This window comes from Ekhidna sp. (assembly GCF_965212185.1).
In the GTDB taxonomy this organism is placed as follows: Bacteria; Bacteroidota; Bacteroidia; order Cytophagales; family Cyclobacteriaceae; genus Ekhidna.
This window is the reverse complement of sequence record NZ_OZ243102.1, coordinates 1,118,873-1,234,215: the sequence shown is the minus strand read 5'-3', so window position 1 is coordinate 1,234,215 and position 115,343 is coordinate 1,118,873. Positions and strand designations below refer to the sequence as shown.

Below are 115,343 nucleotides of genomic sequence, written 5' to 3'. Positions count from 1 at the left end.
TGAATTAACTGTCTTCATTAAAACAATGTTTCATTCAATTATACCCTAGCTCTATCTTTTCTTTTTTCTATTGCAATAGACTAATTTGGAGGGATGAGAAAAAAGCTGAAAAAGATCAAACCGATAGATTTGGTTAGACCTGACAAACTTTTACTTACAGGCCTTAAAACTCTAACAGAACTAACACTCACACCGGTAAATATGTATGCTGATCTTAAAGCTAAGTCTAAAGGGAAAGCAGAGATCACTTTCATTGGCGAAAAAAAATTAGAAGAGGTCAAGGTTCAGTTATTTCAATTCAATGAAAAAGAAATTCAAGAGTCAGACAAGAAAGATTTCTCGCCAATGAGTGGAATGGATACTAATAAAATATATTGGTTGAATATCCATGGACTGCATGAAGTAGATCTTGTCCAAAATCTAGCAGAAGTTATGAATATGGACAGACTTTCTGTCAGACATGTGTTAGATACTACCCAGCGACCAAAGGTGGAAGAATTTGATGACTACCTTTTCTTCAACGTCCGTTCCATTTTGCTAGATGAAGAAGATCAACTGGATGTGGAACAATTATCTTTTGTGCTTGGCAAAAACTATGTGATTTCATTCCAGGAAAAAGAGAGTGATCATTTTGATGATTTACGATATAAAATCAGAGAAGGTGTGGGGTACGTAAGAAAAAGGACTTCAGATTACCTATTGATTCAATTGCTAGATGCCATACTTGACAATTTCTTCGAGACAATTGAAGATATCAATGAGGACATAGCTGAATTAGAACAAGAGGTTTATAAGGACCCAAAGCAGGAAACACTTTTTGCCTTGGAAAAAAGTAAAAAAAGAGCGGACATCATTAAGAAGTCGCTCACCCCTCTTTTCGAATCGATCAATTACATCCTCAACAACCGAACCTCACTATTTCAAAAACCCAATATCAAGTACATCAATGATCTTCGAATGAGTTGTGCGAATGCACTTGAAGAAGCTGATTCAACAGCAAGATCTCTCGAAAGTCTTACGAACATTTACTATGCATCCCTTAGTCAGAAGATGAATGAGACGATGAAAGTACTTACGACCGTTGCTACAATCTTTATTCCGTTAACATTTATAGCTGGTATCTATGGGATGAACTTCGAGTATATGCCTGAATTACAGTATAGAAACGGCTATTTCATCATCTGGGGAGTAATGATTTTCATCTTTCTGGCAATGATCATCTACTTCAAACGTAAGAAATGGCTATAAGCTAATCTTTAAAAATCGGGTGGTTATCTACACTCTTTCTTGCTTCAACGAACAAAATTGCAAGTGGTTTTTTTTATGTTTTACTTCATATTCATAACCAAAAGATTACTACCATGGCTGTTTTCACTTTAACCAAAAAACAAAAAGGCTTACTTAACAAAAGCTTTGTGATATGCTCAATGGGATTAGCCCTTTCATTATTAGTAGTAAACATCCTCTTAGGCTAATCTCCTGTAAAAGTTTACACTGTCAAACAATAAATTTCTGCTTTCAAAAAGGCTGCTCAATAAGAGTAGCTTTTTTTATGGCCTATAGTTAAATGTGCATAAGTCAGCACTAAATTTACCACATGGATCAAATCACCAATTTTATTGATAATCTCGAAACAAATTATGTCGTTCAACTTGGTATCACTCTGGCTGTTCTTATCCTTTTCATTGCAGCCAGGTGGCTGATTAAAAAGAGCTTACGTAAGCTTGCCAATAAATTCTCCTACGACCCAAATCGTACCGCAGCAACTAAGCGAATAATCATGGGGTCCCTTTACACTTTTGTGATTTTGCTTCTTGTGATCATTTGGGGTGGGGATCTGAACAACCTGTGGGTTTCCATTGGGAGCATTCTTGGTGTGATTGCCATTGGTTTCTTCGCAATATGGAGTATTCTCAGCAACATAGTTGCGGGAATCATCATCTATACTATTAATCCTTTCAAAATAACTGATACGTTGGTTTTAGTGGAAAAAGATGTGACTGGAAAGGTAATTGATATAGGGTTGATCTACACCAAACTTCAGGATAAAGACGGCATTTTCACCGTTCCAAATAACATCTTCTTTCAACAGATCGTAAAGGTGAAAAAACCTAAATAATGGTATTGCTATCCTTTCTTGTTTGATCACAAAAACTTCGATGAAAGGCTGGATAAAATCTCACACTTCCGACAAATACCTAATTCCAATTCGGGAGCAAATGATCAATATGCTAGATTCGGAGGATCGTGTCATCGATCTGGGTTGTGGTTCCGGAGACTTCCTAATAAGAGCTCATTCTAAAATAGAATCTGGTTTTGGTGTGGATGGCTCAAAACCGCTCATCAAGTATGCACAAAATCGAACGAAGGATTTAAACATCGCTAACCTCACATTCGAACACCAGATGATCGATCAGCGTTTCAAACCAAAAGCGGATTTCACACATGCCACGGCATGCCTCTTCTTCCATGTTCTTCCACAGGATCTTGCTATTCAAATCCTGAAGTCAACAACTACTTATTCCGACCGATTGATCATATGTGCATTTGCTCCTCCTGAGAATAAGAAACAGCGTTTTTTAATGTGGTTGGATCAGCGATTTACCTCCCATTACCCCCACTATCGGGAGTATTGCCAATATGGATACATGGAAGGACTGATAAAAAAATGTCAGCTACATATTCATGATATAGCTGACACTTTTGATCCAACTATTAAGATCTATTCAATAAATTTATAATTATTCTGACCTTAACGATTCCACGGGATTTATCCTAGTGGCTCGAGCCGTTTGATAAACAATCACTATTCCGGCTATTAAGATTGAAGCGATGGCGCTAACAATAAAAAGCCCCACACCAATGTCTGTACGGTAGGCAAAATTATCCAACCATTTATTCATCAACAGAACAGTTACCGGGATCGAGAGTATAATTGCGACACCTATCTGAATCGAGAATCCTTTTGCCAGTAAATGAAAAATGGAGACAGGTGATGCACCCATCACTTTTCTGATTCCAATTTCCTTAACTTTACTATTAACCACTAAAAGTGATAAGCCCAGAAGTCCAAGTGAAGCAATCAAAATCGAAAGAACTGTTGCAACGGTAATGAGTTTATTCATCCGTGCCTCACTCTCATACTGTGACTTGATCTTCTCATCCACAAATTCATAATTCCATCGCTCATTCGGAAAAGTGGCTTCCCATTCTGTTTGTAGAATATCAGTAGCCTTGAGCAGGTTACTTCCTTTATACCTAAATACCAGTTTTGGAATGAATGAATCATTGATATCCAAATCTGAAATACCCATCAATATGGGCATTGGGTTTTGAACAATGACCAATGGCTCTATGGAACTGTGTAAAGATGAAAAGTGGAATTCCTCAGTAACTCCCAAAATCTGATGGTCACCAAAATCATCATTTGGTAATTGGGATCCAATAGGATTTTCGAGTTCCAGAAGTTCTACAGCAGCCGGGTTTAGTAAAACCCCTTGACGTTCATCCATCGTATTGCCCGGCTCAAATAATCTGCCCTCCTTTGCTCGAATGTCAAACAATGAAAGGTATTCCGGATCGGCAACCAAGAGTCTGAATCTCTTGAAATTACCATCTCGATCATTGAATCCGTAATGTGCCCAGCCATTGCTACCAAATACGTGACTACCCATTCCTATTTGAGTTATTTCGGGGTATTTCTCAAGTCTTGCCTTTAGCAATTCCCCATTCTGCATTGCAGAGCTTGTTATTTCAGGAATACGCTGCGCATCAGGACTTGGATTTAGGTTGGCAGATATTACCGCATCGTACTTTATGCCGATATCTTTGTTTTGAAGATAGTTTACCTGCTTTCTAATTAACAATGATGTACTGATCAAAAAGACCGTGATGATAAACTGAAAAACGATCATGCCTTTTCGTGCCTTTACTTTTTCAGCAGACTGACCACCTCCATGAAGAACAGAAACCGCTTTGAACCTGGAGTAGATCATAGCCGGATATATACTGGAGGCAAAACCAATCAGTACAGCCATACCCAGGTACATAAATACATGCCACCATTCAAATTCAAGAACCAGATCCGTACCAGTAAGAAGGTTGAAGGTTGGGACCAATAGATACGCAATTAAAACACCAATGATCATGGCAATCAAAGTGAGAAGAATTCCTTCCATTAGATATTGGGTGGTTAGTGCGCTTCCAAAAGCACCTAGTACTTTCCTTACACCCACTTCTTTTGCTCGTTTCAGGGATTGTCCGATAGAAAGTGTTGCGTAATTGATACATGCTATGATGATTACAAGCAAACCAATTGCACCAAGGATAGCTACATATTGAGGATTCCCGACAGGGGCATAGCCCAGCGGCACGTCAGGATTCAAATGAATGTCAGTCAGTGGTTGAAACTCAATGTTATATTGACCTCTTTGAATGGGCTCTCCACCCATATCCATGTCAGCCATAAAACTCATGATAAGATCCTGGATTTTATCATCAAGACTAGCAGGATCTACCCCCTGGTCTAGTAAAATATAGGTTTCAGGAACAATATTGAACCATGCAGTAAATGCCCGATCGCTATAAAGTTCTCTTTGCATGTCGCTCGACAGTGCAATATCAAACTGAATGCTGGACTCTTTTGGGATATCTTGAAACACACCCTCCACCACAAAGTCTCGAATTTCATCATTGATCTGAATGGCTAGATTTTTTCCCAAAGGATCAATTTCTCCAAAATACTTTTCTGCATATTCTCTGGATAGCAGCACGCCACTCTTGGATGAAAAAAGTTGATCTTCGTTCCCAAATAGCAGATCAAAATCAAACATTTTGAAAAAGTCAGGGCTGACCACAGCAACTGGCTCATTGATTCGCTTCTCGCCTCTTCCTATTAAATGTGTCCTTCTGATATACTGTACCCCTCGTTCTATTTCAGGAAAGTTCTCCTCCAGCATGCTTTCAAACCGAAGGGGTGTTGTGGAATTATAAAATGTGCGTCCATCACCATAATCTTCGTTGAGTAGCAAGCGATAAATCCGATCTTTTTTGGAATGGAACTGGTCATAACTAAGCTCTTGCTTTACGTACATTCCGAGCAGCAAGAAACAGGTGATCCCGATAGTAAGTCCAAGTAAATTGATAGAGGTATTGAACTTATCTCTCAATAATACCCGCCATGCGATTTTGAAATTGTTTTTAGTAATCATAAGTCCTGATTTTTTGAGTTTGTGATTTCGTTTAAATGCAGATGGTCTGAACGATCGAATAACCATCCACCAATAGAGTATGTCTGCCTTAAGCTTTCCTCTTGCTGATCTCTGAATGTATATCTCATACAAGTCGCCCTGCAAATCCTCCAATAAGTAAGGATCACAAAACCACTCCAGAAATCGATCGGCATACTTTGGTGGTTGAATCATGACAACCCTGCAAAAGTCAATTTTGGAAGTCTTTGGTAAAGCGAGTAGCGCAAGTCCATGGTTTCATCTAGTACTTTCCTCCCCACCTTCGTCAGTGTGAACATGCGTTTTCTCCTTCCTCCTCTTTCTTTGGACGCACCTCCCATTTCAGAAATCACATACCCTTTTTTCTCAAGTCGCCTCAATACAGAATGAATTGCGGTGACATCCATACTCCGATTGGTGTTCGATTTGATCTCTTCCAAGATAGCAACCGCGTATGCCTTTTCTGTTAGTGAACCTACAGTCAAAAGCACCAGCTCTTCTAATTCGCCTAAGTGTTCTCCTCTCATAAGTTTTCAGTTTGATTTTGGATAGATGGGTTGGAGTGATTCGAATGATCCTTCTTTTGAATCAATAGTAAATCCTGCGATTCTATATGGTCTTTCACCTTCGAAATAGAATCCCATTTCCATCCATTCATTTGATTTAGTACCCTTGACAATCATCTTGTATTCGGTCATATTCTTTCGATCTGCCTGATACATGATCAATGTTCCGTCATTCATTTTTATATCTTCAAATGCAGCCAATAGCTTATCAGCTCCCATTTTCTCAATAAGTTTTGGAGAAAAGTATTTCTTAATGGACTCTTCCGACACCTCTCCTGCTTTTACAGCATCAAGGAACCAGACAATTTTTGAACCGGCAGGGCTATCATTCAGCATAGCAAGCGTTTGCTTTCCCTGTTGTTGAGATGCTACAGAAATAGTAATGCCAAGTAACAATGTGAAGACTAATGGTTTCATATTACAGATGATTTGTTGTACAAACGCACAAGTTAAAAAATAAGTTGTGCTTTTGTACAAGTAATGTGTTAATTGATGTTAACGAACAATAAAAGCGTATTTTTTATATTACTACTTAAAAGACCTCTAGTTAAATTATTATGAGGTTAAAAAGTTTAATCAAGCCTGTCATTGAACGAAGGTTTTAAAAAACATTTGTAGTATTATTGGTTAAAGTATATTTGACACATGGCGCAACCATTCATTCCGCTTGAGCCAGAAAAAGTATATCATATCTGGACGCATGCTAACGGGTCCGAAAACTTATTTCGAATAGAAGACAATTACCGCCATTTTCTAGATAAATATTCGCATCATATTTATCCAATAGCCAAGACTTACTCCTATTGTTTGATGCCTAATCATTTGCATTTGATGGTAGAGATTCGAGAAGAAAAAGAACTATTAAACCTCCGGGGTTTTGAAAACCCCGAAGGTTTAATTCAGAAAATCAGTCAACAATTCGGGAACCTTTTTAATGCCTATACCAAGGCCTACAACAAAATGTACGATAGAAGAGGATCACTCTTTATTCCAAAATTCAGAAGAAAGCATATTGATAATGACGCCTATTTCACGAGGCTTATCGCATACATTCACAATAACCCAATCCACCATCAGTTTATAACAGACCTTGATGATTGGCCACACAGCAGTTATCATTCTTACTTACTGGATAAACCTACAAGATTGCAACGAAATGAAGGGATAGAATGGTTTGGAGGGAAAGATGAGTTCCTTAAAGTACATAAAGAGCTACAGGCAAAAGATGTCATTCTGGACTTTGAACAATAGAAACCGTGGAGGTTTTGAAAACCTCCACGGTTTAATTACGTATCTTTGCAACAAGTGAAAATCGCTAAAAACATACTTAACAGCTTGCTGGCAATTACCCTGCTAATTGCCACGACTGGTGTTACCCTTAATAAACATTATTGCATGGGTAGGCTAAAGTCAGTTGCTGTTCATGCACACGCTCAGCACTGCTTTTCAGGCGAAGAAGAACAAATGCCTTGCTGTAAAGATGTAAGTGAAGTACTTAAAGTCGAGGAGATAACTACCGTGGCTTTCGATTTTGATGCTAATCCTGACTTATTTGAGCTAACGATTATCAATCATATCCTTCTGAAGGATATTTCACTCACGCTGGAGCAAGAAAAACCTGAGCTTCAGTACTATGATTCCCCATTGCCAGATAAAGACATTCCAATCTTAATTCAGTCATTTCTGATATAATTCCTGATTGTGTTCTTGGGTGATGTAATCACTCAATCAATTATTCATTGACTAAAAATACAATCATGGTAAAACATATATTTATATTAATAATAACAATTTCATTAGCCTCAGCGACGGAGGCTCAAACAGTCCGTGGCATGGTTGGTAATGGTGTCGAACATGAACCTCTTATTGGAGCGACAGTTCAGGAATTAGGAACTCAAAATGGAGTCATCACAGATGTGAATGGCCAATTCACTTTAAAACTGAATAATAGAGATTCAAAATTGGTGGTATCCTATTCGGGATTTATTGCTGATACTGTTAATGCTGATTTTTCTGGAATGATGCACATTATGCTTGAAGAAAACGCTTCTGAGTTAGATGAAGTAGTTGTACAGGCCAGCAGCACGTTCCTGGATGATCGTGAATCAAAACATATCGAAGTAATCACTGAAGCAGAATTGACAAAGGCTGCTTGCTGTAACCTATCAGAAAGCTTTGAAACCAATGCATCAGTAGATGTTTCATTTACCGATGCAGTGAGTGGTGCGAAAACCATCCGCATGTTGGGCCTAGATGGGCGATATGTACAGATAAACAGAGAGAACATTCCAAATGTGCGCGGATTGGCCGGACGGTATGGGTTGACGTATATACCAGGTACCTGGGTGCAATCCATTGACGTGGGTAAAGGCGCTGGTACAGTAGTTAATGGGTTTGAGTCTATGACTGGTCAAATCAACGTGGAATTAAAGAAACCGGAAAACAGTGAGAAGCTTTATTTAAATGGCTATGCGAATTCTATGGGGCGTTTAGAAATAAATGCCAATCATGCGCGAGATATCAACGACCAATGGAGTACTGCACTACTTCTACATTCAAATTACTTCAATAATGAGGTAGATCAGAATGATGATGGATTCATGGATATACCAAAGGGTCGTCAAATCAATGTGATGAATCGATATAAATATCAAGGAGAAAAATTGGTATCTCAGGTTGGTTTTACTGTCATGCGTGACGAAAAAGTTGGTGGCCAGCTCGGTTTTGGTTTTGGGGACGACTTCCGTACTTCTTCAGAATATGGGTTCCAAAACAACACTACCAGAGCAGAAATATTCGGAAAGACCGGGCTCTTGTTTCCTCACAAACCTTACAAAGGATGGGGTTTTATCTATACGGCTTCTTACCTTGACATTGACGGTGGTTTCGGTAGAGATAATTACCTGGGAACAGAAAAAACACTTTATGGTAATGTAATCTTCCAAAACATTATTGGAAATTCATTCCATCAGTATAAAACTGGTGTAAGCATGCTTTATGATGAATTTGATGAGATATATGCAGATTCTGCATTTAGCAGACAAGAAATTGTACCTGGTTTATACTATGAATACACCTATACTCCAGGTGACAAATTCACATTGCTTTTAGGAGCTCGAACAGATTTTCATAATCTCTATGGTACTTACTTTACTCCTCGCCTTCATTCGAGGTATCAGATTTCGGAAAACACAACCATTAGAGCAGCGATTGGTCGGGGATATAGAACTCCTAACACCATCGTCGAAAACAGTAACATTCTTGTTTCTTCACGTCAATTAATCATAGAGGAAAATCCAGAACCGGAAGTGTTGTGGAACATGGGCGGTAGTTTAGTTACTGCAGTAAATATTCGTGATAAAAAGTTGAATCTCATTGCTGACTATTTCTATACAAACTTTGAAAACCAACTCATCTATGACATGGATGGAAATTCAAGTCAACTGAGGGTTTACAATCTTAGAGGAAAGTCCCGTGCTCATAGTTTTCAACTGGAGGGAAACTATCAGTTTTCAACCCGCTTGAGTGCTAAGGCAGCATATAAGTATTACGATGTGAGAGCCACCATCAATGATGAATTCAGGGAAGTGCCATTCAACGCGCGAAACAGATTCTTTTTGAATACCTCCTATGCTACACGATTTGATAAATGGGAAGCGGATGCAACATTACAGTGGTTTGGATCTAAGAGACTTCCCAATACTTCGGATAAGCCAGCTGAGTTTCAACGTGATGCCTCCTCACCTGACTTCTTTTTACTTAACGCACAAGTGAGTAGAGGATTTAGATGGGGAAATATTTATCTAGGTTCGGAAAACCTACTTGGTTTTACACAGGATGATCCAATCATTGACTCAGAGAATCCATTCAGTGATAATTTTGATGCATCGCTGGTTTGGGCACCAATTGTGGGTCGCATGGTTTATGTAGGCTTTAGATATAAGATTAAGAGATAAGAATTAGATTTTAGACGATTGACACTAGAAATTAGACATGAAAAATTTATTGACAGTATTCGGATTTATAATAGTGATTACTGCAACAGCACAGAAAGATCCAGTAGAAGTTGACAATGGCTTTAAAGTTGAGATCAAGACTTCAGGAATATGTGAAATGTGTCAGTATACGCTGGAAAAGGACTTGGCTTTTGAAAAAGGCGTTAAGGAAGCAACATTCAACATTGATGATAAAGTGATGACTGTTGTTTACAATCCTAAGAAAACGGATGCTCAAACCATTCGACAAAGGATTACGATGGTGGGATATCATGCAGATACTTTGGCCAGAGATTCAATCGCTTATGAAAAATTACCCATGTGTTGCAAAGACGGATCTCATGGGACACCCATTCCGCAAGTACCTCTGAAGCCTCAGGGTGAAAACTATTGAATACTGAAGTGAATATTTACAAAGAAAATCTGACGCGTCTTAATACTGAATCAGGACAGCTTACAAGGAAAGATAGAAGGATTAGCACAGCACGCCTGCTACTTATTATTACCTCTATCTTTCTGATTTATAATGGGTTATACAATAAAGATTGGATTTTCTTTCTATTGGCCGGATTGGTCTTTGTTGCATTTCTCTTCCTGATTAAAATCCATACAAAAGTTAGGTGGCAAATACGGCTTGTTGAGGAATTATCAAAGATCAATTTAGAAGAAATTGCATTCCTTGAAACTGGAACTAAATCATTTGATGGAGGTGCTGCATTCATAGATACCAACCATCCCTACTCTTATGATCTTGATCTCTTTGGGGAGCATTCATTGTTTCAATACCTCAACCGCACAGGGACTGTATTAGGGAAAACAAGTCTTGGTAACGGCTTACTACAGCAATTAGCCAAAGAAGAAATCGAAAATTACCATTCAGCCATCAAAGAATTGTCGCCCGAAGTAGAATGGAGACAGAACATATTGGCACAGGCACGCATTCATCCAGATAGTGATGAAAGCTTAAACGATCTTATGACATGGGCAAAAAAGAAACCTATTGGAATTAACAAGATCACGGGTGTTCTTTTATATATCATTCCATTAATCACCATACTCAGTTTTGGTCTCTACTTTTTCACTCCATTTGAAATATTCTGGAGATTCGGATTGTTAGGATTTTTGATCAACCTGGGAATTTTAGCGTCTTATGGATTGACGATCAAAAACGAGTTGATTCCAACAACTAAGATTGAAAGAATTCTTAGCCAATATGCCCACTTTCTAAAAATTATCGAGGAGAGTTCCTTCACAAGTAAGAAGCTGAAAACACTTCAACGCCAGTTGATAAACAATGGTAATAAATCAAGTAAATCCATTCAACAGCTTTCTCTCCTATTTGGGCGCATGGAGCACATCACCAATGCATTCGCCAGCCCGATACTAAATGGATTGATTTTATATCACATTCATGTGATGAGGGGCTTATCTCAATGGCGCATAAAGCACAACTCTGAAATAGATCAATGGTTAAAAGTGATCGGGGAATTTGAAAAACTCAATAGCATAGCCAACTTCAGCTACAATAACCCCTCATTTACTTTTCCTGATATCAATGAGGATCGAAAAATCTTATTTGAAGAACTTGGTCATCCATTAATAGAAAGAGGTAAGAACATTACTAATTCAATTGATTTCTGTGAACATCCTTTCTTTATTCTTACTGGCTCCAACATGTCTGGAAAAAGTACCTTTTTAAGGACCTTAGGGGTAAATATGGTACTGGCAAGTATAGGAGCACCTGTTTTTGCGAAGAAGGCTCTTATTCATCCATTGCCCGTTTTAGTTTCTATGCGCTTAACAGATTCACTAAACGATAGTGAATCATACTTCTACGCTGAGGTAAAGCGTTTGAAATCAATCGTGGATCAATTAGATCAGGATACATGTTTCATTTTGTTAGATGAGATTCTAAGAGGAACCAATTCTGATGATAAACGAAACGGAACAATCGAGGTAATTCGAAAAATGGCTCAAAAAAAGGCATTGGGAGGAATTGCGACCCATGACCTTGAGGTTTGTAAAATTGCTGATGAGTATCCGAATGAACTCTCAAATAAACGTTTCGAAGTAGAAATTGTAAATGACGAATTGGTATTTGACTATAAACTTCAAGATTGGGGTATGTAAAAACAAAAGCGCCAGCTTCATCATGAAAAAGATGGGAGTGATTTAACAACGGAATCCAGTATTCTCACTAAATTGGTATATGCGATTTAGATTCACCACACTCCTTCTATCGCTTGTTACACTATTACAAGCCCAGGAAAATCCGACAACAACAGAACTTGTGATGTCTATGTCACAACGATCGCTGGTCATGCCGGGATATTTACCAGAACTGAAAGCATTGATTGCCAGACAGGCATATGAATTCTGGAAAGAAGGAAATGTTGAACCTTATGTTTCACACCTAAATGTCTATCAGGCACTCTATGAGGCCAATAAATTCCTGGGCTATGATTCGGTTAGAGATATGGCTTATAATCAGGTTGGAATGCATTCCAATACGGTAACCTCTGTTGTATTTGGAGATGATCCCAATTTCTATTATTCATCATCCACTGATGGGAAAGTACTGAAATGGGATCTCACAAGTCCTCGGGGCATTCCGGAAACAGTTTATGAATCAGAAAAAATCATCCAATCGATTGAAATGTCAAACGATGGAAAAGTACTCATGGCTATTTTTTATCAGGAAGGACTAGCTCTTGTTCCAATTGAAAGAAATCAGCAAGAAGACATCCAGGTTTTAGAGGATCCAACTCCTATACAGACTGCTACATTCATCCCGGGAGAGCGTAAATACCTTAGCGTTACTAAATCGGGTGAATTACTAATGAAGGGATTCGATGCAAAATCTGAGCAAGTGGGGAAAACTGCCTTAAAAATCAATCAGTTAAAAGTGGACGAGCAAGATGGAACCATTTATGCCGGTACGGAACAAGGAGTACTAGAAGCATGGGAGAAGCCATACGAAGTAAAAGAAAGTCCGATCGAAGATATTATGGAAAACTGGAGACAGCAGTCCTATTTCGGGTATAAGCTTGGATCCTTTTCAATCAATTGCCTGGACATAAGTCCCAATGGCAATACGCTTGCGATTGGGAGAGACAGGGGAGACATTGTTTTATGGGACATCCCCGCAAAACGACTTATCAGAATTATCTCTGGACATCAAAGTACTGTCACAGATATTCAATTCAACCCTAAAGGCAATCTATTATTGACTACTAGCAGAGATGGCACAGCCAGAATCTGGGATTTAACCGATTCGAGAAAATTACCAATTATTCTTGACGACCATGATGACTGGGTATTCACCGGGAGTTTTAATCCAAATGGAACTCAAGTAATAACTGGTGGTGGAGACGAGTATATTAGAACCTGGCCCGTTGATCCAGCATATCTTGCCTTCAGAATTTGTGCCATGATCAATCGAAGACTTACTCAAGAGGAGTGGAATGAATTTATTGGCAAAGACATCACCTATCAAGCAAGTTGCAATGAATAGAATCTTTGCTATTCAACGGTACATCCGAAAAAATATACACCTTATCGAAGTTCATTTTCATCTTTCAAAAGAAGGTACTTAATTGCTTAAATATGTCATAACCAACAGACTAACAGAAGAACCATGCTCAAACAATTTTCACACTCCTCATTAACATCCGAAGAATTAGTCGTCATTGCTGAACGATTCATACAAGCAGTGAATGCTTCTAAACTTAAGGGTAATCTTGAAAACCGAATAAAAAAATCTACAGAAGCTTCGAAAGTGCTTTCTGAGGCACTCAATGAAGGGCTTTCTAATGTCCATGCATCCAGAGTGCAGCAAGCTGATCTTTTAAGGGATGATGCCTTTCAAGCATTTAAATATGGTGTTTTATCAGCTTCCTATCGATCTGAGCCGTCAATTAAGAAGGCCGGTGAAAAATTGGTAGAAGTGGTTCGTAAACGAGGTTTTAGCTTGTACAACCTCGGATATATTGCTCAAAGTGAGGCTATGAGAAGTCTCGTAGATGATCTTGAGAGATATTCAAATGAAATTTCACATGCCGGAGTTGCTGACTTATTGGAAGAAATGCTCAATTCCCATGAATATTTTGATAAAATTTATCATGAAAAAACCACAGAGGCTATAAAAAACGAAACTCCACAAGTTGTTGTTTGGAAAACTGAGTTATCAAAACAAATTACGCTTTTCCTTAATCACGTAGAACTATTAGAAGAAGATAAAGAAGAAGGAGTCAATGCCTTGGTCGAAACACTGAATGGTATCATTACTGACATGATGAGTCAAGCTAAAGAAAGACAAGAGGCAGCCTAGTTGACTGAATGACGTTAACATGACAAACCTTTAAAGGGCTTCCTTACGTTTGGAACAACTATGAAAAAAGTAATTGTGCTATTATCAATAATAGCAGCTTGCAGCACCCTTACTCCTACTGCTCAGCAGGTGGTAGATGAGGCCATTAAATATTCTGGAACGGAAGTCCTTCGTAATGCGACTGCTTCATTTTCATTTCGTGATATTAATTATCAATATCAGGTGAATGGTGGTTCATTTACCTATACTCGAATCCAACAAGACTCGGTGGGTAATGAAGTGAAGGATATTCTCAATAACAGTGGATTAGTAAGAACCATAAATGGTGATATTGTGGAAATAACCGATGAAAAGAGTGCTGCTTACACAAGTTCAGTTAACTCAGTCATTTATTTCGCTTTTCTTCCATATAAACTCAATGATGCTGCAGTGAATAAATCCTATGAAGGACAGGTATCCATCAATAATGAGACCTATCATAAAATCAAAGTAACATTTGATCAGGAAGGTGGTGGAGAGGATTTTGAAGATGTATTTTACTATTGGTTTGATTCAAAAGATTATAGCCTCGACTATTTAGCTTATATCTATGAAGAGGAAGAAGGCACTGGCACTCGTTTTCGTGTCGCATACAATACTCGAATTGTGAATGGAGTGGTCATTCAAGATTATAAGAATTTAAAACCTCGGGTAAAAGGAAGTGTTGAATTGAAGAACATCGATCAGGCGTATCAAAGCGGAGATTTAGTAGAATTATCACTCATCGAATTAGAAGATGTGGTAATTTCGATTCAATGAAATCGATATACTTCTTACCCTTCATAATTTTTACTTTTTGTTCATCACCAAAAAGTAAGGAAGCAACTCAATCCTTATCAAATATTGAGGCAATTGCTTCTCCAACAAGTGCAAATGCCAGCCTCCCTCACTTAATCAAAGGAGCGGATAATAAGCTTTACATGAGTTGGGTGGAAAAAAGAGATTCCAATTGGGTGGACTTCAAATATGCTCAACTAAATGAGGGTGAATGGAGTGAGACTGAACTCATCACATCAGGCAATGATTGGTTTGTCAACTGGGCAGACTATCCAATGTTAGCTGTTGATAAAGATGAAAACAAAATCGCACACTTTCTGGCCAAAAGTTCAGTAGGCACCTATTCTTACGATGTAAATATTGTTCTTAAACACAGAGATTCAGCGACTTGGTCTTCACCTATTATACCGCACTCAGATGGCACACCCACAGAACATGGATTTGTCACTATGCTACCTCAAAATGAGGGGTCCTTTCTCCTATCATGGCTTGATGGAAGAAATACCGGAGGTGGTGGACATGGGGAGCATGGAGGTGGAGCAATGACTATTCGGTCTGCTGTTATCGATATGAATGGTAACCTTACAGAAGAAATAGAACTGGACGGACGGGTGTGCGACTGTTGTCAAACAGGTGGTGCAATGACTCCAAAAGGGGCAATAATCGTATATCGAGATCGGTCTGTAGATGAGGTTCGGGACATGGCATTTGTCACGCAAACGGATAGCGGGTGGAGCCAACCTAAACTCATTGCACAGGACAACTGGAAAATTGAAGGGTGTCCCGTAAACGGTCCACGAATTGCGAATTATAAAAACACCTCAGCTGCAGCCTGGTTTACATCAGCTCTTGGTAGACCCATGGTAAAAGTGGCTTTCAAAATAGATCAGCATTTTAATGAGCCGATTATTATAGATGAATCGTCTCCTGTGGGTAGAGTGGATATTGTTATGCTCAATGAGCAGGAAGCAATGGTAAGCTGGCTGGATGGTGGAGAAGCATCGGCTATTAAATATCGAAAGGTCAATATAAATGGCTCCATGTCAACTATCGGAACCATTGCTGAAATGTCAGAAGCCCGAAGCAGCGGATTTCCCCAGATGGAAGTATTTAATGGAGGCGTTTATTTTGCCTGGACACAATTATCTAATGATTATCAGATAATAAAAACAGCGAAAGTTGCACTTTAGCTGTTAATACCTACCTAGAATTAACTAGTTTTTTTTCCTATTTCATTTTAAGACAAAACGCCTATACATTAAGCACTTGTATATCAGCATCTTACAAGAAAATTAACTGCCATGAAATTTGCTCGTGCCTTTCTTTTTCTAGTGCTAATTGCTTTGTTCACAATTTCTCATGCCCAAAAGATTCATGAGAGCGATCTTGAAATATCGTCACTTATGCTCCACTACCAGCATTTTCCGAATGTTGAAAAAACGACCTGGTACCAGTTAGACAATGAAAAGCTTCAAGCGAGATTTACCTATCAGGGATCAGAAAAAATAGTTACCTACACTTCTAAAATGAAAATTCTTCAGGAATGGACAAAAATTGAAAACATACCCGGTGAGGTGGATTTTCACCTACAATCCAATTATGACAATTGTAAAATAACAGCCGTTTTCAAGGTAGTAGATCACATTAATGACCTTTCGTTTTACTCAGTTAAAGCAAAAATGAAAAAAGAAGGATGGCTCAATCTTACCTATGACGAGTTGTATAATCAGGTCGAGAATAACAACAATATCGCTCTATTAGATTTTTAATTGACAGCTTCATTCACAGCCTTGAATAATGCTCCCCATGACCTAACGCCATCATTGTCTTTTCCCATCCTTACAATGATCACCTGAGTGTCTGGGAAAATGTAGAGGTACTGCCCCAGGTGTCCCCATCCTGATATGATATCGACATGTTCAGCATCAGTACTGTAGAGCCACCAATAATTCTTGTAAAAAATCTCACCGCCATAGTCAGGCACTATGTGGCTTTTATCAAAACTAAGGGTCTTCTCAATCCATTCCTCAGAAACAATGAATTTGCCTTCCCATCGACCCTTATTAAGCATGAGTCTGCCAAACTTGGCAAAATCAATTGCTCTAAGATTCAGTCCACTTTCCATTTTCGTCATCTGCGATTCTTCGCTATCCAGGCTCCATGAGCCTGCATACTCCATGCCCATTTGATCCCAGATATGCTTTTCAAAATAAGCAGCAGGCATCATTCCCGCTACTTGTTCAATGATCATTCCGACTACTATTGGATTGTATGAGTTGTATTTGAATTCAAGGCCGGGCTCATCAGTTACGGGGAGTTCCATGATTCGTTCTCGTAATCGGGGATGGTAATAGGCCTTTGGCTTGTCACCCCAGATCAAATCATGATCCTTGAATTGGATCCCACTTTTCATATCCAGTAAGTGGGAGAGCCGAACCTCCTTATACTTCGAATCTACATCAAGTAGTTCAGGAAGATATCTGACAATTTCCACCTCTCTGGACTGAATGAATCCCTGATCAATGGCCACCCCTACCAATAAAGAAGTGATTGACTTGGCAACAGAAAAAGATGTGTTGATTGAATCGCGAGTGTAACCATTCAGGTATTTTTCATAGAGAATGGTGTCATTCTTTATTACCAGAAAAGCAGTTGTCTCAGACGCTGTAATCGCACCTAAAAGCGCTTCTTTCTTGTTTTTGCCTATTGGTATCATCAATTGGTCTAAATTCTCATCATATGCTTGCACAAAATGGTAAGGTTCTGATGAAGCTCTGAAAGGATAGTTAGGAAATTTCTGATAATCATCTATCCCAGAAGCGTTCCAGCGTACCCAACGTCCACTATAAGTGGACGTGGAACAAGAGAAAATGAACATAACGCCAATGGCAATAAGTAAACCTCGAAAATTCTTCATAATAACAAGATTTACTCGTACCTAAGTGCCTCAACAGGATTAGAAAAAGTAATCTTAGCGACTGCTGAAATGACGCTAATAACTGCTACAAACATTAAGATAATAGTAGCCCATATGAACGGCATTATTCCGAAAGGTGCTTGATAAGAGAATTCATTTAACCACCGTTGCATAAGTATATAAGCCAATGGCAATCCAACAATTAATGCCACAAAAACCAGACGGACAAATTGGCCGAGAACCATTAGCATCACTTGACTGGAACTGGCACCCAATATCTTTCGAATCCCTACTTCTTTTATTCTTTGATTTAAAATCGCAATAGCCATCCCAAGTAATCCAAGTGACGCGAGGATCAGTGCAATTCCTGCAAAGACGGAAAAGATATTTAACGTCTTGACCTCCTGATCATACAATGTTCCTAATCTTTCATCTAAGAATTGATATTCAAAAGGCAGGTCTTTGTTTACTGGTGTATATATCTCCTGAATTTGATGAATGATACTGCTAAACTGATTACCGTCTACTTTAACCAATAAATGCTCCACATCATAAGGATCTGCTGTAATTAACAAAGGCTGTATATCCTGATGGAGTGATTTATAATGAAAGTCTTTTACTACACCTATTATCCTACCATCGTAAGTGGTATCATCACCCATCCACACGAGTGTAGTTCCAACCGGATTCTCCAAATTAAGTTGTTGCACCGCAATCTCATTTATCATAAAACTCAATTCAGCGGTATCCGTGGCATAGGATGGGTCAAAAGCTCGACCCTCTACGATTTCTAATCCTAAAACTTCCTCCACTCCAAAATCAACGATCACTTCTGAGAAATTGAGACTGTTTTCCTGGTCTCCTTTGACAAAAGCTGAATGCTGATTGAACTGGCCTCCCGGCAGGTTTGAAATCATAGAAGTATTGATCACTCCAGGTATCTTCTCAATTTCCCTTCGTGCCTGATAAACTTTTTGAAGGTCGATCCCTCCTAGTTCAATGCTTTCAGGTATGTCTATTGAAATGACTGCATTTTGATCAAACCCAAGCTCTTTGTTTTTCATAAATTCAATCTGACGGAAGATCATCAGACTGCCGGCTATTAAAATCGCCGAAATCGTAAATTGTAGAATAACCAATGCCCCTCTAAGCCTTACACCTCTGGAGTTTGATGAGAGCTTACCTTTTAGAACTTCCGTTGGCCTAAACGATGATAATACCATTGCCGGGTAAAACCCAGCAGTCAATCCAATGGCGATGCATCCAATAATAACTGAAATCAAGAATTTAGTATTCAATATTGCTTCTGCTGAAAACCCTTTTCCTGTCAGACCATTAAAACTTTCCAGAAAAAGAATTGATAGCCCCACAGAGAAGGCCATTGCAATCAAACAAAAAATGACTGACTCCAAATAAAACTGAACGGAAAGGTGTCTTGAAACTGCTCCCAAGGTTTTTTTAATACCTATTTCCTTCGCTCTTTCGATTGATTTAGCAGTGGTCAGGTTCACATAATTGATACTTGCTATGAGAATGAGAAAAAATAGTGTGGCAGTCAATATGTAGACATAAAGGATGTTTCCATTGTTCTCTAGTTCCCATCGTAAATTGGACGTCAAATGAATATCCGTGATTGGCTGTAATTCAAAGCCTACTTCTCCGGATTTTAATCGATCCTGCCATGGCTCACTCCAATCAAGGTAGCTTAAAACCCAACCGGGAATCTTTGTCTCTACTATTTCAGAATCAACGCCTTCTTTTAGCTTTATGTAATTGAAATGACCAAAATCTGACCATTCCATCCAGGTATCATCAGGATTAATCTGTTTGAGCGTTACATATGGAATGATCGCATTGAAGTGAAAGTGGGCATTTTTTGGCATGGGTTTAACCACTGCAGAAACCGCCAATGGCATATCATTTAATTCCAACTCTCGGCCTATGGCGCTTGAGTCCCCAAAATACTTCCTTGCCATTGGTTCTGTTATTACTAAGACAAATGGTTTTTCCAAGGCATTTTCATCCCCCTCAACAAATTCCAGATCAAATACTTGCCAAAAGGTAGAGTCCGCGAAAAAGAAATCGGGCTCCTCATAGAAAATGTTTCTTTTTATGTTTTTAACTCTAATGGACTCTTTGCTTAACCCACTTCCATACCAAGGGGAAATACTAACAGCCGCCTCCACTTCCGGAATATCTTTCACCATCGCTTGTGCCATTGGATGTGGGGTTCTGGTTTGTGGATTATCACTTATCCAAGCGATTCGAAATAAACGATCATGATTGGGAATTTCCTGATCAAAGGATTGCTCATCTACAATGAAAAGGTATATGAGCATACTACAAGTAAACCCAACAGTAAGTCCAAGCAAATTTAGAAATGAAAAAAGACCATTTCTCTTAACGTTTCTTCCAAAGGTTTTAAAAAAATTCTGAACCATGCCATTCGTTAGTTTGAGATTAAAAACATGATTCAAACTAAAGTAGGAAACTTCGTTTTGTGGTGCTTTCCGTTCGGATAGACGTTCTTCCCCATAAGATCGAACATTCTTCGCTTCCCGAAATTCGGTTGGAGTCAGTCCCGTTCGTTTCTTAAACGCCGTATTAAAGGAAGATTTGGAATTGTATCCCACCATAGCAGCCACACTCTCAATCTTTACCTGCTCATATTGCTCATCCCTTAAAATGTGACATGCATGACGTATTCGGTATCTGGCAATCAAATCCTGAAAGCTGATTTTCAATGATTCATTTAATACCTGAGAAAGATGGTGGGTAGTGACTCCTAATTCTTTGGCGAGGTTTGTCAAGGAGGCATCAGATCTCAGGTAAAATTCAGCCTCCATCACCTCTTCAATCCTATCCAACACTGCCGCTTTAATCTGGGGAGTTAAAGTGGATTTCTGATACTTATTTCCAATGGGAATTGGAGTTAAAAACTCAGATTCTTTAAGCGATTGGTACACCACAAAAACCAGAAGCAACAAGACATAGCCAGATAGTAAGTAAAGGCTCATCTGCCCTAAGATCAGAATGAGAAATCCAATAACATTTATGAAAATGAAATTTCTAAACCAGACAAGTCTACTTCCGGGATTAACAAACCAATGAAAGCCTCTTTGAGTAGCTTCATTATGAAGCAATCGAAATAGCAGAAAAACATAAACAATAATCAAGGATGTAGCTACCATTCGATCTACTAAAAAAGGAGTGAATTGTAATGCGATTGATATTGCAATAGGTATCAAATGAGCATAACTCCATCGTTTTTTTTGCGAAAAGAAAGTACTAGAGTAAAGGAAAAGAAAAACAGCTATCAGGATAAGAACCTGCCATTCATTGATGAGAAATGAAGACGAATAACGAAGTATAATCAGAAAGGAATAGCCAAGTAATAATTTTCCTAAATGCCTGGCTGCAGAAAATTTCATGAGGAGTAGCACAAAACCAAATATGCCTCCCAGAAAAGATACCATAAACGGTAAAGCCGATTCCCAGGGTAATTGCTGAAATTCCTCCACCAACCAAAAATCGGGAAATACTTGGATTTGAACACCTTCCAATTCCTTTTTCTTATATATTTATTCTCTTCAGAACTTACACTCATAGGCTAAATTTTATGAACCGATTTGCTTTTTTACTTCTCATAGCCACACTACTCTCTTGCGAGACTGATCAAAGGAATGAAGTCCTTGTGCTTGGTCTAATTCATGGTAAACATCTGACTGAACCTGAATTTTCTACTGAAGTTTTAAAGGAAATGATCCAAAAAATTGATCCTGATATCATCCTTGCTGAGATTCCTCCGGATCGCTTTCAACAAGCAATGGAGAGCTATCAAGCAACAGGGGTAGTTAATGAATACCGAGTCGCACAATTTCCTGAATATGTAGATGTCATCATTCCATTAACTAAGGAAATGGACTTTACGATTATTCCAACATCAGCCTGGACTGAAGCAATGGCGAATGATCGATTAGCCAAAATGCGTACCATTCGAGATGATCCGAATCGTGAATATGACTGGAAAAAATATGGATTAGCCAGATACATTGCTGATTCAATCAAGGTTACTTCAGGCCGTCAATACGACCCTTATTGGATAAACTCCCAAGCATATGATGACGCAAGTGAAATTGCTCTAAGCGTATACAATGAACTCTTCAATGAAGAACTTGGACTGGGTGGATGGGATAACATTAATAAGGCCCATTACAATAACATTGAAAAAGCTTTGAATGAATACGCCAATCAGGATAAGCGAATTGTAATCACTTTTGGTGCGGGACATAAGGGTTGGTTTTTACGCGAGCTTCGAAAACGTGATGATATCAAACTCCTTAGTTTAGAAGAAGCAATGGGATTAGAATCGGGAGATTAATTACATCACCATTTATGTCGCTAACCAACAAATAGCTTCCGGCCATTGTTATTGATGGATGGGATATAATAAATTAGCCCTCATTCTTGGAAATTGCCTCTTTCCAGACCATAATCGATTAAATCCTGACAGTCATACACTTTTCTTTATGGCTGAGGATACCGGATTATGTACCCACTTCAAGTATCACAAGCATAAATTGATTCTATTCCTTTCCGCCATGCGCTCGCATGCAGAAGAAATTGAAAAAGACTATTCACTTGACTATCACAAACTGTCCAAAGAAAATCAGGACAAGAGTTATGAAAATAAACTAAAAGAAACCATCGATTCTTATGCTGATATACAGGAAATTGTCACCTATGACATAGAGGATCATTTCTTTGAAAAACGGATTAAGGATTTCTGTCAGGTAGAGAAGATTAAACTTACCATAGTGGATTCACCTGGATTCATCAACACAAAAAAGAAGTTTAAGAAATTCAATACGGATTATAAACCCTTTATGCAGACGTTCTACAAGCAACAAAGGCGAGACCTTCAAATTTTGGTTGACGATGATGGGCAGCCGTCCCACGGTAGCTGGTCCTTTGATGAGGAGAATCGAAAGAAGTTACCAAAAGACGTAAGCATTCCGGATCAGCCTACCCCCAATCCTACCATTCACACAGTAGAAATTCAAAAGCTAGTGGAAGACCTCTTTCCAGATCATCCCGGAAGTACAGACAGTTTTAACTGGGCAACCACAAGAAGACAGGTATTGTATCTGCTCAATGATTTTCTCAAAGAGCGTTTTGAGAATTTCGGTCCTTATGAAGATGCCATTCACAGCAAGGAGGTATTTGTATTTCATTCCGTGCTATCTCCTTACATTAATATGGGGTTAGTGACGCCTGACGAAGTAATTGATAAGGCAATAGATTATTATCATCAAAATGACATTCATTTTCCAAGTGTTGAGGGTTTTGTTCGTCAGATCATTGGTTGGCGCGAATTTATGCGTGGCATCTACCATGAATACGATGAAAAGCTAAACGTCAATTATTTTAATCATAAGCGAAAAATGAAGACTTGTTGGTATGATGGCACCACAGGCATTCCTCCATTAGATGATGCAATCAAGAAAGCACAGAAATATGGCTACACACATCACATCGAGCGACTCATGGTGCTTGGCAATATCATGTTACTCTGTGAATTAGTCCCTGATGAGGTTTACAAATGGTTCATGGAGATGTATGTCGACTCGGCAGATTGGGTGATGGCACCTAATGTCTATGGAATGAGTCAATTTGCTGACGGAGGCATCTTTGCCACCAAACCTTATATCGGTGGGGCCAACTACATCAAAAAAATGAGCGATTATGGAAAGGGAGATTGGGAGGATACGGTGAATGGTCTATTCTGGCGATTCATTGATAAAAACCTGGAGACATTTGCCAACAACCAGCGCATGTCTATGATGGTGGCTACCCTTAAAAAAATGAATCCTGAGAAGAAGGAAAGGATATTTAAAGCAGCGAATCGGTTTATTGAGAAAGTAACTACATGATACTAATCCCGAGCTTCTGCCTGTCGAATCTTCGTCCTAGAATTAAAATGATAATAACATATTATTGAAGATGCCGGAATAAATCCGGCAACTAGCTATTCCCGGCCTTGTGCCGGGATCTTCATATTAGTGTGTGGCCAACTCTTAAACTGGCCAGGTCAAGATTTAAAGCAAGTTTGCTAACTTGAGGTAAAACCAACTGACCATGAAAAACCTATTCTATTTCGCTTTAGCAATCATATTTACCTATTGCCAGCCAACCAGCCAGACAGAATCAACATCTGACACTTACCTCGATTATTCTAATCGTGATGATGAGTTATCAGGTGGGGTGAAAATGATTCCAATCCAAACAGCGTCGGGTGAATTTAATGTGTACACGAAAAGGGTTGGAAATAATCCTAAAATGAAGCTACTCCTGCTTCATGGTGGTCCGGGTGCAACGCATGAATATTTCGAATGCTTTGACTCATTCCTACCGAAAGCTGGGATAGAATATTACTATTATGATCAACTTGAATCAGCTTATAGCGACCAGCCTAACGATTCTTCACTTTGGACAGTAGAACGATATGTTGACGAGGTAGAGCAAGTCAGAAAGGCACTTGGTTTAAACAAAGATAATTTTTACTTACTTGGAAGTTCATGGGGTGGCATACTGGCCATGGAATATGCTTTAAAGTATCAGGAAAACCTCAAAGGAGTGATCATTTCCAATATGATGGCATCAGTTCCAGAATACAACACATATGCTGTAGAAGTGCTAGGTCCACAATTGGATTCAGCTGTTTTAGCTGAAGTCATGGCTCTGGAGGCAGCTGAAGATTTTGGCAATCCAAGATATGCTGAGCTTTTGTACAATAATTATTATACCGAGCATGTACTTAGAATGCCATTAGCAGATTGGCCAAATCCAGTGAATCGGGCGTTTGCGAACATTAATTATGACCTCTATTTAACCATGCAAGGTCCAAGTGAATTTGGAATCAAAGGCGGGGCAAAACTTGAAAACTGGGATATTACGGATCAGCTCCCGAACATCACGGTTCCTAGCCTATCCATTGGAGGAGCGTATGATACTATGGATCCAGAACACATGGAAATGATTGCGAATACTGTCCAGAATGGACAATACCTCCATTGCCCAAATGGTAGCCATTTAGCAATGTATGATGACCAGCAAACCTATTTTGAAGGTTTAATCAAGTTCATGAAAGATGTAAATTCAAGTCAATAGAAAATCCTGCTCTGAATTCTTTGCCTTTAAAAGGCAGTATAGCATTTAAAATTCGACTATTTCTTTACATCCAAATTAAAAATCACGCTATCATCACCGTCCGACTCACTTGTCAGAATTATCTCAATTACCAGTTCATCACCTGCTTTCAGGTTTTCATTAAAATACTTCATACCAATCTTCGCAGATGTCTTAATCGATCCAATTCTTACACCGTCACGAATTTGAGTGGTTTCTACTGATTCAATTTTTAATCCCGAAGAATATGCAATTTGTAAATATCTAGAACTATTGATAAGGTAGATTCCTTTTCCATCATTTTCAACAGAGGAAGCTATACGATCTCCTGTCTCTGTAAATAATTCGAAATTAGCTTCCTGAAAAAAGCATGAAATGAGTATGGCAAATACGTACATATGAGTTAATGATTAGTGATACTAGATAAACCTCTAAATAATAGAATTATTATAATTAGTTCATAATACATGTTTTTTAAGGATTGCAATTACCTCTTAAAAAAAGTAATTTCAACAGATAACCTTTACATTTATGAAAAAGCTACAAAGCTTCGTATGCCTACAAAAATATGAATCCTAAATATCTACTTGGTGGTTTAGTATCATTGCCACTTTTGCCGATTATGTTTTACCAGGGAATGCGCATCAAAGCCAAAATCCCTCCCCTTCCTGAGGCGAAAGGCTTGAATGGAATTGCAAATGTTTCAGCTAAAAGAACCATTCGCTTGATAACGATTGGTGAAAGCTCAATGGCTGGTGTTGGTGTAAATACGCATGAAGAAGGATTTACTGGAACACTTGCAGAACGATTGGCTGGTATCATCAAAGTAAACGTTTCATGGAAGGTGTATGCTAAAAGTGGATTTACAGTAAAGCGTGCTACCCAGAAAATTATTCCATCAATAAAGGAAGATAAAGTTGATCTGATTGTGGTTGGATTGGGTGGAAATGATGCTTTTGAGTTGAATACTCCATCTGGATGGATCAAAGATGTCCATGAATTAATTCTATCACTCAGAACCAAATTTGGTAATGTACCTATTGTATTCAGTAATATGCCTCCCATCAAAGACTTTCCGGCGTTTACACCCCTCATGAAATTTGCTATTGGCAACCTTGTGGAAATCTTTGCGGAGGAACTTGAAAAGGTATGTCAAAGGACCGATCACGTGTATTTTTCATCAGAAATAATCAAAGTTTCAGATTGGATAGATCGATTGGGGAACAGGCATTCGCATGAAGATTTTTTTAGTGATGGTGTTCACCCCTCCAAGCTAACGTATCAGACATGGGCTAATGTGATTGCCAAATTCATAGAAAAAGAGGTCACCTTATGAACACCAAAGTCAATTGGTTTTTTGAAAAAGCCACCCAATGGAAAGAGGAATATTCCCAACTCCGAAGAATTGCGCTGGATTGTGGATTAATTGAAGAATTAAAATGGGGCCACCCTTGCTATACATACAAGGGAGATAACATTGTCTTGATCCATGGTTTTAAAAATTATTGCGCCCTGTTCTTTCATAAAGGCGCTTTACTCAAAGACTCAGAGAAAATCTTAGTTCAGCAGACTGAGAATGTTCAATCTGCACGCCAGATGCGATTTACCAATGCCACAGAGATTGGAAATCAGCAAGCAACAATAAAAGCATATATCTACGAGGCGATTGAGGTAGAAAAAGCTGGCCTGAAAGTAGAGATGAAAGGAACAAAAGATTTTCCAATGCCAGAAGAGCTCGCGCAAAAATTCGAACGAAACGCAGGATTCAAAACTGCCTTTGAAGCGTTAACACCTGGACGTCAACGCGGATATCTCCTGCATTTCTCAAAAGCAAAGCAATCATCGACAAGAGTTTCACGTATTGAAAAAAGTATGTCCAGAATCTTCGAAGGTAAAGGCTGGAACGAGCGATAAGAAACCATTTTAAAACAAATCAACGTTGTTGATTTTATGAACCTCGAACAGAACAAACAAAACGCCATTGCTTTCTACCGTACAGCCTATGAGGGCAATCCTGCGGAAGCAGTAAAGCAATATGTCGGCGATGATTACATTCAACACAATCCTGATGTTGCCAACGGGACACAAGGCTTTATTGACTATTTTGAGCGTATGCAAAAGGAGTATCCCGATAAGTCGATTGAATTTGTACGTTGCATTGCGGAGGGGGATTTAGTCGCCCTTCACACCCATCAAACCTGGCCCGGAAATGATCAATATGTAACGATGGACTTCTTTCGTTTTGATAAGTTTGGAAAGATTTGCGAACACTGGGATTCGATCCAACAAATCCCGGAAAAGTCCGCTAACCCAAATACAATGTATTGAAGCTAATTTTAGCTTTCTATCAATTTATCAATGAAGGCAGTAATCTACGAGCAATTCCAGGGACTACTTAGCATAGAGAACGTTCCTGATCCAACACCAAAACCCCATGGGGTTGTAGTGAGAGTTAGCGCGACAGGCCTGTGTCGAAGTGACTGGCATGGATGGATGGGCCATGATTCTGATATCCAACTGCCTCATGTCCCGGGGCATGAGTTGGCTGGAATTATAGAAGCGGTAGGAATTGAAGTTAAAAAATTCAAGAAAGGTCATCGAGTAACTGTTCCTTTTGTTTGCGGTTGTGGTTCTTGTTCACAATGCACATCAGGTAATCATCAGGTTTGCGATCATCAATCACAACCCGGCTTCACACACTGGGGTTCGTTTGCTGAATATGTAGCCTTAGATTATGCAGATACCAACTTGGTGAAACTTCCTGAACAAATAGATGACATAACTGCCTCTATTCTTGGCTGTCGGTTCATCACATCATTCCGAGCAGTTGTAGATCAGGGGAAGGTTGAAGAAGGTCAGTTTGTAGTAGTGCATGGTTGCGGAGGTGTAGGACTTTCAGCCATCATGATTGCACATGCACTGAGTGCTCAAGTAATAGCCATAGATATCAATGAGGATACGTTAAACCTTGCAAAAAAGCTTGGAGCTTCTACTACGATAAATGCAAAAACCAATGATGTAGTACAAGCAATTAAATCTGTCACAAATGGAGGCACTCATGTATCAATTGACGCATTAGGGAGTCAAAAAACTTGCTTCAATTCTATCGCAAGTCTCAGAAAAAGAGGAAGACATGTACAGGTTGGTTTGATGACTGGAGATCACCATCACCCTAAGATACCAATGGATCAAGTGCTTGCGAATGAATTGGAGATTATTGGCAGTCATGGTATGCAGGCCTTCAAATATCCTAAAATGCTAAAAATGATAACTGATGGCAGCTTAAGGCCTCAGCAATTAATTGAGAGAACCATATCTCTGGAAGAAGCAGTTTCCGCTCTGCCAAACATGAATAAATTTGAACACACTGGAGCACTTGTTATCCATTCATTTTAGTAATAATGAGAGTAATCATTTTAATGTCAATACTAGTCTTTTCTGCCTGTGAATCAAGTAGAGAAGAAAATGAGAAGGTAGAATCGAAAGAGTCACTTTCTTTCAATTCTAAACAATGGAAAGAAAAGAAGCTGGACGAATATCCATTCCGACCACTGATGTATGAAGAAGTCTTATATAGCGATTCTGTTCGTACGCTTTCAAAGTCAGAGGTATTGAAAATGTTAGGAAACCCTGATAAAGAGGAAAATAATCATCTTTACTACACTATCGAACGCAATGCTATTGGTTCTTGGACCCTCAAACAAAAATCACTTATTGTTAAATTCAGAAGTGATAACTCTGTTGAATGGATTAAGCTGTATGAATAAGCCAAAATCAATAAACCCTGAAAACATTTTTCTAATAGATGGAATTGGAGCACTTATTTCAACATTTCTTCTTGGTTTTGTTTTGATTAAACTTCAAGAGTGGATCGGAATGCCACAACACTTGCTTGAGCTATTGGCAGCACTCGCTTTTATTTTCGCCATTTATTCATTCTCAATGCACATTTTCAAACCTAAAAATTGGCAATTGTTTCTTCGCATCATTGCTTACACGAATCTCACATATTGTATAATCACTTTGTACCTCATCGTCGCTCAATTCAACAGCCTTACGTCTCTTGGTATCACCTATTTTTTAGTTGAAATTGTAGTTATCCTCGCTTTAGTCAAAATTGAATTCCAAACCATTCGAACGGACAATTATTAGAGACTGAAATTTTAAAATTATTTTCAAATCCCTTCTTATTCTTAGGCGCCTATTTCGTTTTTCAAATCACATTTAGTTTTAATATTTAATTTTTTGAATAAGCCAAATTTTTATCCTTTGAAAGGGTATTATGCAATATTTTAATTAAATTATCATAAACCTAAAACCTATGAAAATGAAATATCCAGCCTCACTATTTTTCGTTGCATTTATGGTAGTTAATTGTCAGACAAAAACACCAGCAGCACAAATGACCGGAGGAGAAGAACAAGTACGTGATAAACTAACCGGAGCGTGGAGAATGACTGATTATATGACGGTAACAAACGAAGGTGATACCTCTACCGATGAACGTGTTCAATACAAAATGTATGTGGATGGAAGTGTGATGTGGGGATTTGAATCTCCCGCTGAATACACGGAGTGGTTTGGTTACGGTACATATAACATTGAAGGAGACACCTTATATGAAACCATGCTTTCCGGATCCTGGGCATTTAGGCAAGCAATTGCCAATGATGGTAACTTTTTCAGAATTGCGATTGATATGAAGGACTCTACCTACACCCAGATTATCAAAGGTGAAGAAGAAACGACATACGAGTCTTATGTGAGAATAATTAACTAAGTGGATACACCTATAACTCCCAACCTCCTTGGTGTCATTTAACTTATTAATTTGAAGTTTAGTGTCAAAGCATAACACTTGCGTAACATGTGGGTTGTCATATTTGTGTTCGATTAGAATAACAAATGGAGAAACCCTCATTTAAAGAAGCCTTTTGGTTCTGGTTAAAGCTCGGATTCATAAGCTTTGGTGGACCCGCGGGTCAAATCGCCATCATGCACGAATTTTTGGTTGACAAAAAAAAGTGGATTTCGGATAGTCGTTTTCTGCATGCACTCAATTACACCATGATTCTTCCCGGACCTGAGGCACAGCAATTGGCTACTTATACTGGTTGGTTACTTCATGGCACAAAAGGCGGGCTAATCGCTGGGAGCTTCTTTATTCTGCCATCCATGTTCATTCTCCTTGGATTAACAGCTCTATATGCTACATTCGGTAATATCCCCTGGGTTTATGCGCTTTTCGATGGACTAAAACCTGCGGTGATTGCAATTGTCATCCTCGCGCTAATCAAAATTGGTAAAAAGTCGCTTCACACCATTTTCCATTTCATTATAGCCATTGCGGCTTTTATTAGCATCTTCTTTTTCAATATCAGTTTTCCAGTTATTATTTTGGTCTCACTTTTAATAGCTTTTATCACTCAGAAATTTCTTCCTTCACTTTTTCATCAGACTGCCAATGCAAAAGCACAGCTTGCGAAGGATGAAGAAACGTACTACATCAATGAAAATCATTACATGGAAGATGCTGGATTCAAAGGCTCCAGATTGGTCAAACAAGTAATAATTACTGCTATTATCTGGATAACACCTTTCGCCTTATTTTATACTCTTTCCCCTGATTTTGCTTTCTGGAAAGAGTTAACGCTCTTTTTTACAAAGGCTGCATTTGTCACTTTCGGAGGTGCTTATGCGGTATTGCCCTATGTCGCTCAAGTAAGTGTAGAAGAACTTCATTGGCTATCTGAACTTCAAATGATCGATGGACTTGCACTTGGAGAAACAACTCCCGGCCCATTAGTAATGGTATTGGTATTTGTTGGTTTTATGGCCGGATACAATTCTTTCAATGGGTCACTAATGATGGGCTCATTGGCACTTATTACAACCACCATTTACACGTTCATCCCTTGCTTTCTGTTCATTTTTGCTGGCGCTCCTATAATTGAAAAAACACGAGATAATGAAACCATAAAACAAGCCTTGAGTATTGTTACAGCCGCAGTTGTTGGAGTTATCCTTAATCTGACCATCTATCTAGGAAAAGTGGTTGTTTTCCCTTCTGAGTTAAGTTTAAATGGTCTGGATTATATTGTTCTCATTTGGATCGTCATTTCGTTTTTCGCGCTTTATCGGTTCAGGGTTAACATGATCACATGGATAGGTGTGAGTGCCTTGTTTGGACTAATTCGATATCTCATTGAAGTAGGAATTTAATATTTAGTAATTCAAACTTTCGTATGCCTGCTTAGTTATGATTGCATGGCAAAGAATTATATAGTCGTCGGAGGAAGCTCCGGTATTGGATACGAAATCACTAGGCAATTAACACAGAAAGGTCATAACGTCACTGTTCTTTCAAGAAGTAATGGGGAACTGGGTTCACTATCAAATGTTTCACACATTGAGTATGATGTGACGTCAAATGAAGGCCCTAAACTTGACTTAGAAACAGTAGATGGATTTGCATATTGTCCAGGTACAATAAACTTAAAGCCTTTTCACGGATTAAAGTCTGATGATTTCCAGGATGATTTTGAAGTCAATGTTAAAGGTGCAGTTAAAACCCTTCAGTCGGTTGTTAAGACAATGAAAAAAACAGAAGGCTCATCAATTGTTTTTTTTAGTACGGTGGCTGTCTCTCAAGGTATGCCTTTTCATGCCTCTGTTGCAGCGAGTAAGGGGGCTCTTGAGGGAATTACTCGTTCATTAGCTGCAGAATTGGCACCAAAAGTACGTGTCAACTGTATTGCGCTCTCAGTTACAGACACGCCTTTAGCAAGCAGAATTCTTTCTTCAGATGAAAAAAAGAAAAGTTCAGGAGAGCGACATGCTTTAAATCGAGTAGGATCAGCTGAAGAGGTGGCAAGATTAGCTACCTTTCTACTATCAGACGATTCCAGCTGGATGACCGGACAGATTATCGGTCTGGATGGAGGCATGTCTGCAGTAAGACCACTTTAAATGAAAATTATCTTAACAGGTTCTACCGGCTATATAGGTCGACGTTTACTTCCCGATCTAGTGGATGCGGGTCACCATGTGGTTTGCCCAGTTCGGGATAAGCGAAGGTTTGATTTCGAAGATTTTGATGATGAATTCTTGAAATCTGTTGAGGTTATCGAATGTGACTTTCTAGATTCGGATAGTTTAAAAAAGCTTCCAAAGGACATTGATGCGGCATATTACCTCATTCACTCGCTCACTTCCAATAGTAAAGAATTCAGTAAGCTTGAAGCAACTACCGCTGAAAATTTTGTCGATTATTTAAGCACAACCAAAACAAGCCAGATTATCTATTTGGGTGGTATAGCTAATGATGAAGAATTATCCGATCACCTATCGTCTCGTCAAAATGTCGAAGAGATATTAAAAAAATCAAAGGTCAAGCTAACTGTCTTAAGATCAGCAATCATCATTGGATCTGGAGGAGCTTCATTTGAGATCATAAGAGATTTAGTCGAAAAACTCCCTGTTATGATTGCTCCAAAATGGCTGAATAGCAAATGTCAGCCAATTGGCATCTATAATGTCATGCAATATCTGTCCGGAGTGCTGGGAAATAAAGAAGCTTATGATAAAACATATGATATCGGTGGGAAAGATATACTAACCTATAAGCAAATGCTTTTACAATTTGCTGAGGTAAGAGGGTTAAAAAGGTACATTTTAACTGTTCCAGTATTAACAATAAAACTTTCTTCTCTTTGGCTTTATCTGGTAACATCTACTTCATACAGGCTAGCAAGAAACCTGGTCGACAGTATGAAAAACGAAGTAATCGTTCGCGATGATAGTATTGCCAACATTGTTCCAATAAAAAAATTGAGCTACAAAGAGTCTTTAGAGAGAACGTTTTTAAGAATAAACCAAAAGCAAGTAGTCTCTAGCTGGAAAGACTCATTCTCTGATCCTAATTTTAGTTCAAGTTTTCTTCGTCAATACGAAGCTCCAAAACATGGCTGTTTCAAAGATTTCAAAAACTTTACATTCGATCGAGATCCTAAAGAAGTGATAGATAATGTATGGGCAATTGGTGGGGAAAGAGGATGGTATTACGGCAACTTCCTATGGAAAATAAGAGGATTCCTGGATAAGCTGGTCGGTGGTGTAGGACTAAGAAGAGGTAGGAGAAGTCCCAATGATCTTAAGGGCGGTGATTCATTGGATTTTTGGAGAGTGCTGTATGCAAACAAAGAGGAATGTCGTCTTTTGCTTTTTGCTGAGATGAAGCTTCCAGGAGATGCGTGGCTAGAATTCAAAATCAAACCGAAAGACGATAAATATTGCTTGATTCAAACAGCAACTTTCAGACCTTTAGGATTATGGGGTAGGCTCTATTGGTATTTGGTCTTTCCCTTTCATGGTTTCATTTTTAAAAATATGGCAAGGAATATTATTTCGTATCAAGCAAAATAATGAGTAAACCACAAGTCACTATATTCTGGTTTCGGAGGGACCTCCGTTTGGAAGACAACAGGAGTTTGTATCACGCGCATCAGGAAGAATATCCGGTTCAACCGATATTCATTTTTGATACCCACATTCTTGATGAACTACCGTCAAAAGATGCACGGGTAGAATTCATTCATCAGGAGATTTTGAGACTTCAGGGAGAGGTCCGCAATCATGGCGGAACCTTAGATATTCGAGTGGGCACACCTGAACAAGAATGGAAAAAACTACTCGAAGATTACGACGTCAAATCTGTTTGGGCGAACAAAGATTATGAACCGTATGCCAGAGAGCGAGATGAAAAAATTCACCATTTACTTAAAGAACATGGTATTGAATTCAGAGCAAAAAAAGATCATGTAATTTTTGAAAAGGATGAGATCGTAAAAGACAATGGAGATCCATATGTGGTTTACACACCTTATAGCAAGCTGTGGAAAAAAACATTAGAAGGGGGACACCTTAGCTCTTATAAATCAGAGGAAGAATCCAATTGGTATCAAACGGATGTTAAAGAAATTCCTGCTTTAAAAGAGATTGGTTTTGAGCCATCAGGGATTGAATTTCCAGATCGAAAATTGAATAAATCTGTTGTTGAAAAATATGATGAAACCAGGGACATTCCGGCCATCCGAGGAACCAGCAGAATGAGTTTACATCTCCGCTTTGGGACGGTTAGCATTAGGAAACTTGTGAGGGAAGCAAAAGCGCTGAATGAGAAGTACCTCAATGAACTGATTTGGCGTGATTTTTATCAAGCGATTTTATGGCATTTTCCAAAAGTTATTGATCAAAATTTTAACAGTAAATACGACGAAATAACGTGGCGAAATAACGAGGAGGAATTTGAAAAATGGAAGGCCGGAAAGACAGGCTATCCCATCGTCGATGCGGGCATAAGAGAGCTCAACAAAACAGGATTTATGCATAACCGTGTACGGATGATAGTTGCCAGCTTTTTAACTAAACATCTACTCATAGATTGGCGGTGGGGAGAGGCTTACTTCGCTGAAAAATTACTGGATTATGAACTGGCCAGTAACAACGGGGGTTGGCAGTGGGCAGCAGGTACAGGAGTAGATGCCCAACCATATTTCAGGATCTTTAATCCGTATTCACAGACAGACAAATTTGATAAGAATAGAAAGTACATCAACAAATGGGTTCCGGAAATTGACACCCAATATTACCCTGATCCGATAGTCGATCATAAAGAAGCAAGGGAACGCTGTTTAGACGCATATAAGCGTGCGTTGAACTAAATTACTAATTTTATTAGTATTATTCATAAATTAAACTTAATTACTTAATTATCAGGAGTTTTACGCTCAGTTTACTAATCAATTACTTCAACTAATAGATAACATAATTGAGCTTCACCCGTAATAAAGGTTTACTTTAATGAGGGTTAAAAATCAGCAAGCTCACTTGTGAATCCATTCACGATCAAAGATATAATACTCCCTACCCTTATATTTTCCATCTACATTATTTTGGCTGGATTCTTTATCAAACAAACTTTATGTTGCCGGCAAAAGCCTAGGTCGAATTGTGACTGGATAGGAGGACTTGTTGAAAAAAATCAAGACAGTGTTACCCACTCCCTACAACTAACTGTGTCTGGAAATGAGTTAGGGCAACTTCAAACCACACTGGAAAAACAAACCAAAATCCTTCAAGAATTTTTTTCAGATCTAGGATTAACGGAAGTGGAACTTACGGTAGGTTCACTAACTATTCAGGACAATCTAGCATCACTCTAGGGTTGACAAAATACTTATAACCAGAATCGCTATACAGCTAGGGTTGATTTTAATTTGCAAATAACTTAATTAGGTTGAATGAGTGAGGCGATGTATAACGTTCAAAGTATCAAAGGTCAGGGGTCTTATCATCGGCTCAAAAAACACTGGCACCCTGTCCAATAATATCTATACAAAGGTCAATGAAATCAAACCTGAAATGATTGAAGCAGCAACCACGAATGTCGGGCAGGCAGCATGGTAATTTGCTCATGATTCAGGGTCCAAAGTAGGTAGTTAAAGTCAGCCAATAAGGGCCTATTCTCCATCATGGATTTAGATCCATATTCTGGTATCAGGAGGAAGGTAAGGATTGTTTCTGAGTTAGAATTTTACCTGGAAGATTGGCGATCTTAGGCTGATTCATCTCAGCTTCTTCTCTGCCATACATCATATCCTGGCCAATGGATTTGACCAAATTTTAAGCATCAAATCAAATCGACATGGGAAATCAAGTTGTGAGCTCTGCTAATGATCAATCCACTCGGACATCCTTTATCCAGCACTTGCTGAATGATGTAAAATGTCTTGAGATGATGTTGGATAAAAAAGTAATTGAATCAGGAATAAGTCGCATTGGTGCCGAACAAGAACTTTGTCTTATCTCAAAAAATTATCGCCCTCAGAACAACGCGGATTTAATATTAAAAGATATCAACGATCCTCATTTTACAAATGAACTGGCACTCTACAATTTGGAGATCAATCTCGAACCGCTCGAACTTAAAGGAGATTGCTTTGATCAAATGGAAAATCATCTTCGGGCCTTTCTTAAAAAGGCCTCCACAGCTGCTGCTAAGAGAGAAGCATATGTTCTCCTTTCCGGCATCCTTCCTACGATTAGCAAAACTGAGTTATCCTTTGAGTTTATGACACCTAAGCCACGCTACACTGCCTTAAATGAAATGATGCTTGGTGCTCGTGGCACTGACTTTAATCTTCACATTAAAGGAGTAGATGAGCTCTCCCTTACTCATGATTCGGTCTTGATGGAAGCATGCAATACAAGCTTTCAAATGCATCTGCAAGTAGATCCAGATGACTTCATTTCCAGTTACAATTGGGCGCAAGCGATTTCAGGACCTGTTCTTGGGATATGCACCAACTCTCCCCTCCTATTGGGACGGGAACTCTGGAATGAGACACGCATCGCGCTCTTTCAGCAAAGCATTGACACAAGGCAGTTAACCTATGCATTGAAAGATCAAATATCGCGAGTCAGTTTCGGTGAGTTCTGGGAGTCAGGAAGCATCACAGATATCTACAAAAATGAAATTGCACAACATAAAATCCTCCTGAGTCGTGAAATCAAATCCGATTCTTTAAAAGAGCTCCAAGAGGGAATAATTCCCAAACTTAAAGCCCTCAATGTTTACAATGGCACCATCTATAGATGGAATCGTCCATGCTATGGTGCAACATCAGATAGTGCTCATTTACGCATTGAAAACAGATACATTCCTGCTGGCCCAACGATAATTGACCAAATGGCCAACTTCGCATTTTGGGTAGGCCTGATGAAAGGACGCACAATTGCTCATAAGGAGATACACAATCACATGGATTTTGAAGATGTAAAATCCAATTTCATCAAAGCTGCCAGAAATGGGAAAGGATCAATCATGAATTGGAGAGGAAGACAAGTTTCTGTCCGGGACCTTGTCACACGAGAGTTATTACCGATGGCTTATGATGGACTTTCATACATGAACGTAGATCGTTCATCTGCTGAACGCTTGTTGAGCATTATCGATGCAAGAACCATAGGCCAAACAGGAGCACAGTGGTCGATTAGGAATTACCGAAAACTAAAAAGAACCACTCGAAAAGACGATGCGCTTCTGGCACTCACTAAGTACATGTACAAATATCAAAACGAAGAGAAGCCTATTCATGAGTGGCCTGAGATTCCAGATCGTCCACGTACTCATGAAAACGCGACTCAGGTTGGTCATATCATGTCTACTCGTGTTTTTACAGTCCAGCAAGATGACTTAGCTGAGTTGGCAACTCAGATTATCCAGTGGAAAAACATCCATCATGTCCCTGTAGAGTGCCAAAATGGTGAAATATGTGGCTTGCTTACCTGGACCCATATGCAAAGATTTTTCAAGAATCAATCAAAAGATAGTGTTGAAACGGTAAAAGACATCATGATAACGGACATCATCACCGCCAGCCCTGAGATGCCAATAAGTGAAGCTATTCCACTAATGAAAAAACATGAGATTGGATGCTTGCCAATACTGCATGATAAGCATCTGGTTGGAATAGTCACGATAAAAGATATTAAGCAATATGACCAGGATTAAGGTTTACAGTAAAGCATTGGATACAAGCATACATATTGAACGAGTCATTGGACATATCAAAAGTGGCAACCCGGGACCTACCTTGATATTCATGGGTGGTATCCATGGAAATGAGCCCGCTGGAGTCTTTGCAATGGATAGAATTAGCCAGACTTTTAATGATACCAATCTCGTGAAAGGTCAAATTATTTTTATTGCAGGAAATCTCCAGGCATTAGAAAAAGGAACCAGATACGAATCTGAAGATTTAAATAGAGTTTGGACGAGAGCCAGAATGGGGCTTCTTCCGGAAGAGCTTCAAGAGGCATCTAATCCTGAGGTGGAAGAACAAATAATGATCTACAAACTAATTAGGGACATACTAAAGGATAATCCAGGGCCCTTTTACTTTTTTGATATACATACCACTTCCAGTGAAACCCTGCCTTTTCTTACGGTTAATGATAGCCTACTTAATAGAGCATTTACCAGCCAATATCCAATCCCTATCATTCTTGGTATTGAAGAATACCTTGATGGGCCGATCTTGAGCTACATCAATGAGCTTGGATACGTTGCATTTGGGTTTGAAGCTGGTCAACATGATGACCTATCGTCCATAGAAAATGCCGAAGCTTTCTGCTATTTATCCATGATCTTCACTGGTATTCTAGATAAAAGTTCGATAGACTTTCAACACTATTATAATTTGTTGGCCAAAACAGCTGGAGATGTAAAACACATTTATGAAATATTTTTTAGGCATCTGATCAAAGAACATGAAGCCTTTGAAATGCAACCTGGCTTTTTCAATTTTCAAAAAGTGCACAAAAATCAACTGGTAGCAATCAGTGATGGCAAAGAAATCAGGGCTAAAGAGAACGGCAGGATTTTCATGCCCTTATATCAGCCTCAGGGTTCAGATGGCTTCTTTACAATTAGAAGAATTAGGCGTGTGTTTTTAAACCTCTCTACCAAAATGAGAAAATATCGTTTAGACAGGATTTTAGCTTGGCTTCCTGGAGTTAATTGGCTGGATAGTAGACAAACGGCACTTGTTATCAATAGATATATCGCTATTATTCTTGCCAAAGAATTGCTGCATTTATTGGGATACAGGAGCATTGAGCAAAATGGCAAATATTTAGTGGCCTTCAATAGAGAATCAGAAGCCAGAAATAACGACTATCAAGAAGAGAGGTGGTTTACCAAACTCTATGATCCTATTTAATATTAGACGGAGCATTTGAATCAACCTTCTTGCTCTTGGTAATAGCTTCTCCGATTCCCTGAAAATCCTGATCATCAACCGTTAATTTGCGACCCCTCATTACAGTCCATGCCCAATAAATTAATAATGGATGAATCACAACTAGTCTCCCCCATCCAACCCATTCTGGGACGCATAAACTATCCGCTATACAACTACCCTGCTGAATGAAAAAAACATGAGATGGTATGAATGCAACAAGCATAAGAATAATTCCATAGGCAGATGCTTTACGGAGTAAAGGGATCAATAGACCAACTCCCAAAAGAATCTCAAATACTCCTGCTATGAAATTTATCCTGACAGGAAAAACGAAATAATCAGGAATCAGTGGGTAATAAAATTCAGGATTGATGAAGTGATTGAGCCCTGCCAGGGTATAAAACACCGACTGGACATAAATATTTATTTTTTTTAGATCCATTTGATCTGCTTAGCCTTATGAGCTTCTTTTAAAATTATGAAAAATGGTATCCACCAAATAAAATCATTGGTGATAAGTGTATAGAAAAATCCAAAAGGGACTTTACCTGTAGAAAAGTTATTACGAAACCTAATGGACCAAATGTTTTACCCAGAAAACCAACTGCTACGATCGGCCAATGAACCAATGGGTCCTGTGAAGCCCACCAATATCCCACTCCATACACTCCGATTACCATCCCCATTCCCTGCCAGATCATGGTATGTGTCGGAGGCTCCATGCCTACCAACTCGAAGAAATGATTAGGAAAGAGTACTACCCAAGCTCCCCAAAGCAAATTATAGATTGCGGCTATTTTAAGTATCCTTGACATCCAACCAGCTTTCATACTATTAAAACAGTGATGTCATGATATTGTTAATGAATACTTTCTAAGCTATTTTCTTTAAGAGCTTATTTATTTTCCTAACCAAATATTCATTTCACTTCAAATCAAACCTGGCTTCTACTTCTACCTCAATCATGGCTCCTGGTGAAAAAAGTCGTTCGATCTGAACCCACGACGCTGCAGGTGTATTGCCATTGTAATAAAGTGAGTGTTGCATGTGTTTTGTTGATTTACATTCTAAGATGTTTACTCAATGTCTTGCATAAAGTTGCGATCAATCTTTAATGTAATGGTAAAAGCATTTAAAACAGTTACTTCTCCAGCCGGTTAACATGACTCTTGAATCTCCTTAACTACGATATACATCTGCGCAATGAATCCAGCGAATGGGTTGTATTCATTCATGGTGCCGGAGGCAGTATCACCACCTGGAAACATCAAATGGATGATTTCAAGAATAGGTTTAATGTATTGGCTATTGACTTAAGGGATCATGGAGGATCTAAGAATATCCAGCCCGGCTATGAAAGTTACAATTTCAATATTGTAGTGAAAGACATCAAAAATGTACTCGATCATATCGGAATTGTTCGAGCTCATTTTGTCACGCTTTCATTTGGTAGTGTGCTCATGCAGGCGATTTACGAACGACACTCTTCTGTTGTTCAGTCCATGGTATTGATTGGAGGTATCTTCAATGCCAATTGGATGATTAAAGGGTTTGTGCACCTCGCTCGACTTCTCAACGTATTCCTTCCCTATTCTTCCATGTATCGAATCTTCTCCTACCTTCTGATGCCTAAAAAGAATCATCAGTTAGCTAGAAGAGTATATCAGTGGCAGGCGCGCAAATTGACTCAGCATGAGTATTTGAAATGGCTGGGGCTATATCGTGAGTTCTTTATCTTATTAAGATCTTTTCATCAACAGGAGATCAATGTTCCAACGCTAATCTTAATGGGTGATGAAGATTACCTTTTTCTTCCAAGTGCATTGAGTTTTGCAAAAGGCAAGTCGAAAGTAGAAATTAAAAAAGTTGAAGAGGCTGGCCACATTTGCAACATTGAAAAGCCAAAAGAAGTAAACCGGATTATCCTTGATTTTTTAAGTAGTCAAAAAGACTCAACAGAAAAACAATCGTCCAAAGAGCTGAGCGAAACCAATTGATCTTAACCAAACCCTTAGCAGACTCAACGATATCCTGACCAGCGCTTATCTGATTATGTAAAGGCACAGCAAAGGAAAATGTATTGATCCATGAAAGCCCAATTAATATTCCAGCGATAAGCTTAATCGCATCAAAATCTGTGTAGAGAAAATATCCATGGACGACCACTTGGCCTAGCATGAGAGGCATTACAATAATAGAAATAGCTTTAGTGTATTTCTGATGCCAGGTGAAAAGTTCGTCTTTACCAAAATAAGTAAAGCTTGGATACACAACTAACTGTGTCATCCAAATTAGAATCACCAATCCAAAATCAATGAGGAGTTTTGCAAGCATGGAAAAAGAACCATTAATCTACTGAAGTGTTTGATCTATTACCAATTGGCAACTATCAATAATCCTATGAATTAATCCAATTTCAAATTATTAGTTGCACTTTAGCTTCTTAAATAATAATGACATGGGTAAAGGCCAAGACGCTAAAAAAGCGGTAAAAAAAGAACCGCTAAAAACAGCCAAGGAGAAAAAAGCTGAAAAAAAAGAGAAAAAGAAAAAGTATTAATTTGGAGGTAGGGCTAACTAACTAGCTCTATCCTCAACCCTACTCCCAACATCTTTTCGCCATTCACCCATTTAGCGGTGACATGGATTTCTGTTTGATTGTCAAGCACAGGTTTGATGGTTTCGGCCATCTCTTTATTCAGATAGCCAATTTGATGGCCAAACTTTGACAGCACTTTCACGGCATTTGGATCATACAGATTGTCTGGCTCGGCCTCCACTTTTAGTTTATCATCTTCTTCGACCTCTCGTCTGATGATCTCCTGCCGGGATGATCCATCTGCATTATCTTTAGAGACACCAACAACTTTGGTTTCATAAACAAATACGGAAGGAATCTTAATGATTTTAGCCACAACTCAAATTTAAAACTCATGCGTATCTTTTCAGCACTATTCACCTTGCTCGTTTTCACTTTATCAGCTCAAGACATCAACAAACTTGCTGATCAGCACATTCAAGAAAATGGCGTTCAGATCCTTCAGGACTTTAAAACGCTTCTTTCTATGCCAAATGTGGCTTTCGATTTACCTAATATCAACAAAAACGCGGCATACATCATAAAGGAGCTCAATAAGAGAAACGTTGAAACGAAACTGCTTCGTATGGTAGGTACCCCTCCTATCGTTTATGGATACTATCCCGTAAAAGGCGCCAAACGAACACTTGCTTTCTACGTCCACTACGATGGACAGCCGGTAGATAAGTCCAAATGGACCAATGACCCATGGGAACCTGTGTACTATTCTGAAGCCATGTTTAACGATGGGAAACCAATGGACTTCCCATCAAAATATGATGATATTAATGAAAACCATCGAATCTATGCACGATCAGCAGGAGACGATAAAGCACCCATCATTACCATACTGACAGCATTGGATATGATTCAGCAAAACAAATTGAAGGTCACTTCCAACCTGGTGTTCTTTTTCGAAGGTCAAGAAGAGGCCGGATCAGATCAATTGCATCAGTATTTAAATGACAACCGAGAATTAGTGGATGAAATAGACTTGTGGTTGTTTTGTGATGGACCCGTTCATCAGTCACGAAAGCCGCAATTGGTTTTTGGTGTACGTGGAGTGACAGGAATGGAGATTACCACCTATGGGCCCAATCGACCGCTTCATAGTGGACACTATGGTAACTGGGCGCCTGTACCAGGTCAGCTACTTTCGAGCCTGTTAGCAAGCATGAAGGATGATGATGGAAATGTGATAATCGAAGGATTTTATGATGACATAGAGCCTTTAAGTGAGATAGAAAAGGAAGCTCTTGCGAACATTCCTCCAATCGATGAGGAGCTAAAAAAAGAACTTGGAATAAACGATCCGGAAGGCACAGAATCATACAATGAACGATTGCTAAGACCCTCTTTAACCATCAAAGGACTCAGCAGTGGCAATACCGGAAAACTTGCCCGTAATGTGGTGCCTGCTACGGCTACTGCTTCTATTGGTATGCGCCTGGTTAAAGGGTGTGACCCTGAAAAACAACAGGATATGGTAGAGGCTCACATTCAAAAGCAAGGATTTCACATCGTACGAGAAGATCCGGATCAGGAAACACGGATGAAACATTCAAAAATTGCAAAGGTGACACGTTCCAGTGGGTACCCTGCTGCCAGAACTTCCATGGATCTTCCCATCATTCAGGAGGTCATCACTCGCTCCAAGGATGTTGCAGGAGACGATTTGATACTTATGCCTACTTTGGGAGGTTCACTTCCACTCTACCTGTTTACGGATGTCTTAAATAAGCCAGCGATCATTCTCCCAATTGCCAATCATGATAACAATCAACATGCTGCAGATGAAAATCTTCGTATTGGAAACCTGTGGTATGGAATTAAGCTGATGGGTGCATTGATGACGATGGAGTAGTAGGTTAAAACCCACCCCTAACCCCTCCAAGGAGGGGAATTGATCTAGTTGGGTAGAAAATGCTGAAGACTATTTGTATAGTAGCGCAAGGAATTATGCAGGATTGAATAATCTATTGGAGATAGAAATGATATAAAAGCGTAGGTACAACCTACGCTTAGAGAGTTGCTTTCATAGCAACATCACAATTAGCATGTCAGACAGCTACCCATTGATTTTGTCTGAAAAAATAGCTATCTTCTTGTATTAAACTCACTGAATACCAACCTATTATGAAAAATTTAACGATTTTATCAATCCTTGTAACATTCTTTGTTATGATTCAAGGATGCCAAAGCACATCAGAAAAACTAGATGATGAATCCGTAGATAGGCCAGTTGTTTACAACCCAAATTCTGCTGCATATATAGCAGCAGTTCAGTCACTGGTAGATGCAATGCTCGCTGGTGATAGTACGGCCCTCACGGAGTTAACCACTGAAGACTTCATTAGTATCTATGTAACTAATCCAATGGATACGGTGAATAAAGAAAACTTCATCAAAGATTGGGTCTCATTTCAGACACTGAGAAGTGACCAACAAAATGAAAGGCTTGCTGTTTCCTGTTTGAAAGTAAATGAAGGAAATTACATTGGGGACTGGGTGCAATACTGGGGTAACTACAGTGCCAACCTGGTAGATATGGATACTTCTTTATTTATTCCATATTTTATAAATCTTAAATTATCCGATGGTAAGATTAGCAAAATGTATTCTTACTATGATAGAGTACCAATCTGGCAGGCGGTAGGATATCAAATTACTCCTCCAGGTCAATAAGGCAATATTGCTCTTCACGTAAAAATCAAATCCATCCTTTTTAATAGGGATGGATTTGATTTTTTTGACTTTATTAAGCTCGCTAAAAGTACTCAGCATTATTAGCGATAAAAAAGGTCTAAACAAGGCAAGCTACTATTTGTTGAGGGTAGAGACCTGTATAGTATATTTGACCAAAAATTCAACCCATGTACAATTTCCTTCTTCAAGCTCACTCCGGATTAAGATACCTCGTATTACTTGCAGCTGTTGTTGTAGTGATCAAATCACTCATTGGCTGGTTTGGTGGTGGTGAATACAGCAAGTTCGATAAAATACTAGCTCCAGCATATGTTGGGCTGATGCATTTGCAATTATTGATTGGACTAGTGCTCTACTTTATTTACAGTCCGTTCGTAACGTATAATATGGGTAACCCTGTAGAGCGTTACTGGTCCGTAGAGCATATTGCTTTGATGATTTTTGCAGTGGCAGCAGCTCAGATTGGAAGATCCATCAGCAAGAAATCGAACGATGCTCAGGTGAAGTTCCGTTTCCAAACGATCTTCTTTGGGCTTTCAATTCTGCTTGTTTTGGTAGGCTTGGCTACCATGCCTGGAAGAGGAATATTGTAAGCGCTAATCATCAATTAAATTTCATTTCGACTCAGGAGAAATCTTCTCAATAATAAGTTAAGATTTCTCGCAAAGCTCGAAATCCCTCTGAAGGAGGGTGTCTCGAAAGTGCTTCGTCATTGCGAACGAAGTGAAGCAATCTCATTTAAAGTTCCGTAAATGATGACAAGATCGCTTCGTATCCTAGCGATGACGACTTTTTGTGCTTTTGAGACACCTTCAAATTCCTTGAATAAAAATTACTTCTTCTCAACTAAATACTTATAAATCTCTTTCCAACCATTCGGTTTCAACTCCGCCTCAGTGTCATTATCTGAATAAGCAGACGTCAAGTAGATCGCCTTGCAACCCAGATTATGAGCTAACTGTACATCCGTAGCACGATCACCGATGACATAGGAGTTTTCCATATCATAATCTCCGTTCATGTATTCAGTAAGCATACCTGTACCCGGCTTACGGTTTGGGTGATTGTCTTTTTCAAAGTGCTCATCAATGTGCACCGCATCAAAGTGGATACCCTCCGTTTCTAGTAACCGCACGATGAAGTTGTGCACCGGCCAGAACTCATGATCAGGGAATGCATCAGTACCCAGTCCATCCTGGTTGGTGACCATCACAAACTTGTAGTTTGTTTCGTTTTTGATCTTCTTCAGGTAGTAAAGAGCTTCTGGAAGGAAATCCAGTTTTTCAATGGTTTCAATTTTCTCATCATCCGTCTCCTGAATGATAGTGCCATCACGGTCGATAAATAAGATAGGTCGCATGTGTGCGAAGATAAGATGCACGTTGGTTATTTAAACAAAACAGTTTTTTGGATATATGATCTTCAACACTTGGGTTCTTTGATTTTGGAAAACCTAAGGACTACCTTAGATAAAGAGATAAATCATCGACTTATGAAAAGTGACATTTTGCAAACTGTTTTTTTAACATTTATTGCTATCCTTATTTTTTCCTGCTCCAAAAAAAATACTTTATCTGTTTTGGAAATCCCTGATCCTGATGAACTCGATGACGTTTTGAATTATTTTGTTGATGAAGACTTCTATCCATTTATTTATGCAAGGATCGAAGATGCTGATGGGAATTTAATTTATGAACACAGTGCAGTGAATGATCGGCTTTTACCGAACACAACAATTGACGGAGATACCTGGATTCGGATTTGGTCTATGAGTAAAATAGTAACCATATCAGTGGCTCTGGATTTAGTAGAGGATGGTGTTATAAAATTGGATGATCCCGTTTCAAAATACATTCCCGAATTCCAAAACCTAAATGTTGCTGTTTCAAATGAAGGTAATAGTTTGGCAGAGTATGATTGGGGGAATAGAGATCAGGCATGTCCCATTCAGCTTGTACCAAATGATTCTATTATGACGGTACTTCACTTAATTAATCATGAAGCAGGATTTTACTATGCCACCACTGGTTATCCATGTTTAGATTCTTTAATAGCTGCTCAAAACTTACCGACAGCAAAGAACTCAGACGAACTAATCGATAGAATGTCCAAACTACCTCTGATTCAACATTCGGGTACCGATTATTTTTATGGGACTAATACCACTGTTTTAGGCCTTGTTGCTGAAAGGGCGACTGGAAAGGACTTGAGTCAATTGGTTGAAGATCGAGTGACCAATCCACTGAAAATTGCTGGGTTACAATACCGAATTCCTACCAATGCCAAACTCCTCCCTAAGTTTACTGGAAGGGATTCAATATTAAGAGAAGCAAACAACGGAGAATTGGACATATTCGGGCCTGATGTTCCCGATTATGAATTGGATCATCCTCTCTATTTAGGCGGAGAAGGAATGGTAGCAACAGCCGATGGATATGCAGATTTCGTAAGAATGCTTTTAAAAAGAGGTGAATTGAATGGATATCGATTTCTGGAAAAAGAGACTGTAGAAGACATTTATGCTCCTCACACCCAACTTGACAACCCTTATGGGTACAATGGATATAATCTTTGGATCAGTGGAGATACCATGAGGGTGATGAATCAAGGTGAGGCTGGTCTGTGGATCGGAGGGGGATATGAGTGCACATATTTTTGGGCCGATCCTAAACGTAATTTTGTTGGAATTGTAATGTCTCAGAATAATGAAGTACGACCACCAGGATACGAACTGAATGATAAGTTCAGAGGCACGCTATACAAGCAGCTTTGGGAGAGTGAGAAGAAATGACCTTTTATAAACAAAAGCTTAAAGGTCTTAAGAAGACCGTCTACAAGAACCAGGATCAGATCGATGCGATCATAGCTGTTAGAAACTACATAGATGCTAACTATGGAACGGCTCTGAACATGGATCTGCTATCAAAAATTCAGCTTATTTCTAAGTTTCATCTCATACGCTTATTCAAAAAGTATTATGGCCTCACTCCTAGGCAATATTTGATTGATAAACGCATTGAGAAAGCGAAAAAACACCTGATAATGGGGATGACGGTAACGAAAACGTGTTATGCCGTTGGATTTACAAGCTTAGGGTCATTCAGCGTACTCTTCAAAACTAAAACCGGTAAGACTCCCGCACAATTTCGAAAAGAGCAACTTTCGAGAAGTAAATTAAGCGTTGATCCATCATCTTTGGGATAGATAAAATTATACCAAGATGAAGGTTACACTTATAAGCATCCCGGTTAGGGACCAGGAACAAGCATTCAGATTCTATACGGAAAAGCTGGGATTTATTAAAAAGCTTGACACCCCTTTAGAAGGAGGCAATCGATGGTTGACTTTGGTTTCACCGGAATGGCAAGACGGGCCGGAGCTATTATTAGAACCCGCACCTAACCATTTTGAGCCATCGAAAGTCTATCAGGATGCGTTGATGGAAGCGGGAATTCCATACACCCAATTCGATGTAGACGATGTGCAAAAAGAATACGACCGATTAATTGGTCTGGGAGTCGAATTTAGCATGAAGCCCACTGAAATGGGAACAGTGAAAGTTGCAGTTTTCAATGATACCTGCGGGAATAACATCCAGCTTGTAGAGACTTTATAGATACTTTTTTCAAGTAAGTTATTAACCTAATAATTAACACCTAATTGAGATACCTCATACCCATTTTATTCTATCTTCTACTAACAGGATGTAATTCGCAATCATCAAGTATATCTGACCAACCACCAGGTGATATACCCATCGTTTTTGAACCTGACCTGGTTCCGGAAGGAAAAATTATCCATAGAGGAGTTTTTTCAAATGACCTTAAGGCCTACTACTTTACGATCTCTGATCCAGCATTCACCAACTTTGACATTCTGGTTAGTGAAAGAAATAAAAATATCTGGAACATCTCAAAAGAGGCATTTTTTAATAGCAAATACGATGATCATGGAATGAGTTTTTCACCCGATGGAAATACACTGGTTTTTTGTTCTACCAGACCTGTAGATGATCTACCTCAGACATGGCACATTTGGAAAAGTGAAAAGATAAATAGCGGTTGGAGCACTCCATTATACATTGAAATTCCAAACCTTAAAAACAAACTCCTTTCCCACCCTACTTTAATGCCAGATGGCACGCTGTATTTTCACGCAAGTGAATTAGACTATTCAAATATGAAGCTCTATTACTCAAGTTTAATTAATGGAAAATACCAGAATGCTGAGGAAATAACTTTCGAAACGCTGAGTGATAAAGCTCTATGTACTCCTTACCTATCTGCGTCCGGTACCTACTTAATTTTTGCAACCATTGGACAGTCACTAGAGCTACATGCGTCACAAAATTTAGGAGGGAACTCCTGGTCGGACCCCCTCAAACTGCCAGACGAAATCAATTCGAAGGGTCAAGGGAACCCCTACCTGACCCCAGATTCTAAGTACCTTTTCTACGCAAGTGAAAAGAAAGGGAAATGGAAAATCAACTGGGTGAATATGGAATCATTTTTTAAAGTCAAGTGAGTTCTTTGACTTGAAGTCAAACCGTTAGTAACATTTTCCTCTAATAATTTAATGCATTGATCGATAGGGGCATCACATCATTTATATATTCCATATAATAGTATGAAATTGTCATACAATTCATCAATTACCCCTAAAGAAAATAAATGTTCAATTCAATCAGCATGACATGGAACAAAGTTTCCAACATCGGAACGAATGGTGAATTGAACGCTGGCAGAAACCGAAGCATCATTCTCACAAATCAAATTGTGTTAGTGATTTTTGTTGTACTTCTAGCTCTTTTCGTAGCTAATGTCAACATCAATGGTTGGAATACTTTCAATCAAATGTTGCTCTTTGGAAATATTTTTGCTTTCGTATTTATTTTAACGCTTAATCATTTCGGGTTATCTACCGTTAGTCGAGTATTCCTAAGTTGGATGTGCTCAGTTTATCCATTTATCGCCTCTTTAAATGATAAATTAGAAGGAGTAATCGAAGTAGAGGAGTCCATGTATTACATGCCAAGGCTCTTTATTATTACTACGGCTATTATTCCCATTCTGATTTTCAGCTTCAAAGAAAAGCTTTTTGTAGGGATCTCTTTGCTTGGCAGTATGGTTCCACTTGTCTTTTTTGATGTGATTCATAATTCCTTTGGGGTTGGTTATTATGAACTAGGATTTGAAGGAACAGCATACCCAAGATTACATGCTCTTACTCTTGCCTCTTATTCCATCATCTTGGCAGCCTCATTCTTTTTTAAAAGTATCAATGAGAAATTTGCGTCCAAAAATCTGAAATTAATTGAATCGCTGGAGCTCAAAAACCAAGAGCTTCTCAATAAAAATGGTCAGATCGAAAATCAGTCTAAGGAGCTAGAACTAGCAAATTATGAGATACGTATCATCAACTCCAATCTTGAAAAAGTTGTAAATAAGCGAACCAAAAAAATCTTAGATCAAGCCACACAGTTTCAAATATTTTCATTCAAAAACTCCCATGAATTAAGGGCTCCATTAACCAATGTAATGGGTGTATTGGAGCTTTTAAAGGAGGCCAAATCACAGCAGGAAATGAGGCAACTTTTAGATCTTCTGAATCAATCATGCAAAGACCTTGATCGTGTGGTTCATGATATCAACGGGATTCTTAATGAGTCTGTGGTCAACTTTGAGAAAGAACTTAAGAAGTAAGAATCAGTTCATCCTATTCACCTACCGATGCGAAAAATCTCGTTGCTTGAGGCACCAAAGGTCATTGAAATTCTTACCCAATCCTTTCAAACCAATCCCAGTGCACTTTGGGTGATCAAACAAGATGAGAAGGTGCTTTCCAGGCTGAAAGCTCTGATAGAATATGCAGTGAAAACAGGATTGGAAAATGATGGTGTCTTTCTTTCAAATGATGAAAGTGCAGCAGCGATCTGTTTTGAAGAACCTTCAAAAACCACCCTCTCCTCCTATCGCCATCAGCTGGATCTTATTCGAAAAGCGATAGGGGTTACCAGAGTTACACATGTACTCAAACGTGAAGGATATTTGAAAAAACAGCGTCCTAATGAACCTCATCTCAACTTCTGGTTTTTGGGTGTTGATCCCTCGGTAAAAGGAGGTCAGGGAGTCTATGATCTTAGAGATGGACTCTTCCAATTATCTAAACAAAAAAATCTTCCTATTCTGATTGAAACATCCGTAGAGAGGAACAAAAATGTCTATGAGCGTTTTGGTTTTCAGGTGTATCATAGGTGGCAACCGCACGAAGACTATTCGTTATGGTTTATGAGAAGAGATTAGAAAGTTTTCATTATTTTGAAACATGAACATCCTGCTTATAAGAGAGGATATCACCAAGCTCAATGTTGATGCAATTGTCAATGCAGCCAACAAATCACTCCTAGGAGGTGGTGGTGTGGATGGAGCCATTCATCGCGCCGGAGGTCCTGAAATTTTAGCTGAATGTAAGAAAATTGGAGGCTGTGAAACAGGGCAGGCAGTAATTACAACAGCAGGTAATCTACCTTCCAAATATGTTATTCATACAGTAGGCCCAATATGGAATGGAGGCACTGCTAATGAGGAAGCGTTGCTCAAGTCATGTTACATTCAGTCACTCAAATTAGCTGAGGAAAACCTTCTTTCATCCATCGCTATTCCAAATATCAGCACCGGCATCTATCGGTTCCCAAAAGAGCTGGCAGCAAAAATTGCAATTAAGTCAGCCCAATCATTCAAAAGTCAATCTATTACAGAATTGAGATTTGTATGCTTTGAAGAAGAAAATTTCAACCTGTACGCTGAGTTGCTCAACCAGTAATTGACATCATATTCCAGTCATTTTTGGACAAACTGTGGAGAATGTATTATCTCTATTTTTCATAAAATGACTAAATTAAAGGGTTAATCACCCACAATTACCAACCAAACCTACCACTATGAAAAGAGCCATAAAAATCTTTGGGTTAGGACTAGCAGTCCTAATTTCCATTGGCATTTTAGCACTGATAATAATCAACACCCAAGACCTCCCTTCCTATGAAGTAGAACCAATATCATTCGAAAGAAGTGATAGTGAACAGGCCATAGAACGAGGAAAAAAACTCACACAAATGCTTTGTGCCAATTGTCACATGAATCAATCGACACGAAAGCTAACTGGCCAACGGATGAAGGACGCGCCTGCTGAGTTTGGCGAGATTTATTCACCTAACATCACCCAGGACAAAACATATGGAATTGGAAACTGGACCGACGGTGAGATTGTGTATTTGCTCCGAACAGGCATTAAGCGAGACGGGCAATATGCTCCTCCATATATGGCTAAATTGCCGCTAATGGCAGATGAGGATATCGATGCGATCATCTCATTTCTAAGATCAGATAATCCAATGGTTACAGCTGATCCCACTCCTGATACTCCGACTAAACCCTCGTTATTGACTAAAGTTCTGTCAAGGTTGGCTTTCAAACCATTTCCTATGCCAGATCAAAAGATTCCAATGCCTGACACTGCAAATGTGCTGGAGTTGGGTGAATACCTGGCACATAATCTGGAATGCTTTTCTTGTCATTCAGCAGACTTCAAAACCAATAACTACCTGGATCCTCCTCAAAGTGTTGGATACTTTGCCGGTGGAAATCAACCTTTGAACAGAGATGGAAAAGTCATGCCAACCGCTAACCTTACACCGCATGAAACTGGAATTGGAAATGTGACTAAAGGAGATTTTATCAAAGCGGTAAGGTTTGGAATAAAAGATGGGGATGCGCTTGCATATCCCATGATGCCATATACTCAGCTTACCGATTATGAAGTGGGAACCATTTATGATTACCTGCAAACCATTCCGGCCATTGAAAATGAAGTACAAAGAGCTATTTATGATTAGCACCCAACTTTAATGCTATCCTTTGAGTTAATACTTTCATAATGAAAAATGCGATTAATATAAGGACACGTTTTCTAAATTAAATCCATATTAAGCGTTACCTTTAATATATCAGCTATTGAAAAAACTCAATGAAAATAGGATTTGATCTTACCGATTATAAGATACAATCTGAAAGTATTTATCGCTTTACCTTGATGGTATTCGGTATTTTGCTAACAGCAATCCTGCTAACGGAAATCATTCTCGATCTCAAGGCCACTTCGATTGAAGTTTTGCTTCCTTTTATGGGTGGATTGTTTGTCACTATTGCTTTCTCCATTAAAAATCCCACTTCCAAAGAATCAAGAATAGTCTTCATTTCGCTACTATATCTGATGATTGAAATACACTTTCTCTATCAGCCAACCATATTTCATACCATCATCTTTTGGTTTCCTTTTGTACCTCTTCTGGCATTAATTATTTCAGGAACTCGATCATCCGTTATTTGGCTTGGGATTCTTCTTGTGACTTTGTTTCTGAATGGATTTTACCTTTTTGAAACAATTGGGGATAGTTACGCAATTGAAGTGTTTAGTCTTCCTGTCCTTGTGTCCGGAATCATATTTACTTTGGCTATATCCACCAATTCTTTCATCTTATATCACCTACTTGGAAAGGCTTATACCAGTGCAGATCTCAAAAAGAATGAACTGGAAAAAATCAAGGCAAGAATTGAACATAAAAGAAGCATTTTAGAACATTACTTAAGAGAATTCATACGATTCTCACGAGATGATTCAAACTTCAACCAGGGGCAGCCTCATCTGTTCAAAGAGATATGTTATACCATTTCTACTATTCTAAAGGTATCCAGGGTCAGTATTTGGATCTTCAACGAAGAACAAACGGCTATTACACGGCAATACCTTTGTGAAGATGGTGAAGAAAAGGACGACATTATCAAGCTAGATGGTTCATTATATCCAAACTATTTCAAAGCACTAAAATCGGAACCCTACATTATTGCTCAGAAAGCGAGAACCCATGAGTTTACCAAAGAATTTACTGAAAGCTACTTAGAACCACTCGATATCTACTCGATGCTTGATTGTCCAATTATGGTAGACAGAACACCTATCGGAGTAATCTGTTGTGAACATCAAAATAAGATTAAAAATTGGAATGTAGAGGATGCCTTATTTCTCCAATCAGTTTCTGATTTCATTTCAATGAGTTTTAAAAACCAACGCATTGAGCGACTCATGGATGAATTGAAACAGACCAATAGCGAATTAAAAGCGAAGAATAGAGAAATTGAAGTAATGAATGCAGCTCTGGATAGTACAGTCCAAAAGCGAACGAAAGCACTTAAATCTCAGACTGCACAAATAACCGAATATTCATTCATTAATTCCCATTTAGTCAGAGCGCCATTGACTAGAATTATGGGGTTATCCAAACATCTGGCTGAAGATGCGCCTGACATTAAAAAGCACTATTTATTCAATGCCCTGATTGAATCCTCTGAAGAATTGGATACCATTCTTAAGAAAATCAATCATTTACTCTATAGTGGAAATGGATTAACAAGGAAGGACCTGATTTCCATTGAAAATGATATGAAAACGAAAAAGAGTTAAGACAAAAAAAGCGGCTTTCGCCGCTTTTATACTTTTTATTTTAGCCGGTTTATTCTCCCTTCTCACAAATCGCTTTAATAGATTCATCAGTACCGTCCTTTCCCCAGCTTGGAGCAAATGGATTCACTTCATTCTCACCATTGGCAAATAAATCCTTCGCCTTAAATAGACTGGCACAGGCATCTTCATTTCCACCTCCCATAAATTGAGCAGTTCCATGTTGCATTCGTCCCATCAAAAAATGAGCGCGTGGATTGTCTGGATTCAATTTGATTGCTTTTTGGAAGGAGGTGAATGCTAGTCCACTATAGGTCATTCCTCTAGTTGCAGGATCTACCGTTAGCTTGATCATGTGAATGTAGCCTCGCATCGCTTCTAATTCAGAATCATTTGGTTTGATCGCATCTCCTTTTTCAACTTCCGTCATAGCTAGATCCAGGTATTTGTCTTTGTCTTCTGCCTTTTCATACATACCACTCATTCGTATGTATCCAAAGGCTGCATAATAGTATGGCTCCCATCGGTCCCCCTCTGCATCACCAATTCGATCCAATTTGTTGATTGCATTTTGCAATTCCTCAGGGTTTTGCGCCGAAAACATTGCAGGGATACTCTCGCCCATTGCTTTTTCAAACTGACCATTTGCCATTGCTGCAGCGGCACATAGTAGGCCAAATATTAGTAACATGTTCTTTCTCATAATTGATAATTGTTTAATTGTTAAAATTCATTGAAGGTTTCCGCTAAAACTTGTCATATCGCATGCATATGAGATATTTTTTGAATTCGATCATTTGTTTCTTCAAAAGTTTTATTGATTCGCTTTCCTTCCATTTTAGTCGTTTAAAGATTTGGTAATTGATTAATTCCTTTGTTTTTAGAAAGTGTAATAAACACTCCAAGGAAAATGAATCTTCGCGCTGGCGGGGTGATTGCCCGGCTCGCATAAACTCCATCGTTATCCGGAGAATCTGCAAATTCATAACCATAGATATTTTTAATTCCGAGTACATTATTGACCATAGCATGTACAATCACCTGATTGCTGTACAGATAGCTGACATTGAAGCTTAGATCATGATAAGAGGGTGTTTTAGCAGATAAAAACTGCTCACTATTGCTATCGTTATACATTCGTGGACTTGCAAAAGAATAAGTCAATCCTATTTGGCTTTTGATGTCCTCAATAAATTTCTTGACTACTATTGATAGATTGTGTGAAGATGCAAATGCAGGTGTATAAGAGCCAGGGAAATCTCTGTAGTTACGTTCTGTTTGCAAGTATGAATAACTCACCCAATAATCTGTATTTTTAAATGTCTTAGAATCTCTCCAGAAAAAATCAAGTCCCCTTGCCGAACCATCTCCATTAAATGCATAGGAGGTAGGATCAAATATGGAGCTGTATTTAGCTAGTTGCTCATACTTTTTCTCATAGGCTTCTACCCGGAAGCTCTGCCCCTCTTTCAACCATTGATAATTAGCTATATAATGAGTCGCCTTTTCAGACTGAGCAGCATTGTCAGAAAGAATGATTTGATTTTGTGAGGTTTGATAAAACTCACCATAAGCAATGGAAACCTGGCTGTTGACTCCCGTTTTATACGCTCCTGAAAGACGAGGAGATACCAGGGTCTCGTTGCTTAAATTATTATGCTCCACTCTGGTTCCTATTTTAAACGCGAGTGCAGAGGATGCAAATAGTTCTGATTCAAGAAATCCTGCTTTCAGTACTTCGTCAAAACTTTGTCTAAAAGTTCCATTTTCATCTGATAGTTTCTGATCCAATTTTCTGGTAATTACTTCCGCACCAAATAGCACCGCGACCTTGTCCGTATGCTGATAATCAGCCACCAGCTTTGTGTGTGTGCCCTTCAGGTCCTGGTCCTGAGTTTTTACGTCAATCGATGCTAAATCTTTACTCTGGGTGAAGGACAGTCCTCCACGAATTCCCCATTTTTCATTAAGCACTTCTTTATAAGAAGCATTTACATGAGCATAGTCATTCGAAACTTTAACCGGAAGCAGAATTTCAGGATTTGCTATATCTGACTCATACAAATCCATTTCCGAAGTACTCAGGTTACTATAAAATTTTAGCATACCTGTCTTACTTGTTTTTAATCTATAAGCGAAATTTCCATCCACACCTCGTGGAGCTTTATTCCAATCAAGGTTTTGAGGCGCAATCTGAAAATATGGCGTTAGGTTGGTATACTGAATCTTACCTGCAACTGAGCTATTCTCCGAGGAACGAGTTGTTGAAATATCTGCTCCTACTGACATGAGTGAAATGTCTGTTCTATTGTTATCCGCTAGGTCCTTTGATTGAAGAATGAGAGCAGAGGATAAAGCCTGTCCATATTCAGCAGAGTAGCCCCCCGTTGAAAAACTCATCCCTTTAAACATAAATGGAGAAAACCGGCTCCTACTAGGAGTATTGGGAGCTGCCGGACCATATTCATTATGGACAAGCATTCCATCTATAAATGTTTTCGTCTCCCTTCCGTCTCCTCCACGCACAAAGAGTCTTCCAGTCTCACCAACCGTTTGCGTTCCTGGAAGGGTATTCAATGCACCCGGAATATCGGCAGTTGCGCCGGCGGTAGTAACAATGTCGAGTGGTTTCAATACCTCACGTTTCCCCTCTTCAGAAGCGTGAAATGCTCCAGCTGTAATTACTACAGCATTCAATTGACTGATCTTTTCTTGCAATACAATTTGAAAGGTGCCTTGCTGAGTGACTGGAATGTTTGCTTCTTTAAATCCGATAAAAGAGGCCACCAAAATCAAGCTATCGCTCTCATAAGTTTTAAAAGAGAATCTACCATCTATTCCTGTGGTGGCTCCATCATACGTTCCTTTCAAATAAACATTTACTCCCAATAAAGGCTCACCAGACTTATCAGTAACTTCCCCTGATAAAGTTCGTTGTGCGTGAGAAGAAAATAAAGCGGTAGTAAGTAAAAGGTAAAAGAAAGATTTCATTCGGTTTTGACTTTTGGATTCGATTCAAAAGTCCCACCTATCACATTCTCTAACCAATCTACTCTACCGAACTGTAGAATTAGAAGGATGAGTTGTAACTTATGGTCTAAAATCTAACTGACGATGAAGAAAACACTATTAGTCCTATCCTTATTAACATTTAGCGTTTCATTACTGGGTCAAAATTTTGACAATCAAATTGAAAAGCTCGTAGCTCAAACAGAGAAAGATGTCATTGAGTGGCGTCACTGGTTTCATCAAAATGCAGAACTGAGTAATCGTGAGTTTAAGACAGCAGAGCGGATTGTTCAGATTCTAACTGATATTGGTTATAAACCGCAAACCGGCATAGCAAAGACTGGCGTAGTAGCTATTCTTGAAGGTGGTAAACCCGGTCCTGTAGTTGGTTTAAGAGCTGACATTGACGGTCTTCCAGTAAAAGAAAGAGTAGATATTCCATGGGCTTCCAAACAAATGGGAGAATACAATGGAGAGCAAGTACCGGTCATGCATGCTTGCGGACATGATACACACATCAGTATTCTACTTGGCGTTGCTAAAATGCTATATGAAATAAAAGACCAGGTACCTGGCACAGTTAAATTCATCTTTCAGCCAGCTGAAGAAGGTGCGCCCAAAGGCGAAGAGGGAGGTGCAGAGCTAATGGTAAAAGAAGGAGTGCTTAAGAATCCAGATGTTGATGCCATTTTTGGTTTACACATAAATGCACAGACTCCAGTTGGTACGCTTAAGGTTAGACCTGAAGGTATACTCGCTGCTGTAAATTCGATGAGAATTGATATCAAAGGAAAGCAAGCCCATGGTTCAGCTCCATGGGATGGTATTGACCCTGTAGTGACTGCCGCTCAAATCATAAATAATTTACAGTCCATTGTGAGTAGAAATATGAAATTGACTGAAGCGCCAGCCGTGATTACTATTGGAGCCATTCATGGAGGAGTGAGGTACAATATCATACCGGAGGACCTTTACATGCTTGGTACCATTCGCACACTTGATCCGGACATGCGTACCCAAATATTACAACGTATCAGGGAAGTGGCAACAAAAACCGCAGAGTCTAACAATGCTGAAGTTGAAGTTTGGATTGATAGTGGCTATCCAGTAACCTATAACCAACCAGAGCTTTATGAACAAATGCTTCCTTCCCTTCAACGTGCCGCTGGAGAAGAAAATGTTGAGTTTATTAAACCAATCACAGGTGCTGAAGATTTTTCATTCTTCCAGCAAGAGATTCCGGGTTTGTTCTTTTTTGTAGGTGGATGTCCACCGGATCGTGACCCCAAAAAAGTATCAGGTCATCACACGCCTGATTTCTATGTGGATGATTCAGGTATGAAATTAGGAATGAAAGCCATGATGGGTCTTACTCTTGATTATATGAGTAAATAAGTAGCGTGTTTCTTTAAATAATTCAATTTGATATTGAAATTATTAAATTAATTAGGTAATATACCTATCACCATATATGGTACAATACTAATATTTAATTGTAGTATTTGAACTGATCTTTGAATCATATTTGACAGATTAAACAGACAGCTATGATTAACTTATTCAATTTTTTTGCCAAGAAAGATGCTATCAAACTATCGAAATCAGATTCCGGTGAGTGGATCGTGAAGAAGAACTTAAAGATTCTATATATAGGATCTAAAGATAAGTGTCAGACTTATATGAACCAGCTAAGGACAGCTTAGACAACAAGCTATGTAAGTTTCAAATAGTGTAGGTGTATGGAATCCCGGCAATAGCCGGGATTTTTTAATCCTTGTCTCCCCAGAATCCAAACAGCCAATTACCAGGAGAATTTTCATCGTTGGATCTAAAGAATTCATCAACTGCCCGTATCAATTCTTTTTTAGTGATGCTGTCATCACCATCTCTATCCAGTTTGACAAATGCTCTTGCTGAGTGCTTGATTGGAATGTGATAGCACATAAACATATCAGAATATTCATCCACTGACATTACACCATCTTCATTCACATCAAAAGAGTCAAAAATTGAGCTAATCATATATTTAACCCATCTTTTGTAAACCTCTTCATTGCCTGGTTTTAGCAGCACATCAAAAAAGCGGAGAAATTGTTCTTCATTTGCCTCTCCTTTTTGTTTCTGGAAATACTTTTTAAACATATTCCAGCTTTGGATATTTTTATCAATAACTTCTTCATACTCTTTGGTACCAGGCTTAAACATCCAGAGTACACACAATGATTCTCCTATCTCTCTAAAGTCATTCTCTTCAAGGACTCCATTTCTGTCTTGGTCCAGAACAACATGGAAATAGTGTGAAATCTTCTCTTTCTGAAAGTCAGTTAGCATATTGGTGGATTTTAATGATCAAAAGATAAGTGATTATTCTTAATACACAAGAATAAGGAAAAGTGACCCACTGATAATAACATACACAGAATAAGAATCATTTCGATATATTTAAAATTGGGTCTATCTATTAACTCAAATGAAAGGTTTATACACGGAGGTACATGATGAAGTTGAAATAGTCATCATTGACTACTCAATGGTATCTCATGAAAATCAGTTTGAGTTGATGAAACTTTCATTGGATTACATTAAAGAATATGAACCTTCATCAGCATTAGTCCTTGAAATTATTACCAAAGTCAAACTGAAAGAGGAGATTTTAGAATATTTCCCAACCTATTTTGAGTCCATTAAAGGTCACGTTTCAAAATGGGCGTCCGTTGGATTTGGTAAACTGATATTTAAAGAGATGGTTGCAGCTAAACGCATTGATGCAAGCGCAATCAATAGCAAAAGAATTGATTGGTTTGAGTCAAGGGAAGAAGCCATGCAGTTTTTGATGAGCTAGGACCCCTTTGAGTTTAAGACAAAAAACCCCCAACACTTCTGTCAGGGTTTATGTGATTCGCCCAGGATGCATGACAAAGCTTCAGCTTGTCAGCATCAAGACTGGCTGAGCTCTGTCTTGACTCGATCACAGCGGCGAACCACCGAAAACGTCCATCCAGCTGGAACCCACTGACTAGAACCATAGTGGAGCAAGCAGTTGCTCTATCCTTCCGGTAGCTATCAAGAGAGCTAGCGAACTGGATATATGCTGCTTCCGCAGGATTTTGTAGAGGAAGGATTATTTCACAATCCCTGTTAGTTAAGACAAAAAAAAACCCACATTTCTGTCGGGGTTTATGTGATTCGCCCAGGATGCATGACAAAGCTTCAGCTTGTCAGCATCAAGACTGGCTGAGCCACGTCTTGACTCGATCGCAGCGGCGAACCGCCAAAAAACGTCCACCCGGCTAGAACCCACTGACTAGAACCGAAGTGGAGCGCGGTTGCTCTATTTTTCCGAAAGATATCGGAAGAGCTAGCGAACTGGATATATGCCGCTTACGCAGGATTTTGTAGAGGGAGGATTATTTCACAATCCCTCTTTGTTAAGACAAAAAAACCCCAACATTTCTGTCGGGGTTTAAGTGATTCGCCCAGGACTCGAACCTGGAACCTACTGCTTAGAAGGCAGTTGCTCTATCCAGTTGAGCTAGCGAACCGGATCGTTATCGCTGCTTTCGCAGCATTTTGTTTGCGGAGAGAGGGGGATTATTTCATGATCCCCTTTTGGGGGAAGATGAAACAAAATGTTGATACTTCGTATCAGACCAACCTCTTAAAATCCTTTTACAAGTAAAACTTGATTCGGATTTTCTCCGGTTGCTGCTTTCGCAGCATTTTGTTTGCGGAGAGAGGGGGATTCGAACCCCCGGTACGATTTCTCGCACGCATGTTTAGCAAACATGTGGTTTCAGCCACTCACCCACCTCTCCGGGCTATTCTGAATTATTCAAATGAATTTGATTCATACTAAAAATGACTCCTCTTTTGAAGTCAAAACCTTCATAGATTTGAACCCGTTTGACTGGTACATCCTAAAAAGGAGTGCAAATATAAAAGTTACCGTCAAAAATCCATTTTGTTGACTCAAATCTTTAGTAATTTCCTGAATTAATTCTTTCGCCAATGAACAAAACCCAAATTCTATTAGCATTAGTGATCATTAGCATCATCGGAATGAGTTCCTCTTACCTGGAAATGTTCAATTTGATAACGAATGAAACAACAGATGATAAGGAACCAATAGTTAAGCACGGCGAAATAAGACAATTTACCAAGGATAATAAGCTAAAGACCGTAGTTAACTACAATCAGGGTATAAAACATGGCACCTCGTACCTCTACCATGATGATGGTGAAACCATTCTTTTAGCAATGCCCTATGTTAATGGAAAACGTGAAGGTGCTTCAAAAAAATATTATGAGAACGGAAAGCTATATGCTGCTACTTCTTATAAAAACGATAAGCTTGATGGTATTAGAAAAATCTATTATTCGAATGGCAAACTGAAAGCAAAAATTAATTATGGTTTTGGCTATCCAGGGATTGGTACAAAAGAGTTTTTACTTGACGGCACAGCTAAAAATTCGATTTCAATCAAAACTCGTAATGAAGGGGATATTATATGGTTGGAAACATCAGAACCATGTAAAGACCAGAAATTCTATATAGGAACTTTAATTCAGGACAAGTTTTTGGATCCCGTTGATCAAAACATAAAACTACTTATGTATAGCAATGGGCATTTTTTTATTGATACAGAAGTGTACACCCCAAGCTATCTAAAGTACAAAGACATCATTTGTAGCTGCGAGAGTACTCAGGGCAATCCAATCATTATTAAATCAAGACTTTTTTAATTATTTGGCTATTCATCCTTAAAAATTGTTAATCCGTAAAAATGTGGATAAAAAGGATTAGATGATCTGTTAGATTTGCCGACCATGAAATTGGAGTCTTTCAATACAAATATCTTGCGAGAATGAAGTGGGTGAGTTCAATAGGTACTTTTGAAATAGCACTTGTAGCAGCATTTGTAATCCTATATATAGGTTTCATCTGGAGAGTCATCCGCACCACACAAAGACTTGGATTACCAGCTAAAAGAGTTCTCATCAAAACAATTATGAGGACCATCTATTTCGCCCTCATCATATTAGCCCTCCTAGGTCCAAGCTTTGGAGACACCTCACGAGAAGTTAAGACGGTTGGAAAAGATATTTTCATTTGTATTGACCTCAGTCAATCGATGAATGCTCCAGACGTACAACCTTCTCGATTAGAAAAAGTCAAATTTGAATTGAAAAATATCGTTGAAGCTTTCAGTTCAGATAGAATTGGACTCATTATGTTTAGTAGTGAGGCATATATGCAATGTCCACTAACCTATGACAATAATGCATTGAACCTATTCATTCAAACATTAAATACAGGGATGGTCCCAAACTTCGGAACAGACTTTGGCCCTCCCCTCGAAATGGCCACCGAAAAACTGATTGCTGATGATACTGTGGTTACCAGATCAAAATCTAAGATCACCATTTTGATAAGCGATGGAGAAGATTTTGGTGACAATACAGATGGGATTGCAGAAGAACTTGAATCTGAAGGGATCACCTTATTCACATTGGGTGTAGGTACAAAGCAAGGGAGTAAAATCCCAACAAGAAATGGATTTAAAAAAGATAATAAGGGAAACGAAGTTGTCTCGCAGCTGAATTCATCCTCGTTGGAAAATCTGGCTGAAAATACAGGAGGTGAATATTTTGAAATTAATGAATCAAGAAACGATGTAGCACGTTTGATAAGTGCAATCAATAATGTAGAAGGAGAAATGCGAGATGCAAAACAAGTAGATGCCACTCAAAATCGCTACTTCTATTTTTTAGGACTGGCATTGCTTTTGATGGTTATGGATGTATTATTTAGTGTGAAATTGATAAAACTATGAGAATAATCGTTTTACTCATATTGGCAATTTTTGTGAACGATCCCAAAGAGATCGCCAAGATCAATTCCCTAAAAAAAGAGGCAGAAACTGCCTACTTGAATGGAGATTATGAATTAGCCTTAGCAAAATACACGCTTCTTCGTGATTCACTAGGTATTATTGATCCAGCGCTTAAATTAAACCTCGCTCATTCTCACTATCATTTAGGGGATACTGCAGGAGCTAAGAGTAATTACAATCAATTAGCTACTTCTGAGGACTCAAAAATGAAGTCTATTGCTTATCAACAGCTGGGAGTAATGAACAAAGATGCAGGGAAGCTTGAAGAGGCATTGCAGCAACTAAAATCCGCCATTAAAGCAGACCCTTACAATCAGGACGCCAGATATAATTATGAAGTAGTAAAGAAACTTCTAGAAGAGCAAAAGCAGCAAGAGCAACAGAATCAAGATCAACAGAATCAGGATCAGGAGAATAAAGACGGAGAAGACGAGAATCAGGATCAACAAAATCAGGATCAAAACAAAGAAGGCGAAGAGGAAAATAAAGAAAATCAGGAGGGTGAAAACGAGGAGCAATCCGAGGAAGAGAAGAAAAACCAGGAACAGCAGAAGCAAGATCAGCAGGAAGGTGAAGAACAAGAGCAGGAAAAATCTCAAGAGCAAATGACCAAAGAAAAGCTTGAGGAAATGGGTATTACCGAGGAAAAAGCCAGACAGCTACTAGAAGCAATGCGGCAAAGCGAAATTAAATACTTGCAGCATCAAAAGCGGAAAGCAACCAAACGCCCTCCAAGTGGTAAACCTGATTGGTAAATAATGTCAATTCAGAACTAAACCACAACTTCTTATTGCGGTCAACTTTTACGATCTTTGAGGTCCCGAGTCCCGATAATTATTGGGATCGTGACTTTTTATTGATTTTAATCACAAACGATAACAACATTTAATATGAAGGAAGTTTACATCGCATCAGCTGTACGTACCCCTATTGGAAGTTTCGGTGGAAAATTAGCAGGTTTTTCTGCTACTCAGCTTGGCACTTTTGCTATCAAAGGAGCATTGGATAACTCAGGGGTGGCAGCAGATCAGGTCAATGAAGTTTTTATGGGAAATGTCCTTTCTGCTAACCTGGGACAGGCGCCTGCGAGACAAGCAGCTATCGGAGCTGGCATAGGTCACAATGTACCGTGCACAACTGTAAATAAAGTTTGTTCATCAGGAATGAAATCAGTTATGCTTGGCGCTCAGTCAATAATGCTTGGTATCAATGATGTGGTAGTAGCCGGTGGAATGGAGAGTATGTCAAACGTCCCTTACTATGTTCCAAAAGCTAGGTTTGGTTATAAGTATGGGCATGGCCAAATGATTGACGGTTTGATGCACGATGGTCTTTGGGAAGTTTACAATGAATTCCCAATGGGAAACTGCGCGGACAATACCGCCAAGGAAATGAATATCTCCAGAGAAGCTCAGGATGAATATGCGATCAATTCTTACAAGAGAGTAGCATCTGCTACAGAAGCTGGTGAATTTAAAGATGAAATCGTAGCTGTAGAGATTCCTCAAAGAAAAGGGGATCCAGTCGTGATGGACGAGGATGAAGAATTCAGAAATGTAAACTTTGATAAAATTCCTGCACTTAGACCTGTGTTTGATAAGGAAGGAACCGTTACTGCTGCTAATGCATCAACCATCAATGATGGTGCCTCTGCCTTGGTTTTGGTAAGTAAAGAAAAAGCTGAAGAACTTGGGCTTACACTCATTGCAAAAATCAAAGGGTTTGGAGATGCAGCTCAAGAGCCAATCTGGTTTACCACTGCTCCTTCTTTGGCTATCCCACGTGCTCTTGCTCACGCTGGAGTCGAGCAAGGAGATGTAGACTATTGGGAAGTAAATGAAGCTTTTTCAGCGGTTGCAATTGCAAATCAACAAAAGCTTGGCTTAGATGGTGACAAGCTTAATGTATTTGGTGGAGCTGTTGCAATGGGTCATCCACTAGGAACGTCTGGTGCAAGAATCATCACAACACTTGTAAATGTTCTAAACAAAAAAGGTGGTAAAATCGGCTGTGCAGGTATCTGTAACGGCGGTGGTGGAGCTTCTGCTATTGTTGTGGAGAAGGTATAAACTCATCTTAACAATTTTATAAATTAGCCTTGCGTTAATACGTAGGGCTTTTTTATTTCATTATGTATAGATCACTATCATTTCTCATAATATTCATAAATTCTTTAGTTGTCCTCTGCCAAACCCCTATCAAAACTTACTATGAGACGGGGCAACTAAAAGAAGAATATCATATTGTAAATGGAGACAGCTCGCTGGTTGATGGAGATTACAAGATGTTTGATCCGGAAGGCAATGTCATCGTAATGGGACAATTTGACGAGGGTAGCAAACAGGGAATTTTCTACAATTATTACCCTGATGGTTCACTACAACGGCAAACCATCTATCAAAATGATCTTCGAGAAGGTCTAACACAAATCTTCTCTCCTAATGGAAAGATTTTACAAGAAGCCACCTTTAAAAATGACACAATAGTAGGTGAGATTAAGCTTTATAATGAAAGTGGAAAACTAAAAGGCGCTACCTCATTTGAAAATGGTAAACCTGATGGTCCGGTTTATACCTATTTCGATAATGGTAATATAAAAGAGGAAGTAATCTATAAGAATGGTAAGCCAAATGGAATCACCAAACACTATTATGAAAATGGAAATATTAAACTAGAAGCTGAATACATCAATGGATTATTAGATGGAACATATAAAACCTATTATCCATCAGGTAAGCTTGAAATGGAAGTAATTAATAAGCAAGGAGATAGAAGCGGTTCAGTTAAGATGTTCTATGAAAACAACCAGCTCAAGGCTGTCGGAAACTATGAAAATGGTTCTTTACAGGGAGAATACCTGGTATACTATGATGATGGGAGCACCAAGAGTGAATATAAATACAGGGATGGCTACAGAGTTGGCAAAAGCTTAGACTATCATGAGAATGGAGAAGTAAGATTAGAATCAAGTTTTTCTAATAATGGGCTGAATGCTACAATTAAAGAGTTCACTGATAAAGGTCTGCTCATCACAGAAAAAGAATTGCAAAATGAACTGCCTCATGGAACATGGAAAGCGTGGAACAGTAAGGGTAATCTTTTGGAGGTAAAACGTTACGAGAAAGGAAAGCTTCACGGCATCAGTGAGAATTATGATAATGGTGATAAAATTTCCGAGACAACCTATCGATTTGGTAACAAATATGGGCCCTACAAAGAGTACCATTCTAATGGAAAAATTAAAACAGAAGGCATTTATGAATTAAACAAGCTTCAGGATCTGTTTACCACCTATTATAAGAATGGTCAGATAGAATATTCAGGAAAATATGTTCGAAACAGAAGACACGGTGAATGGAAATACTATGACAAGAAGGGCAATTTAAAAGAAATAGTTAATTACAAACACGGCGAAACTGTAAGTAAAGAATGAAACCAATGATCCAATTTCCTTAACTGTATCCCAACTTATTCGTAAAATTGGTCATGAGAGTGAAGATGACCGCCACAACCATCGTGCTACTCCTGATACTTGGATGCACAAAAGAAAAAGTACCTGAAAGATTTTATCCGCGCAATGATCATGAAGCGTATTGGTATTCATTAAAGCAGGCAGACTTACTCAGCACTGCTCTTGGTAAAGATTGGCTAGAAGCAGCGGACAAGCCATTTGAAAATCAGATCAACATACAACTTCCATATCAGGAAGCTTTCGTGCTTTCTCCAATGAAGCCTGATGCCTTAGGTTATCGATTTGATGCTAAAAGAGGTCAAAAGGTGTTGGTCTATCTCCAGCTGATAACCAATGATACCACACGGGTGTTTGTGGATCTATTTCGAGTTGAAAATGACTCATTGAAAGATTATAGACATGTTGCCTCTGCAGATAGTTCACTTCAGCTTGGTTTTGAGCCGCGAAAAAATGCCTCATACCTACTCAGACTTCAACCTGAACTTCTTAGGGGAGGGAATTTCACCATCACCATCGAGAATGTACCAACTCTTGCATTTCCAGTAGCTGGAAAGGACAAAAGAGCCATTCAAAGTGTTTTTGGTGATCCAAGGGATGGAGGGAAACGCGAACATCATGGAGTAGACATTTTTGCCAGAAGACACACTCCTATCCTTGCGCCAACCAAAGCTGAAGTGAGATTTGTAGGTACAAGAGGATTAGGTGGAAAAGTGGTTTGGTTATATGATCGCAAGAGAGGAACCAATTTATACTTTGCTCACCTACAGGAACAAAAAGTGAAACGCTACCAAATGGTAAATCCAGGAGATACCATCGGCACGGTGGGCAACACAGGTAATGCACGCTACACCCCTCCGCATCTACATTTCGGCATATATAAAAATGGCCCCATCAATCCTTATGCTTTCATTGTCCCTGAATATCAGCGCCCAGATGCATTTACTGAAGACCTGTCACTGCTTGGAAGTCAATTGACGCTTTCAAAAGATCTAATACTTAAGACACAAATGGATATAAGAGCACCAAACAGCGATACGTTAAATTCTGGTGATCTCATATCTGTTCAGGCAATAAATCACCAGTTCGCTCGAATCTCAGACCAGTCAGGAGAAATTGGATTTGTATACAAGCGGGATTTGACGAATTTTGAGTGAATCACTCAAATTGAAGCATGATCTTTTTTCAAACCATTAAGACCTTTCTGGCTGACAAGCAATACAGGGACCTTTTACTTACTGGAGTTACCATTTTAATCATAGGGACTATCGTATATCACGAACTGGAAGACTGGAGTTATCTTGACGCATTTTATTTCTCATTTATAACGCTTACAACGATTGGTTTCGGTGATTTTGCTCCCCAGACTGATTGGGGCAAACTATTTACCATCCTATACATCACTATTGGAGTTGGTATTATTCTGTCGTTTATTAATACCTTGTATCACCACTATAGTAAGGTCATTAAGGATAAAGCAAAAAAGAGTTAATTTGACCTTTATTATTAAAACTGAGATAAAGAAATGAAGAAGATTTTAAATTTAGTTCTTGCACTTGTAATTACCTTGACATCTTCAAGTTGTGGTGACGATGATGAAGGTCCGGATTTTATCACTCCATTCGTTGGAACGTGGCAGGCAAATAGCCTTACTGCCACAGGATGTAACAACTCGGAAGATAATGGAACATTTACATGTGATCCTGAACCATACTGCCTTCAAATAACCATTGAGTCCGACGGTAGTTACACACTCATGGAAGCAGGTAGTCAAACAACAGAGACAGGCTCAATTTCAGCTACTGCAACAAGATTAAACATATGTGAAAATGGCAGTGATTGCGATGATGCTCAATATTCATTTAATGGTAGTAATTCATTTACGGTTATAATTACTGATGATGCGGATAGTGATACTCCCGGATGTACAAATACATTGACTTTTACCAAACAATAATTAAAGCCCCGAGAGGGGCTATTTTATTATATAGGCTTTTTTTTAGAAAAAATAAGTTACTAGGTAATCATTCTGCTATTATGGTGCAGAATATTTAACTAAGTCTATTCCAACTCCATTCGGATCTTTTATCCCGAAATGTCTGTAAATCTTTGCTCGTATTAAGCTGCCTGTAGCAATAAATGATGACAACTCGATTGTAGGAGCTACTTCCAAATAGCTAACCGGATTGCTAGCGGCATTTACTGATGGTTGTATTGGGCGAAAATAGTCGCGGATAAATCCGAGATCTTTCATCAAATGCTAATTATTATATGAAATTCTGAATATCGTACCAGCCAAATCATCAGAAACCAACATCGATCCATCTGGCGCAAAAATCAAATCCACAGGTCGTGCCCAGGCAGTGTTGGTTTCCTTATTTAAAAAACCAGTTGCAAAATCTTCATAAGCTACACCCTCACCATTTTCTTCAGATACCAGTGTGATCTTATGCCCTGTATGACCAACATCAGCGTCCCTATTCCATGAGCCATGCTCTGCGATAAATATCTTGTTTTTATATTCAGCAGGAAATGCATCACTTGTACAGAATTTTAATCCAAGTGGAGCAACATGAGGCCCCAGATTTTGTGCAGGCTTGACAAAGTCATCGCATGGCCTTTTATGTCCAAATTCCGGATCTTTAAAATACCCGCCATGGCAATATGGATAACCAAAATGTTGACCAGCTTCTGAAACTCTATTGAGTTCGCAAGGCGGTTCATCGTTTCCTAACCAATCTCTTCCATTATCTGTAAACCACATTTCATTTGTATCAGGATGCCAGGTGAATCCGACAGTATTTCGTACCCCATGCGCATAAACTTCTCTGCCTGAGCCATCAGGATTCATACGAGTAATGCTGGCATACATTTCATTTTTACTTTCACAAATATTGCATGGCGCACCAACAGGAACATATAATTTTCCGTCTGGGCCAAAGGCAATGTATTTCCATCCATGGTGTCCATCTGTGGGATAATCATCATAGATATTGACTGGTTCTGGAGGATTGTCTAGGTTTTCTTCAATGTTATCAAAGCGCCATAGCTTGGATACTTCTGCTACATAAAGAGACCCATCTTTATATGCAATCCCGTTTGGCATTCGCAAACCACTTGCGATCACATACTTTTCATCAGCCTTCCAATCACCATCTGTATCTCTGATTGCATAGACCTTATCACCACCACGATTACCAACAAACAAAGTTCCATTTGGGGTCAGGGCTAAAGACCGTGCATTGTTCACCCTGGCAAAAACATCAATTTCAAATCCATCTGGAAGCACGATTGCATTTAAATCCAGTCCTTCAGCGGAAGTAAGATCAATATCCGGATTGTCTTCAGATTCTACTGAGGTATTTGCATTATTAGAGGAACAGGATATTCCAAAAATCAGCAAAACAAGAAAAAAGCCCCTATTCATAATCATTTTTACCTTGAAGTTAAGAAATCTAAAAATACCAATTTTGAAAATTCAATCGAATAATTACCCAGTTAAATAGAATAATCTTCAAATCATTACTTTCTTTCTCTACTTTCGGTCCGCAATCGTTTTAAATCAGCTTGAACACTAAATTTTTATCATTTACTCTACTATTCTTTGTCGTTTCTTTTAGTTACGCAAATGAAAAACCTGTTGTTTTTGAAGGACAGTCACTTAAACTAAAAGGTGAATGGCGCCTAATAATGAACGACTTCATTAGCTATTCCGAAATAGAAGAATCAACCAATAGTGTCGCTATCGAACTGCCCAATATCTGGAATGAGGTCATGTGGGAAAATGAGGCTATTGGCTCATTTGGATATGGCACCTATTATCGCTCAATTGTCTATCCCAGTAATCTTCCAGATACTGTCCTTGCTATTGAAATCCCGGAAGTAAGCCTAGCCTACCATTTATATGCCAATAATAGTCTTATAGGCCAGGTTGGAACGCCAGGGAAAAGTAAAAATGAAAGTAAACCTAAAATTGATTATCGTGTTTTCGATTTCAGTGTAAACTCCGGTGATACGGTTACCTTCATCCTTCACATTAGCAATTTTGAAAATAAAACTGGCGGACTTTGGTACGCGCCAACAGTGAATTTTGAGTCTCGAATGATAAATAAGTTTGAGCGGAATCGTACCATCAAATTGATCATTTTAGGATGCATCATTATTGGAGGATTATTCCAATTGACAACTTTTGTCCTTAATCCAAAAGAGAAGTCAGCCTTCTATTTCTTTTTGGTGTGTCTTTCATTATCCATGGTCATGATCACGCGTGGATACATGACAATCATGGATATTTTTCCGGATGCAAGCTGGGTAGAAATGAAGAAAACACTTTACCTCGCTATTGTGCTTACAGGACCATCAAATGCGCTATTTCTTCAAGAAATATTTCCTGATTTTTTTCATAAAAAAGCCATTAATACCATGGCTATCATTGGAGGCATTTTATCAGTTTATGTGCTGATGGTTTCACCAAGAGTCAGCTACACTATCATTCCATACCTGCATGTATATAACATCATCATTGGAATCTACTTACTCGTTTGTTTGATCAGAGCGGCATTGGTTGGAAAATATGGAACTAAGTACCTGCTCATAGGATACCTGGCTGTCTTCTTCGCACTCTTGCACGACATGCTCAGTAATCAGTACGTAATTGATGGATATTCCGTGGAAATGACCTACTTCGGCATCACCATTTACGTGATTCTATTGATGTTTTTAATTGCTAGTAGGTATCATTTTGCACAGAAAGGAAAAGTTGAACTTTCTAACCATTTAAAGAAAGTCAATAAGGAACTTGAAGATATCATCGAAAGACGAACGAAAGCGCTTAGAGATAAAAACAAAATAATTGAATCAAAGAATGCCGAATTGCAAAAAGCGATTCAGGAGAAGGACCATCTGATGGCAGTGGTTGCTCATGATCTAAAAGCTCCTCTTTCGAGCATCCAAGGTATTAGTGAATTGATGGGGTCCAATCTTGAAGGTCAGTCTGCAGAATTCAATGACATGATCAGGAAAGTGACTATAGATGGTCGCGCAATGATTGAGAATCTTACCGAGTTAAAAGTATTCGAACAAGAAGACTGTGAGATAAGATTAGAATCTTTTGATATCAAAGAATTTTTTGATCAAAAACAGTTGGCGTTCACATCAGCCGCTGAAAAGAAAGATATTGATTTTAAATGTCATCTTGACTCAAAACCAAAGCTTGCAAGAACTGATTTAAATATCCTCAGCAGGATCACGGATAACCTGATCTCCAATGCCATTAAATTCACCCCTAAGGGAGGAGAGGTTAACTTCAGACTAAAAGTATCCTGTAATCAATTAAACATGGAGGTTATTGACAATGGTCCGGGTTTTTCTGAAAGAGACAAAAAAAAGGTTTTCAGAAAATTCCAAAGGCTTTCAGCCAGACCTACTGCAGGCGAAAGTTCTACTGGACTTGGATTATCCATTGTTAAGACGCTTATAGAACTTTTGAATGGCAGTGTAGACTTAGATACTGCAGAAGGTCATGGGGCAAAATTCTCTGTAATGATCCCTTTATAATCGATAGTTTTTCTTCCTTATCAATGGTCTCTCTTTCAATGCAATTACTTTTGCGGCCATGATTGATATTACGAATCTTTCCTACTTTCTGGGTGATCGTGCATTGTACGACGAGGCATCTCTTTTCATTGGACCAAAAGACAAAATAGGGCTCATTGGATTGAATGGAACTGGAAAGTCAACCCTTCTGAAAATGATGGTAGGTGATGTTCAACCTTCCGGAGGAAAAATCTCAATGAGTAAAGACACTACGATTGGATTTCTCAATCAGGACCTCCTCTCCTTTCAAACTCAGGATTCAATATTATCGGTTGCAATGACCGCATTTGAACAGACTATGAAGCTTCAAAGAGAGATTGACAAGGTGATAAAGGAAATGGAGGAAAACTACAAGGATGAGCTTGTAGATAAACTCACCAAACTACAAGAAAGATTTGAAGCGAATGAAGGCTATTCCTTACAATCTAAAGCTGAAGAAATTCTGGAAGGAATTGGGTTTAAAACAGCAGACTTATCAAGACCACTTAGTGAATTTTCCGGTGGATGGAGAATGCGTGTGATGCTAGCAAAACTTCTCTTAGAAAAGCCAAGTTTACTCATGCTCGATGAGCCAACCAACCACCTGGATCTCCCTTCCATTCAATGGATTGAAAACTACCTTCAATCTTATGAGGGAGCTTATATTATCGTATCTCACGATAGAGAATTTATCAATAGAACGGTCAATAAAGTTGTGGAGGTCACTCAGGCAGATTTGCATGTATATTCCGGCAATTATGATTTCTATGAAGAAGAGAAAGCCTTAAGAAATGAGCTTCAGCAGAATGCTTTTGAAAATCAGCAAAAGAAGATAAAGGAAGCAGAGCGATTCATCGAGCGCTTTAAAGCTAAAGCGACCAAAGCAAGCCAGGCTCAATCCAAAATGAAGATGCTGGAGAAAATGGAACGTGTAGAAGAGGTTGTGGATGAAAATATGAAGGTAAACTTCCGCTTCAATTTTAAAACAAAATCCGGGAGACACGTAAAGCGTCTGGAAAATATCTCTAAGTCTTATGGTGATCTTAAAATATTGAATAACGCATCCATAGGGATTGAGCGAGGAGACAAGATCGCACTAATTGGCGCAAACGGTAAGGGTAAATCAACACTTCTCAGAATAGTAGCCGGCACTGAACCACATGATGGGAAGATACAGACAGGTCACAATGTGATTAACTCTTTCTATGCGCAACATCAGCTTGAAGCTCTTAACACGCAAAATGATCTACTAGAGGAGCTTAAACAAGCAGGCACTGGTAAAACTGAGCAAGAATTACGTAGTGTTCTTGGCTGTTTTTTGTTCTCAGACGATGAAGTATTCAAAAAAATCAAAGTTCTTTCGGGTGGAGAGAAATCCAGAGTAGCGTTAGCTAAAACATTGATTTCAGAGGCAAACTTTCTTTTACTGGATGAGCCAACTAACCATTTAGATATGATGTCAGTGAGTATCCTTGTTCAGGCTTTGCAGCAATATGAAGGAACATTATTATTGGTATCTCACGACAGGCATTTTATCTCACAAGTAGCCAACAAGATCTGGTGGATAGAAGATAAGGAAGTGAAGGAATATCCAGGTGAATATAAGGAGTTTGAGTGGTGGTGGAACAAAAACAAAAAAGACAAAAAAACAGAAGAGAGCATAAAAGAAAGTAAGCCGTCCAAAAAAAAGGAAAAGACTAAACCGCGCAGCAATGCTGAGGAACAGCAAGCTGCTAAAGAGTTAAAGAAGGTTGAAGGAGAAATCGAATCTCTTGAAGTTGAAATCCAAAGTCTTGAAACGAAGATGGCTGAACCTGAGATTTATGACAATCCTCAGGAATATGAAAAAGTATCCATCGAGTACAATGCCAAAAAAGAAGACCTTTCTGCCTTAATGGAAAAGTGGGAAGAATTGGCCTAACTTTAGTTAAATCAATTGCTCATGGCTACTCCAAAAGAACAACTTAACCTCATCCGCCTCATCCACTTTGCATTAATGGGTGGCGCTGGAGTATTTGCCGTATTAGTAGCTTTTCTTGTGGTATCAGACAATATAAGCGGAACACCAATTGAGGTTCTCAATTACCTTTCTCCTGCTTATTTCTTTATCATTCTGGCATCTCATTCTGTTGTTTTTAAGTCGATCATTCGGAACACTGATCTTGCTGGAAAGGATATAAAACAAAAATTAGCTTCCTATCAAACGGCACATATTATTCGATTGGCAATACTGGAAGGATGTGCTCTTTTTGCTTCTGTAGTAGCGCTTCTTAATGGCGAAATTTTGCACTTGATAACAGTGGCGTTGACAATGGCTATTATGTATAGTAAGCTTCCTACACCATTCTTGGTAGAATCAGAGCTTCGACTAAATCCAGATGAAAAAGATCAACTGCAGTAGAAGTCAGATCTATTCTTTTGCTAAATGACTTTTGATTTCCTGTGCAATTTCCAAAATCTGACTCCTGACAAGGCTATAATATTCATCTTTTCGTCCGAATAGGTATTGATAGGTAAAAATGATGTTTCTGAACTCGGGCTGCTGTAAGAATGAAGGGTTCAGAACTCCCCCTTTAAAATATCTTATTTGATACATGTAAAATGGTTTTACAAAATCGCGTACATGATCATTTAGTACACCATCGTATTCACCCGCACCATGGTAATACTGCTCGTATAATTCGATAATTCTCTTTCTTAATTCAAAATCATCAATATGTTCAATAGCCCCTGATGATTTTAACGATTCATAAGAAGTTCGTTGAGGTGAAAATGGTGGATTGTATTGAATGCTCATAACATTCCATCTTAAGGCTGAATCACTTTCAAAAGGGCTCCCGAGACTAGCGTTTGACAAGTTATTTAAGGAACTGATAATCGTTTTATTAAAATACAACAAGGTATCCAATGCCTCTACATCTGCCTCCAAATCTGAAAGAAGAGATTCTAAATACTTTCGTTCTTTTTCTTCATTGCTTACTTCTTCCTTATAGCCCTCCAGCCAAAAAGCGATACTTATGCCGAGAATAACTACTAAGAGATTTGCAAATTGATCCAGCCAGTTAATATTCTTCATGGAATAAAAATAAAATATTTTTGACCTTAATTCCTTTGTTTCAAACGCTCTTCGTGCTTTTTGAAATCGACTGGTTTATAAATAATGTTTTTACTTGGAGGATATTTTTCCAGAAGATGATCGGGACGAATAGGTCGTTGCTCAAATCCTCCGCCACAATTTGGACATACTTGTGACAAAAGGTCAACACAATTTCTACAAAATGTACACTCGAATGTACAAATCATTGCATCAGTACTTTCCGGTGGTAGAGATTTATTGCAATTTTCACAAGTTGGTCTAATTTCTAACATTGATATATAAAGTAAGCTTTCAAAAACTCAAAAATTTAATCTTTCAATCTACTTTCTATACACTTCATCTGGCACGGAGTTGGTGGTTAGTATGAACAAATTAAAAAAATATCCTCACCACGGATTTGTTAAACTGGATGGATTATCTTCATTCAAAAATCAAGAAGATATGCGAAAGATAACTTCAATTTCTTTAATTATTCTAGCGTTTGTTTTATCACAATGTGCAAGTGTGCCTATGAGTGGTCGTTCTCAATTGGCTCTCATTGACAATGACAAGATTTTCCCTATGAGCTTTGATCAATACGAGCAAGTAAAGAAAGAAAGTAAAATTATTACCGGAACGGACGAAGCGAGAATGGTAAAACGAGTTGGGACAAGAATCCAACGAGCAGTAGAACAATACTTTAATAATCAAAGTCAAGGTGATTATCTAAATGACTATCAATGGGAGTTTAATCTCATTGATGAAGAGACTGTCAATGCCTGGTGTATGCCGGGTGGAAAAGTGGCATTTTATACTGGAATCATGCCTATTTGCCAGGATGAACTCGGTGTTGCTGTGGTAATGGGTCATGAAATTGCTCATGCAATCGCTAATCATGGTCGCGAACGTATCAGCCAGCAATACGCTGCTCAGTTTGGTTTGTCTGCTGTAAGTATTCTCCTTACTGGAGGCAGTAGTGCTCCTTCCATTCCAACGGAAATTATCATGCAGGGAGCTGGAGCAGCAACATCTTTAGGAATACTTGCATTCTCAAGAAAGCATGAATCTGAGTCAGATAAATTAGGCCTCTATTTTATGGCAATGGCTGGGTATGATCCACAAGAAGCTCCTAAATTCTGGGAAAGAATGGCCGCACAAAGTGGCGGAGAGGCGCCACCAGAATTTGTCTCAACTCACCCCTCTCACGATACACGAATTGCTGATTTGAATGCCAATATGCCAAAAGCCATGGAATATTACCGCAAATCACAATAGATGAAGTCGACTGGAATTTATCGTTTCTTCAAATCTTTGCAATCTTTGATTGGTGGTAGGGCTAAGCGTATAAGCGATTATACGATTGCTCGATATTCCATAGAGGTAAAAGACAATGCAGGCAGATGGTTTAAAGAGATGATTTTCCTTTCTCTGGGAATTCTTTCAGCAGGTTTTGGCTTGCATGGATTTCTACTACCAAATGACTTTATTGATGGTGGTGTGACAGGCATTTCACTTCTTACAAGGGTAATAACTGGTTATCCATTACCAATTTTAATTGTCATTATCAACATCCCATTTATTATTCTTGGGTACTTTCAAATAGGCAGATCTTTTGTGATTAAAAGTATCATTGCCATAATCGGATTGGCCCTGGCATTGAATTTCATTCATTATCCAATTATTACAACTGATAAACTGTTGGTTTCTGTTTTTGGCGGATTTTTTCTTGGAGCAGGCATTGGCCTTTCAGTGAGAGGTGGAGGTGTATTGGATGGAACTGAGGTACTGGCAATCTATCTTGGGCGTAAAACCGGATTAACTATCGGTGATTTAATCTTGGTATTTAACATTTTCATCTTTTCCACTGCTGCATATGTCCTTTCAATAGAAATAGCCCTTTATTCCATACTTACCTATCTATCTGCCTCCAAGACGGTCGATTTTGTTATTGAGGGTGTAGAAGAGTATATAGGTGTGACCATTATCTCTAAACGTAGCGAGGCGATCCGACTTATGATAACAGATAAAATGGGACGTGGAGTTAGTATTTATCAAGGCATGAGTGGATTTGGAAAAAGGGAAGACCTTGTTGAAACGGAAATTCTTTATTCAGTAATAACTCGTTTGGAAATTGGACGAATGCAGAATGAAATCAAATCCATCGATCCACAAGCATTCATCGTAATGAACAGTGTAAAGGACCTAAAAGGCGGAATGATTAAGAAACGGCAGTTCAAGGAGCATTGACCTTAACCACAGAGGTCCTTGAGACTAACTCAGAGATAACAGAGATGTCATCATCTAAGTAATTCTCTGAGCCTTTTGCGGATTCTTTGTGTTCTCTGTGGATAAAATCACTTTTCAAACTGACTGAGCTCCAATCCAGGAACAATCTTACAGGCATTCTTGTAATAGACTTTCTTCAATACCTCATCTGATAGTCCTAAACCATACATTCTCCAGAAGGCATGGTACTTTTTGTAATAAGGAAAGTACTCATCTTCTGTCTCCAGTACTCTGAAGTATGTAAAAAACTCCTCTGGGTTGTAGGCATCTTTTCCGAACAAAATTCGGTCTTGATATTTATCAAAGAATGCTTTTGATCTTCTCGGTTGTCGTCCAAACTCCGCAATTACAGCGCCAATTCCGAAGTATACATTCGGGTACATGTCTAAGTGCTCCCCTGCTTTATCCAAATTATTGGCCATCCAGCCCATATGTGCATTTACAAAGGTCGTGTTCGGATGCTTTTTAAAAATATTATGCTGCTCAGCAATGATTTGTTCAAATGGAGCCGGATCATCCGCACCACGCTTTCTTCCTGGACGTAGTTTCAGTTCTAACCATCTTTCGTTATCAGCATTCATTGGATCCCAAAAGGACGCTGGGTCAGCTGCGTGAATCAAAACCGGAATTCCTAATTCGCCACATTTTGCCCACACAGGATCAATTCTTGGATCATCAATCGAAATCCTGTTTCCATCTTTATCTGAATATCTTAAACCTAAACTCTTATAAATTTTTAACCCTCGTGCACCTGCTTCTACGTCTTCTTCAAGCTCTTTTACTGCTTTTTCTGACCACCCTTCTTCGTCAATATCTTTAAAAGAGATATTTGTGAATACAATGATTCTTCCTGGTGCTTCTCCTTCTACCCTACGCACCATTCCGGCTAAATATTCCTGAGTACCAATGTCTCCGGCTGCTCGATCAAAACCACGACCACTTAAGTTGATCATTGCGCCCATGTTTAGTTCATCCATCTCTTCAACCAATGATGCTATTCTCTCCTTCGTCAGGTTCCATTGATGACTATGAATATCTACAAAAGGAAACTTGGCTCGTTTCACGGGATTTTCTGGTACTACCAATGTAGATATTGGGTTATACTCCTCAAAACTCATTGTTGGGTCTGAATCTTGCGCTGATAGCATCAATGAAGCTACAATGAAGAGAACGATTAGAATTTTCTGCTTGTGCATGTTTTGATTGATTTTGAAAGACAATTATACGAATGTCAATCCAGACCAGACATGTGAATTATGTATTTGGTTTGTTTTCGGTTTCAGCTGCTTAATTTCGCAGTATGGAGCGACCGGAATTTGACGATATTTTCATGGAGTTGGCAGTAAATCTTGCCAAAAGATCCCATTGCATCAAAAGACATGTGGGAGCCGTCTTAGCAAAAGATACCCGTATTATCTCGATAGGATACAATGGACCTCCATCGGGTACACATAACTGTGACCAGGAGTGGCCAGAGCAAGGTTGTCCAAGAGATTCGAAAGGGAGTTGTTCGCTTGCTCTCCATGCTGAACAAAATGCAATTCTGTACGCAGTAAAGAATAAGACTGATGTCGCTGGTGCAACATTGTATGTAACACTCTCCCCATGCATTGCATGCGCAAGAATCATCTATACGATGAAAATAGAAAAGGTAGTTTTTCTAAAGTCTTACGCTGAGTATAAAGGAATTGCTAGTGATGAAGGTGTTGACTTCCTTAGACGTTTTGGAGTTCAAGTGGAAAAGTATGAAGGGAATCTTGAGAATGTGACTGAACTGGTGTAAAACTTATAAACCAAATAGTCTTTGGCTTCTTCAAGTGTTGGGAACGGTTTCAAATCATTTCCTGTAATGGCATTATAACCTTTTAAAATAAGTCCTCTTAAGCCATCCATTCCAATGATTGCTCTCTTTTTAGCATAAACACTAAAAACCTCTTTTCCCAAACGCTTCGTTTTGTCTTTAATCACAGGATCATTTTTCGTGCCTCTTACCTAATACACAACTCCTCATAATTAATTACATTTCAGTCGATGAAATATTTAATAATTCTCCTCTTCGCAATGCCAAACCTTGTATCTGCTCAGCAAGCAGATATCGAAATAGAGAAAAATTTATCACAAATCGCTTTTGGATCCTGCAGCAGGCAAAATCTACCAGAAAAGCAGCTATGGAGTGAAGTAAACGACTTGGAACCGGACCTCTGGATATGGCTTGGAGATAACATCTATGGTGATACTGAGAACATGGAGGTCATGAAGTCTAAGTACAATATGCAAAAATCGCACAAAGGATATCAGCAATTATTAGAAAAATCAGAAGTACTCGGAATATGGGACGATCATGATTATGGTGATAACGATGGAGGAAAAGAATTTCCCGCCAAAGATGCAAGCAAAGAGGCCATGTTTTCTTTTCTGGATATCAGCGAAAATCATCCTGCAAGAAATAGAAAGGGAGCCTACCAATCGTATTTATTTGAAGGTAACAAGCGCATCAAAATCATACTTTTAGATGCTCGCTATTTCCGTGATTCTTTAAAATGGAATTGGCCCGCTCCAGGAAAAAAGGAAGCAATCATCAACCCAACTGGTAAGATATTGGGTGACGAACAGTGGAATTGGTTTGAACAACAACTTTCAGAGCCTGATATTGATTTATTCATTGTCTGCTCTGGAATTCAAGTTATACCAAAAGAACATGTCTTCGAAAAATGGGCAAACTTTCCTCAGGAATACAAAAGGTTTCTAAATACAATCTCGTCCATTGAAAGCCCTCTGATTCTACTTTCTGGTGATCGGCACATCTCCGAAGTGTCCCGTATTGAATTAAGTGATCAAAAATACCCTGTGTATGAATTTACTTCCAGTAGTCTGACAAGTCCAATGGATGACGAGGAAGATGAGCCAAATCAATACAGGGAGAAGAACATCATTTATGAGCCTAATTTTGCTCATTTAGATATCTCCTGGTCTGACAATTACTTAAATCTGGAGCTTAATTATGTTGGTAAAGAAAGTGAAATTTTACAGACACATGTCATCAGATATTCTAAATAAAAACCCTCCCGCTTGATAGCTAAGGAGGGTCCTACTACCTACTCAATTTTCTACTAAAACTCATCCATATCACCTTCATACTCTCTGTCTCCGCCTCTAGAACGTTGTTTTTTCTGATTCAAACGATACGTGAATGAAACCACTGCCGTCGGTCCCCTTCTCCACTGAAATTCCGAATCTGTTGTGAACGTTTCTGTTATGGTTTCACCTCTATATTTCCTGGTGTTAAATAGGTCCCTAACATTCAAAGCAATTGTTCCATTATTCTTAAAAACATCCTTAGATAAACCCACATCGAAACTTTGAATGGACTTACTGGTGCCTTGAGGTCTATTTTGTGGGGCTCGATAGAACCATGAAAATTGAGCATTAAAAAGCTTTCTGTTTCTGTAAAAAGCTCCAGTTCTTGTTGATACCGTTGTTGCTTCAGCCGACAAGGTTTCTCCACCATCTGTCTGAGAGTTGAAGAAATTAATATTGCTATTAAATCTGAGCATTTTGTTCACATCATAATTAATGTTCGCCTCAATACCAATATCATCTCTAACACCAAGATTAACCGGAAGTCTTTCAGTTACACCCTCTTCAATTGTGCGTTGTATTCTTTGAACCACATCGGTGGTGTATCGATAATAAAGCCCTACATATATTGTGGATGATTGTCTGTTCTGTAAAATCCCAAGCTCATACGAATCTGTGAATTGAGGTTTCAAATCAGGATTGCCCGTAAATAAACTCAAAGGATTACTGTAAGTAATAAACGGATTTAAATTTCTAAATCTAGGACGTGAAATTCTTCTACTATAACTTAATTGGAGTGATGAAATTTTACTGTACTTGTAAGTAAGGTTTGCGCTTGGGAATAAGCTAAAATAGTTCTGGCTATTTGGCTCATATTCTTCACTATCCGCCTCTTCGGCACTAGGTGGTATTAGCTGTGTATCCAAGTTAGTATTTTCTGCTCTCAAGCCGAGCTGCCATGAAAACTTTTCATATTTGTTGCTGACAATTCCGTATAAAGCAAAGATTCGCTCCTCAAACGAGAAGTTATTTGTTAGATCCACAACCTCTTCAAAATTCTGTTCCAATCCACTTGCGGATGAGTCAGACTCTACGATGTAGTTATTGAAGATGGTCCGACTGTTGTAGCGAGTGCCTAACTCCAGTTTAGCATCTTTACCGAACGGATGGATGTAATCCAACTGCATTAACTGCCTATCTTCTCCATTATCGTTTCTAGCTCGCTGAGCCAATTCAGTTGAAGAACCATCAGAATAGTTTGTAACATCATCAAATAATGATCGCTCGGTCTCCTCACTATCTTGCTGTTGCAGCGTAAATGTTAGTTTTTGTCCTTTTCTCTTAAAATCTCTGTTATAGTTGAGTTCATATTGCCAGTTCAGATCTTCTTCATCTTCATTATCAATTCTTAGTCGATCAGAAAACTGAACTTGATTTCTATTAAAGAATTCATAACCCGTTATTGTGGTATTGTCGCTATCTGAATTTCTATAGGAAGCGGCCAGTGTCAGTACATTTTTCTCATTAAAATAGATATCAGACCCAAAGCGAATATTTTGAGAAAGACTCTTTCGTTCCCGATCATTATCCTGATTAATGTAGTAAATGGTATCTCTCGCAGGGTTATTAAAAGAATTGTTTGTATATCCCAGTCCTGGTGATGTTCGTGCTGTTACACCATAATTAACAAACCAATTGATCCATCCTGTACGGTAGTTCACATTGACGCTAGCTCCATTATTCGCTGGAATACCTCCTTGCACTTGGAAGCTTCCATTAAACCCTTTTGCTCGATCCTTTTTTAAAATAATGTTGATTATACCCGCGCCCCCTTCTGCATCATACCTCGCCGATGGATTAGTAATTATCTCAACACGCTCGATAAGGTTTCCTTGTAACTGCTGCAATCCTCCTGTCCCTGATAATCCAACCAAGCCGGACGGCTTACCATCTACCAGAATCTGCACATTTTGACTACCCCTCAATGCAACATTTCCATCAACGTCTACCTCCACCGATGGAAGGTTGGCTAATAGATCAGAGGCACTTCCTCCAAGATTACTAAGATCCTTGCCTATGTTATATACTTTTTTATCCAGAGTAAGCTCCATTTCGGTACGCTCAGCTTGCACTACTACTTCATTAAGAAGCTTCTCATCTTCACGAATGACTAATGGACCGGCATTAAATATTTTGTTTTCCTTGTTGATTTCAATCTTGGAAACGGTGACATCCTTAAATCCCATAAATTGAATTCTGATGTAGTAATTACCTGGTTCAACAGGAATATTGAAAACGCCATCTACATCTGTAAGACCACCAGTTATAAGTGTGGAGTCTGATTCGCTAAATACACTTACTGTTGCGAATTCTACGGGTTGATTACTTGCGTCTACTAAATTGCCTTTAATGGCAAATTTCGGGGCTGCCACTGCTTTTGGGGCTTGACCAAACCCAATAAAAATGATAAGTAACAGCGCGAATGATAATAGTCCTCTTTTATTCATAATACAAAAGAAACAATATACTTTGAAGCATGTTTGAGTGAAATTTGAAGCAATTCTGAAGTTTTTAAATTCTTCTATCTGTGGTTAAAAACGGACATGAATGGTATGCATATCGTCATCGTTTTTGTAATTGATCTCATAGCTGTATAAATCGCAGATCTTCTTTACGATAGCTAGTCCCAGCCCCATCGATTTAGCACTTTGATTGGACTTCTTAAATCGCTCAAAAAGTTGATCACCAGATATCTCAAGTTTGGGTCCGGTATTGGTGATCTTCAATGATTCTTCATTTAAAGAAACTTTGATATTCCCTCCTTCCCAATTATGCCTGATGGAGTTATTAATCAGATTCGTCATTAACAGCTCAATTAAAACCAAATCTGCCCTTAGTGTAATTCCTTCGTTTACATCCACAACAAGTTCTATTGATTTAAGCTCAATTAGCTCTTTAAACTCTTCGAGCATTCTTTTGAGTGTCTCAGAAAGATTGATTTCCGAAACGTTAGCGAATTCCTGATTGTCAATCTTGGTCAAAAGAGCCAGCGCATTACTCAGGTTACTAAGCCTTTTTATCGTATTCTGAGCAAAAGATATTTGTTCAATTTGTTCCTCTCTTAGGTTCTCCCCATCAAGCAACACCTCCAGTTTGCTCTGCACAATAGCAATAGGAGTCTGAAATTCATGCGAGGCATTCTCTGAAAACTCTTTCAAGGACTGATAGTCAGACTTAACCTTACTCGTCATTTCTTCCAAAAAATGATTGAGCCTTTTGAATTCTGTTACACTTGATTTGGGAAACTTCAGTTTTTGATCCGGCTTAGTAAGAGAAAAATTCTTGATGACATCAAGTGTTTGATTGAATGGACGAAGAATAAAATAGGAAGCTAAAAAACCGATGATGAGAACAGCAGCTAAAAGTATTAGATACATAGTAACAAGTGACTCTTCCAATCCATCTCGGATATCATCTGCTTCTATAATAATATCAAAAAGGCTTATTTCGTAGCTGACTCCATTTATTGTACGAATTGCATCCAGCCTGAGGTGAGGTTCTTCACGCTCCAATTGACTGTGCATAACAATGGTATCAGAAAAAACGGTGGATTCTTCAGCAAGGTCCTCAAGCCTAATAACGGTTAATTTTGACCACTGCAGTGTATCTTGAACAGGTCTTCGCTCCAGCCGTGCTTCTATACGCTCCAAGCGCTCTGTTAGAAATCTTTTCTGCTCGAAATTCACTTCTCGCATCATTACATTATAGCTTATAACCCCACCGACCAGAAATACAATGAGCGATACAAAAACGAACAATATGGTAATTCTAACAATGAGATTCATTCATCCTTCATTTTATATCCCGCGCCATACACTGTTTTCAAATAATCCTTTCCTCCTCCTGCCAAAATCTTTTTTCTTAGGTTTTTGATATGCTGATACACAAAATCAAAGGAATCCATTGTATCCATATAGTCACCCCATAAATGCTCCGCAATTGCTTGTTTTGTCAATAGTCGATTTTGATTGACAATAAAATAGTGGAGAAGCTCATATTCTTTCCGAGTCAGGTCAAGAACAGTACCATTTACAATAACTTCCTGACTATTCAAATTAAGCTCTATTTCGTTGAAGTTAAGCGAATGCTTTCCTTCTTGTTTTCTTCGTCTGAAGATGGCATTGGCTCGTGCGTTTAATTCAGCTAAGTGAAAAGGTTTAGGCAAATAATCATCAGCTCCGAGTTCTAACCCATGAAGTTTATCATTTAATGCATTTTTCGCGGAAATAATGAGCACACCCATGTCCGGCCAATTTTCCTTTACAACCTTTAGTAGCGAAAGTCCATCACCATCCGGAAGCATTAGATCCAGTAAGAGTACATCATATGAAAATGCGTAAAGCTTTTCAGTTGCTTTTGAAAAAGATGGAGCAACCTCACAAACATCCCCCTCCTTAGAAAAGTAATTTTGAATTCCGAAAGAGAGCTCATCCTGATCTTCTACCAGCAATAGTTTCATTAAGCAAACTTATAATGCCTTTTTGAAGCAATTTTGAAATTGTCTATTAACCGTACAATTACATGAATATTAAAAGTAGATAGGCTCCAAATAAAAAAAGCTCTCTGCAAATGCAAAGAGCTTTTAATTAAACATGTTTATGTATTTATTTGATAGACTTAACTTCAACCTCTAGTTTTTCACCAGGCTTAGCGTTATCAAGTCTGTAGATTTTAGCCATTCCATTTTCTACTGATTCTACTTCTTCATAAAGCATACCATTAACATTACTGTAGATAGTAACTTTTGCTTTTTCAATTTGGCCAGCAGGAATTCGTACCATTTTTCTAGTACCGTTTTCATCAAGTGATTTAACGAAAAAGTCAAGTGATATTTCAGGCTGATTTACGTAATCAACGAGCTGACTGATTGTTTCCTGTCCAGTAATTAATTGAAATTCATAGGTACCGAAAGGTAAATTCGACATGTTATAAGCTCGTTGGAAGCTATAACCAGCATTGATTTTTTCTCTGTAAACTAGATCACCTTCTTCATCTCTAATTACAAGCTTTACACTTTCTGATGAGACCCCAGCATAATAAAGCCGAATCATTTCTCCTGCTGGAACTACTTTGACCATCGCTTTAGCATCTCCGATTGATGAAGTTCCGTTAGCAATTGAAGTTAGGCTTACCATGATCATTAATGCAATAACCATTGATTTTTTCTTAATCATTTTCATATTCATTTTTTGGTGTTTGGAAATATTCCTTAAGTGTTTTGATGATGCAAAAATCGCATCCCGATAAAATTTTAAGCATACATCTAATACGGAATTATAATTCGTTATTATACCTATACAAACTATGTTTTAGTATTTTATTTTTAATAAACTCATTTTAAATAGATAATATTCTGTTTTGTTTATAAAAACGGAAAATGCTACCTCACTTAATTGCATTCACCATTATATAAACGGTTAGCCTTCTACCATCAACTTTTTCTATCTTAAAGCTCTAATCAATTTAAACAGCTTGGACTATGAAGAATATCATGAATTGTCTCCTATTGTCTTTATTAACACTAGGGACTTTTGCTCAAGGAGGTCTGGAATATCAGGAACCACCTAAGGAAATTAAAGAATTGATCGATGCACCACTTGCACCATGGGTAAGAATCGATAACAAAGGTGAAAATGTAGTATTACTCTATCGCAATGCTTATAAATCAATAGCAGAGTTATCCGAAGAAGAACTCAGACTGGGTGGTTTACGAATCAATCCAGTGACTAACATTGGCAGTCGGACAACTTTCTATAATAACGTCAAAGTAAAAAAAGCTTTTGACGAGGATGCAAAGCAAGTGACAGGTTTGCCTGATAACCCCCGAATGGCTTATTTCAGTTGGTCACCAGATGAGAGCAAGATGGCGTTCACTCATACAACATCTTCAGGTGTAGAGATATGGGTATTGGATGTCATAAAAGGAGCGGCTAAGAAATTAAGCAACGCTGGTGCAAATGCAAATCTGGGCTGGCCAATGGTGTGGTCAATAGATAGTAAAAGTATGTTGGTAAAAATGTTACCTGATGACCGTGAACCTTTAATCAATACCAATACTGCTGTTCCGACTGGACCAACTGTAAGCACAAGTACTGGAGAAAAAGCTCAAAATAGAACTTATCAGGATTTACTAAAAAATCCTGTGGATGAGAAAAATTTTGAACAGCTGGCAAGAGCTGCGATTTTCAAAGTATCTCTGGATGGCACAATGTCAAAATGGATGGATACTGGTATGTATCGGGGAATGGATTACTCACCTGATGGAAATTATGTATTGATCACCAAGGTAAAGCGGCCTTTTTCATACCTGGTGCCATACTACAGATTTGCTTCTGAGACAGCCATTTATGATAAAAGTGGAAAGCAAGTTAAAATGCTATTGGACAATGGTGTGGATGAAGTTAGACCTAAAGGATTCATGTCTACCACTGACAAACCAAGAGGGTTTAGTTGGCGTGCAGATAAACCAGCAACAGTAGTTTGGGCTCAAGCACTTGACGAGGGAGATCCTGCAAAGGAAGTTGAATTTCATGATGAAGCTTTGGAACTTCCGGCCCCCTTTACAGGTGAAGCACGATCTCTAATGAAAATGAAAAATAGATTTTCAGGTATTACATGGGGAAATGATAATGTGGCTATTGCTAATGACTATTGGTTTGATAACAGAAATACTAAAACCTACCTTTTCAACCCATCAGACAATTCAGTGGAACCCAAAATATTGTTTGATAGAAACTATCAGGATGCCTATAGTGATCCGGGAAATTTTGTAACAGCGAAGAACAAATTGAATCAATACATACTATCCATGGATGGAAGTAATGCATACCTGATGGGTGATGGATTCAGCGATGAGGGGCAATTCCCTTTTGTGGATCAGTTGAATTTAGAGAACAATAAAACCACACGGCTCTATCAATCAGCATATACGGATAAGGTCGAAGATCTAGTCGATGCAATTAATATGAGTAAAGGAGAAATTCTGGTGCGCATAGAATCACCAACGGAGTATCCTAATTATTATGTTCGCAACATCAAGAAAAAGATGGAGCTCAAACCAATCACGCAGTTTGAAAATCCATTTAAGGCAATGATGGAAGTTGAGAAAGAAGTAATTACCTATGAACGTGAAGACGGTGTAGAACTAACTGGCACTTTATATCTTCCAGTAGGATATGACAAAGAAAAGAAAGAAAAGATGCCAATGGTTATGTGGGCATATCCAGTTGAGTATAAGGACAAAGCAAGTGCTGGTCAGAATACAACAAACCCCAATGAATTTATCTATCCTTGGTATGGTTCACCTGTGTTTTGGGTAACCAGAGGTTATGTGGTTCTGGATGATGCTGCCTTCCCTATTATCGGAGAAGGAGATGAACAACCAAATGACACCTTTAGAAAGCAACTAGTAGCTAATGCTAAAGCAGGAATAGATGCTGTAGATGCAATGGGCTACATCGATCGGGAACGAGTAGCAGTAGGTGGTCACTCTTATGGTGCATTTATGGTGGCTAATCTGTTGAGTCATTCTAATCTTTTTGCAGCTGGCATTGCACGGAGTGGTGCCTACAACAGAACGCTTACTCCTTTTGGTTTCCAGCGAGAAGAGCGATCATATTGGGAAGCGCCTGAAGTATACTACACTATGTCTCCGTTTATGCATGCAGACAAAATGAAGACTCCACTTCTTTTGATTCATGGTGAAGCTGACAACAACTCAGGAACTTATCCAATGCAAAGTGAGCGCTATTTTAATGCTCTCAAAGGGCTAGGGGGTCCAGCAAGACTGGTGATGTTACCTAAAGAAAGTCACGGCTATCGAGCAAAAGAAAGTATCATGCATGTATTGTGGGAGCAGGATGCATGGCTGGATGAGCACGTGAAAAACAAAGACCCAATGGACACTTCCATTGAAATGGAAGTCGACAAATGATGAAGCAATGACCAACCTAATGAAGCCAGACCGTAAGGTTTGGCTTTTTTTGATCATCATGTTCAATTCTGCTCAATCTCCTTATTCATTGCCCTAATTGCTTCATCCAAATCTTTAGATGAATCTACAATTACAGTAATTAATTGCTCCTTTTTCTCTTCGTCCATAGTCATAGCATCAGAAGCACTTATAATTTTTGATATAGAAGATCTCACCTCATGGGAATTCATAAAAGCAATTCGTTCAAGGCGGTTATTTTTTTCATTTAGATCATGAGTACGTTCATGTACACGTTCCTCTAACGATTCGTTTAGGTTTTGAAGTTCACTGTTCAATCGTTCAATCTCATCATTTTTATCCTTTGTTTTGGCGTAAGCATCACCTAGCAAATAGTAGAGAAGATAAAACCCAGCATAAATACATAGTAAAAAAAGTAATCCTGCACTAGTGAATTTGATGTAATTGGATATGATTACATAGTCATTGCCAATGACCTCCTGTCCATAATATCCATTCAATAAAATGGTGATGGTAGTAATTAGCAACCACCATTTTGAATTATTCATCCCCTTAGTAATCAATGCATGCATAGGTAAAAATGGCATCCAATAAACCAATATGTGAAATACCCCAGGATTTACGAAAAAGTGAATTTCAACAATAAGATAAAGCACCATGATGTGCGCTATCTCCAGATATTTAATAGATCGCTTTGCAAAAGAAATAATTAGCAAGATCAGATTTACCAGAAAACTAGGAATGAGCAATGACAGGCTGGTTGCGCTGAGATCAAAGAATAGTTCGATCAAAATGACAATCATCATCATCAAATTTGTTGCTACCAAAACTTGATGACCAATCAATCGAGATTGTGGGATTTGATAATCTTTAATAATTAGCTTTTTAAGCTTTTTTGAAGAGCTAGGCATATAAGGGTGATTATCGCTTTCAGGAATCGTAAATTAATAAGAAAAAGATTACGGACTTCATTTCTTTAGGCTCCCAAAAATGCTGCAACAAGAAAACCAAGGTATGTACCGAGTCCTGATCCTAATGAACCTGCAAGAATAGCTGGAAGAATGAGATCATTTCTTTTAACACTTTTAGCAAGCGCCAACGCTGTACTCGCTCCTCCAATATTTGCTTGTGATGCAATGGCGATAATGGACCAATCAAACTTGAATATTAGTCCACAGAGAACAAGAAAAGATCCATGTATCAACACAATCATTATTGTAAAGAAGAAAATATCAAATGCATGGGCTCCAACATCTACTAAAGCTCCAATTTCACAAAATGCGCCAACTACGGCTAAAAACAGATAGACTGAGAACATCCCAAGAAGTTTTGCCCCAGGCATAATTTGAATCCGTTTAAATTGAGCAAGAATTAAAGCAATAGTCGTTAAAATTAAAATGGAAGGAATACCAATGCCGTAATCAGAAAACATGCTTGCAAGCCAATCTGAAATGAGCAATGTACCAGCTCCCAACAGAAGCATTAAAGACAAACTCATCGGCCCAACCTCCTCAACCTCTCTTTCTAATTCGTGATCATGATTTTCTCCGCTTTGAGTGACAGAATGAGGTCGTAACTTTTGCATTACAATAGGTAAACTCAATGTGACAATCATCCATATTGCTGTAATTATATTATCAGCCACTACCACCCCAGTATAAACAGCTCCTTCACGAAACACTTCATAGTGTAAAGCAACCGCATTAAAGTTTGCACTGCCACCTGTATAAGTGCCTGTCATCATACCTGCAATTGCTGCAGCATTTATCCCAAATACCTGCTCATAATCGATAACATTCAGAGCTACAATCACACCTATCATTGTACCTAAACTTCCTAAAATGAAAGCCAGGAGCATTGGCAGACCAGCCTTTTTTAGTTCTTTCAATTGAACACCTAGTAATAAAAAGAAAATACTCGCAGGAGCTACATAACCAAAAATGTTTTCATAGACAGGACTGGAATCAGAAGCCGATGGAATCAGTCCAATATTAGCGACAATGGCTCCAAGAATAATTACCAATAAAGAGCTGCTGATATGCTTGAGAAATGTGTGTTTGCAAAGAAACTCACTCAGAAAAACTAAAAAGAAAAGTACAGCAATGATAAAAATAGGCTGTTCAGTCATGCCTCGAAAATAACGACATATTCTTTAGTAAATATTCAGTGCCTGCTAAGTTTCCTGAATTGAGGTAAAATTGTATCATGGTTCAATTTGAGGTTGTTCAACTTGAAAAATCTGCATTGAATGAAGTTTATTCTTTTCTAGAGGAAATATTTACCCGAGAACAAAATATTCCAAAAGAATTAATCCCACTTCCATTCGATGAGCAATATTGGTGGTGTGCAAAAAACAACAAACAAATCATTGGAACAGTAGCTGCCTGGAAAGATACCGATGATTGGCACTGGGGAAGGCTTGCGGTTGATCCCATTTTCAGAGGTCATGGATTCGGAAAGAAATTAGCAGTGAAATCATTCGAATTCCTATTTGAAAAAGACATTGATCGCATAGTTATTGACGCTCGAGATATAACTGTCAAACTATTATTATCGCTTGGAGCATCAATAAATGGAAAGACTGTTAAATTTTATGGGATTCCTATTACCCCAATGATCATATATAAAACTGATTTTAAGGCAGGCTAACTAGATGATATTTACTTCTCGCTCAAGCTCAATACCAAATTGCTGTTGAATTGACTTCTGAATTTGCTGAGACAGTTTGAAAATATCTTTACCTCTACCCTCTCCGAAATTCACCAGCACCAAGGCCTGCTTCTCATGAACACCAATATTTCCGTCTTTGTATCCTTTCCATCCTGCTTTTTCAATCAACCAGCCAGCAGGGACCTTTATATTTTCATTATCTAGTGGATAAGATTTTATGTCAGGAAATTCGGCTTCTAGTGCTTCAAAATGAAGCTTCTCTACGACAGGATTTTTAAAAAAACTACCTGCATTACCAATATCCATCGGGTCAGGTAATTTTGACTGCCTAATATTAATAACTGCCTGACTTACATTTTTAATGGTAAGCTCTTCAACGCCCATCTCTTCTAGCGTTGATTTGATAGCGCCGTATGAAATGTTGAATTCAGGTTTTTTTGAAAGCTTAAAAAATACTTTTGTGATTACATAATCATCTTTCAGTTCACCTTTAAATATGGAGAATCGATAGTCAAACTTGCAATCTTCCCTGAAAAAAGAAAGTGTTTTTCCAGTCTTTATTTCATATGCTTCAAGGGAGTGAAAAACATCTTTTAGCTCAACGCCATAGGCTCCAATGTTTTGCATTGGTGCAGCTCCGACTGTACCAGGAATTAAGGATAAATTCTCAACTCCACCATAATTATGTTCCACGCACCAAAGCACGAATTGATGCCAGTTTTCGCCCGCTCCCACAGAAACCAACACGTCTTCCTCTGTTTCATTCTGAACCTGAATACCTCTTATTTCATTCTTAGCCACAACACCTGTAAAACCTCTGGTAAAGAGTACATTAGAGCCACCACCAAGGATCATCTTCTTTTGAGCACGAAATCTACCGGTCTGATAAATTTCATCCAAATCTTCAATTGAATCAACTATTGCAAGAAATCCTGCATTTTCATTAAGCCCAAACGTATTATAAGGCCTTAAAGAAACATTCTTCTGTACAATCAAGCTATAAAAAGGTTATTCTGCTTCGTAAACAATTTCTCCCCCAATGATAGTCATCTTCACATTAGTAGAAAGAATCTCATCTTCCGGAATGGTCATCAAATCGTTATCAAAAACTGTTAGGTCAGCCCATTTACCAACTTCAATACTGCCCTTTCTATCTTCTCTAAATGCTGCAAAAGCTGCATCCAATGTATATGATCTTAAGGCCTGCTCTCGCGTCATTTTTTCAGATGGCTCAAACCCTCCTTCAGGATTTCCTTTGAGTGTTCTCCGACTGACAGATGCATAAAGACTTGCTAACGGGGTAATTGGTTCAACCGGAGCATCTGTGCCATTCACGATTCGTGCACCCGACTGCAATAAAGTCTGCCACATGTACGCACCCCACTCAATTCGTTGCTGTCCAAGTCTGTCTATGGCCCAAGGTCTATCAGATGCCATATGAATCGCTTGCATTGAAGGGATAACACCCATTTCTGCAAATCGAGGAATATCATTAGGGTGAAAATGCTGTGCATGTTCTATCCTAAATCTGGGTTCTTTTGGTGCTCCTTCCGGGTATAATTTGAAAGTTCTTTCATAAATATCTAATACCTCTTTATTGGCCCTGTCTCCAATGGCATGAACACAAACCTGAAATCCGGCCTTGTAGGCTTTTTTAGTTATCTCTTCAATTTCATCCATTGGCATCACATTATGCCCATGCACTCCTGGCGCATCAGAATACTCCTCAAGTAACCATGCACCTCTCGAACCAAGCGCCCCATCGGCATATAATTTCACAGAGCGAACGGTCAACTGATTATCATAAAGATCCTCTTCAATGCCCTTCAAGAAGTATTCATCAAGAAGCCCCTCGTCCCTTCCATTGAGCATTACATAAAGTCGTAATTTTAGATCACCACGTTCAGCAAATTCTTTATAAAGATTTATATGGTCCGGACCAGAACCTGCTTGATGAAACCCTGTAATTCCATATTTAAAACATTCCTCCAATGCTAACTGAAGAGCTTTTTCATCATTTTCTTTCGTGTTATTAGGAATTACTTTGGTAATCAATCCTTGTGCTGTTTCATTAAAAATGCCTGTCGGTGAACCTGAAACACTTTTGAAGATTTCACCACCAGAAGGCTGTGGAGTTTCATTGGAAATTAAAGCCATCTCCATCGCCTTGGAATTTGCCAAAGCGGCATGGCCACTTGCATGTTTTAAGTAGACAGGATGATTCGGGACAGCCTCACTCAAAAGATCATGCGTTGGAAATCCATTTGTTAACTCGGGTTGCTCTACCCATTTATCCTGGTGCCAACCACGTCCGATTATCCATTCTCCTTCTGGTGTACTACTGGCTCGCTCTTTTACCATTTCTACTACTTCATCATAAGATTTTGCCTTCATTAGATCAACATTCAAGAGGTTATAACCTACACCCATAATGTGAGCATGTCCTTCAACCAATCCGGGTGTCATGGTCTTTCCTTGTAAGTCTATGGTTTTGGTTTTAGCTCCTATAAAAGCCTCAGCACCTTCATTCGTACCCACATATAAAAAAGTGTCAGCCTTAATAGCTACCGCCTCAACCTGTGGATTATCGGCATCCATAGTATATATCGGACCATTTGTAATAACCGTATCAGCTGCTAATTGTGGCTCAGGCTTTTTGCAGGAAATGATAATTAATGCAAGAACTACCAGTTGAATGTATTTCATAAGATGTATAGGTTTAGAATAATGCTTAAAGTTAACCCTATGAATGGTTTTATGAATCAAATTCCCTAAATTTGCGCTCCGTTCCAAAATGGAAGGCTCCTGTAAAGTTTGCAGGAGTAATGTTTAACAAAAATGCTGGTTAGTGCTGACTCCAACTAACACAGTGTACCTAACGGGAGTCATTTTTTATTATGGCAAAGAAAGAAGAAACTGCAAAAGCTGAGGAGAAAGAAACCAAAGCAAAAGCAACTGCTGCAAAAAAGACAACTACAAAAAAAGCAGCAACCAAAAAGGCAGATGACAAAAAAGAAGAAGTAAAGGAAGAAAAGACTGCTTCTAAAACAACTGCGAAGAAAGAGACCAAAGCGAAAGCTGAGAAAAAAGAAGAGGCAAAAGCTGAGCCTGAAAAGGAAGAGAAGAAGGAAGTGAAAGAAGAAAAAGTAGAAGCTGAAGCTAAAACTGAAGAGCCAAAGGCTGAGAAGAAGGAAGAAAAGAAAGAAGAGCCTAAAGCTAAAAAAGAAACAAAGAAAGAAGTTCCTGCTCCAGTAATTGAAGAGCAAGATGATGATTTTGACTTTGATACTGAAGGAGGCTTTGAAGATGAGTATTCTGAGGAAGATCGTAAAGCAATGGAGAAGCTTTATGAAGATACTCTTACGGAAATCACTGAAAAAGAACTTATTTCTGGAACAATAGTAGGAATCACTGATCGAGAAGTAATCGTAAACATTGGCTTCAAATCTGATGGTTTGGTGTCTCTTTCAGAATTTAGAGATATCCCTGACCTTAAAGCAGGTGATGAAGTACAGGTATATATTGAAGAGCAAGAAAACGCTAATGGTCAGCTCGTTCTTTCAAGAAGAAAAGCAAAAATTGTTAAGGCATGGGAATCAATCCAGGGTGCCCTTGACAATGATGAAGTAATCGAAGGATTCGTTAAGCGAAGAACCAAAGGTGGTTTGATCGTGGACGTATACGGTGTAGAGGCTTTCCTTCCGGGATCACAGATCGATGTGAAGCCTATTAGAGACTTTGACGTTTTTGTTGGTAAGTCAATGGAAGTTAAAGTTGTGAAGATCAACTACACGAATGATAACGTTGTAGTATCTCATAAAGTCTTGATTGAGAAAGATCTAGAAGAGCAAAAAGCTGAAATTCTAAATAACCTTGAAAAAGGTCAGGTATTGGAAGGAGTTATCAAAAACATGACCAATTTCGGTGTATTCATCGATCTTGGAGGTGTAGATGGACTACTTCACATTACAGATATTTCATGGGGCCGAATCAATCACCCAGAAGAAGTATTATCTCTTGATGAGAAAGTAAACGTTGTTGTGTTGGATTTCGATGACAACAAGCAACGTATTTCTCTAGGTATGAAGCAGCTTACAGATCATCCTTGGGATTCACTTGATAAGGATATCGACGTAGGATCTAAAGTGAAAGGTAAAATTGTGAATGTTGCTGATTATGGTGCATTCCTTGAAATCATTCCTGGAGTTGAGGGTCTTATTCACGTTTCTGAAATGTCATGGTCTCAGCACTTGAGAAATCCTTCTGATTTCTTGAATGTAGGAGATGAGATTGAAGCTGTAGTTCTCACAATCGATAGAGACGAACGCAAAATGTCTTGTGGCATTAAGCAGCTTACTGAAGATCCATGGACCAAACAAGACGTGCTGACTAAGTACGCAGTTGGGACTGAGCATAAAGGAACAGTTCGTAACCTTACTAACTTCGGTCTATTCATTGAGCTTGAAGAAGGTATCGACGGTCTTGTTCATGTTTCAGATCTATCATGGACCAAGAAGATCAAGCACCCATCTGAATTTGTAAAGGTTGGTGAAGATCTAGAAGTAAAAGTGATGGAACTTGATGTTGAGAACAGAAGACTCGCACTAAGTCATAAGCACCTTGAAGAAAATCCTTGGGATACATTTGAAACGGTATTTACTAAAGGGTCTTTACACAAGTGTACAGTGACTAGCGTTACGGATAAGTCAGCGACTGTTGAGCTTCCTTACGGACTTGAAGGGCACGTATTACCTAAGCATCTCAAAAAAGAAGATGGCTCGCAAGCGGCTGAAGGCGAAACACTAGAATTCAAAGTACTTGAATTCTCTAAAGATGATAAGAGAATCGTTCTTTCTCATACTTCTGTTTGGGATAAGGATGCTGAGCAACCAAAAGCAGCATCTGCTAAGAAGACTACTGGCGGTGGCAAGAAAGGTAACACACTAGACAAGATCAACAAAGAGGTTGAAAAGTCTACACTTGGTGACCTGGATGCACTTTCAGCACTGAAAAACAAAATGGAAGATGCAGGTAAGTCTGCTCCTAAAAAGACTACCAAAGCTAAGAAAGAAGAGGAGAAATAATCATTGAAAATTTGAGCCATCCATTTAATATGGATGGCTCTTTTTCTCTACTTTTGCATCAAATTTTGGCGCTGTGGCCGAGTGGTCCGCCAGCTGGCGGAAGGTCTGCAAAACAAAGGTTTTGCTGTTGCAGCAATAAGTAAGAATTCATTTTTTTATTAAAAATATTGGCGCTGTGGCCGAGTGGCTAGGCAGAGGTCTGCAAAACCTTTTACAGCGGTTCGAATCCGCTCAGCGCCTCTTTACAAGCAACCTGAAAGGGTTGCTTTTTTTATATCTAAATAGCGGATGAGAACCGTAGGTTCGAGACCGAAGGTCCATGAAGGGATTTGCGCATGGATGTGCGTATGAATAATCCGCTCAGCGCCTCAAGAATACTCCGACAGCATCGTCGGGGTTTTTTTATATCAAAATGCGGATGAGAACCGTAGGTTCGAAAGCGACTAAAAGGAGCTTCATGAAGGGCTGTGCGACAAGGTAGTGGGTATGAGTAAACCGAAGGTCAAGTGATGTGCGCATTTACATAATCTTTGATTCAGTATACAAATCATATCCCGCTATAAAAACATCTCCAACATTTACTCGATCGGTATATTTTTCCAATTCTGACCTTTCAGATAAGTAAACAGGCCTGAAATCTTGATGTGTCTCATCCCATAGTATGACCATATAATGGTACCTGATCTTACTTGATCTGCCTTGAACAAGCCAATCCTCAAAATCATCTTCTTCAAGAGACCCTCCAATATTTAAATTCTCGAACATGTGCGATAATCAATTAAAAAATAAAACCCGCCAAGCTAAGCAAGACGGGTTTATAAGTTATTGTATGAAAGTGAATTTACATCACTCCTTCCTCATTGCCATAACGATCGACCAACACAGGGTCTCCAGCGCCATCAACTCTTAGTTTCTCGTACTGAGTAGCTTTATCACCTACTATCACAAATATATAGTTACTAAGGTCAAAGTATTCATTTGCAGTAGCCTGAATGCTTTCAATGCTTGCATTTGTTACAGCCTGCTGTTCTTGATTGATATAATCTTTAGGCAGATCATACGTGCTGATGTTTTGAAGAATGCTCAACAAGTTTCCTAGTGTTTCAAAGTTTCTTGCATTCTCCTTGATCATCGCCGTTTTTGTTTTTTCAAGATCCTCATCAGTATACGTAGATCCGTAATTTCCTATCACTTCCTTAAACGTATCTAAAGCATCTTTTGTAGTAGACGATTTTACGCTAGAGAATGCTCCAAATGTACTTGGTGTCATTACACCCCTTCCCGGGAATGAATAGGCTCCATAAGTAAATTGCTTTTCTTCTCTTAATATCTGAAATAACCTACCCGAAGAACCATCTCCTAAACGATCATTAGCTACCATGATCTCATTATAGGTAGGATCGTTTGATGGTACTGTTAAGCGTGACATTCGAATGACCGACTGCTTTGCGTTAGGAACATCCACAAAATATACTTCCGGCTCATTAGGTACCGGAGGTACTTCGTATGAAGGCATTGCAATTTCTTTCTGCGCCCACTCTGTTTGTAACCTACCCAAAGCTTTAAGCGCACGTTCTTGAGATACATTTCCAGCCACATGATAGTTCGTCACATTTGGAGCAAAGTAATTTTCATAGAACGCTTTTAGATCATCCATAGTGATGCTTTTCACATGATCTTGATATCCGATAGACGGATGTCCAAGGATGTGATCTTCACCATATAGTTTCTTATCCATCACCACAGCTGCTATTGCGTTCGGATTAGTTTCTCGTTGCTTAATGGATTGCTGCGTTTGGTTAACAATTCGTTCAAACTCTTTCTCGTCCCATCTTGGCTCCAGCAAAATCTCCTGAACCAATTCCATGGTTGCTTCAAAATTCCTGGAAAGACAATTACCTGACACCTGGATATATTCATCTGAAGTGAACATGTTTAGGTTAGCTCCAAGCTGACCGATGGCATCTTCCAATTCCTCAGGCGTCTTATTGGCTGTTCCTTCCATCATGATATCGGTCATAAGGTTTGCTACGCCCACCTTATTCATATCATCCAGGTAATGACCTCCCATGATTCTCATGGAAAAATTAACCAATGGAAGTTCATTTGCCTCTACACCATACACATCTATTCCATTTTCGGTTTGGCTTGTCCAGATAGTAGGAGGTGTTACCAGAGGCTTCTCTCCGAAATCAGGCTCTACGGAACGGTCAAATGAAGATCCTGTTTTTACGATGGTAAAATCCCCCTCCTCTTCAATTACTTCACTTTGACCATATTCATTAATAGCTTCTTCTTTGATATCGGCTGCTATCGCACCCTCCATCGCAAGATCAGTGGATCCCTTAGGGACGAAATTCGTAACAATATGATTTTTATTCAGAATGTATTTTCTGAATACCTGCATCACATCATCCTGTGTTACTGCTTTGATGTTTTCAATGTCCTTTTCAATAAATCCTGGATCGCCTGCAAACTCATTGTAGGAAGCAAGCTGAAATGCTTTACCCAAAACACTACTGATACCATTGTAGAAGTTCGTTTCTAGTCCCGCCTTGATTCTCTCCAGGTCTTTCACATCAAATCCTTCCTTGTCGAAATCAGCTAGTGTCTGATTAATAACTGCTCTTACTGAATCCAAATCCGTTCCGGCATTTGCTCTAACGCTAATAGTGAATGTACCTGCTATTTCACTTGAACTATTGTATGAATTGACATTAGGAGCAACTTTCGCTTCCTCTACAATTGCTTTATATAACGGAGCTCGCTTACCATCTGAAAGGATTTGACCTAAAGCATCAAGTGCCCACTGATCCGGATGGTATTGCTCTACCGTCGGATAGGTCATACGTAATTCAGGTAATTGAGCAAAATTATCTTCGTGATAAATCACTTTAGTCTCCTCTAGCATAACAGGTTGAGGATCCATTGGGGTATCAGTTCCTCTTGAAGGAATCTCGCCAAAGTATTTTTTAACTAATTCTTTTACTCCTGCTTTATCTATGTCCCCCGCTATTACTAACGTGGCATTGTTTGGACCGTACCATTCATCATAAAACTCTTTAACATCCTCTAATGTAGCATTCTGAAGATCTTCTAGTTCTCCAATTGTCAACCAGCTGTATGGGTGTCCTTCCGGATACAATGCCTTGGCAACTACCGCTCGAGTATGCCCATATGGTCTGTTATCGTAGTTCTGTCTTTTTTCATTCTGCACTACAGGCTTTTCACCTTCAAGACTAGCAAGAGAAACTGCGTTAATGAAATAACCCATTCGATCAGATTCCATCCAAAGTACTTTTTCTAGTGCATCCTTTGGAACTACCTCATAGTAAATGGTGCCATCTGTCCAGGTACCGCCATTGAAGGTTCCACCCCACTCATTGATATTTTTGAAAAATCCTCCATCAGGAACATTTTCAGATCGTTGGAATAACATATGTTCAAAGAAATGAGCAAAACCGGTTCTTCCGGGTTTTTCTCTGCTTGAACCTGCATGAATAATGATTGATACTGCTACTATTGGATCGGACTCATCCTGATGCAGCACAACATCCAGCCCGTTTTCGAGTGTATACTTTTCATAGTCAATGGACAACTTATCGCTGGATTGGCTGTCTCCTCCGGAAGTACAGGCCGTCAGCATCGTTATTACTGCAATAAATGCAACAAATAGATTCTTAATTTTTTTCATTTTAACGTTAGAGATTTTATTGTGCCGCAGTTTAAACAATCATATAGCATTATGAAAGGTTTTTGATATGAATGGTTATGAAAGTGCTGTAAACGACCATTAACAATAAAATTGATTTGCTCGAAAAGTAGACTTACTTTTGCACCTCAAAAATCAAAGCAAGATCACATGTCAACGAAAATTGGTATTAACGGATTTGGACGTATTGGAAGACTAAGTTTCCGGGCGCTCCTTGAAAAAAACAATGTAGATGTAGTTGCGATCAATGACCTTACAGATACGCATACTTTAGCTCACCTTTTAAAATATGATTCCAACCATGGAAGATTCCCTGGTACAGTGGAAGCTGATGATAAAAATATCATAGTGAATGGAAAAGCTATTCCAGTTTACGCTGAACGTGATCCTGAAAACTTACCTTGGTCAGATCTTGGAGTAGAAATAGTATTAGAATCCACAGGATTTTTCCTTGATGAGGCTGGAGCTGGTAAGCACTTAAAAGCTGGAGCTAAGAAAGTAGTTATCTCTGCACCTGCTAAAGGCGGCATACCGACGGTTGTTTTGGGTGTTAATGAGGATACATTGACTGGCGATGAAACCATCCTTTCAAATGCTTCATGTACTACAAACTGTCTTGCTCCTATGGCAAAGGTTTTGGATGATGCTTTCGGGTTAGAGAAAGGCTACATCACAACTGTACATGCTTACACATCAGATCAGAGTTTACAAGATGCTCCACACAAAGATCTAAGAAGAGCAAGAGCAGGTGCTGTATCGATAATACCTACATCTACAGGTGCAGCTAAAGCAGTTGGTCTGGTGCTACCTCACCTGAATGGTAAATTGGATGGGATTGCAATGAGAGTCCCTACCCCTACCGGATCATTAACCGATCTAACCTGTATTTTAAGCAGAGAGGTGACTAAAGAAGAAGTGAATGCTGCGATGAAAGCTGCTGCTGAAGGTCCAATGAAAGGAATTCTTGAATACACAGAAGATCCAATTGTTTCAATTGACATTGTTGGTAATCCGCACTCAAATATCTTCGACTCTAAGCTTACTTCATGCCAAGGCAACTTAGTGAAAGTTGTAGGCTGGTATGATAATGAGGCTGGTTACTCAAGTAGAGCAGCTGATTTGATTAGTAAGTTGGCTTAATAAGATATCTAGCAATAAAAAAAGGGACTCAAATTTGAGTCCCTTTTTTATTTTGTAACCTTAGTGTGTAATATCTTAAATCTTTCAGCCCACTCACTACCGATTCCAGTCCATTCCATGTTATCACCTTCAATGTTCAATTTCCACGCAGAATCATCATCAGCACCCGCATCGCTATCCAGCATCAATCTATTTTTGGAGAGGTCGTAATAATATTTCCCTGTGTTTTTTCCATAAGGAGTTCCTCCTGACTCAAATGTGTTATTCTCATAAAAAACAATGAAGCGATCATTTTCTGGATTATGGTCCGCAGTAACATCTTCGCTATTCTGAATAACTTCAACCATTACCCACTTTCCTATCAACGCCTCATTTTGAGAATAGGTAGTTTGCATAGAAATAATCAGGATAATCGCTGAAAAATAGTGTCTTTTACCCATATTAAGCAATGTTAGTGTAGACTGCCTGCACATCATCGTCATCTTCTATCTTATCAAGCATCTTCTCGATTTCATCTAATTGTTCTTCAGTGAATTCGACCGGATTATTTGAGATTCTTTTGAGATTGGCTTTCTTCACTTCAATTTCTAAATCTTCAAGAACCTTACTCATTTCACCAAATTGAGTATAATCAGCATAAGCGTAGAACATACCTTCATTTTCTTCCAACTCTTCTAAGCCACCATCTATAAGTGAGAGCTCTAGCTCTTCCCTATCCATACCCTCTGTCTTCTCAAATTCAAACACAGCCTTTCGGTCAAACATGAACTCTAATGATCCGGATGGTACGAAACTACCTCCAGCTTTATTAAAATAGGACTTTACATTTGCTACAGTTCGTGTTGTGTTGTCTGTTGCAGCTTCAACAAACACGAGCACTCCGTGGGGCCCTTTTCCTTCGTAGGTCACTTCGGATATTTCATCAATATCCTTTCCAGAAGCTCGTTTGATCGCATTTTCAATATTGTCCTTCGGCATATTTTCAGCCTTGGCATTTTGAATAGCAGTACGAAGCTTGGCATTCATTTCCGGGTCTTCTCCCCCCTCTTTCACTGCAACAGTTATTGCTTTTGCAAGCTTAGGAAACACCTTGCTCATCTTATCCCATCGCTTTTCCTTTGCTGCTCTACGGTATTCAAACGCTCGTCCCATGTTGGTAAATCTTTTTCTGTTTTAGGATTGCAAATTAAGCAGAAGGCCTACTTAAAATCAAGGATGTTTCTTCTTCCACATTACATTAAATATGACTCCAGTCAGGACTAAAGCCATGCCTCCATATGTGACTAAATTATACGTCTCATCAAAGATGATAAATCCGAATGCCAACGAATAAATTATTCCAATATATGTAAGAATGGATACCTTGTTTAGCTCTTCCTTCTGATACGCTTTGGTCATTAAAAATTGAGCAATCTGGGTTGTTATTCCAACCAATATTAGCACCAGCCAGTCATAGCCTATTGGCTGTACCCATACGAAAGAAGACCAAATAGCAGATACGGGCAACATAATCAGAGGAAAGTAGAAAATAATTACTAATGGATGTTCACTGGTTTTCAGTTTCCTAATAAAATTGTAAGCTAAGCCCATGAAAAGCGAAGCACTTACACCCATCACCAAATGAATGAAGGAAATACGAGGATCAAATCCCTGGATTACTAAAACGCCTGCAAAACTAATCGCAAAGAATAGCCATTGAACATTTCGGACTTTCTCTCCAACAATAAAAATCCCCAGCACAGCGGTAAAGATTGGAGCCAGGTATTGAAGTGTTGAGGCTGTTGCTAGAGGAATTTGTTGCAACAGACTAAAATATATCACAAGCGCAATTGCACCAGCTACACCTCTTCCAATCAAATATGGTTTATTGTTGCCCCATACGCTGACCTTTTGTTTACTTAAAAAGAAAACGCTAATAGCTAGAGAAATCACCGATCTGAAGAGAATGATTTCAATTGCCGGAATATGAGGAACAAGCTTGACGCAGACTTTCATCAAAGTGAAAGTGAATGAAGCAAAAAGCATATATCTAACTCCCTGACTCAATATCTATCAAGAAGTTATGATTCCGTCCTTAATTTCCAATTTTCGATCTGCCATTCCAGCTAGCTCCATATTATGAGTCACTATGACAAATGTTTGGCCCATTTTGTTTCTTAGGTCAAAAAAAAGTTTGTGCAATTCATCGGCACTTTGAGAGTCCAGGTTTCCGCTGGGTTCATCGGCAAACACAATGGAAGGGTCATTGATCAGAGCTCTGGCAACAGATACTCTTTGCTGCTCACCTCCGGATAATTCAGACGGCTTATGATGGACCCTGTCAGCTAAGCCAAGAATTTTTAATAGTTCTTTAGCTCTACTCTCAGCATCTTTATCTCCCTTAATAAAAGCGGGAATACAGGCATTTTCTAAAGCAGTAAATTCAGGGAAAAGATTATGAAATTGAAAAATGAAACCAATCTCCTCATTTCTTACTTTAGCCATTTTCTTTGGAGAAAGCGATGATACTTCAATATCATTAATGGTAACCTTTCCAGCATCCGGAATATCAAGCGTTCCCAAAATATGCAACAGCGTACTTTTCCCAGCTCCTGATGCTCCTACTATACTAACCACCTCCTCTTTAGCAATTGAAAGATTGATTCCTTTCAACACCTCAAGCCCACCGTAAGACTTTTGAATATTTTCTGCTTTTAGCATGGCCGCAAAGATATGTTTTACATCCAGATATAAGCTATCTGATCGGCCCCAAACTTGGTTATGCGTTCCCGATGATTTAGCTTCGCACAAAATTTATTTCCATGAAATGAGCATTAAAAATTCAGATTTCATTTTTTCCTCGAAACTGAAATTTTTAATGGGAATTCCATGTGGCCATTGAAAACATACAAGTACACATGAATATTCACGAATACCAAGCCAAAGAAATTCTAAAATCATACGGAGTAACCATTCAGGAAGGTGTAGTAGCAGATACGCCAGATAAAGCTGTAGAGGCTGCCAAAGAGTTGAACCGAGAGACAGGTACTGAATGGTACGTTATCAAGGCTCAGATACACGCTGGAGGAAGAGGTAAAGGGAAAGTCAACGAGACAGGATCTAATGGTGTGGTATTGGCAAAAAGTCTGGATGAAGTAGCTCCTAAAGCAAAAGATATTTTAGGAGGAACACTTGTCACCCATCAGACCGGAGCTGAAGGTAAGAAAGTTAACAAAGTATTGATTGCTCAGGATGTCTATTATCCGGGTGAGTCAGACCCAAAAGAATATTACCTTTCTATTCTACTTGATAGAGGTACTGGTAAAAATGTAATCATGGCATCTACTGAAGGTGGCATGGACATAGAAACGGTAGCTGAAGAAACTCCAGATAAAATAGTAAAAGAGTGGATTGATCCTGCTGTTGGATTACAAGGATTTCAAGCTAGAAAAGTAGCATTTGCACTTGGTCTCGAAGGGGATGCTTTCAAAGGCATGGTTAAGTTCATCTTCGCGCTTTATAAAGCTTATGAGGCTACAGATGCTTCTCAATTTGAGATTAATCCAGTACTTAAGACATCTGACAATAAAATTTTAGCTGTGGACGCTAAAGTAAACATTGATGACAATGCACTATATCGTCACAAAGACATTGCTGAACTTCGAGACCTTACTGAAGAAGATCCATTAGAGGTAGAGGCAGGAAAGTCAGGTCTTAACTACGTGAAACTTGATGGTAACGTAGGCTGTATGGTAAATGGTGCCGGTCTTGCCATGGCTACCATGGACATCATCAAACTTTCTGGAGGTGAACCTGCAAACTTCCTGGATGTAGGTGGAGGAGCGAATGCTCAGACCGTAGAAGCTGGATTCAGAATTATTCTTAAGGATCCGAATGTAAAAGCTATTTTGATCAATATTTTCGGTGGAATCGTTCGATGCGATCGAGTAGCGAATGGTGTGGTAGAAGCTTACAAGAATATTGGTGACATCAATGTGCCAATAATTGTAAGATTACAGGGAACGAATGCAGAAGAAGGTGCTAAAATTATAGAAGATTCTGGATTGAAAGTAACATCAGCAATTGTACTTAAAGACGCGGCTGAAAAAGTAAAAGAAGTCCTTTCATAGGATAAGTTGGCTATATAGGCCTTTAGGGGTCTTTCCATAAAAGCTTGCCATAGTTGTAAATCACTCAACTATGGCTTTTTTACGTCTCCTACTTTTATGCGTCCTTATAACTAGCTGTTACGATGATGGACCAAGACCAAAATCACCTGCAGAATTAATCTCAGGAGAAAATGAATTCGGAAGAACCTGGCAGGTTGAAAAAATTGAAATTGAATTCGGAACTGTATTGCCGCACGAATGTGTCACCGATAATTTCATTACCTACTTTCCTGATGGAACCTATGAGATAAATGAAGGGGCCACTAAATGTGAACCAGGAGATCCACCCGGATTAATCGGCACATGGTACATCACTCAAGGGAATGACCAACTTATTGTAAATGTTGGTGGTATGACGCAAGCCTGGGATATAGATGAAATAGGTGATGAGTCACATCGTCTAACCTCAACATTTAAAGAAGGATATCGAACATATACCTTCGTTTCATCGAGATAAAACCGTTTTTAGTAGAAATACTTAGGGGTAAACCATTAGATAATGGCCCTACTACTGACAATAAAATGCAATCAATTATGAACTATGTTAGATTTTTCTTATCCATTTTAACGGTGATTGTTTTACTTGTCCTGCTGAGCTAAGACCAAAAGAAACTTAAATAAAATCACCGCTAAAAAATAAAGCCCTGATGGTAGCCGTCAGGGCTTTTTTTAGTGCACTCGGAAGGATTACTCATACGCTCATCCATGCACTCAACCCCTCGTGAATTCCACTTCGCTCCATTTCGGAGCTACAGTTCTCATCCTTCCTTGTCAATCTGATTTAATTTTGAGATGTCGAATCGAAAAAGGCATCTACTTTGGTAGATGCCTTTTGTGCACTCGGAAGGATTACTCATACACACTTCCATACGCAAAACCCCTCGTGAATTCGCTTCGCTTCATTTCGAACCAAGGTTCTCATCCTTCCTGTTTCTACATTTTTTTTGAAAAATAGATATAAAAAAAACACCTACGTTAATAGGTGTTTGGTGTGCACTCGGAAGGATTACTCATACACACTTCCATACGCAAAACCCCTCGTGAATTCGCTTCGCTTCATTTCGAACCAAGGTTCTCATCCTTCCTGTTTCTACATTTTTTTTGAAAAATAGATATAAAAAAAACACCTACGTTAATAGGTGTTTGGTGTGCACTCGGAAGGATTCGAACCCTCAACCCCCAGAGCCGAAATCTGGTATTCTATCCAGTTGAACTACGAGTGCAAAATTTGGGATCGCAAATATAGAATTAACCTATTTAAAACGAAATCTTATCAACAGAACCTAAGCCAAGTGATTCCTTTTTTCCTTCATTATTGATTCCTTCTACTTTAGCAAGGTTTAATTGTACTTCTAGTTTGTCATTATTTGATCGTACTAAAATCACACGATAAGTAGTAACCCCTTTCTTCTTTTCAAGAGCCTCTTTGAATGAGATCCTCTTAATTTCTCTAATCTTTATACTTTCAACATTGCCCAGATAAGTGTAGTTAAGTAAGTCTGCGCTACTCTTCTTTTCATTTTGATAAATCTGAACATTGGAAAGTCTAATTTCATCTCCATTATTCTTAACGATAGTGATTGGAGATTGGAGTGTGAGTGATAGTATGGCGGTAAACAGTAAATTCATGATTAAGTGCAATTTTAAATATGTAAGATACAAAATTTAAAATCCTTTATACCTAATGACATGCTATATTTATGCCAAAAAAAGAGATGGAAGAGAAAGATACCAAATTTTCAGAGTGGGTTGATTCATTGACAGTCTCTGATGCATCAAATGTTTTTTTGATAATCATCTTTTCTATTGCTATCGTTTGGCTGGTGATCAGAACATTTAGAAATAAATCCTCTGCCTAAAGTTTAGCTGAACAATTCTTGCAAAAGATTGCATCCTTGTCATGGCCTTTTATTCCACAAGCAGCGCAAACTCTTCCTGCTGATTCTTCCTTTCTTTTATTCTTTTCAGCTGAGGCAATTTCGGATGTGACAATTCCGGTAGGGACTGCAATGATCGCATAACCCATGAGCATCAGCATGGACGCAAATGCCTGGCCTAATACCGTTTGTGGTGCAATATCGCCATACCCTACAGTTGTTATTGTCACGATAGCCCAGTAGATACTCCTTGGAATACTAGTAAAGCCACTCTCTCCCCCTTCGATCATATACATAAGCGTACCCATGATCATAGCCAGCGTAAAAACAGCACCAAGAAACACAAAGATCTTATATCGACTTGCTGCCAGCGCGTCGGACAAAACGGAAGCTTCCCTCAGATACCTACCCAACTTTAATATTCTAAAAATCCTGAGTAAGCGAATAGACCTGATGACTACAAGGTAGCTTCCTCCTGCTACGAAAAGGGTGATATAAGTAGGTAAGGTTGCAAGAAGATCAATAATACCAAAGAAGCTAAAAGCGTATTTCTTTGGTTTTGCCGTAATGAAAAGCCTTAATAAATATTCCACTGTAAACAAGACGGTGAAAAGCCATTCAGTCACAAAAAATACATCATCATATGCTTCTCTAATGCTACTAACGCTTTCCAGCATTACGCTAATCACGCTCAGAACAATCGCCCATAAGAGGACGATATCAAATAGTTTTCCGGAACGTGTGTCCGTTCCAAAAACGATGTGAAACAACTGATTTCTAAAGCGAGAGAAGTATTTGAAGTCAGGTTCGGACATAATTTTAATATTCTGTCAACGTTTTTGAGCTGAATTGTGTCTTGATACCAAACATTTCGCAACTTAACGGATTAATTAATTAATATTAAATTCGTACGTTAACTTAAAACCAAATACAATGAAAAAATCGATTTTGAAGTATTTTAAAGCCTTTACGCTTATTGGCGCAATGGTTTCTTTTATGGTCTTCACAAGCTGTAGTGATGACGATGGTGATGAGCCAGCACCTACCGAGAGCATCTGGCAGATTGTAGAAGGGAGAGATAATCTTTCATCATTAGAATCTGAACTCTTAGCAGTTGGCTTAGAAACTTCTTTGCAAGCAGATGGAGAATTAACATTATTTGCTCCAACCAATGCTGCATTATCTACACTACTTGGTACATTAGGCCTTGAAGATTTCAGTACTGTAAGTGATGACATTGCAACAGCAGTTCTTGCTTACCATGTTGCAAATCAAGCAATTGCTTCAAGCGATTTGGTTGAAGGTGCAACCTTCACTACACTGCAAGGTGAGACTTTTGAAGTTGGTGGTGGACCGTCCATTATTTCTGGAGCAACGAGTGATGCAACTTTCAGTATTACTGATATCCAGGCTACTAACGGAGTAGTGCACATCATTGATGTGGTAATGGTACCTCCAACCATTGGTGCAGCCATCGTTGCAACTTTAGGTACTGTAGCACAGCCAATTTTACTTGGTGCTGATTTTTCAATCCTTGCAGAAGGTATTGCTAAAGCAGATGCAGGAAAAGCAGCAGAGGCAACAATTGTTGGTGCTTTGAGTGCCGTTCAAGATTTAACGGTATTTGCACCTACTAATGCAACATTTGAAGCAGCTTCTATTACTGCAGCTACTTTAACAGCAGAGCAGTGGGATGCTTACATCAGAAATCACGTAGTTGTTGGACAGGGCGGTGGAACCGATGATAATATTAACACATTAGGCCCAGATGACCTTACGACAGGATCTACTTTCAATACGTTGGGTGGTGGATCTCTTTTATTCTTCAACAACACAGATGCAATTCCTGCTAGCAATGGTATCGGAGTTTACATTGATAGTAACGGAGATGTAGATCTTGCTGATCAAACAACATACACAAACTTCGATGCTGAAGTAGCTGTTGTTGACGCAGTATCTTCTTCAAACGGAAGAATCCATGTAATTGCTGGTATACTAGCTCCTGCTGCGACACAATAAATCTCGACATTAATAAAGTCGAAAGCCTGTTCATATGAACAGGCTTTTTTTATATTCTTGTCTCATATTAAAAAAGTTATGAGAGCATTTCAGCTAAAGACATAAGACAGCCAAGTACAAGTCACTAAGATTTTATGTCTACAATAAGTATACAATGTTATTATACAAAAAGTCCATAGAATGACTCTATAGTCTTTTTTTGATAATAAAGCAGTGGATTAAATTTCTCCTGTCAATATCTTATTAATGAACTCAGCTGATTGGTTAATTAACTCCTGACCCTGTTCATCACCCAAATAAGTCACATGATTATTGGGAGGATTGGTCTCCCCAGGAATCGACACAAATTCATAAGCCACATTGTTTTCAGTCAAAGCATCGACAATGGAGCAAGATCCATAAGCAAACAATGGAAAGGGCACCACATTGGTATCCTCATAGTTGCAAGGCACCACAGCGTCTAATTCATCATGCACCATAAATATGGGTGGATCATTATTATCAATCCAGGCATCACGAAATACAGAACCGGAATAACTAATAATACCTTGAACTTCAGAAGAAACATTGATATCATTCGTATTTCCTTCAAACCCACCATACTGTGCCTGAATCTCTTTTAGATAGTCAGGATAGCCCGCATCATTCTCATCTAAAAACCCAACGTTCATAGACATAACACCACCAGCAGATATCCCTCCTATTATGATCATATTGGGATCTATCCCGTAGGTATTTGCGTTCAATGCATCATTTCGTAAATACCTGATTGCCCCTCTCATATCAGAAAGTGTTAAGACCACTGCTTCCGCATATGCTACTGAATCTGCATTCAGAATAGCTGGATCATTAATCAATCGATACTGCATACTGGCTACCACATAACCTTTTTTTGCATAAGCTATACACATATCTTTTATCGCATTCTTAGTGCCGCTAATGAATGCACCCCCATGAGCAAGTAGTAATAATGGACGTTTTGTTTCATTATCACCTTTAGGCTCATAAACATCAAGGTATAGGTCATTGACTGGTCCAACAAGTGCCGCACCTTCTCCATATTTGATATCAAATGTGATATCGACATCTGCGAAAACATCTTGAACGTATCTCCCTAATAACGATCCGTCATCATCACTACATCCAAAAAATATCACCGTTAGGGATATTATTAAATACTTCTTCATATTTCGGCTATTAGTTAAAACAAATAACCGCCATCTCTCTATTGACATGGCGGTTATTTGAAGGTTAATTTAATTCTATTCTTAATTCATTAACTCATCAAAAGTTAATGAGATGTAATACATTGTTCCAATATTTGGCCCACCCAAACTTTGATTGTAAGGATCACCTGCAATATTAGATCCTCCCAACTTCACTACTGATTTAAGTTCTTCTAGCTTATATGATACCTGAGCATCAAGCGTACTGAAGGATGGAACATTTCCAATAGCGAATGAAGATTCCCATCTGAAAGAATCTTGCCATCTATATGTAATATTGAAGCCAAACTTATCGGTCACTTTTCTATTTCCAAATTTGATATTGTACTTATGCTCTGGAGTATTGAATTCTGTTAAATTATTATCTGAGAAACCTCCTTCTAGTCTATTCCAGTTATAGTTAGCACCAATGTTGTATCCTCTAGGGAGATTATAAGTTAGACCAATAGCTGCACCTTGAGAAGTAACCTCATCATCTAAATTGGAGTAAATCTGAGCAGTATTACCTGTAAACGATCCATCGCTATTCAACGTGAGAGCAGAACCGTTTAAGATGGTTAAATAATTAGGATCACCTGGTGATTGACCTTGATTTGGATCAGCTGTTTCAGATGTAAGCTCTTCTGCTACAACAATTCGAATTTGAGTGATGAAATTTGTATATGTGTTGTGATAATAAACAGCATCCACAAGTAGTTTATTTGCAACTAAACTTTTATAACCAAACTCTATAGATCGCACTTCTTCAGGGATTACTGGCTTAATGTCATTTTCTGTAAAAGGAACTAGCTGACCAATGTCACCTGCATCCAATCCATCAGCAAATATTCCATTTCTAAAATTAACCACTGAACCACCAGTGTACGCTAATGGGATACCGGTGCTACTGGTTCTAGCCAAATCATATGTATCATAATTTTCTTGCAATCCACCAAGTAGTCTCGTACTGATTGTATTCAAATCAATGAATTGACCTTGAGTGGTTGGATTTCTAAAGCCCGTTTGGAATGACCCCCTAAAATTATGGTCGCCAGCAACAGTATAAACAGCTGAAATACGAGGATTCACCTGACCGTCAAAATTTTCGTTTTTATCGAATCGAACAGATCCGGAAAGCTTCAAATTATCGGTAACCCTTTTCCCAACCTGTGCATAAGCTCCAAATTCATTGATTTGGATTCCTCCATCCTGATCTGGAAAGATGGTTCCATCAGAACGAAGGTCAAAGATCCGATAGCTACCTCCCACCTGAAATTCCATGAAATCAATTTGATTCTTAAAATCATATTGAGCATCAGTTTGATACATCTTTGTAGCATCACTGAATTTTGGACCAAATGGGATCGTACCATCAAGTTCCTCATTTTTTATTCGTTCAAACTCAGCAGCTTGCTCAACAGGATCTAAAGGAAAATATTGATTATCGTTTAATCCCCTAGCATAATTATGAGCGGCTTGATCAATCAATAAAGCAGCATTCGGATCAGATTGTCTTAGTGCTGCTATTTCTCCCGGTTGATATCCTTGATTATTAAAATATTCCAGGTAGTTCACACCGTAAGTTGCAAGCCAGGTAGAAACTCCACCTCCACTCCTGTTGTCATTCATTTTTAATGCCAAAAACTCTGTGATATATGAATCACCTGAATTTTCAATTGTCGCATAAGACCTCACAAAGAAATTATCTGCTCTTAATTGCAATCTATGCTGCTGTATGCTGAAATTGGAGAGTGAATAACGTTGTGCGCCAGTATAAATACTCGTACCGAACCCACCGTTATATAAATAACTCAATTCTAAATCATCATTGATTCTATAATAGAGTCCTGTATTTAATTTTAAGTTCTCAGCACCATAATCTGCTAAGGCCTTTTCTTCCCATGGTGAAACCGAAACAACATGATTTGGTAAATCTCCGTTCTGCGCGTAAGTATCGGCACTCAAACCAGGCCCAAAGTTTCTTGATCGTGCCAAAGCTGCAAAATTGGAACTAAATGGAAAGATCGCTAGGTTGATAGCTGCTTCATCCCCATGAAAATGAAGACGATCAGAACCCGGATTTACACCTCCTATACTTGCAAAAGGATTATTGGCAGCATTTCTATCGAAATCTGATGTTCCGTGCCAATCATCGGCTGAAGAGTATGTCGCATTAACCTTAAAAGCAAATTTGTTCTCAAAAGCTTTAGCATATCTTAGTGAGAGTGTGTTCATCAGCGCAGGATCCTGATCTGCATCGCTACCTACATGGTTAACACCTGTCTTCACAAAAGCACTCAATCCTTGATATTCAAATGGGTTTTTACTGTTGATTAGTAAAATTCCATTAAAAGCATTGGGACCATATAACGCAGAGCTTGCACCTGGTATAAGCTCTACACTTTCAACATCTAATTCTGAAGGTCCATTCAGGTTACCGATTGGAAAATTGAGCGCTGGTGCCTGCGTATCCATACCATCGATTAATTGAACGAATCGGGTATTACCCGTTGATCCAAATCCCCTGGCATTGATGATTTGAAAATTTATACTACTTGAGGCCACATCTACCCCTTTGAGATTAGCAATACCCTCATAATAACTAGCAGCTGAAGTATTTTGTACTGCCAGAATATCCATTTTCTCAATACTAACAGGCGATTGAAGAATGCTTTCCTCAACCCTGGAAGCCGAAACCACCACCTCTTGGCCCAAAAGTGTAGATTCTGCTAATTGGATATTGAGTGATTGACCGGAAGCAGTTACTTCGATTTCCTGGCGCTCATACCCAACATATGTGATTATTAATGTAATGGGAGGGCTGGATTGAACGGACAAGTTAAAGTCTCCATTCACATCGGAGATGGTACCAAGTACTGTTCCTTTTACAAGAATCTGAGTTCCTATTAAAGGTTCTCCAGTTTCAGCATCAATGACTTTTCCTGAAACTGTAGTTTGTGCGAATGAATAACCCATCATTAAGGTCATAAAAGCACTTAAAATAATTTTAGTAATCTTTCGGTTCATAAGGGATGATGTTTATCTCAAATAAAATTCGGCTTTTAATTAGAAAATTAACCATAAATATCAGCTAATTGTAATAAGTATGCATTACAATTCGAATTTTATTGTGCATGCATAATATTAATGATTTTTGGTGAATTGGTTGGTTTAGTGACCAGGCTTATCCTTCATTCTTTACATGTTCAACCAAATGATCACATAATGACGTTATCTGTTGATTCATGTATTCATCTCCTGTAGCATTGAGAACGCTTTGTGCCAAACCTCCTAAGCAATCAATATAGAAGTGCTTCATTTCATTCAGAGGCATATCTTTTGCCCACAAATCAATGCGCATGGTATTTTTATTTTCATGATCCCAAAGTGACAAACTAATTGATTTTGTCTCTGTCAGGCCAGGTTGTTCCTTCTCGTCTGCATCCCACATTATTTTTTCGGGAATATTTTCTTTATCTAATTCAACTACGAATTTGATCTCTGATTTTTTCATCTGGTTAAGATTTCTGTTTACTAAAATGTATGTTATGGTATAGAATTTCTGAATGATCTATACCTTAAGGAAGACTCATCGTCTACAATAGCATCACAGCCATTAGTAGATGTTATATTTTCAATGTCATCAACTCGTTCTTGCGTTAATCTGTGTGCGTTAATCAAAGCTGCTTGCTGACTTGGCTGTACATTAAGAACCCTGGAAAAAAACAATCCATTTGATTGGCATGATTGTGTTGTCTCGGATAAAATCGTGATTGCAAGTGTATCTGACTGTAATTCATGTGCTCTGGACAGAATGATATAATTGTTATTAAGGTCCAAATCTTCTACTATTTGTCTGATTGACTCTTCATCCCCTGACTCGGCGATTGATTTAAGTCCGTTTACACCGTATTTAAAAAACAATCGTTCTGTGATGTGTGATAGATTAATATGAGCAACAAAATGGGCAATAAGTCCAGTGAATTGATCTTCATTATCCAGATAAAATATCATTCCAGTACTGATATATAAATAGCCTCCTGGATGGGCGAAAGCATGCCTTGTATCACTTTCAAATATTCGAATGGTCCATTGAAAATCTTCCCCTTTTGAAATTGCTGATGTAGAAATTACTTCTTGTAGTCTGGAATTAACATAGCCATATGGAATGGTATTTCCTTCCTCGGGGATAATAGAATAACCAGGATCGTTTTCAATAAATTGCGCGATTTTATCTCCCAAAAGGATTTCATCGGACTCAGTAAAATCAATCAACTCGTCTGTTTTCTGACATGAAGAAATTGTCAGAATAATAAATACTGTCGATATGATTAAATGACCAACTTTCATTTTAAAATTTTCAATGCTGCTTCTTTATCTTTCAGCAGTTGATTTTTTAGTTCATGAATATCAGCAAATTTCATCTCTTTTCTCAAAGATCTCACAAACTCAACGCTGATTTCCTTACCGTAGATATCTTCATCGAAATTAAAAAGGTGTGCTTCAATTGTTCTTTTTGTTCCATCTACTGTTGGTTTGAAGCCGATATTTAACATACCTTCAAAACATCTATCTGCTATTGCTACCCTAACCGCATAAGCTCCATCGGCTGGTAATAACTTATAAGATTCCTGTATTTTAATATTGGCAGTGGGAAAGCCAATGGATCGGCCTTTCTTTTTTCCATCGATTACCTTACCTGTAATTGAATAATGTCTACCTAATAGTGAATTAGCTAAATGAATCTCTCCGCTTTCAAGGGTATTTCGAATTTTAGTAGAGCTGATTCCAATATGATCTATTTCCTGCTTAGAGATTTCATGAACATCAAATCCATAGTCTTCAGCATTTGCATGCAAAAAATGAATATTGCCCTCTCTATTATTACCAAAATGATGATCATGTCCAATGAATAATTTCCTGGTACATACCTTATCCACCAATATTTGACTTACAAATTCATCAGCACTCAGATTTGAAAATTCAGGTGTGAAAGCAATCTTCAAGATGTAGTCAACCCCAAGATCTCTAACCAAACCAACTTTTTCATCGAATGTCGTTAATAGCTTTAGCTTATCAGCATCTTTATTGAGAATGAATCGTGGATGGGGCCAGAAGGTTATTAAAACACTTTGTCCATTATGCTCTTTTGCTTCTTTAACTAATCGCTTTAAGATGGTTTGATGGCCGATGTGCACACCGTCAAACGTACCGATAGTTACAACCGCAAACGCAGGTTTCTCAAAATCTTCTATATGATCAACTACCTTCATTATGTTGACTGACGAATTCGTTTAAATCCATTGCATCAGATAACTGATAATCACCCACCGCAGTTCGAACCAATTTCTTCAAGTATGCACCTACGCCTACAAGTTGACCAAAATCATGTGCCAGACTCCTGATATATGTTCCTTTGGAACAACTCACTTTAAACTTAACTTCT

110 protein-coding genes and 4 tRNA genes (1 of these 114 cut by a window edge) are annotated in these 115,343 nt (G+C 38.7%); 68 read left to right on the top strand and 46 right to left on the bottom strand.

From position 1 onward, the window contains the following. Positions 1-93: 93 nt before the first annotated feature. From corA to ACOMC3_RS05430, 3 genes are all read left to right on the top strand, one after another. Positions 94-1,248: a magnesium/cobalt transporter CorA gene (corA, locus tag ACOMC3_RS05440; protein WP_420318517.1), complete on the top strand. Its 1,155-nt coding sequence runs from the start codon at positions 94-96 to the stop codon at positions 1,246-1,248. Positions 1,249-1,597: 349 nt separating this feature from the next. After that, positions 1,598-2,119, top strand: coding sequence for a mechanosensitive ion channel family protein (locus ACOMC3_RS05435; RefSeq protein ID WP_420318516.1), 522 nt, complete (start codon positions 1,598-1,600; stop codon positions 2,117-2,119). 40 nt (positions 2,120-2,159) lie between these two features. Next, positions 2,160-2,741, top strand: a complete 582-nt coding sequence (locus ACOMC3_RS05430) for a class I SAM-dependent methyltransferase (protein ID WP_420318515.1) — start codon at positions 2,160-2,162, stop codon at positions 2,739-2,741. On the opposite strand, the gene ACOMC3_RS05425 is transcribed toward ACOMC3_RS05430, so the two are convergent. From ACOMC3_RS05425 to ACOMC3_RS05415, 3 genes are read right to left on the bottom strand one after another with little or no spacing between them, the layout of a single operon-like run. Further along, positions 2,742-5,423, bottom strand: coding sequence for an ABC transporter permease (locus ACOMC3_RS05425; RefSeq protein WP_420318514.1), 2,682 nt, complete (start codon positions 5,421-5,423; stop codon positions 2,742-2,744). Then, a complete protein-coding gene (locus tag ACOMC3_RS05420) occupies positions 5,420-5,755 on the bottom strand; it encodes a PadR family transcriptional regulator (RefSeq protein WP_420318513.1) in 336 nt (111 codons plus the stop codon). Before ACOMC3_RS05420 ends, ACOMC3_RS05425 begins: the two co-directional genes overlap by 4 nt. A gap of 6 nt (positions 5,756-5,761) precedes the next feature. Beyond that, positions 5,762-6,211 carry a hypothetical protein gene (locus tag ACOMC3_RS05415; RefSeq protein WP_420318512.1) on the bottom strand — a complete coding sequence of 150 codons (450 nt, stop codon included), beginning with the start codon at positions 6,209-6,211 and terminating at the stop codon, positions 5,762-5,764. Between the two features lie 228 nt (positions 6,212-6,439). Here ACOMC3_RS05415 and ACOMC3_RS05410 point away from each other — a divergent pair, with 228 nt between their 5' ends. From ACOMC3_RS05410 to ACOMC3_RS05365, 10 genes are all read left to right on the top strand, one after another. Further along, the gene (locus ACOMC3_RS05410) at positions 6,440-7,045 is read left to right on the top strand and encodes a transposase (RefSeq protein ID WP_420318511.1); all 606 of its coding nucleotides are present in this window, start codon (positions 6,440-6,442) and stop codon (positions 7,043-7,045) included. 54 nt (positions 7,046-7,099) lie between these two features. After that, a complete protein-coding gene (locus ACOMC3_RS05405) occupies positions 7,100-7,486 on the top strand; it encodes an HYC_CC_PP family protein (protein ID WP_420319306.1) in 387 nt (128 codons plus the stop codon). Positions 7,487-7,551: 65 nt separating this feature from the next. Continuing rightward, complete coding sequence (locus ACOMC3_RS05400) at positions 7,552-9,750, top strand: TonB-dependent receptor domain-containing protein (RefSeq protein WP_420318510.1); 2,199 nt, start codon at positions 7,552-7,554, stop codon at positions 9,748-9,750. A gap of 37 nt (positions 9,751-9,787) precedes the next feature. Continuing rightward, positions 9,788-10,183, top strand: coding sequence for a heavy-metal-associated domain-containing protein (locus ACOMC3_RS05395; protein WP_420318509.1), 396 nt, complete (start codon positions 9,788-9,790; stop codon positions 10,181-10,183). Beyond that, positions 10,180-11,919: a MutS-related protein gene (locus ACOMC3_RS05390; protein ID WP_420318508.1), complete on the top strand. Its 1,740-nt coding sequence runs from the start codon at positions 10,180-10,182 to the stop codon at positions 11,917-11,919. Before ACOMC3_RS05395 ends, ACOMC3_RS05390 begins: the two co-directional genes overlap by 4 nt. Before the next feature lie 79 nt (positions 11,920-11,998). Continuing rightward, positions 11,999-13,303 (top strand): WD40 repeat domain-containing protein, encoded by a 1,305-nt coding sequence (locus ACOMC3_RS05385; protein ID WP_420318507.1) that lies wholly within the window; start codon positions 11,999-12,001, stop codon positions 13,301-13,303. Between the two features lie 123 nt (positions 13,304-13,426). Next, on the top strand, positions 13,427-14,119 hold the full coding sequence (locus ACOMC3_RS05380; protein ID WP_420318506.1) for a DUF6261 family protein: 693 nt from the start codon (positions 13,427-13,429) through the stop codon (positions 14,117-14,119). Between the two features lie 60 nt (positions 14,120-14,179). After that, on the top strand, positions 14,180-14,917 hold the full coding sequence (locus ACOMC3_RS05375) for a DUF6503 family protein (protein ID WP_420318505.1): 738 nt from the start codon (positions 14,180-14,182) through the stop codon (positions 14,915-14,917). Next, a complete protein-coding gene (locus ACOMC3_RS05370; protein WP_420318504.1) occupies positions 14,914-16,125 on the top strand; it encodes an exo-alpha-sialidase in 1,212 nt (403 codons plus the stop codon). Before ACOMC3_RS05375 ends, ACOMC3_RS05370 begins: the two co-directional genes overlap by 4 nt. A gap of 111 nt (positions 16,126-16,236) precedes the next feature. Continuing rightward, positions 16,237-16,704: a hypothetical protein gene (locus ACOMC3_RS05365; RefSeq protein ID WP_420318503.1), complete on the top strand. Its 468-nt coding sequence runs from the start codon at positions 16,237-16,239 to the stop codon at positions 16,702-16,704. On the opposite strand, the gene ACOMC3_RS05360 is transcribed toward ACOMC3_RS05365, so the two are convergent. Next, a complete protein-coding gene (locus tag ACOMC3_RS05360; RefSeq protein ID WP_420318502.1) occupies positions 16,701-17,852 on the bottom strand; it encodes a serine hydrolase domain-containing protein in 1,152 nt (383 codons plus the stop codon). The two genes, ACOMC3_RS05365 and ACOMC3_RS05360, sit on opposite strands and share 4 nt — an antisense overlap. 11 nt (positions 17,853-17,863) lie before the next feature. Continuing rightward, entirely contained in the window at positions 17,864-21,373 is a 3,510-nt protein-coding gene (locus ACOMC3_RS05355; protein WP_420318501.1) for an ABC transporter permease, read from the bottom strand. Between the two features lie 98 nt (positions 21,374-21,471). Here ACOMC3_RS05355 and ACOMC3_RS05350 point away from each other — a divergent pair, with 98 nt between their 5' ends. From ACOMC3_RS05350 to ACOMC3_RS05340, 3 genes are all read left to right on the top strand, one after another. Continuing rightward, complete coding sequence (locus ACOMC3_RS05350) at positions 21,472-22,233, top strand: hypothetical protein (protein ID WP_420318500.1); 762 nt, start codon at positions 21,472-21,474, stop codon at positions 22,231-22,233. A gap of 58 nt (positions 22,234-22,291) precedes the next feature. Continuing rightward, on the top strand, positions 22,292-23,785 hold the full coding sequence (locus ACOMC3_RS05345) for a cryptochrome/photolyase family protein (RefSeq protein WP_420318499.1): 1,494 nt from the start codon (positions 22,292-22,294) through the stop codon (positions 23,783-23,785). A gap of 205 nt (positions 23,786-23,990) precedes the next feature. Further along, complete coding sequence (locus ACOMC3_RS05340) at positions 23,991-25,022, top strand: proline iminopeptidase-family hydrolase (RefSeq protein ID WP_420318498.1); 1,032 nt, start codon at positions 23,991-23,993, stop codon at positions 25,020-25,022. Positions 25,023-25,078: 56 nt separating this feature from the next. Here ACOMC3_RS05340 and ACOMC3_RS05335 read toward each other — a convergent pair whose 3' ends face one another. Next, complete coding sequence (locus ACOMC3_RS05335; protein WP_420318497.1) at positions 25,079-25,438, bottom strand: hypothetical protein; 360 nt, start codon at positions 25,436-25,438, stop codon at positions 25,079-25,081. 170 nt (positions 25,439-25,608) lie between these two features. Here ACOMC3_RS05335 and ACOMC3_RS05330 point away from each other — a divergent pair, with 170 nt between their 5' ends. The 11 genes from ACOMC3_RS05330 to ACOMC3_RS05280 all read left to right on the top strand — a co-directional run bounded on the left by ACOMC3_RS05330 (position 25,609) and on the right by ACOMC3_RS05280 (position 34,762). Continuing rightward, positions 25,609-26,376 carry an SGNH/GDSL hydrolase family protein gene (locus ACOMC3_RS05330; protein WP_420318496.1) on the top strand — a complete coding sequence of 256 codons (768 nt, stop codon included), beginning with the start codon at positions 25,609-25,611 and terminating at the stop codon, positions 26,374-26,376. After that, entirely contained in the window at positions 26,373-26,954 is a 582-nt protein-coding gene (locus ACOMC3_RS05325) for a YdeI/OmpD-associated family protein (RefSeq protein ID WP_420318495.1), read from the top strand. The genes ACOMC3_RS05330 and ACOMC3_RS05325 overlap by 4 nt, the downstream gene beginning before the upstream one ends. A 36-nt stretch (positions 26,955-26,990) precedes the next feature. Next, a complete protein-coding gene (locus tag ACOMC3_RS05320; protein ID WP_420318494.1) occupies positions 26,991-27,368 on the top strand; it encodes an ester cyclase in 378 nt (125 codons plus the stop codon). A 30-nt stretch (positions 27,369-27,398) separates the two neighbouring features. Further along, positions 27,399-28,436: a zinc-dependent alcohol dehydrogenase family protein gene (locus ACOMC3_RS05315; protein WP_420318493.1), complete on the top strand. Its 1,038-nt coding sequence runs from the start codon at positions 27,399-27,401 to the stop codon at positions 28,434-28,436. A 5-nt stretch (positions 28,437-28,441) separates the two neighbouring features. Continuing rightward, a complete protein-coding gene (locus tag ACOMC3_RS05310; protein WP_420318492.1) occupies positions 28,442-28,807 on the top strand; it encodes a hypothetical protein in 366 nt (121 codons plus the stop codon). After that, positions 28,800-29,192, top strand: coding sequence for a hypothetical protein (locus ACOMC3_RS05305; protein ID WP_420318491.1), 393 nt, complete (start codon positions 28,800-28,802; stop codon positions 29,190-29,192). The genes ACOMC3_RS05310 and ACOMC3_RS05305 overlap by 8 nt, the downstream gene beginning before the upstream one ends. A 175-nt stretch (positions 29,193-29,367) precedes the next feature. After that, a complete protein-coding gene (locus ACOMC3_RS05300; RefSeq protein ID WP_420318490.1) occupies positions 29,368-29,820 on the top strand; it encodes a hypothetical protein in 453 nt (150 codons plus the stop codon). 125 nt (positions 29,821-29,945) lie between these two features. After that, on the top strand, positions 29,946-31,262 hold the full coding sequence (gene chrA / locus ACOMC3_RS05295; RefSeq protein ID WP_420318489.1) for a chromate efflux transporter: 1,317 nt from the start codon (positions 29,946-29,948) through the stop codon (positions 31,260-31,262). 45 nt (positions 31,263-31,307) lie between these two features. Continuing rightward, positions 31,308-32,009, top strand: a complete 702-nt coding sequence (locus tag ACOMC3_RS05290) for an SDR family NAD(P)-dependent oxidoreductase (RefSeq protein ID WP_420318488.1) — start codon at positions 31,308-31,310, stop codon at positions 32,007-32,009. After that, positions 32,010-33,464 (top strand): SDR family oxidoreductase, encoded by a 1,455-nt coding sequence (locus tag ACOMC3_RS05285; protein ID WP_420318487.1) that lies wholly within the window; start codon positions 32,010-32,012, stop codon positions 33,462-33,464. It begins immediately after the preceding gene. Then, positions 33,464-34,762, top strand: a complete 1,299-nt coding sequence (locus ACOMC3_RS05280; RefSeq protein ID WP_420318486.1) for a cryptochrome/photolyase family protein — start codon at positions 33,464-33,466, stop codon at positions 34,760-34,762. Before ACOMC3_RS05285 ends, ACOMC3_RS05280 begins: the two co-directional genes overlap by 1 nt. A gap of 835 nt (positions 34,763-35,597) precedes the next feature. Here the strand turns inward: ACOMC3_RS05280 and ACOMC3_RS05275 are convergent. Further along, positions 35,598-35,720, bottom strand: coding sequence for a hypothetical protein (locus ACOMC3_RS05275; RefSeq protein ID WP_420318485.1), 123 nt, complete (start codon positions 35,718-35,720; stop codon positions 35,598-35,600). 25 nt (positions 35,721-35,745) lie between these two features. Here ACOMC3_RS05275 and ACOMC3_RS05270 point away from each other — a divergent pair, with 25 nt between their 5' ends. Beyond that, complete coding sequence (locus ACOMC3_RS05270) at positions 35,746-37,614, top strand: CBS domain-containing protein (RefSeq protein ID WP_420318484.1); 1,869 nt, start codon at positions 35,746-35,748, stop codon at positions 37,612-37,614. Continuing rightward, complete coding sequence (locus tag ACOMC3_RS05265) at positions 37,601-38,824, top strand: succinylglutamate desuccinylase/aspartoacylase family protein (RefSeq protein ID WP_420318483.1); 1,224 nt, start codon at positions 37,601-37,603, stop codon at positions 38,822-38,824. The genes ACOMC3_RS05270 and ACOMC3_RS05265 overlap by 14 nt, the downstream gene beginning before the upstream one ends. Here the strand turns inward: ACOMC3_RS05265 and ACOMC3_RS05260 are convergent. From ACOMC3_RS05260 to ACOMC3_RS05250, 3 genes are all read right to left on the bottom strand, one after another. After that, positions 38,817-39,287 (bottom strand): hypothetical protein, encoded by a 471-nt coding sequence (locus ACOMC3_RS05260; protein WP_420318482.1) that lies wholly within the window; start codon positions 39,285-39,287, stop codon positions 38,817-38,819. The genes ACOMC3_RS05265 and ACOMC3_RS05260 overlap by 8 nt on opposite strands. 34 nt (positions 39,288-39,321) lie before the next feature. Then, positions 39,322-39,660, bottom strand: coding sequence for an alkyl hydroperoxide reductase (locus tag ACOMC3_RS05255; protein ID WP_420318481.1), 339 nt, complete (start codon positions 39,658-39,660; stop codon positions 39,322-39,324). A gap of 109 nt (positions 39,661-39,769) precedes the next feature. Next, positions 39,770-39,892, bottom strand: a complete 123-nt coding sequence (locus tag ACOMC3_RS05250) for a hypothetical protein (protein ID WP_420318480.1) — start codon at positions 39,890-39,892, stop codon at positions 39,770-39,772. Between the two features lie 122 nt (positions 39,893-40,014). On the opposite strand from ACOMC3_RS05250, the gene ACOMC3_RS05245 reads away from it, so the two are divergent. After that, positions 40,015-40,842: an alpha/beta fold hydrolase gene (locus ACOMC3_RS05245; RefSeq protein ID WP_420318479.1), complete on the top strand. Its 828-nt coding sequence runs from the start codon at positions 40,015-40,017 to the stop codon at positions 40,840-40,842. Here ACOMC3_RS05245 and ACOMC3_RS05240 read toward each other — a convergent pair. Then, a complete protein-coding gene (locus ACOMC3_RS05240; protein WP_420318478.1) occupies positions 40,766-41,179 on the bottom strand; it encodes a hypothetical protein in 414 nt (137 codons plus the stop codon). The two genes, ACOMC3_RS05245 and ACOMC3_RS05240, sit on opposite strands and share 77 nt — an antisense overlap. 239 nt (positions 41,180-41,418) lie before the next feature. After that, positions 41,419-41,760, bottom strand: coding sequence for an HIRAN domain-containing protein (locus ACOMC3_RS05235; RefSeq protein ID WP_420318477.1), 342 nt, complete (start codon positions 41,758-41,760; stop codon positions 41,419-41,421). An 18-nt stretch (positions 41,761-41,778) separates the two neighbouring features. Between ACOMC3_RS05235 and ACOMC3_RS05230 the strand changes: the two genes are divergently transcribed. The 3 genes from ACOMC3_RS05230 to ACOMC3_RS05220 all read left to right on the top strand — a co-directional run bounded on the left by ACOMC3_RS05230 (position 41,779) and on the right by ACOMC3_RS05220 (position 44,722). Beyond that, positions 41,779-43,287, top strand: a complete 1,509-nt coding sequence (locus ACOMC3_RS05230) for a M20/M25/M40 family metallo-hydrolase (RefSeq protein WP_420318476.1) — start codon at positions 41,779-41,781, stop codon at positions 43,285-43,287. 272 nt (positions 43,288-43,559) lie between these two features. Continuing rightward, positions 43,560-44,108 carry a hypothetical protein gene (locus ACOMC3_RS05225; RefSeq protein ID WP_420318475.1) on the top strand — a complete coding sequence of 183 codons (549 nt, stop codon included), beginning with the start codon at positions 43,560-43,562 and terminating at the stop codon, positions 44,106-44,108. Positions 44,109-44,296: 188 nt separating this feature from the next. Next, positions 44,297-44,722, top strand: coding sequence for a hypothetical protein (locus tag ACOMC3_RS05220; protein ID WP_420318474.1), 426 nt, complete (start codon positions 44,297-44,299; stop codon positions 44,720-44,722). A gap of 239 nt (positions 44,723-44,961) precedes the next feature. On the opposite strand, the gene hisB is transcribed toward ACOMC3_RS05220, so the two are convergent. After that, a complete protein-coding gene (hisB, locus tag ACOMC3_RS05215) occupies positions 44,962-45,489 on the bottom strand; it encodes a histidinol-phosphatase (protein ID WP_420318473.1) in 528 nt (175 codons plus the stop codon). 132 nt (positions 45,490-45,621) lie between these two features. Here hisB and ACOMC3_RS05210 point away from each other — a divergent pair, with 132 nt between their 5' ends. From ACOMC3_RS05210 to ACOMC3_RS05170, 9 genes are all read left to right on the top strand, one after another. Continuing rightward, the gene (locus ACOMC3_RS05210; RefSeq protein WP_420318472.1) at positions 45,622-46,920 is read left to right on the top strand and encodes a serine hydrolase domain-containing protein; all 1,299 of its coding nucleotides are present in this window, start codon (positions 45,622-45,624) and stop codon (positions 46,918-46,920) included. Beyond that, positions 46,917-47,333: a helix-turn-helix domain-containing protein gene (locus ACOMC3_RS05205; protein WP_420318471.1), complete on the top strand. Its 417-nt coding sequence runs from the start codon at positions 46,917-46,919 to the stop codon at positions 47,331-47,333. Before ACOMC3_RS05210 ends, ACOMC3_RS05205 begins: the two co-directional genes overlap by 4 nt. A gap of 16 nt (positions 47,334-47,349) precedes the next feature. After that, complete coding sequence (locus ACOMC3_RS05200; RefSeq protein WP_420318470.1) at positions 47,350-47,745, top strand: VOC family protein; 396 nt, start codon at positions 47,350-47,352, stop codon at positions 47,743-47,745. A 44-nt stretch (positions 47,746-47,789) separates the two neighbouring features. After that, the gene (locus ACOMC3_RS05195) at positions 47,790-48,653 is read left to right on the top strand and encodes a hypothetical protein (protein ID WP_420318469.1); all 864 of its coding nucleotides are present in this window, start codon (positions 47,790-47,792) and stop codon (positions 48,651-48,653) included. 164 nt (positions 48,654-48,817) lie between these two features. After that, positions 48,818-49,831 (top strand): histidine kinase dimerization/phospho-acceptor domain-containing protein, encoded by a 1,014-nt coding sequence (locus tag ACOMC3_RS05190; protein WP_420318468.1) that lies wholly within the window; start codon positions 48,818-48,820, stop codon positions 49,829-49,831. 27 nt (positions 49,832-49,858) lie between these two features. Then, positions 49,859-50,431, top strand: coding sequence for a hypothetical protein (locus ACOMC3_RS05185; RefSeq protein ID WP_420318467.1), 573 nt, complete (start codon positions 49,859-49,861; stop codon positions 50,429-50,431). Between the two features lie 22 nt (positions 50,432-50,453). Then, positions 50,454-50,951 (top strand): O-acetyl-ADP-ribose deacetylase, encoded by a 498-nt coding sequence (locus ACOMC3_RS05180; protein WP_420318466.1) that lies wholly within the window; start codon positions 50,454-50,456, stop codon positions 50,949-50,951. 118 nt (positions 50,952-51,069) lie between these two features. Beyond that, positions 51,070-52,023: a c-type cytochrome gene (locus ACOMC3_RS05175; protein ID WP_420318465.1), complete on the top strand. Its 954-nt coding sequence runs from the start codon at positions 51,070-51,072 to the stop codon at positions 52,021-52,023. Between the two features lie 131 nt (positions 52,024-52,154). Next, a complete protein-coding gene (locus ACOMC3_RS05170; RefSeq protein WP_420318464.1) occupies positions 52,155-53,648 on the top strand; it encodes a GAF domain-containing protein in 1,494 nt (497 codons plus the stop codon). 49 nt (positions 53,649-53,697) lie between these two features. On the opposite strand, the gene ACOMC3_RS05165 is transcribed toward ACOMC3_RS05170, so the two are convergent. Together ACOMC3_RS05165 and ACOMC3_RS05160 are read right to left on the bottom strand one after the other, a co-directional pair. After that, positions 53,698-54,348, bottom strand: a complete 651-nt coding sequence (locus tag ACOMC3_RS05165; protein ID WP_420318463.1) for a hypothetical protein — start codon at positions 54,346-54,348, stop codon at positions 53,698-53,700. A 143-nt stretch (positions 54,349-54,491) separates the two neighbouring features. Beyond that, a complete protein-coding gene (locus tag ACOMC3_RS05160) occupies positions 54,492-56,636 on the bottom strand; it encodes a carboxypeptidase-like regulatory domain-containing protein (RefSeq protein ID WP_420318462.1) in 2,145 nt (714 codons plus the stop codon). A 123-nt stretch (positions 56,637-56,759) separates the two neighbouring features. Here ACOMC3_RS05160 and ACOMC3_RS05155 point away from each other — a divergent pair, with 123 nt between their 5' ends. Continuing rightward, positions 56,760-58,049, top strand: a complete 1,290-nt coding sequence (locus ACOMC3_RS05155; RefSeq protein ID WP_420318461.1) for an amidohydrolase — start codon at positions 56,760-56,762, stop codon at positions 58,047-58,049. A gap of 372 nt (positions 58,050-58,421) precedes the next feature. On the opposite strand, the gene ACOMC3_RS05150 is transcribed toward ACOMC3_RS05155, so the two are convergent. Continuing rightward, positions 58,422-58,985: an EF-hand domain-containing protein gene (locus tag ACOMC3_RS05150; protein ID WP_420318460.1), complete on the bottom strand. Its 564-nt coding sequence runs from the start codon at positions 58,983-58,985 to the stop codon at positions 58,422-58,424. Between the two features lie 139 nt (positions 58,986-59,124). Between ACOMC3_RS05150 and ACOMC3_RS05145 the strand changes: the two genes are divergently transcribed. Next, on the top strand, positions 59,125-59,496 hold the full coding sequence (locus ACOMC3_RS05145; RefSeq protein ID WP_420318459.1) for a hypothetical protein: 372 nt from the start codon (positions 59,125-59,127) through the stop codon (positions 59,494-59,496). A gap of 626 nt (positions 59,497-60,122) precedes the next feature. Here ACOMC3_RS05145 and ACOMC3_RS05140 read toward each other — a convergent pair. Both ACOMC3_RS05140 and ACOMC3_RS05135 read right to left on the bottom strand, forming a co-directional pair. After that, positions 60,123-60,196: transfer RNA gene (locus ACOMC3_RS05140), tRNA-Arg, on the bottom strand. Between the two features lie 186 nt (positions 60,197-60,382). Beyond that, positions 60,383-60,469 (bottom strand) — tRNA-Ser (locus ACOMC3_RS05135). Between the two features lie 193 nt (positions 60,470-60,662). Between ACOMC3_RS05135 and ACOMC3_RS05130 the strand changes: the two genes are divergently transcribed. The 8 genes from ACOMC3_RS05130 (at position 60,663) to ACOMC3_RS05095 (ending at position 67,974) form a co-directional block, all read left to right on the top strand. Further along, the gene (locus tag ACOMC3_RS05130; protein ID WP_420318458.1) at positions 60,663-61,397 is read left to right on the top strand and encodes a toxin-antitoxin system YwqK family antitoxin; all 735 of its coding nucleotides are present in this window, start codon (positions 60,663-60,665) and stop codon (positions 61,395-61,397) included. Positions 61,398-61,519: 122 nt separating this feature from the next. Further along, positions 61,520-62,488, top strand: coding sequence for a vWA domain-containing protein (locus tag ACOMC3_RS05125; RefSeq protein WP_420318457.1), 969 nt, complete (start codon positions 61,520-61,522; stop codon positions 62,486-62,488). Next, a complete protein-coding gene (locus tag ACOMC3_RS05120; RefSeq protein ID WP_420318456.1) occupies positions 62,485-63,303 on the top strand; it encodes a hypothetical protein in 819 nt (272 codons plus the stop codon). The genes ACOMC3_RS05125 and ACOMC3_RS05120 overlap by 4 nt, the downstream gene beginning before the upstream one ends. Before the next feature lie 135 nt (positions 63,304-63,438). Beyond that, complete coding sequence (locus ACOMC3_RS05115; protein ID WP_420318455.1) at positions 63,439-64,617, top strand: acetyl-CoA C-acyltransferase; 1,179 nt, start codon at positions 63,439-63,441, stop codon at positions 64,615-64,617. A gap of 62 nt (positions 64,618-64,679) precedes the next feature. After that, positions 64,680-65,981, top strand: coding sequence for a toxin-antitoxin system YwqK family antitoxin (locus ACOMC3_RS05110; RefSeq protein ID WP_420318454.1), 1,302 nt, complete (start codon positions 64,680-64,682; stop codon positions 65,979-65,981). 53 nt (positions 65,982-66,034) lie between these two features. Next, the gene (locus ACOMC3_RS05105) at positions 66,035-67,174 is read left to right on the top strand and encodes a M23 family metallopeptidase (RefSeq protein ID WP_420318453.1); all 1,140 of its coding nucleotides are present in this window, start codon (positions 66,035-66,037) and stop codon (positions 67,172-67,174) included. Positions 67,175-67,191: 17 nt separating this feature from the next. Further along, complete coding sequence (locus ACOMC3_RS05100; protein ID WP_420318452.1) at positions 67,192-67,509, top strand: potassium channel family protein; 318 nt, start codon at positions 67,192-67,194, stop codon at positions 67,507-67,509. 33 nt (positions 67,510-67,542) lie between these two features. Next, positions 67,543-67,974 (top strand): hypothetical protein, encoded by a 432-nt coding sequence (locus ACOMC3_RS05095; RefSeq protein ID WP_420318451.1) that lies wholly within the window; start codon positions 67,543-67,545, stop codon positions 67,972-67,974. A 78-nt stretch (positions 67,975-68,052) separates the two neighbouring features. Here the strand turns inward: ACOMC3_RS05095 and ACOMC3_RS05090 are convergent, their stop codons facing one another. Together ACOMC3_RS05090 and ACOMC3_RS05085 are read right to left on the bottom strand one after the other, a co-directional pair. Continuing rightward, positions 68,053-68,271: a hypothetical protein gene (locus tag ACOMC3_RS05090; RefSeq protein WP_420318450.1), complete on the bottom strand. Its 219-nt coding sequence runs from the start codon at positions 68,269-68,271 to the stop codon at positions 68,053-68,055. 6 nt (positions 68,272-68,277) lie between these two features. After that, a complete protein-coding gene (locus tag ACOMC3_RS05085; RefSeq protein WP_420318449.1) occupies positions 68,278-69,450 on the bottom strand; it encodes a PQQ-dependent sugar dehydrogenase in 1,173 nt (390 codons plus the stop codon). Between the two features lie 134 nt (positions 69,451-69,584). Between ACOMC3_RS05085 and ACOMC3_RS05080 the strand changes: the two genes are divergently transcribed. The 3 genes from ACOMC3_RS05080 to ACOMC3_RS05070 are packed head-to-tail and all read left to right on the top strand — an operon-like array spanning position 69,585 to position 73,992. After that, positions 69,585-71,573: an ATP-binding protein gene (locus ACOMC3_RS05080; RefSeq protein WP_420318448.1), complete on the top strand. Its 1,989-nt coding sequence runs from the start codon at positions 69,585-69,587 to the stop codon at positions 71,571-71,573. Positions 71,574-71,631: 58 nt separating this feature from the next. Next, the gene (locus ACOMC3_RS05075) at positions 71,632-73,512 is read left to right on the top strand and encodes an ABC-F family ATP-binding cassette domain-containing protein (protein WP_420318447.1); all 1,881 of its coding nucleotides are present in this window, start codon (positions 71,632-71,634) and stop codon (positions 73,510-73,512) included. Between the two features lie 21 nt (positions 73,513-73,533). Continuing rightward, positions 73,534-73,992 carry a hypothetical protein gene (locus ACOMC3_RS05070; protein ID WP_420318446.1) on the top strand — a complete coding sequence of 153 codons (459 nt, stop codon included), beginning with the start codon at positions 73,534-73,536 and terminating at the stop codon, positions 73,990-73,992. Between the two features lie 9 nt (positions 73,993-74,001). On the opposite strand, the gene ACOMC3_RS05065 is transcribed toward ACOMC3_RS05070, so the two are convergent. Further along, positions 74,002-74,667: a DUF6090 family protein gene (locus ACOMC3_RS05065; RefSeq protein WP_420318445.1), complete on the bottom strand. Its 666-nt coding sequence runs from the start codon at positions 74,665-74,667 to the stop codon at positions 74,002-74,004. A gap of 26 nt (positions 74,668-74,693) precedes the next feature. Then, entirely contained in the window at positions 74,694-74,960 is a 267-nt protein-coding gene (locus ACOMC3_RS05060) for a DUF1272 domain-containing protein (protein WP_420318444.1), read from the bottom strand. Positions 74,961-75,129: 169 nt separating this feature from the next. Here ACOMC3_RS05060 and ACOMC3_RS05055 point away from each other — a divergent pair, with 169 nt between their 5' ends. Together ACOMC3_RS05055 and ACOMC3_RS05050 are read left to right on the top strand one after the other, a co-directional pair. Continuing rightward, positions 75,130-75,942 (top strand): M48 family metallopeptidase, encoded by an 813-nt coding sequence (locus tag ACOMC3_RS05055; protein ID WP_420318443.1) that lies wholly within the window; start codon positions 75,130-75,132, stop codon positions 75,940-75,942. Continuing rightward, positions 75,943-76,914, top strand: coding sequence for a YitT family protein (locus tag ACOMC3_RS05050; protein WP_420318442.1), 972 nt, complete (start codon positions 75,943-75,945; stop codon positions 76,912-76,914). 107 nt (positions 76,915-77,021) lie between these two features. Here ACOMC3_RS05050 and ACOMC3_RS05045 read toward each other — a convergent pair whose 3' ends face one another. Continuing rightward, complete coding sequence (locus ACOMC3_RS05045; protein WP_420318441.1) at positions 77,022-78,149, bottom strand: amidohydrolase family protein; 1,128 nt, start codon at positions 78,147-78,149, stop codon at positions 77,022-77,024. Positions 78,150-78,253: 104 nt separating this feature from the next. Here ACOMC3_RS05045 and ACOMC3_RS05040 point away from each other — a divergent pair, with 104 nt between their 5' ends. Then, the gene (locus tag ACOMC3_RS05040; protein ID WP_420318440.1) at positions 78,254-78,736 is read left to right on the top strand and encodes a deoxycytidylate deaminase; all 483 of its coding nucleotides are present in this window, start codon (positions 78,254-78,256) and stop codon (positions 78,734-78,736) included. A 248-nt stretch (positions 78,737-78,984) separates the two neighbouring features. After that, the gene (locus tag ACOMC3_RS05035) at positions 78,985-80,010 is read left to right on the top strand and encodes an alkaline phosphatase D family protein (RefSeq protein WP_420318439.1); all 1,026 of its coding nucleotides are present in this window, start codon (positions 78,985-78,987) and stop codon (positions 80,008-80,010) included. A 53-nt stretch (positions 80,011-80,063) separates the two neighbouring features. Here the strand turns inward: ACOMC3_RS05035 and ACOMC3_RS05030 are convergent, their stop codons facing one another. The 4 genes from ACOMC3_RS05030 to ACOMC3_RS05015 all read right to left on the bottom strand — a co-directional run bounded on the left by ACOMC3_RS05030 (position 80,064) and on the right by ACOMC3_RS05015 (position 85,265). Beyond that, a complete protein-coding gene (locus ACOMC3_RS05030; protein WP_420318438.1) occupies positions 80,064-82,538 on the bottom strand; it encodes a TonB-dependent receptor domain-containing protein in 2,475 nt (824 codons plus the stop codon). Positions 82,539-82,622: 84 nt separating this feature from the next. Next, on the bottom strand, positions 82,623-83,876 hold the full coding sequence (locus ACOMC3_RS05025) for a sensor histidine kinase (RefSeq protein WP_420318437.1): 1,254 nt from the start codon (positions 83,874-83,876) through the stop codon (positions 82,623-82,625). Beyond that, a complete protein-coding gene (locus ACOMC3_RS05020) occupies positions 83,873-84,550 on the bottom strand; it encodes a response regulator transcription factor (RefSeq protein ID WP_420318436.1) in 678 nt (225 codons plus the stop codon). The genes ACOMC3_RS05025 and ACOMC3_RS05020 overlap by 4 nt, the downstream gene beginning before the upstream one ends. 145 nt (positions 84,551-84,695) lie before the next feature. Next, a complete protein-coding gene (locus ACOMC3_RS05015) occupies positions 84,696-85,265 on the bottom strand; it encodes a hypothetical protein (RefSeq protein WP_420318435.1) in 570 nt (189 codons plus the stop codon). A gap of 305 nt (positions 85,266-85,570) precedes the next feature. On the opposite strand from ACOMC3_RS05015, the gene ACOMC3_RS05010 reads away from it, so the two are divergent. Then, a complete protein-coding gene (locus ACOMC3_RS05010; protein WP_420318434.1) occupies positions 85,571-88,024 on the top strand; it encodes a S9 family peptidase in 2,454 nt (817 codons plus the stop codon). A 62-nt stretch (positions 88,025-88,086) separates the two neighbouring features. Here ACOMC3_RS05010 and ACOMC3_RS05005 read toward each other — a convergent pair whose 3' ends face one another. Both ACOMC3_RS05005 and ACOMC3_RS05000 read right to left on the bottom strand, forming a co-directional pair. Then, a complete protein-coding gene (locus ACOMC3_RS05005; RefSeq protein WP_420318433.1) occupies positions 88,087-88,953 on the bottom strand; it encodes a hypothetical protein in 867 nt (288 codons plus the stop codon). A 65-nt stretch (positions 88,954-89,018) separates the two neighbouring features. After that, entirely contained in the window at positions 89,019-90,170 is a 1,152-nt protein-coding gene (locus ACOMC3_RS05000) for a DUF819 domain-containing protein (protein ID WP_420318432.1), read from the bottom strand. 77 nt (positions 90,171-90,247) lie between these two features. On the opposite strand from ACOMC3_RS05000, the gene ACOMC3_RS04995 reads away from it, so the two are divergent. Then, positions 90,248-90,691, top strand: coding sequence for a GNAT family N-acetyltransferase (locus ACOMC3_RS04995; protein WP_420318431.1), 444 nt, complete (start codon positions 90,248-90,250; stop codon positions 90,689-90,691). Here ACOMC3_RS04995 and murB read toward each other — a convergent pair whose 3' ends face one another. Continuing rightward, positions 90,692-91,708, bottom strand: coding sequence for a UDP-N-acetylmuramate dehydrogenase (gene murB, locus ACOMC3_RS04990; protein ID WP_420318430.1), 1,017 nt, complete (start codon positions 91,706-91,708; stop codon positions 90,692-90,694). A gap of 12 nt (positions 91,709-91,720) precedes the next feature. Then, complete coding sequence (locus ACOMC3_RS04985; RefSeq protein ID WP_420318429.1) at positions 91,721-93,418, bottom strand: amidohydrolase; 1,698 nt, start codon at positions 93,416-93,418, stop codon at positions 91,721-91,723. Between the two features lie 191 nt (positions 93,419-93,609). Between ACOMC3_RS04985 and rpsA the strand changes: the two genes are divergently transcribed. Next, entirely contained in the window at positions 93,610-95,796 is a 2,187-nt protein-coding gene (rpsA, locus tag ACOMC3_RS04980) for a 30S ribosomal protein S1 (protein WP_420318428.1), read from the top strand. Positions 95,797-95,965: 169 nt separating this feature from the next. Continuing rightward, positions 95,966-96,036 (top strand) — tRNA-Cys (locus tag ACOMC3_RS04975). A 279-nt stretch (positions 96,037-96,315) separates the two neighbouring features. On the opposite strand, the gene ACOMC3_RS04970 is transcribed toward ACOMC3_RS04975, so the two are convergent. Both ACOMC3_RS04970 and ACOMC3_RS04965 read right to left on the bottom strand, forming a co-directional pair. Continuing rightward, the gene (locus tag ACOMC3_RS04970; protein ID WP_420318427.1) at positions 96,316-96,561 is read right to left on the bottom strand and encodes a hypothetical protein; all 246 of its coding nucleotides are present in this window, start codon (positions 96,559-96,561) and stop codon (positions 96,316-96,318) included. Between the two features lie 76 nt (positions 96,562-96,637). Next, a complete protein-coding gene (locus tag ACOMC3_RS04965; protein ID WP_420318426.1) occupies positions 96,638-99,490 on the bottom strand; it encodes a M16 family metallopeptidase in 2,853 nt (950 codons plus the stop codon). 168 nt (positions 99,491-99,658) lie between these two features. Here ACOMC3_RS04965 and gap point away from each other — a divergent pair, with 168 nt between their 5' ends. Next, complete coding sequence (gene gap / locus ACOMC3_RS04960; RefSeq protein ID WP_420318425.1) at positions 99,659-100,648, top strand: type I glyceraldehyde-3-phosphate dehydrogenase; 990 nt, start codon at positions 99,659-99,661, stop codon at positions 100,646-100,648. A 47-nt stretch (positions 100,649-100,695) separates the two neighbouring features. Here the strand turns inward: gap and ACOMC3_RS04955 are convergent, their stop codons facing one another. From ACOMC3_RS04955 to ACOMC3_RS04940, 4 genes are read right to left on the bottom strand one after another with little or no spacing between them, the layout of a single operon-like run. Further along, positions 100,696-101,088 carry a hypothetical protein gene (locus ACOMC3_RS04955; protein WP_420318424.1) on the bottom strand — a complete coding sequence of 131 codons (393 nt, stop codon included), beginning with the start codon at positions 101,086-101,088 and terminating at the stop codon, positions 100,696-100,698. 1 nt (position 101,089) lies between these two features. Next, entirely contained in the window at positions 101,090-101,800 is a 711-nt protein-coding gene (locus ACOMC3_RS04950; protein ID WP_420318423.1) for a YebC/PmpR family DNA-binding transcriptional regulator, read from the bottom strand. A 57-nt stretch (positions 101,801-101,857) separates the two neighbouring features. Next, on the bottom strand, positions 101,858-102,673 hold the full coding sequence (locus ACOMC3_RS04945) for a DMT family transporter (protein WP_420319305.1): 816 nt from the start codon (positions 102,671-102,673) through the stop codon (positions 101,858-101,860). A gap of 27 nt (positions 102,674-102,700) precedes the next feature. Next, positions 102,701-103,348 carry an ABC transporter ATP-binding protein gene (locus tag ACOMC3_RS04940; RefSeq protein WP_420318422.1) on the bottom strand — a complete coding sequence of 216 codons (648 nt, stop codon included), beginning with the start codon at positions 103,346-103,348 and terminating at the stop codon, positions 102,701-102,703. A 197-nt stretch (positions 103,349-103,545) separates the two neighbouring features. Between ACOMC3_RS04940 and sucC the strand changes: the two genes are divergently transcribed. Next, positions 103,546-104,757, top strand: a complete 1,212-nt coding sequence (gene sucC / locus ACOMC3_RS04935) for an ADP-forming succinate--CoA ligase subunit beta (RefSeq protein WP_420318421.1) — start codon at positions 103,546-103,548, stop codon at positions 104,755-104,757. Positions 104,758-104,827: 70 nt separating this feature from the next. Beyond that, positions 104,828-105,253 (top strand): hypothetical protein, encoded by a 426-nt coding sequence (locus ACOMC3_RS04930; RefSeq protein ID WP_420318420.1) that lies wholly within the window; start codon positions 104,828-104,830, stop codon positions 105,251-105,253. A gap of 692 nt (positions 105,254-105,945) precedes the next feature. On the opposite strand, the gene ACOMC3_RS04925 is transcribed toward ACOMC3_RS04930, so the two are convergent. After that, a tRNA-Arg gene (locus tag ACOMC3_RS04925) sits at positions 105,946-106,019 on the bottom strand. Positions 106,020-106,053: 34 nt separating this feature from the next. Continuing rightward, entirely contained in the window at positions 106,054-106,425 is a 372-nt protein-coding gene (locus ACOMC3_RS04920) for a hypothetical protein (RefSeq protein WP_420318419.1), read from the bottom strand. A gap of 71 nt (positions 106,426-106,496) precedes the next feature. Between ACOMC3_RS04920 and ACOMC3_RS04915 the strand changes: the two genes are divergently transcribed. Beyond that, entirely contained in the window at positions 106,497-106,655 is a 159-nt protein-coding gene (locus ACOMC3_RS04915) for a hypothetical protein (RefSeq protein ID WP_420318418.1), read from the top strand. Here the strand turns inward: ACOMC3_RS04915 and ACOMC3_RS04910 are convergent. Beyond that, positions 106,652-107,488 carry an ion transporter gene (locus ACOMC3_RS04910; protein ID WP_420318417.1) on the bottom strand — a complete coding sequence of 279 codons (837 nt, stop codon included), beginning with the start codon at positions 107,486-107,488 and terminating at the stop codon, positions 106,652-106,654. The genes ACOMC3_RS04915 and ACOMC3_RS04910 overlap by 4 nt on opposite strands. A gap of 118 nt (positions 107,489-107,606) precedes the next feature. On the opposite strand from ACOMC3_RS04910, the gene ACOMC3_RS04905 reads away from it, so the two are divergent. Next, on the top strand, positions 107,607-108,692 hold the full coding sequence (locus ACOMC3_RS04905) for a fasciclin domain-containing protein (RefSeq protein ID WP_420318416.1): 1,086 nt from the start codon (positions 107,607-107,609) through the stop codon (positions 108,690-108,692). 218 nt (positions 108,693-108,910) lie between these two features. Here the strand turns inward: ACOMC3_RS04905 and ACOMC3_RS04900 are convergent, their stop codons facing one another. From ACOMC3_RS04900 to truB, 6 genes are all read right to left on the bottom strand, one after another. Next, positions 108,911-109,879 carry a carboxylesterase family protein gene (locus ACOMC3_RS04900; protein WP_420318415.1) on the bottom strand — a complete coding sequence of 323 codons (969 nt, stop codon included), beginning with the start codon at positions 109,877-109,879 and terminating at the stop codon, positions 108,911-108,913. Between the two features lie 81 nt (positions 109,880-109,960). Beyond that, on the bottom strand, positions 109,961-112,924 hold the full coding sequence (locus ACOMC3_RS04895) for a TonB-dependent receptor (protein ID WP_420318414.1): 2,964 nt from the start codon (positions 112,922-112,924) through the stop codon (positions 109,961-109,963). A gap of 157 nt (positions 112,925-113,081) precedes the next feature. Then, a complete protein-coding gene (gldC, locus tag ACOMC3_RS04890; RefSeq protein ID WP_420318413.1) occupies positions 113,082-113,411 on the bottom strand; it encodes a gliding motility protein GldC in 330 nt (109 codons plus the stop codon). 32 nt (positions 113,412-113,443) lie between these two features. Continuing rightward, a complete protein-coding gene (locus ACOMC3_RS04885; RefSeq protein WP_420318412.1) occupies positions 113,444-114,247 on the bottom strand; it encodes a M48 family metalloprotease in 804 nt (267 codons plus the stop codon). After that, positions 114,244-115,170, bottom strand: a complete 927-nt coding sequence (locus ACOMC3_RS04880; RefSeq protein ID WP_420318411.1) for a bifunctional riboflavin kinase/FAD synthetase — start codon at positions 115,168-115,170, stop codon at positions 114,244-114,246. Before ACOMC3_RS04880 ends, ACOMC3_RS04885 begins: the two co-directional genes overlap by 4 nt. Further along, positions 115,157-115,343: the end of a tRNA pseudouridine(55) synthase TruB gene (truB, locus tag ACOMC3_RS04875; RefSeq protein WP_420318410.1), read on the bottom strand. It continues 488 nt past the right edge of the window; 187 of the gene's 675 nt are visible here — the last part of the coding sequence; its start codon lies beyond the right edge, outside the window; the stop codon is at positions 115,157-115,159. The genes ACOMC3_RS04880 and truB overlap by 14 nt, the downstream gene beginning before the upstream one ends.

Excerpts from the sequence above, each read along its gene's own strand:
- corA (WP_420318517.1), top strand. The coding sequence starts at position 94 with ATGAGAAAAAAGCTGAAAAAGATCAAACCGATAGATTTGGTTAGACCT.
- ACOMC3_RS05435 (WP_420318516.1), top strand. The coding sequence starts at position 1,598 with ATGGATCAAATCACCAATTTTATTGATAATCTCGAAACAAATTATGTC.
- ACOMC3_RS05430 (WP_420318515.1), top strand. The coding sequence starts at position 2,160 with ATGAAAGGCTGGATAAAATCTCACACTTCCGACAAATACCTAATTCCA.
- ACOMC3_RS05425 (WP_420318514.1), bottom strand. The coding sequence starts at position 5,423 with ATGATTCAACCACCAAAGTATGCCGATCGATTTCTGGAGTGGTTTTGT.
- ACOMC3_RS05420 (WP_420318513.1), bottom strand. The coding sequence starts at position 5,755 with ATGAGAGGAGAACACTTAGGCGAATTAGAAGAGCTGGTGCTTTTGACT.
- ACOMC3_RS05415 (WP_420318512.1), bottom strand. The coding sequence starts at position 6,211 with ATGAAACCATTAGTCTTCACATTGTTACTTGGCATTACTATTTCTGTA.
- ACOMC3_RS05410 (WP_420318511.1), top strand. The coding sequence starts at position 6,440 with ATGGCGCAACCATTCATTCCGCTTGAGCCAGAAAAAGTATATCATATC.
- ACOMC3_RS05400 (WP_420318510.1), top strand. The coding sequence starts at position 7,552 with ATGGTAAAACATATATTTATATTAATAATAACAATTTCATTAGCCTCA.
- ACOMC3_RS05395 (WP_420318509.1), top strand. The coding sequence starts at position 9,788 with ATGAAAAATTTATTGACAGTATTCGGATTTATAATAGTGATTACTGCA.
- ACOMC3_RS05385 (WP_420318507.1), top strand. The coding sequence starts at position 11,999 with ATGCGATTTAGATTCACCACACTCCTTCTATCGCTTGTTACACTATTA.
- ACOMC3_RS05380 (WP_420318506.1), top strand. The coding sequence starts at position 13,427 with ATGCTCAAACAATTTTCACACTCCTCATTAACATCCGAAGAATTAGTC.
- ACOMC3_RS05375 (WP_420318505.1), top strand. The coding sequence starts at position 14,180 with ATGAAAAAAGTAATTGTGCTATTATCAATAATAGCAGCTTGCAGCACC.
- ACOMC3_RS05370 (WP_420318504.1), top strand. The coding sequence starts at position 14,914 with ATGAAATCGATATACTTCTTACCCTTCATAATTTTTACTTTTTGTTCA.
- ACOMC3_RS05365 (WP_420318503.1), top strand. The coding sequence starts at position 16,237 with ATGAAATTTGCTCGTGCCTTTCTTTTTCTAGTGCTAATTGCTTTGTTC.
- ACOMC3_RS05360 (WP_420318502.1), bottom strand. The coding sequence starts at position 17,852 with ATGAAGAATTTTCGAGGTTTACTTATTGCCATTGGCGTTATGTTCATT.
- ACOMC3_RS05350 (WP_420318500.1), top strand. The coding sequence starts at position 21,472 with ATGAACCGATTTGCTTTTTTACTTCTCATAGCCACACTACTCTCTTGC.
- ACOMC3_RS05345 (WP_420318499.1), top strand. The coding sequence starts at position 22,292 with ATGGGATATAATAAATTAGCCCTCATTCTTGGAAATTGCCTCTTTCCA.
- ACOMC3_RS05340 (WP_420318498.1), top strand. The coding sequence starts at position 23,991 with ATGAAAAACCTATTCTATTTCGCTTTAGCAATCATATTTACCTATTGC.
- ACOMC3_RS05335 (WP_420318497.1), bottom strand. The coding sequence starts at position 25,438 with ATGTACGTATTTGCCATACTCATTTCATGCTTTTTTCAGGAAGCTAAT.
- ACOMC3_RS05330 (WP_420318496.1), top strand. The coding sequence starts at position 25,609 with ATGAATCCTAAATATCTACTTGGTGGTTTAGTATCATTGCCACTTTTG.
- ACOMC3_RS05325 (WP_420318495.1), top strand. The coding sequence starts at position 26,373 with ATGAACACCAAAGTCAATTGGTTTTTTGAAAAAGCCACCCAATGGAAA.
- ACOMC3_RS05320 (WP_420318494.1), top strand. The coding sequence starts at position 26,991 with ATGAACCTCGAACAGAACAAACAAAACGCCATTGCTTTCTACCGTACA.
- ACOMC3_RS05315 (WP_420318493.1), top strand. The coding sequence starts at position 27,399 with ATGAAGGCAGTAATCTACGAGCAATTCCAGGGACTACTTAGCATAGAG.
- ACOMC3_RS05310 (WP_420318492.1), top strand. The coding sequence starts at position 28,442 with ATGAGAGTAATCATTTTAATGTCAATACTAGTCTTTTCTGCCTGTGAA.
- ACOMC3_RS05305 (WP_420318491.1), top strand. The coding sequence starts at position 28,800 with ATGAATAAGCCAAAATCAATAAACCCTGAAAACATTTTTCTAATAGAT.
- ACOMC3_RS05300 (WP_420318490.1), top strand. The coding sequence starts at position 29,368 with ATGAAATATCCAGCCTCACTATTTTTCGTTGCATTTATGGTAGTTAAT.
- chrA (WP_420318489.1), top strand. The coding sequence starts at position 29,946 with ATGGAGAAACCCTCATTTAAAGAAGCCTTTTGGTTCTGGTTAAAGCTC.
- ACOMC3_RS05290 (WP_420318488.1), top strand. The coding sequence starts at position 31,308 with ATGGCAAAGAATTATATAGTCGTCGGAGGAAGCTCCGGTATTGGATAC.
- ACOMC3_RS05285 (WP_420318487.1), top strand. The coding sequence starts at position 32,010 with ATGAAAATTATCTTAACAGGTTCTACCGGCTATATAGGTCGACGTTTA.
- ACOMC3_RS05280 (WP_420318486.1), top strand. The coding sequence starts at position 33,464 with ATGAGTAAACCACAAGTCACTATATTCTGGTTTCGGAGGGACCTCCGT.
- ACOMC3_RS05270 (WP_420318484.1), top strand. The coding sequence starts at position 35,746 with ATGGGAAATCAAGTTGTGAGCTCTGCTAATGATCAATCCACTCGGACA.
- ACOMC3_RS05265 (WP_420318483.1), top strand. The coding sequence starts at position 37,601 with ATGACCAGGATTAAGGTTTACAGTAAAGCATTGGATACAAGCATACAT.
- ACOMC3_RS05260 (WP_420318482.1), bottom strand. The coding sequence starts at position 39,287 with ATGGATCTAAAAAAAATAAATATTTATGTCCAGTCGGTGTTTTATACC.
- ACOMC3_RS05255 (WP_420318481.1), bottom strand. The coding sequence starts at position 39,660 with ATGTCAAGGATACTTAAAATAGCCGCAATCTATAATTTGCTTTGGGGA.
- ACOMC3_RS05250 (WP_420318480.1), bottom strand. The coding sequence starts at position 39,892 with ATGCAACACTCACTTTATTACAATGGCAATACACCTGCAGCGTCGTGG.
- ACOMC3_RS05240 (WP_420318478.1), bottom strand. The coding sequence starts at position 41,179 with ATGCTTGCAAAACTCCTCATTGATTTTGGATTGGTGATTCTAATTTGG.
- ACOMC3_RS05230 (WP_420318476.1), top strand. The coding sequence starts at position 41,779 with ATGCGTATCTTTTCAGCACTATTCACCTTGCTCGTTTTCACTTTATCA.
- ACOMC3_RS05225 (WP_420318475.1), top strand. The coding sequence starts at position 43,560 with ATGAAAAATTTAACGATTTTATCAATCCTTGTAACATTCTTTGTTATG.
- ACOMC3_RS05220 (WP_420318474.1), top strand. The coding sequence starts at position 44,297 with ATGTACAATTTCCTTCTTCAAGCTCACTCCGGATTAAGATACCTCGTA.
- hisB (WP_420318473.1), bottom strand. The coding sequence starts at position 45,489 with ATGCGACCTATCTTATTTATCGACCGTGATGGCACTATCATTCAGGAG.
- ACOMC3_RS05210 (WP_420318472.1), top strand. The coding sequence starts at position 45,622 with ATGAAAAGTGACATTTTGCAAACTGTTTTTTTAACATTTATTGCTATC.
- ACOMC3_RS05205 (WP_420318471.1), top strand. The coding sequence starts at position 46,917 with ATGACCTTTTATAAACAAAAGCTTAAAGGTCTTAAGAAGACCGTCTAC.
- ACOMC3_RS05200 (WP_420318470.1), top strand. The coding sequence starts at position 47,350 with ATGAAGGTTACACTTATAAGCATCCCGGTTAGGGACCAGGAACAAGCA.
- ACOMC3_RS05190 (WP_420318468.1), top strand. The coding sequence starts at position 48,818 with ATGACATGGAACAAAGTTTCCAACATCGGAACGAATGGTGAATTGAAC.
- ACOMC3_RS05185 (WP_420318467.1), top strand. The coding sequence starts at position 49,859 with ATGCGAAAAATCTCGTTGCTTGAGGCACCAAAGGTCATTGAAATTCTT.
- ACOMC3_RS05180 (WP_420318466.1), top strand. The coding sequence starts at position 50,454 with ATGAACATCCTGCTTATAAGAGAGGATATCACCAAGCTCAATGTTGAT.
- ACOMC3_RS05175 (WP_420318465.1), top strand. The coding sequence starts at position 51,070 with ATGAAAAGAGCCATAAAAATCTTTGGGTTAGGACTAGCAGTCCTAATT.
- ACOMC3_RS05170 (WP_420318464.1), top strand. The coding sequence starts at position 52,155 with ATGAAAATAGGATTTGATCTTACCGATTATAAGATACAATCTGAAAGT.
- ACOMC3_RS05165 (WP_420318463.1), bottom strand. The coding sequence starts at position 54,348 with ATGAGAAAGAACATGTTACTAATATTTGGCCTACTATGTGCCGCTGCA.
- ACOMC3_RS05160 (WP_420318462.1), bottom strand. The coding sequence starts at position 56,636 with ATGAAATCTTTCTTTTACCTTTTACTTACTACCGCTTTATTTTCTTCT.
- ACOMC3_RS05155 (WP_420318461.1), top strand. The coding sequence starts at position 56,760 with ATGAAGAAAACACTATTAGTCCTATCCTTATTAACATTTAGCGTTTCA.
- ACOMC3_RS05150 (WP_420318460.1), bottom strand. The coding sequence starts at position 58,985 with ATGCTAACTGACTTTCAGAAAGAGAAGATTTCACACTATTTCCATGTT.
- ACOMC3_RS05145 (WP_420318459.1), top strand. The coding sequence starts at position 59,125 with ATGAAAGGTTTATACACGGAGGTACATGATGAAGTTGAAATAGTCATC.
- ACOMC3_RS05130 (WP_420318458.1), top strand. The coding sequence starts at position 60,663 with ATGAACAAAACCCAAATTCTATTAGCATTAGTGATCATTAGCATCATC.
- ACOMC3_RS05125 (WP_420318457.1), top strand. The coding sequence starts at position 61,520 with ATGAAGTGGGTGAGTTCAATAGGTACTTTTGAAATAGCACTTGTAGCA.
- ACOMC3_RS05120 (WP_420318456.1), top strand. The coding sequence starts at position 62,485 with ATGAGAATAATCGTTTTACTCATATTGGCAATTTTTGTGAACGATCCC.
- ACOMC3_RS05115 (WP_420318455.1), top strand. The coding sequence starts at position 63,439 with ATGAAGGAAGTTTACATCGCATCAGCTGTACGTACCCCTATTGGAAGT.
- ACOMC3_RS05110 (WP_420318454.1), top strand. The coding sequence starts at position 64,680 with ATGTATAGATCACTATCATTTCTCATAATATTCATAAATTCTTTAGTT.
- ACOMC3_RS05105 (WP_420318453.1), top strand. The coding sequence starts at position 66,035 with ATGAGAGTGAAGATGACCGCCACAACCATCGTGCTACTCCTGATACTT.
- ACOMC3_RS05100 (WP_420318452.1), top strand. The coding sequence starts at position 67,192 with ATGATCTTTTTTCAAACCATTAAGACCTTTCTGGCTGACAAGCAATAC.
- ACOMC3_RS05095 (WP_420318451.1), top strand. The coding sequence starts at position 67,543 with ATGAAGAAGATTTTAAATTTAGTTCTTGCACTTGTAATTACCTTGACA.
- ACOMC3_RS05090 (WP_420318450.1), bottom strand. The coding sequence starts at position 68,271 with ATGAAAGATCTCGGATTTATCCGCGACTATTTTCGCCCAATACAACCA.
- ACOMC3_RS05085 (WP_420318449.1), bottom strand. The coding sequence starts at position 69,450 with ATGATTATGAATAGGGGCTTTTTTCTTGTTTTGCTGATTTTTGGAATA.
- ACOMC3_RS05075 (WP_420318447.1), top strand. The coding sequence starts at position 71,632 with ATGATTGATATTACGAATCTTTCCTACTTTCTGGGTGATCGTGCATTG.
- ACOMC3_RS05070 (WP_420318446.1), top strand. The coding sequence starts at position 73,534 with ATGGCTACTCCAAAAGAACAACTTAACCTCATCCGCCTCATCCACTTT.
- ACOMC3_RS05065 (WP_420318445.1), bottom strand. The coding sequence starts at position 74,667 with ATGAAGAATATTAACTGGCTGGATCAATTTGCAAATCTCTTAGTAGTT.
- ACOMC3_RS05060 (WP_420318444.1), bottom strand. The coding sequence starts at position 74,960 with ATGTTAGAAATTAGACCAACTTGTGAAAATTGCAATAAATCTCTACCA.
- ACOMC3_RS05055 (WP_420318443.1), top strand. The coding sequence starts at position 75,130 with ATGCGAAAGATAACTTCAATTTCTTTAATTATTCTAGCGTTTGTTTTA.
- ACOMC3_RS05050 (WP_420318442.1), top strand. The coding sequence starts at position 75,943 with ATGAAGTCGACTGGAATTTATCGTTTCTTCAAATCTTTGCAATCTTTG.
- ACOMC3_RS05045 (WP_420318441.1), bottom strand. The coding sequence starts at position 78,149 with ATGCACAAGCAGAAAATTCTAATCGTTCTCTTCATTGTAGCTTCATTG.
- ACOMC3_RS05040 (WP_420318440.1), top strand. The coding sequence starts at position 78,254 with ATGGAGCGACCGGAATTTGACGATATTTTCATGGAGTTGGCAGTAAAT.
- ACOMC3_RS05035 (WP_420318439.1), top strand. The coding sequence starts at position 78,985 with ATGAAATATTTAATAATTCTCCTCTTCGCAATGCCAAACCTTGTATCT.
- ACOMC3_RS05030 (WP_420318438.1), bottom strand. The coding sequence starts at position 82,538 with ATGAATAAAAGAGGACTATTATCATTCGCGCTGTTACTTATCATTTTT.
- ACOMC3_RS05025 (WP_420318437.1), bottom strand. The coding sequence starts at position 83,876 with ATGAATCTCATTGTTAGAATTACCATATTGTTCGTTTTTGTATCGCTC.
- ACOMC3_RS05020 (WP_420318436.1), bottom strand. The coding sequence starts at position 84,550 with ATGAAACTATTGCTGGTAGAAGATCAGGATGAGCTCTCTTTCGGAATT.
- ACOMC3_RS05015 (WP_420318435.1), bottom strand. The coding sequence starts at position 85,265 with ATGATTAAGAAAAAATCAATGGTTATTGCATTAATGATCATGGTAAGC.
- ACOMC3_RS05010 (WP_420318434.1), top strand. The coding sequence starts at position 85,571 with ATGAAGAATATCATGAATTGTCTCCTATTGTCTTTATTAACACTAGGG.
- ACOMC3_RS05005 (WP_420318433.1), bottom strand. The coding sequence starts at position 88,953 with ATGCCTAGCTCTTCAAAAAAGCTTAAAAAGCTAATTATTAAAGATTAT.
- ACOMC3_RS05000 (WP_420318432.1), bottom strand. The coding sequence starts at position 90,170 with ATGACTGAACAGCCTATTTTTATCATTGCTGTACTTTTCTTTTTAGTT.
- ACOMC3_RS04995 (WP_420318431.1), top strand. The coding sequence starts at position 90,248 with ATGGTTCAATTTGAGGTTGTTCAACTTGAAAAATCTGCATTGAATGAA.
- ACOMC3_RS04985 (WP_420318429.1), bottom strand. The coding sequence starts at position 93,418 with ATGAAATACATTCAACTGGTAGTTCTTGCATTAATTATCATTTCCTGC.
- rpsA (WP_420318428.1), top strand. The coding sequence starts at position 93,610 with ATGGCAAAGAAAGAAGAAACTGCAAAAGCTGAGGAGAAAGAAACCAAA.
- ACOMC3_RS04970 (WP_420318427.1), bottom strand. The coding sequence starts at position 96,561 with ATGTTCGAGAATTTAAATATTGGAGGGTCTCTTGAAGAAGATGATTTT.
- ACOMC3_RS04965 (WP_420318426.1), bottom strand. The coding sequence starts at position 99,490 with ATGAAAAAAATTAAGAATCTATTTGTTGCATTTATTGCAGTAATAACG.
- gap (WP_420318425.1), top strand. The coding sequence starts at position 99,659 with ATGTCAACGAAAATTGGTATTAACGGATTTGGACGTATTGGAAGACTA.
- ACOMC3_RS04955 (WP_420318424.1), bottom strand. The coding sequence starts at position 101,088 with ATGGGTAAAAGACACTATTTTTCAGCGATTATCCTGATTATTTCTATG.
- ACOMC3_RS04950 (WP_420318423.1), bottom strand. The coding sequence starts at position 101,800 with ATGGGACGAGCGTTTGAATACCGTAGAGCAGCAAAGGAAAAGCGATGG.
- ACOMC3_RS04945 (WP_420319305.1), bottom strand. The coding sequence starts at position 102,673 with ATGCTTTTTGCTTCATTCACTTTCACTTTGATGAAAGTCTGCGTCAAG.
- ACOMC3_RS04940 (WP_420318422.1), bottom strand. The coding sequence starts at position 103,348 with ATGCTAAAAGCAGAAAATATTCAAAAGTCTTACGGTGGGCTTGAGGTG.
- sucC (WP_420318421.1), top strand. The coding sequence starts at position 103,546 with ATGAATATTCACGAATACCAAGCCAAAGAAATTCTAAAATCATACGGA.
- ACOMC3_RS04930 (WP_420318420.1), top strand. The coding sequence starts at position 104,828 with ATGGCTTTTTTACGTCTCCTACTTTTATGCGTCCTTATAACTAGCTGT.
- ACOMC3_RS04920 (WP_420318419.1), bottom strand. The coding sequence starts at position 106,425 with ATGAATTTACTGTTTACCGCCATACTATCACTCACACTCCAATCTCCA.
- ACOMC3_RS04915 (WP_420318418.1), top strand. The coding sequence starts at position 106,497 with ATGCCAAAAAAAGAGATGGAAGAGAAAGATACCAAATTTTCAGAGTGG.
- ACOMC3_RS04910 (WP_420318417.1), bottom strand. The coding sequence starts at position 107,488 with ATGTCCGAACCTGACTTCAAATACTTCTCTCGCTTTAGAAATCAGTTG.
- ACOMC3_RS04905 (WP_420318416.1), top strand. The coding sequence starts at position 107,607 with ATGAAAAAATCGATTTTGAAGTATTTTAAAGCCTTTACGCTTATTGGC.
- ACOMC3_RS04900 (WP_420318415.1), bottom strand. The coding sequence starts at position 109,879 with ATGAAGAAGTATTTAATAATATCCCTAACGGTGATATTTTTTGGATGT.
- ACOMC3_RS04895 (WP_420318414.1), bottom strand. The coding sequence starts at position 112,924 with ATGAACCGAAAGATTACTAAAATTATTTTAAGTGCTTTTATGACCTTA.
- gldC (WP_420318413.1), bottom strand. The coding sequence starts at position 113,411 with ATGAAAAAATCAGAGATCAAATTCGTAGTTGAATTAGATAAAGAAAAT.
- ACOMC3_RS04885 (WP_420318412.1), bottom strand. The coding sequence starts at position 114,247 with ATGAAAGTTGGTCATTTAATCATATCGACAGTATTTATTATTCTGACA.
- ACOMC3_RS04880 (WP_420318411.1), bottom strand. The coding sequence starts at position 115,170 with ATGAAGGTAGTTGATCATATAGAAGATTTTGAGAAACCTGCGTTTGCG.